This is a genomic window from Shewanella mytili (genome assembly GCF_046765975.1).
Lineage (GTDB): Bacteria > Pseudomonadota > Gammaproteobacteria > Enterobacterales > Shewanellaceae > Shewanella > Shewanella mytili.
This window is the reverse complement of the sequence record NZ_JBKOUD010000003.1, coordinates 1-113527: the sequence shown is the minus strand read 5'-3', so window position 1 is coordinate 113527 and position 113527 is coordinate 1. Positions and strand designations below refer to the sequence as shown.

The following is a 113527-nucleotide window of genomic DNA, read 5'->3' as shown; positions in this document are numbered from 1 at the left end:
GGCATTCATCAGCTGGCCGGCATCCGTGTTGAGTGCTTGTCCCAGCGGTGTCATTTGCTGCAGCGCGCCGGCAATCTTGGCCACAAAATCATTAAAGGCCCGGGCCAGCTGAGCGACCTCGTCTTTTCCTGTGCTTTGCAGCCGTTGGCGCAGGTCGCCGTCACCCTTGGCAATGTCCCGCATGGCACGGATTGCGTCATTGATGGGATGGGTAATGGATTGGTTCAGCACCAAAAAGAAAGCAAAAATCGGCAGGGATATCCCCAGCATGATCACCAGATAATGCAGCGATACGGTTTTCATGGTGGCGTTAATGTCGCTGACATACGAGCCGGTTAACAGGCTCCAGCCCCAGAGCGGATCGTGGCGGGCTTCGGTCAGTTTTTGCTCATCCTGCCCGGTGGCGGGATTATGGTAACGGTAGGTCAGCGTGGCGGAACCGGCTGCCTTGGCTTTTTGCAGTAACTGCACAAAAGGGCGCTGGCCGTCGGCAGTTTGCAGGGCGGCAATGGCGGTGCCCACCAGCTTTGGATTCTGGTTGTCAGAAAGGATGGTGCCATCACTGCCAACGACAATGTAATAACCGTCATCGCTAAAGCGCATGTTATCAAACAGATGCAATATTTGTTGCTGGGCCTGAGCTTGTGAAAGCTGTCCGGCCTGTACCTGCAGCCGCTGGGCTTTAATCAGCGACAGGCCGCTGTTCAGCAGGGCATCATTTTGCGCCCATTTCTGAATAATCAGGTTATCGTACTGTTCTTTAATGGAAAAACTGGCAAAGCAGAGCGTGCCAATGGCTGCCATGACCAACATCAGGATCAAACGTTGCAGAATAGTCAACTGCCGCAACAGATTCATGGTTTATCCTTTTTATTTTATATTTCCGCAGGTTGCGCCGAATATAGCGTAAATGAGCAATCATTTGAAAATATTTTGCGGCGGGTTTCCACAATTGTTAAGCAGGCGTATTTTTTGCTGATTGGTAACGGACAGGGCGCCAAATTATTTTGCTTTTGGCAAATTTGCCAGCTTAGAATTAACGCTATTCTTATCGCTAATCCTTTCTCTGGGGATAATGGCTGCCATATCCCGGACACACAGCAGGAGCGTTGCATATGCAACCATCACAAGTGATCAATTCGGACGATATTCTGTTGAAGTTATGTCGCTCCGTCTCGCAAATTTTATCAACCACCACTGCCAGCCATATCGGCCATGCCGGTATGGTTCAACGGATTGGGCAAACACGGTTGCGTCCTGACCTTGGCTGTTTTTCCATTTTTGATGGCGGTTTCTCCGGGCTGGTGGTGATTAATTTTTCAGCGGGTGCCGCCATGGAGATCTATCGCCGATATTTGCTGAGTATGGGCATGCCGGAAGAGGAGCTGGCCATCAAGTACACGTCCGATGAAGTGGCCAATGTGATGGGTGAGCTGATGAACCAGATGCTGGGGCATTTTATCAATCTGGTGTCCAAGGAGCTGCAGACCTCCATCAGTCAGAGCCAGCCGAAAATGCTGACGATTAACCGGGAACTGACACTGTCCATAGATGCCAATCTGGATGAGCCCATTGCCAGACGGGTGAGTTTCCGTACCGAAAACAACAATATCTTTTATCTGGAATTTGCCATGGACAATACGGATTTTATCGGGCTTGAAACCGTAGCAGAGGAAGAGGATCTGGACCCGGATGACATTCTGGCGCTGCACGGCAGCGGTCATCATGATGACGTGACTGAAGATCTGTTTGATAAACTCGGTATTTAATCCACTGTTTCCGGGCTTGCCAAGGCCCGGACATCCCCCTATGATCCCCCGGTTTTTGCTGCCGAGAGCCCGTTTATGTCCCATCTTCCCCTTAGTGTTGCTGCCTGTGAACTGACAGCGCAGATCATTCAAGACGTCATTTGCAATAACACCTCGCTGGACAGAAGTTATTCAAAGCATTTTTCTGGGCAGAAACTGACCGCCAGCCAACAGGGACAGATTAATCGGGTGGTGGGCGACATTATCCGCCGGCTGAATTTTTATTGTGCGTTGGCCGATGTGCCGCTTGATGGCGCCGGAGAGCAGGCAGCAATGCTGGTAATGGCCTGGCACGGTGAACATCAGCTCACAATGCCCCATGGCCATCAAGGGGTGGTCATTAATGGGGAGATGCTCTCTGCCCGTCTGGCAGCTGTCAATCAGCTACCCCGGTTACGGGACGGCTGCCCAGAGTGGCTGGACACCCTCGGCAGTGATTTGTTGGGTGAACAATGGCCTGCAGAAAGAGCCGCCTTGGCCACCGTGCCCAAACGCTATCTGCGGACCAATTTGCTAAAGTGCGAACGGCAACAACTGCACACCCGCCTGAGCAAAGAAGGCGTGCCAACCCAATGTGTGCCCGGCGTGGACACGGCGCTGGAGGTGATCTCGGATGCGGCGCTATTTCGCACGGCAGCCTTCAAGGATGGCTGGTTTGAGCAGCAGGATGCCGGCTCGCAACAGGTTGCCGATGCGCTGGATGTGGCCCCCGGCATGCGGGTGATTGATGCCTGTGCCGGTGCTGGCGGTAAAACTTTGCACCTGGCCGCTAAAATGCAGGGCCGCGGACGCCTGTTGGCCATGGATGTGGAGCAGTGGAAACTGGATAACTTAAAAGAGCGTGCCCGCAGGGCCGGGGCGCACAATGTGGAAACCCGGTTAATCAGCTCCAGTAAAACCATTAAGCGGTTGAAACTGTCGGCTGACCGTTTATTGCTGGATGTGCCCTGTTCAGGGCTGGGGGTGCTAAAACGCAAACCCGATACCAAATGGCGGGACATGCCCAGCCGCTTGCCGCTGTTACAGCAGTTGCAGGCACAGATCCTGGATAGCTACAGCCGCATGCTAAAAGTGCAGGGCATTTTGGTTTACGCCACTTGCTCCATCATGCCCGATGAAAACCGCTATCAGGTGGACAGGTTTTTGGCGGATCACCCCAATTTTGCCTTGCTGGAAGATGATACCATCAGCCCGGCCAAGCACGGTTTTGACGGCTTTTATCTGGCAAAATTGCAGCGCATGGCCGAGTAACGGGGGATAACCGGCGCCGTGACAACAATATTGGCGCCGCCATCTCAGCCCATGCTGGTCATGGCGGGGATTTTTCAGTTACACTGAGTCTCCCTGTCGCTTATTTAATCATTTTGTTTCATGTCTTGGATCTCTTTATTGTTGACCCTGGGGGCAGCCCATATTGCGGCGCTGATTGTTCCCGGGCCGGATTTTGCGTTGATGTTACGGGCCAGCGTGGTTGGCGGTCGGCGCTATGCTTTCTTTCTGGCACTGGGGCTGGCGTCCGCCATCATGCTGCATACCGGTATCGTGACTTTTGCCGCCACCATACTGCAACAATGGTTGCCAGGGCTAATGCTGTGGTTACCCTGGCTTGCGGCCATTTGGCTGGGGTATTTGGGCTACGGTTGCATCAAAGGCGCATCCTCTGCCGCAGGTGCTACTGCTGAAGTGGTGAGTGCCAAAAAAACCGTGGTGTATTCCCGCCGTAACGGCTGGTGGACCGGCTTTGCCACCAATGCCCTCAATCCCAAGGCTTATGTGTATTTTTTCAGCGTGATTGCCGGCATGTTGCCCCAGCATAGCCCGTTACAGTTCAAGCTGGCGGTGGTGGCACTGTTTTTCACGTTGGCACTGATGTGGTTTGCCTTTCTTGGTTGGGCGTTGAACATTCCCAGAATGAGCCGCTGGTTACAACGCAATAATCGGGGCATTTTATTATTTAGCGGTGTTGTGCTGTTGCTGTTTGCTTCCCTGTTGTTACTGCAGGGGTATCAGCGGTTGACGGCTTAGCATTCAATGTAAAAAAGAGGAGTTGTTATGGCTAGAGCCGGTGCCCGCCATATTCTGGTAAAAACCCGCGAGGAAGCGGAGAAATTAAAACAGCGTCTGGAAAAGGGTGAGGATTTTGCCCAGCTTGCCAAACGCTATTCGTTGTGTCCCTCAAAAAAACAGGGGGGAGATCTGGGGGAATTTGGCCCGGGGCAAATGGTGAAAGCCTTTGATGACGTGGTGTTTAAAAAACCGGTGCTGACAATCCATGGGCCGGTAAAAACCCGTTTTGGCTTTCATCTTATACAGACGTTGTATCGCAACTGATGCCGAATATTCTCGTATCAATGAAAAAGGAGCCTACAAGGCTCCTTTTTTGCTGGTTGACGCTAATGATTAAGCGGCAAAATTCTTGTTCACGAATTCCCAGTTCACCAGTTCCCAGAAGTGGGCCAGATAGTTGGGGCGTGCGTTGCGGTAATCGATGTAATAGGCGTGTTCCCATACATCCACAGTCAGCAGTGGTGTCACATCATCGGTGATGGGGCAGCCGGCGTTGGAGGTGTTCTGGAGGGCCAGAGTACCGTCAGCTTTTTTCACCAGCCAGGTCCAGCCTGAACCAAAGTTGCCGGTAGCACTTTTGGTGAACTCTTCTTTGAAGGCTTCAAAAGAGCCGAAAGCCTTGTTGATGGCTTCAGCAACAGCGCCGGTAGCAGCACCGCCAGCGTTGGGTGCCAGGCAGTTCCAGTAAAAGGTGTGGTTCCATACCTGGGCCGCATTGTTGAATACGCCACCGGTGGAAGACTTGATGATGGCTTCCAGAGACTTGCTTTCGTCTTCGGTGCCGGCAATCAGTTTATTCAGGTTAACCACGTAAGTGTTGTGGTGTTTACCGTGGTGGTATTCGAGGGTTTCCTGGGAAATATGGGGTTCCAATGCGTCTTTTGCATAAGGTAATGCAGGTAATTCGAAAGCCATTGTTATCTCTCCATTGACTTGGTTTATCATTCTTGAACATGCTCACTGGCGTCTATTGTACTGATAAAATTTGTGAAGTGCATCATTGTTCAAGTTAAAAATACAGGTTGTTTTGCATTAGAAAATGTGTAAGTAAAAACCTTACATTTAGTATGTTTTTGTTATTGTGATGTGTGACGTACAATAGGAAATTATTTGCACCATTACTCAGGAATAAAAATGGATACCGTTGAAAAAATCAAACAACAAATTGCTGAAAATCCCATCATTGTGTACATGAAAGGCTCGCCCAAACTGCCAAGCTGCGGGTTTTCTTCCCAGGTTGCACAAATCATGATCAATATGGGCGAGCAGTTTGCGTTTGTGGATATTTTGCAACATCCGGATATTCGTGCAGAATTGCCTAAATATGCCAACTGGCCAACCTTCCCGCAATTGTGGGTGGAAGGCGAACTGATTGGCGGTTGTGATATCGTGACCGAAATGTACCAGAAGGGTGAATTGCAAACCCTTATCAAAGCCACTGCCGACAAGTATCGTCAGGATGAAGCGTAAGCCCTTGGTGATAATGTAAAAATAAAAGCCGCAATGCCAATGTGCTTGATTTGGCGTTTGCGGCTTTTGTGTTGCTGCCCCGCCCAGTCGTCAATGGATGGGCCGGCGGGTATCAGCCCAAGCCTTTTTCCGCCGAACTCATCTGGATCAATTCAATCTTGTAGCCGTCAGGGTCTTCCACAAAGGCAATTTCCGTGCTACCGCCGGCCACAGGGCCTGGCGCCCGGGTGATTTTGCCGCCTGCAGCCGCAATCGCCTCACAACGGGCATAGATATCGTTCTCCCCAATGGCGATATGGCCAAATGCGTTGCCCATGTCATATTGCTCGGTGCCCCAGTTATAGGTCAGTTCGATGACGGCAGCCCCTTTGCTTTCTTCATCAAAACCCACAAAGGCCAAGCTGTATTGATACTGGGGGTTTTCTGACTGACGTAACAATTTCATCCCCATCACCTGGGTATAAAACGCAATGCTGCGCTCCAGGTTGCCTACGCGGATCATTGTGTGTAAAACTTGCGACATACGTACCTCTTACGCTTTGGTGTTTTGGGCTGGAAGCCAATGCAACAGTGTGACTTATCTGCTTGCATTAGAGCCTAAATGTTTGATAGGTCACATATTGTGTAATACAGCATTGAAATTGCCGCTGTATTACCAATAATGAACCCAATACTAACTCAGGGAGATAATAATGGCGACAGAATTGAAAATGGCGTTGGGAGCAACTTGTGTCATTGCATTGGTTTTTATGGCGATGATTTCGCAAATGTTCTGAGGGTATTCCCGATAACGGGGGGTGTTGCACCCGTTACTCATTGAGCCGCCGTTTAGGCGGCTTTCTTATGGGTGGTCAGAATCTCATGATTCTGGGTACACCTTCTCCTTGAATTCGCACAGATCTTCAATGACACAGCTGCCACAGCGGGGTTTTCTGGCAATGCAGGTATAGCGGCCATGAAGAATTAACCAGTGGTGCACATCCACCTTGAATTCAGCCGGTACCACTTTTAACAGTTTTTCCTCCACCTGCTGCACGTTTTTGCCCACGGCAAATTTGGTGCGGTTACTGACCCGGAAAATATGGGTGTCAACGGCAATGGTGGGCCAGCCAAAGGCGGTATTGAGCACCACATTGGCGGTTTTGCGGCCCACTCCCGGCAGGGATTCCAGTGCCGCGCGGTCTTCCGGAACCTGTCCCTGGTAGTTATCCAGCAATTGTTGTGACAGGGCCACCACGTTTACCGCTTTGTTATTATACAAGCCAATGGTTTTTATGTAGTGTTTCAAACCTTCCACGCCCAGGGCCACAATGGCTTGGGGCGTATTGGCCACCGGGAACAGTTTGGCGGTGGCCTTATTGACACTTACATCCGTTGCCTGGGCTGACAGCGTCACTGCCACCAGCAGCTCAAACGGGCTGCTGTAATGCAGTTCAGTGGTGGGATGGGGGTTGTTGTCCCGCAGTCTTTTGAGTATTTCCAGTCGTTTTGCGTTATTCACAGTGATCCCTGCCGGTGTAAAACAATCACCGGGTTAATTAACGTGAGTCACCCGTGCCCGTTGCACTGTGGCGGTGGTGGTTTGCGGTTTGCGCGCCGCCAGTGTCCGGTCGATGACGTTTTTCAAGGCAATCAACAAGCCCACGCCAAAAAAGGCGCCGGGGGGCAGCATGGCCAGCAAAAACGGGGTGTCTACTTGCCAGATTTCCACCCGCAGCCCGGTGGCCCAGGCGCCCAGTAGCTGATCGGCGCCATCAAATAACGTGCCTTGCCCTAACAGTTCACGCATGGCACCGAGTAGCATCAATACCAGGGTAAATCCCAGTCCCATCATTAAGCCGTCGAAGGCGGATGCCAGTGGAGTGTTGCGCGAAGCAAAGGCTTCGGCGCGACCAATGATGACGCAGTTGGTGACAATCAGCGGCAGGAATATCCCCAGCGACAGATACAAACCGTAGGCGTAGGCATTAACCAGCAGCTGCACGGCGGTGACCAGTGCGGCAATAATCATCACGTACACCGGAATGCGGATCTCTTTGGGGACAAAATCCCGCACCAGCGATACCAATACGTTGGAGCCTATCAGAACGGCCATGGTGGCAATGCCCAAGCCGATGGCGTTGGTCAGGGTGGCAGTTACCGCCAGCAAGGGGCAGAGCCCCAAGAGTTGGACCAGCCCGGGGTTGTTTTTCCACAATCCTTGCCAGGCTATTTCACGATATTGACTCATTGTTGCGCCTCACAATTCAACGGTTGCTGATAAATCTCTGCCTGATGTGCCATGAAGTAATGTAACGCCGTGCGCAGCGCTTTGCTGTAGGCCCGGGGGGTAATGGTGGCACCGGTAAACTGATCAATCTCCCCGCCATCTTTTTTCACGAACCAGGATTTGTCATCCTCCGGATTGAAAAATTTGCCGCTAAAGCGGTTTACCCAGTCGGATTTGCGGCCGTCAATCTTGTCTCCAAGTCCGGGAGTTTCCTGGTGAGACAAGGTCTGAACGCCGAGCACCGTGCCGTCGTTGCGCACCCCCACTATCAGTTTGATGGCACCATTGTAACCATCGGGGGCTATCACCTCCATGGCCAGCGCTACCGGGCGTTGGTTTTTAAGGGCCACATAAGCCGGCAACGGGGCCGCTGTGCCCAAGTCAGCGGCTTGCAACTGGATGCAGGTTTGCGCCAGTTCATTGTCATGAAGGGCATCCGGAATGATTTGATGCAGCACTTTCATCAGCTGCAATCGTTGCTGCTCGGCAATGGTGTCTTGGGTGAGCCCGTTGACCGCCGCCACCAGCAAGGTACAGATCAGTGCAAACAGCCCCAGCAGCAGACCATTTTTCAACATTGTATTGTGCAAGAGGATCTCCTTTGGGTTAACCGCGTTGATGGCCGTATGTGCGGGGCTTAATGTAGTAATCAATCAGCGGTACGCAGATGTTGGCAAGGAGTACTGCAAAAGCAAAGGCGTCCGGATAACCGCCATAACTGCGAATGAGATATACCAACACACCGATGATGGCACCAAACAGCAGCCGGCCTTTATTGCTGGTGGCTGCGGTCACCGGATCTGTGGCAATGAAAAAGGCTCCCACCATGGTGGCGCCGGAAAACAGGTGCAGCAGCGGACTGACATGGGTTTGCGGCGCAAATGCCCAGGCAATAAGGGCGCATGTGAACAGGGCCCCTAAAACACCTGTGGAAATTTGCCAGCGGATAAGCTTTAACCGCAACATGAGCAAACCGCCTGCCAGATAAGCCAGATTCACCCACAACCAGCCCTTTCCGGCCCATTCATTGAAAATGGGTTTTTGCAGGCTGTCATGGGTGGTTAATCCCATGTGCAGATCGGTTTTGAGGGTATCGAGCGGCGTTGCCATGGTGGTGCCATCAACGCTCAAACGGAATGTCTCCGCCACGGAAATCTGATTGCCGCTAAAAATGATGTGCAGGCTTTCCATCAGGCCGGGGGTGTGCTGCGCTGCCGTTACCGGTGCCACCCAACTGGTCATCTGTACCGGAAAGGCAATCAGCAGCAGTACATAAGCTGCCATGGCCGGATTGAACAGGTTCTGTCCCAAACCGCCGTAGAGCTGCTTGACCATGACAATGGCAAAACAGGTGCCGATGAGGATCAGCCACCAAGGCGCCAAGGGGGGAATGGCAACCCCCAGTAAAAATGCGGTAAGCAGCGCGCTGTTGTCGCTGATCACCGGCATGACTGGCCGTTGTCGCAAGCGCATGATGAGGGCTTCACACAAAAGTGCCACCAGCATTGCCAGTGCGACCTGGATGAGGGTTCCCCAGCCAAAAAAGGCGCACTGTACAACCAGTGCGGGCAGTGCGCATAACAGCACCCGCTGCATGACCGTGTCGGTGCGCAGTTGACGACTAAGATGGGGGGATGAGGCAAGTTTAAATGCCATGTTAATGATTCTCCTGCTCGCGGGCGCGCTCACGGGCTTTTTGTTTGGCTTTGGCAACGGCGGCGGCTATGCGCGCCTGTTTGTCTGCGGCTTCATTCAAGGCTGCAGGTTCATTGCCTGTTGCGGGCGCTGATGGCGCAGCAGCCGTGGCCGCGGGCAAAGGCTGGTCAGTTGCGGCGGCGTTATCCTGTGGCGCCTGAGTGGTCTGAGCGGCTTTTTTCGCTTTTGCTTTGGCAACGGCGGCGGCTATGCGCGCCTTTTTGTCTGCGGCGTCATTCAAGGCTGCAGGTTCATTGCCTGTTGCGGGCGCTGATGGCGCAGCAGCCGTGGCCGCGGGCAAGGGCTGGTCGGTTGCGGCGGTGTTATCCTGTGGTGCCTGAGTGGTCTGGGCGGCTTTTTTCGCTTTGGCTTTGGCAACAGCAGCGGCTATGCGCGCCTGTTTATCCGTTGCTGGGGTTGGCGCCGGGGTGTTGGTATCGGTTGCCATAGTTGATGACACGACAGCAACGCTATCGGCAGTTGTTTGTGCTGCCGCTTTTTTGGCTTTGGCCCTGGCAATGGCGGCGGCCACGGCCGCTTTTTTATCCGATGCTTGTGGGGCGCTGCTCTCGCGGTCAACCGCTGTTGCCGCTGCTTTTTTCGCCTTGGCGCGGGCAATGGCATCAGCTACGGCGGCTTTTTTATCTGTAGCCGTATTTGTAGCTGCACTTGTTGTGGCCGCCGCCTTTTTGGCTTTGACTCGGGCCAGGGCTGCCGCTACCGCGTCCTTTTCTCCGTCGTTCATGGCCGCTTTACGTTTTTCAGCCGCTTCCCGGGCTTTGGCTTCCCGGGCCAGCTTTTCTTGTTCCAATCGCTCATGACGGGCTTCAAAGCGGATTTTGGCGTGTTCGGCATGGCGTTTTTCATCACGGTTTTTGCGAATGGCCGCTTTGGCCACCCGGTAGTATTCCACCAGAGGAATGTCCGATGGACACACATAACTGCAACAGCCACATTCAATGCAATCCTGCAGGTGGAACTGCTCGGCTTTATCGTACTCTTGGGCTTTGGCATGCCAATACAGCTGCTGTGGCAACAGGGAGGCAGGGCATACCTGGGCGCATTCGCCGCAGCGAATGCAGGCACGTTCCTGGCTCACGGGCGCCAGTTCACTGCGTTGGGGCAGCAGCAAGCAGTTGGTGCCTTTCAGTAAGGGAACATCCACCTCGGGCAGGGTATAGCCCATCATGGGGCCACCAACAATCACTTGGTTGTTGGCAACGGCGTCAAACCCCGTGTGTTGCAAAATGTGCCGTACCGGTGTCCCGATGGGCACCCAATAGTTGCCGGGTTTTTGGGTGTTTTGTCCGGTGACGGTCACCACCCGCTCCAGTAGCGGCAAACCGTTATGCACCGCCTGGTAGATGGCATAGGCGGTGCCCACGTTCTGTACCACCATTCCCAGATGGGCCGGAATGGCGCCGGATGGCACTTCTTCGCCGGTAAGGATTTGAATTAACTGTTTTTCACCGCCAGAAGGGTATTTGGTGGGGATCACCTGTACCCGGCACATCTCAGGGGGGATGTCAGAGGCATTCAGTGCCGCGCCCATGGCGTTAATGGCCTGGGGCTTATTGTCTTCAATGGCGATGATAATCTGTTGTGGATTGAGCAACTGCCGGATGATGGACATGCCACGTACAATGTCGCTGGCATGTTCTTGCATCAACAGATCATCCGCGGTGATATAGGGTTCACACTCCACGCCGTTGATGATCAGCAGGCGCACGTCTCCTGCGGGATTGAGTTTGATATGGGTGGGAAACATGGCGCCGCCCATACCGGCAATGCCCGCTTCGCGGATTTGCTGCAAGAGCTGTTCACGGCTGGGCTGTGGCACTGCCAGGGGCTCAAACGGAACAGACTGGTGACGGCCGTCTGCTTGCAACACACAGGTCAGCACCGGCAATCCGGAGGGATGATTGCTGGGCAGTGGCTCAATGGCCACAATGGTGCCGGATGTGGGGGCATGCACCGCCAGATACATGGCGGCAATGCCTCGGGTGAGGCTTTGGCCCCGCAGGACATGCTCTCCCACTTTTACGGTCAGTACCGCGGTTTCACCCACCTGGGGCACGGGCAGCAGGTATTCCTCTGCCAGTGGCAATGTTTGAATGGCACGGCCATTAGAGCGCTGTTTTAGTTGGGGCGGATGGATCCCGCCGGTCAAGGGCCAGAGTCGGGTTGGCTCAGTGAATGCAGATTGACTCAATAGAAAAATCCTCTTACAGCGTTTTGACCGGAATAGCATTGAGTTTCCAGTCCCAGGTGCGCAGTTCCTGCTGCACCGGTACCATTTCAATACAATCTACGGGACAGGGCTCCACACACAAATCGCATCCGGTGCAAGCACTGGTCAGTACGGTATGCATCAGTTTGCCGGCGCCAATAATGGCATCCACCGGGCATGCTTGAATGCATTTGGTGCAGCCAATGCACTCCTCTTCACGGATAAACGCCACTTTTTTCACCTGGGTTTCCGCCGACGCGGTCAAAGGCTCAGGCTCTACGCCCATCAAGTCGGCCAGTTTTTCCATGGTGGCCGTGCCTCCCGGGGGGCAACGATTGATTTTTTCACCATTGGCAATGGCTTCGGCATAAGGGCGACATCCGGGATAACCACACTGACCACATTGTGTTTGTGGCAGCAGGGATTCAATTTGATCCACAATGGGGTTGCCTTCCACCTTGAATTTTTCTGCGGCAAAACCCAACACCACACCAAACACCACCGCCAGCAGTGTTAACAAAATGACAGCTATCAGCATTGGTCTCTCACTTTATTTAACCAGGCCGGTAAAGCCCATGAAGGCTAACGACATAAGCCCGGCGGTAATCATCGCAATGGCACCGCCACGAAAAGGAAGGGGAACATCCGCGGCCGCCAAGCGTTCACGCATGGCTGAAAACAGGATCAACACCAGCGAAAATCCCAGCGCCGCCCCAAAGCCATATACCGCGGACTCCATGAAGTTGTGCTGCTCATTCACGTTCAGCAGCGCCACCCCGAGCACGGCACAGTTGGTGGTAATAAGCGGCAGGTAAATGCCCAGTGCCCGGTACAGGGTAGCGGAGGTTTTTTGTACCACCATTTCAGTGAACTGCACGACAACGGCAATCACCAGAATGAAGGCCATGGTACGCAGGTAGCTTAACTCGAAAGGTTGCAACAGATACTGGTTGACCAGATAACTGAGGATGGAGGCCAGAGTGAGCACAAAGGTGGTCGCCATCGACATGCCAATGGCAGATTCCAGCTTGCTCGAAACCCCCATGAAAGGGCAGAGCCCGAGGAATTTTACCAGGACAAAATTGTTGACCAGCACTGTGCCGACCAGCAACAGCAGATAATCACTCATCATATTCACGGTATTACAATCAATTGGCACATTATCGGTGTTTCAGGCGTTATTAACAACACATGAAAAACAGGGATTAATCCGCTGGCAGGGTGTAAGGCTCCAGGGATAGCGCACTTAACAGGCAAACGCACCGGGCGCGGCGACGTATGTGAGCAAAGATATCCCGTAAAATCCAGATACTGGAGTGTAAAGCGGAAGATGAATCACAACTCTGCCATTGCCTTTGAGTCTTTCAAGAGGAGAAGACATACAAGCGGAAACACATGGCTGATTATGGCAATGTTTTAGGACTTTCCAGCCGCGACAGGATAAAGGCAAAAATAAGCAAAGTGAAAAGGGGATGGGAAACAGAATGTGTCAACGACAGAGTGGCTCCCCTGACTGGATTCGAACCAGTGACATACGGATTAACAGTCCGCCGTTCTACCGACTGAACTACAGGGGAACAGATATGCATGGATGAAATTGGCTCCCCTGACTGGATTCGAACCAGTGACATACGGATTAACAGTCCGCCGTTCTACCGACTGAACTACAGGGGAACAATCACCCACATTCATGACGTTGAAATGGCTCCCCTGACTGGATTCGAACCAGTGACATACGGATTAACAGTCCGCCGTTCTACCGACTGAACTACAGGGGAACAAATTTTCAATGGTGCTATGTGGCTCCCCTGACTGGATTCGAACCAGTGACATACGGATTAACAGTCCGCCGTTCTACCGACTGAACTACAGGGGAATTACACAGAACCTATCATATTGCAGATAGTGTCTTCAAATTGGCTCCCCTGACTGGATTCGAACCAGTGACATACGGATTAACAGTCCGCCGTTCTACCGACTGAACTACAGGGGAATCGCAGAGTGCGTCTCTGAAGACGGAGCGCATAGTAAATCGCTCCGGGGGTGGAGTCAACTCGGCATGACAAAAAAAGTGTTATTCCTAGGCCAATTGCTTATCTAATGTGCACGAGGCTAAATAATTGTACTAAAAAGCCAGATAATGCTTAAAAAATAACAGCTAACATGGCGGCTTTACGGTAAATCCCCCAGGTTAACCTGTGCATTATTGCGCGTTGCTTGCCGATGTCGGGCATTCCCGGCGCATGAAATGCCCAGAGTGGGGCGTCACGATTTTTTATGTATGAGTGTACCCATGGTGGAAGGGCGGGGAGATCCCCTTAAAGGTGTTTGTAAACACAATATCGGGACAGGCCAGTGGGCCATTTAAAGTTGCTACCAAGGAGGAATTCACGCCTTTTTTATCCGCGGGAAATCGCGTCATTGGTGATCCATTTTCAAATGTAATTAACTTTCAAAAAAAATCCCGGTGGCAGCCATTGGCGAGAAAAAGGACAATCCCGCATGGTTACGGGGTTATCTCAGGTTATCCACTGATTCTGTGGATAACCCTGTGAGTTTGTTTGGTAAATCGGCGGCAAACCCCGATGGCATCTGGGGTGAACTTAAATTGGGCAAAAAATTTCACAAAATAAAAATATGTTTAAAAACAGCAATATATGAAAGTCAACCCATGTAATTAAAGTTGAACCTATTTGTAATTAATATGTAAGAAATAGGTCAGGAACTGTTGTGCATTAAATTGGGGCTTAGCCTAAATGCCGGGATAACTCAAGCCCAAATTCGTGACGTCAGAGAATTTCAGCATTTACTGTTATAGTGCGGTACGCCCGTTTGAATACACGGTATCCCAGTGGCATCCGGCACCGCTGCGGTTTACAATATTGCGCTCAATTGGAGGGCATTCATTCGTGTCGGAAACAGTATTCAAATTGGTGGCACCCTATGCGCCGGCGGGCGATCAGCCGACGGCGATTACACAGTTGGTGGATGGCCTGGACGCCGGCTTGGCCCACCAGACATTACTGGGGGTTACCGGCTCCGGTAAAACCTTTACCGTGGCCAACGTGATTGCGGCCATGGGCAGGCCAACCATCATCATGGCACCAAACAAAACCCTGGCGGCGCAGCTTTATGGGGAGATGAAAGAGTTTTTCCCCCATAACGCCGTGGAATATTTTGTGTCCTATTACGATTATTACCAGCCGGAAGCCTATGTGCCGGCAACCAATACCTTTATTGAAAAAGATGCCTCGGTCAACGCCCACATTGAGCAGATGCGGCTGTCGGCAACCAAGGCATTGCTGGAGCGGCGCGATGTGGTGCTGGTGGCTTCGGTGTCTGCCATATACGGCTTGGGCGATCCTGACTCCTACATGAAAATGATGTTGCATCTGCGTCAGGGCGACACGATGGGGCAGCGGGAAATTTTGCAGCGCCTTAGCGAATTGCAGTATACCCGCAACGATATCGAACTGGCGCGGGGGACATTTCGGGTGCGGGGTGAGGTCATTGACATCTTCCCGGCAGAATCGGAGCGGGATGCCATTCGGGTGGAGCTGTTTGATGATGAAATCGAGCAGCTTTCCCTGTTTGACCCACTGACCGGACATGTCATCAAGCGCCTGGCCCGCACCACGGTTTATCCCAAAACCCACTATGTGACACCGCGGGAAACCATTCTTGCGGCCACCGAGCAGATCAAAGAAGAGCTGAGGCAACGGCGCCAGCAGTTGCTGGACAGCAACAAACTGGTGGAAGCGCAGCGGATCACCGAGCGGGTGCAATATGATGTGGAAATGATGGTGGAGCTGGGGTATTGCTCCGGCATTGAAAACTATTCCCGTTACCTTTCGGGGCGCCGTCCCGGCGAAGGGCCGCCAACACTGCTGGAATATTTGCCGGCAGATGGCTTGATGATTATCGATGAATCCCATGTGACCGTACCGCAGATTGGTGCCATGTACAAAGGCGACCGCTCCCGGAAAACCACATTGGTGGAGTACGGCTTCCGCTTGCCTTCGGCGCTGGATAACCGCCCCCTCAAGTTTGAGGAGTTTGAATCCCTGATGCCGCAGACCATTTATGTGTCGGCCACCCCCGGCAGCTATGAAACCGAGCACTGCGGTGATGATGTTGCCGAGCAGGTGGTGCGTCCCACCGGTTTGCTGGATCCGGAAGTGGAAGTCCGGCCGGTGGCGATTCAGGTGGATGATTTGTTGTCCGAAGTGGCCAAACGGGTGGCGGTTAACGAGCGCATTCTGGTGACCACCCTGACCAAACGGATGGCTGAGGATTTAACGGAATACCTGGATGAGCATGGCGTTAAGGTGCGTTACCTGCATTCCGATGTGGATACGGTGGAGCGGGTGGAGATTATCCGGGATCTACGCAAGGGCCTGTTTGACGTGCTGGTGGGCATTAACCTGTTGCGTGAGGGGCTGGATATGCCGGAAGTGTCACTGGTGTGCATTTTTGATGCAGACAAAGAGGGCTTTTTGCGCTCTGAGCGCTCATTGATCCAGACCATCGGCCGGGCGGCCCGTAACGTCAACGGCAAGGTGATCCTCTATGCGGACAAGATAACCCCATCCATGGCCAAGGCCATGGGGGAAACATCACGCCGGCGTGAAAAACAGCATCAGTTCAACCTGGCGCATGGCATTACCCCAAGAGGGGTGGTGAAACGCATCACTGATGTGATGGATGTGGGAGACAGCGATACCCGTACAAGTCGTGACCGGCATGAAGGGCGACGGCAAGCACCATCACGGCAGGCCGATTTGCCGCAGGTAAGCGCGGCCGAGCTATCCCACGAAATTGACCGGCTGGAAAAACAGATGCTGCAACACGCCAGGGATTTGGAATTTGAACAGGCTGCCGCCATTCGGGATGAAATCGCCCAGTTAAGAGAGCAACTGATTAGCGCCTGAGCGGCATGCCAGTGAACTGTCAGGATAGCCGCGCGGCTCATTGACTCAGGTAGGGGAGGTTGACACCCTGCCTGGGGGGCCTTGATGATGTGATCTGGAATCGCCTGCCTGTAACGCCAGATCACAAAGCATTGTTGCAAGGCAGCAACTAGCGGGCGTTTCTGTTGGGTCTTGATGACAGCAACGTATATGCCGCAAAGAGCAATACGCCACTTAGCAGCCCCACGAGGTGGGCTTCGGTGGCAACCCGGGCATCAATCAGTTGCGTCATCTGGGCATTGCCGCCTTGCAGTTGCTCCCAGATCACCTTAAGGGTAACCCCGGCCAGCAGCAGATAACCGGAGCGCCAACCGATGCGGATATCACACAGTGCCCCATAGGCAAACAGGCCATGGAGCACGCCACTTAGCCCCACATACGCCATCAATTGGGGAAATCCCCAATACAAGCCTGCACCTTCCAGTAGCAATAACAACAGCAGTAGCAACGCCAGTTGCCAATGGGCGTAATGCATGCGGTGAATAAACACCACCACCCACAAGCCTGCCATATTCATCAGCAGGTGCCAGAGATTGGTATGCAGCAAATTACCGCTTAGCAGGCGCCAAAGCTGACCGTCGCCAATGGCCTGCCGCTGGTAGATGAGCCATTCATCCAGGCCGGCATATTGCAGCAGCACACACAACAACGTGAGCAGGATGAGCGTCAGCCAAGGGGATGGATTTGTTACAGCACTGGACATTTTTGTGCCAACTGCTGCTGAATTTCCTGAGGGTTTTGCAGGTATTGCTCAAGCCCGTGTTGGCGCAACTTGCAGGCCGGACATTCGCCGCAGCCGCTACCGGCAATGCCGTTATAGCAGGTGAGGGTTTCATCACGCACCAATGCCAGCTGGCCATAACGGTCTGCCAACGCCCAGGTTTCAGCCTTGTTAAGCCACATCAAGGGGGTGATCAATTTCAACGGGCGATCCATTCCCTGAACCAATGCGGATTCCAGCGCCCGGATAAAGGCATGGCGGCAGTCCGGATAGCCGGAAAAGTCAGTTTCACACACCCCGGTTATCACCGCTTGCGCGCCCAGTTGGTAGGCATAAATCCCCGCCAGGGTCAGGAACAGGATATTGCGTCCCGGCACAAACGTATTGGGTAAGCCGTTGTCCATTAACGTATTGGACACCGCAATATTGTCACGGGTGAGCGCGGAGATGGCCAACTCGTTCAGCAAACCCACATCCATGACTTTATGGCTGCTGGCGCCGAGTTTTTTTGCCAGGGCCCTGGCCACGTCAATTTCATGCACATGACGCTGCCCATAGTTGAACGTGATGGCGTGCACTTCATCATACTGGGTCAGTGCCTGCACCAGGCATGTGGTGGAGTCTTGACCGCCGCTGAAGACGATAATGGCTTTACGGGGAGAGGAGGTTGGAGTTGTTGATTTCATCTGCCGATACACTCAAAAAACGAATGGCGCCCAGTTTACCCTAAAACCCCGTGAAACCTGTAATACATCCGCCGTTTGCCATTTGGCAGCGGATACTATATAACGGCGCCCCTATAGGTTGTCGCCTTGTCAGCATCAATCCCCATCGTCCCAGGAGCCGGTATGCAATATCCCGTTAATGAAATATTCGAAACCATTCAGGGCGAGGGCGTCAATAGCGGATTGCCGGCCATTTTCATCCGCCTGCAGGGCTGCCCCGTGGGCTGTGCCTGGTGCGATACCCGCCACACCTGGGCGCAGTTGCCAGCGTTAGAAGTGGCTCCCCACCAGGTATTGCAGACCGATGGCCGTGTGGGCCGCTGGGCCTGGTATAATGCCAGCGACTTGCTGGATGCCTTGAAACAGGCCGGGTTTTCGGCGCGACACGTGGTGATCACCGGCGGAGAGCCTTGCCTGTTTGACCTGATGGAACTGACCCAAACCCTGAACCGGACAGGGTACACCACCCAGATTGAAACCAGTGGCACATTTGATGTGAAATGCGCGGTGGATACCTGGGTGACCGTATCGCCCAAAATCAACATGAAAGGCCGTTTGCCCGTGTTACCCCAAGCGTTGTGCCGGGCGAATGAAATCAAGCACCCCGTTGCCACCGAAAAAGATATTGAGCAACTGGATAGTTTGCTTCAACACATTGATATTTCGGGGAAAGTCATCTGTTTGCAACCCATTAGCCAAAAAACAAGAGCCACCGAACTGGCGATTAAAACATGCATTGCCCGCAATTGGCGCCTGTCCATTCAAACCCATAAATACCTGCAAATTGATTGATGGGGCGTTCGTTGCAACATGGAGTGAAAATGGCCCTGCGGGTTGCATTGGGGGCAATCAAGAAGGTTCCGGCCATAAAAAGGTGATTAAGCGCATCAAGCCTTGAAACGGCGCAGCGTTTGGTTCGAAAAGCATTTACAGAAAATGGTGGAGGGGGAAGGATTCGAACCTTCGAAGGCGGAGCCGTCAGATTTACAGTCTGATCCCTTTGGCCACTCGGGAACCCCTCCCCGAAGACGGCAGCTTTTGTAGTGAAATGGTGGAGGGAGAAGGATTCGAACCTTCGAAGGCGGAGCCGTCAGATTTACAGTCTGATCCCTTTGGCCACTCGGGAACCCCTCCTCAACTTCACACAAAAGTGCTTATTGGCAGCGCAAAATGGTGGAGGGAGAAGGATTCGAACCTTCGAAGGCGGAGCCGTCAGATTTACAGTCTGATCCCTTTGGCCACTCGGGAACCCCTCCTCAAATTGCGGCGGCAATAGTAGACATAAAGTGTTTTTATGTAAAGCCTGAATTTGCAAAAAAAGCTAAAGTTAGTGGTAATTCGGTCGATTAAATAACAACAGGTTGTTTAATCGATGTTTTTTTATGCAAGCAAAACAAATTCTGGTCAATGAGCTGCAGTTGGGCAGCCGCCTTAATCAGGCGGTGAAAAACAATACCCGGGGCGATTTCGGGTTATTGTTGTCAATGCTGTCGCAAGATGCCCGCGATTGGCCACAATTTCATTTGCAGGATACCCTGACCACTGACGACAAGCTGCGACAACAACTGCAACTGCCTGAATCCCAGCCTTTGCGGGGAGATTTGAGCCAACAGCATGTTATCGACAATGCCCGTCACTTTTTGCAAGAGGGGGCTGACAGCTTCAGGTTGGCACAGGCATTAACCCCCGAGCCCTTGGTTGTGGGCGGCGCTTACCCTCAACAAACCACACAAGTGCTGGAAAATTGCAGTTTATTGACCCGTCAGCGTTTTGCTGGCCAAGTGCCGCAGTTATTACCGGAAACCCCATCACTGGCAGAGCTTGTGTTGCAGCAGCGATTAGCCCAAGATACGCCACAAGCCGCGTGAAATGAGCCACAGAAATATTTCATCAGCAGGCTATAATCAAAAAATTATCACCCGTTATCTTTTTAATCCCGTGATGGAGAAATGTTATGAAAAGCATTAAAGAAGCGCAAAGTGACCTGGTCAACGATACCTGTGCCGAATGTGGCAGTTATGTGGATATTGGCGCAGTGGTTGAAGAAAGTGACATTGTGCTGCAACTGACCTTTACGGGAGATGCTGCCAAAGAGGACGCCCAAGCGCTGGCAGACAAAGCCAAGGCCCGGTTTAATGACGTAGTGGTAAATCTTGTGCAGCAGAATGACGATTGGCAGTTGGCGCTGGAGTTTGGCTGCAGTGCTGAAAAAATGATTTTCCAATTACAGAACAGTTTGCCTTAATCATTGGCATTATTAATATAATCAAAGTAATAGCTATTGCTGTAGTATTCGTAAATGTGTAACCTGACTATGTGATAATTGCAGAAGACATTTTTAGATCTTTATAATTTGGCTGGATAAGAATGTGCGTTAATCGTGGGCAGTACTGGCGATTATTGGAGTCGCTAACGAATTCTACAGCAAAGCAACAGGGTGATTTTGCCTCTACCGCGGATTTGGCAACAAAATTACTGTGTGACCATTTGCAAATTGATCATGCCAGTGTCTGGTCTTGGTCAAAAGATCAGCACATCCAGTTTGAAGCGGCCAGTTATGGCGAGGCTCAATCATTCAAGCGCGTTCGTCCCGGCAACTTACTCACCCTCACTCATTACATCGCAGAACTTCACAACCATTTGCACATTGCCGCTGTGGATGCCGCCAAGGATCCCCGGCTGGCAGAACTGCACGACGTTTATATCCTGCCCAATCAAGTGAAAAGCGCGCTGGAAGTGGCGGTACGCATCAATGGCCACATTGAAGGGGTGTTGAGCCTGGAGCGCCATGAAAAAGCGCTGGACTGGAGCGATAACGAAATCCATCTGGCGTGCCAGGTTGCCGATCAGTTGGCCCTGACCTTGGCCACCGGTGATGCCTACCATAAAGATGAAATGCTGACGCTGTTTCAGTCCGCCCTTGAAAAATCGGCCCAAATCACGTTGTTGGTGAATCTGCGGGAAGAAACCATTGAGTATGTCAATCATGCCCATCAGGCCATTACCGGCATTTCCCGGGAAAAACTGTTGGGCAGGAGCTTTAAGGATTTACTGTTTTTCAAGCAATCCCCTGAAAAGGCCACCCAGGTGCTGGAAAAACTCTGTCAGGGGCAGATAGCCCGCGGGGAGATCCCGTTAGAGCACCATAACGGCACGGTTTTCTGGCTGAAATTTTATGCCAGCCAGTTTGAAACCCGCCGGGGCAATCATTATGTGCTGGTGACAGCAGAAGATCATACGGATGCCCGCAATCATCAAACCGAACTGGAGCATTACGCCTGGCATTGTAATCTCACCGGTTTGTATAACCGTACTTATTTCAACCGCATCTTGGACAAGATTTCGAAAGGTTACCTGTTGCTGGTGAATCTGGTGGGATTCAAGCGATACAACGATACCTATGGTCACAGCAAGGGCGATGAATTGCTCATTGAAATCGCCCGTCGGTTACGTCATTTTTCCGCTTTGTATCAAGGGGCGGAAACCGCTCGGGTTGGCAGTGACGAATTTGTTTTGCTGTTGCCGGAATTGTCAGCGGAAGATTTGCAGTATTGCTACACTCGCCTGTATCAGCAATTGAGCATGCCCATCTCTTTGGGACGGGAATCGGTTGATGTGCGTCCGGCCATGGCCATTGTGGCCATTGATGAAATCGCCGAATCCGTACCGTTACTCACCTGCGCGGATATTGCATTGCAATATGCCAAAAAGAAGCAGGGCGCCGCCATCCAGATTTTCAACAGTACGCTGCTTGAGGCTTTCAAGGATGATGCAGAAATCGAGCGGGAGTTGAATCTGGCCATTCGTGGGCGTCAGTTTGAACTGTATTATCAGCCGCTGCGGGACCTGCAAAATCAGACCTACATAGGTGCTGAGGCTTTAATCCGTTGGCACCATCCTAAGCGCGGCATTATGTATCCCGGGTCATTCATTGATATTGCCGAGCAAACCGGATTGATTAACAGCATTGGCAGTTGGGTGCTGGAAGCCGCCTGCAAGCAGCTTTACCTGTGGCAACATCGCAACATTGACATGTCGATGCACGTGAATGTGTCGGCACGGCAGTTCTTTGGCGGTAACCTGTACGGTCAGGTATGGCAGCTGTTGACCCGTTACCGTTTAAAACCCAAAACCCTGATTTTGGAAATTACCGAAACCGAGCTGATGGAAGATATCCGTTACGCCACCAATTTGTGTCAGGAGTTGGCGGATTTGGGCGTGGGCTTGGCCATTGACGACTTTGGTACCGGCTATAGCTCCATGCGTTACCTCAAACAGTTTCCCATCAGCAAACTCAAGATAGACCGTTCATTCATTTCCGATCTGAACGTCAGCCGGGAGAGTCAGGAAATTGTCAGCGCCATCATTGCCATGGCTAAAGCGCTGAATATTTCATTGACGGCAGAAGGGGTGGAAACCCACGAACAGGAACGCTTTCTGGCGGAAAACCTGTGTCACCAGGCACAAGGGTTTTTGTATAGTCCGGCTTTGCGGGAAGCCGATTTTTCAACCTTTATAGATGCGGACAAACCGCCCCTGAGTCAGTGACGAGATAAACGCAGGCTGCAGCACTGCTTGAATTTTTTGCCACTTCCACAAAAACAGCGATCATTGCGTTTGGGCAAGGTCACTGTCGCTTGCTCCCCGTCGGTGTAAAACCATTGTCCGTTTTCCAGCCTGAAACGGGATTTTTCATAAATGGCATCCAGTTGGCCCTGCTGCTGAAACCATGCCTTAAAAATCACGATTCCCGTATCGGTTTGTTGCTCGGTGTGTAATACCTGAAGCGCCAGCCATTGAGGATGGGTCCCTTGGGCCAGCACCTCGGCGGTAAGTCCCTGGCGAAAATCCGGGTGATGTGTGGCTTCAAGATAAGCAAACTGCTGTAGCACAAAGGCGCTGTAACGCGAGCGCATCAGCGCCTCCGGAGAGGGTGCCGGTAATGCGTATTGATGAAACGGCGCACAGCATGCGCCATAATCCAAACCATTGCCACAAGGGCAGGGGCGCGGGTTCAACTTGCTGGAATGAGACATGCTAAACCGTTATTTAGTTAAGGGTTTCAAGTGATTGCCATAGTAAAGTGGGGCTTTGGGCTCGGCATTAAAAAACAGTGTGGGACTGGCTCGGTTACTGATGTCCACTTTCCATTGCCATTGACCCTGGGCGTTTTTCTCGGAAACCACCACCATTTTGCCGGCAAACTCACTGACGGGTTCTTCGGTTTCTACCGGAGGATAAAAACGCACCAGATAATAGCTGATATCGGTGGCTTGGGCGCCTTGGCGCAAGCGCCTGACAATGCGGAAATCCACTTCAATATGGGCTTTACGTTTTTGAATGCGCTCAAAAAATTTTTGATAGAGTGCCAGAATGTCCGTCTTGCCGGTGACAATGTCGCCGGTTTGCTGTTCGGGAATATAATCGGCATCATCCGCGTAAATGGTGGCCAAGGGTTGCGTATCTAATGTGGCAAAAGCGGCAATAAAATGCTCGTAATGATGATTCAGCGCGGCATCATCCTTGTTATCCGCTGCCCATCCCGGCGTCACTGCCGTCAGCAGTAATGCCAGTGTTATCAGGATGTTTCTCATTCACTTCGTTTACTCATGTGTAATGGTGCTCACTATAATAGAAGCGCTGGTTTAACAGAAGATTGATTTATTAACAAAGTGTGTAATTCGGTTGGGCAATAATGGGGATATCTGCTTATGGATCAAAATGATATGGATTTATTTCTGACTGAAATGGCGGATGTAAAACCGTTGATACATAACCGCATGGCCCCAACCGCTTGCCATAATGGTGCAACTGATGCCCAAAAAGCACGCAAGGCCGCCGCACAAATGAACGAATACCTGTTACGGTTACCGCTGGAATTGGCGCTAATTCCGCCGGTTAAACCGGATGACATGCTCAGTTTCAAACGTCCTGGGGTGCAAGATGCTGTTTTCAAGAATCTGCGCCTGGGGAAATATAAAGTTGCTGCAGCGCTGGATGTTCATGCCATGTCCCGCCGTCAGGCCCGGGACACCTTAGTGACATTTTTGCTGGCGCATGTACGCTTGGGTAACCGTTGTGTACTGGTGATCCACGGCAAGGGACACCACAGCAAACCTTTCCCCGCACTGATCAAGTCCTGCGTGAATCATTGGTTGACGCAGATGGATGAAGTGCAGGCGTTTCACAGTGCTACAAGGGGGCAGGGAGACTATGGGGCTGTGTATGTGATGCTGCCCAAACATGCGCAGCAAAAAGTGGCGGCCCGGGAGCAAAACCGTCGTGGCAGTCATCTTCGTTAATATGGGTTAACGCCTTGTCCGGTGCATGTGACGGCCCCAGTTTTTGTTTGACATCAGCTACCCCAACAATTATTTTAAACAGGTGTTTAAAATAATTTGGGAGATGGCATGGCCAATCGCTTTGACACCAAGACCCGTATTCTCGATGCCGCAGAGCGACTGTTTGCCGAACGCGGGTTTTCAGAAACTTCGTTGCGGCTGATCACCAGCAAGGCCGAAGTCAATTTGGCGTCGGTCAACTATCATTTCGGCTCTAAAAAAGAGCTCATTCGCGCAGTGCTGGCACGTTACCTTGACGTGTTCATGCCTGCGGCATCACACGCCATCAATGCCCAGCGTAAGCAGGAGCAACAAGCCTCCCTGGAGGAGATTTTTTCCTCATTGGTGGGGCCATTACTCAAGTTGAATCAGTTGTGGCCTGATGGCACCCGTACCTTTTTACAACTGTTGGGCCGAGGTTATATTGAAAGCCAGGGGCACCTTCGCTGGTTTATCACGTCCCATTACGGAGAGCATTTGCAGACCTTTGTCACGGCAGTCAGTGAAAGCGTGCCACAGGTGCCGCCCGCTGATGTGTTCTGGCGACTGCACTTTACTCTGGGTACGGTGGTTTTCACTATGGCATCTGCCGATGCGCTGATGGAAATAGCAACAGCGGATTTTGATGAACATAATGATATTGAAGCGGTTATTCGCAAGGTCATTCCCTATATATCAGCCGGTGTGGCTGTTGCAGGGAAATAATATAAGGGCAATGTTATGACGATTTTGCTATTGCTTATTCTGGTACTGGTAGCACTGTTTTTTGTACGGGATGTACGGCTGCAGTTTGTGACAAAACCGGTGCTGGCCTTTTTCCGTAAAGTGCTGCCGCCATTGTCGGATACGGAGCGCCAGGCAATGGAAGCCGGGGATGTGTGGTGGGAGGCGGAGCTGTTTCGCGGCAAACCCAACTGGGACAAGCTTCATGATTATGGCAAGCCTGCGCTCTCTTCGGAAGAAAAAGCCTTTATTGACGAACAGGTAATGACCGCCCTGAGCATGATTGACGATTATGATATCGTCAACAAGCGCCGGGATTTGCCCCCGGAGTTATGGGATTACTTTAAAAAAGAAGGCTTTTTTGCCCTGATCATCCCTAAAAAATATGGTGGTAAAGGGTTCTCGGCTTATGCCAACTCCACAATCGTCAGCAAGATTGCCAGCCGTAGCCTTAGCGCCGCCGTTACCGTAATGGTGCCCAACTCGTTAGGGCCGGGAGAATTGCTGACCCATTACGGCACCCAGGAGCAAAAAACGCGCTGGTTACCCGCATTGGCCAAAGGGGAAGAGGTGCCTTGTTTTGCATTGACAGGGCCTGAAGCCGGTTCGGATGCTGGCGCCATTCCTGATGAGGGCATTGTTTGTCGTGGGCAGTTTGACGGCGAAGAGGTGATAGGCCTCAAGCTGACCTGGAACAAACGTTACATTACGCTGGCACCGGTGGCGACCGTGCTGGGATTGGCCTTCAAGATGCGAGATCCAGAAGGCTTGCTTGGCGATACTGCCGATTTGGGCATTACCTGTGCGCTCATTCCCACCAAACATCCCGGGGTGAGCATTGGCCGTCGTCATGACCCATTGCATATGGCGTTCATGAACGGTACCACCCAGGGCAAGGATGTATTCATCCCTCTGGACTGGATTATTGGCGGGCCGCAATATGCCGGTAAAGGATGGCGGATGCTGGTGGAATGCCTATCTGCCGGGCGCGGCATTTCATTGCCGGCACTGGCAACGGCTTCTGGTCATCTGGCCACAAAAACCACCACGGCATACGCCTATATCCGCAAACAGTTCGGCTTGTCCATCGGTCAGTTTGAAGGGGTGCAGGAAGCGCTTTCCCGGATTGTGGCCAACACCTACCAATTGGAAGCCGCCCGCTGCCTCACCACGACCGGCATCGATTTGAAAGTCAAACCGTCGGTGGTGACTGCCATTGCCAAATACCACATGACCGAGCTTGGCCGGCAGGTAATGAATGATGCAATGGATATCCAGTCCGGCAAGGGCATTCAAATGGGCCCTAAAAACTATCTGGCTCACGGCTATATGGCAAACCCCATTTCCATTACGGTGGAAGGTGCCAATATCCTCACACGCAGCCTGATGATTTTCGGGCAGGGCGCTACCCGTTGTCATCCTTACGTGCTGTCAGAAATGGAAGCGGCAGGGATGGAGAATGACACAGAAGCCTTGAACCGTTTTGATTCCCTGTTAATGGGGCATATCGGTTACGCCATGCGTAATGCCTTGGCGACGTTTGGCCATGCCCTGACCGGCAGCTATCTGGCGCAATCGCCCGTAAGCGGCGATACGCGCATCTATTACAAGCAGATGGGTAGAATGTCTGCAGCGCTGGCATTCATTACGGACATTGCCATGCTGGTGCTGGGGGGCGATTTGAAACGCAAAGAGATGTTGTCTGCCCGCTTGGGGGATGTGCTGAGTCAGCTGTACCTGGGCTCTGCCACTCTGAAACTGTTTGAAGATCATGGCCGTCAGTTTGACGAATTGCCGGTGGTAAAACATGTCATGGAAACCCGGTTGCAGCTGGCGGCAACGGCACTGGAAGGCGCCATCCGTAACTTCCCCAACAAGCCCTTGTCCTGGCTGATGCGGGTGCTGGTGTTCCCATTGGGCAATTGGTTTAAAGGGCCATCAGACAAACTCAGCCGTGAGGTTGCCAGCAGTTTGCAAAAGCCTTCACCGGTACGGGAACGGCTGACATTCTTGTGTCCTGAAGTGGACGGTGATAACAGCGGTGTTGCCGAGGTGGAAGCGGCATTCCGGGCCATGTATCAGTGCCGGGCGCTTTACGCCAAGCTGCGTGATGCGCAAAAGCATGGTGTTTTATCCCGCCAGCTGTCTTTGGATGCACTATGCGCCGCCGCGGTTGAGAAGGACATTATCGATGAGGATGAGCAGGCGCGGCTGTTGGCCGCAGATAAATTGCGCATCAGTGCCATTAATGTGGATGATTTTGCCAAACTGTAGGCAAGGTTATTTGAACAAGCACGAGACTGCTTATTAGCGATAATGAAAAATAGCTACAGACAAAACGCCCGGATATTTCCGGGCGTTTTTTTATAGACGGCAACGCAAGGGATGCCGTTTTTCATTATTGTCAGGCCCTGTGGGCAGCCATCAAGGCAACGGCATTATCCAGCATGCGGTTACTGAATCCCCATTCATTGTCATACCAGGCCATGACTTTTACCAAGCGGCCATTTACCCGGGTTTGGGTGGCATCAAAATTGGAAGAGTAGGGCGTATGGTTAAAATCAATGGACACCAGCGGCTCTTCGTTGATGGATAGCACTTCACTCATGGGCGCCTGTTTGGCCGCATTGATAATGATGCGGTTTACCTCTTCCACGCTGGTATCTCTGGACGCGATAAAGGACAGATCCACCAATGACACATTGGCGGTAGGCACCCGAACAGCCAGCCCGTCAAACTTGCCCTGAAGTTCCGGTACCACCAGCCCCACGGCCGCGGCGGCGCCCGTTTTTGTGGGGATCATTGACAACGCGGCAGCCCGGGCCCGGCGCAGATCTTTATGATAAACATCTGACAGGCGCTGATCATTGGTGTAAGAGTGGATGGTGGTCATCAAGCCTGATTCAATGTGCAGCGCATCATTAAGGGGTTTGGCAATGGGGGCCAGGCAATTGGTGGTGCAAGAGGCACTGGAGATCACCTGCATGTCTGCCCGCAGGATCTGGTTGTTAACGCCATAAACAATGGTGGCATCCACCTCTTTGCCCGGGGCAGAGATAATGACTTTCTTGGCGCCGGCATCCAGATGGGGTTGTACACTCTGGCGGCTGCGGAACATGCCGGTGCATTCCAGTACCACATCAATGCCAAGTTCGGCCCAAGGCAGATTGGCCGGGTCCCTTTCTGCAAAGGTCAGGATTTTATCACCGTTGACATAAATGGCTTGATCATCGTGCTCCACCGCAGCATTGAAGCGACCATGCACAGAATCATATTTGGTCAGGTGGGCGTTGGTTGCGGCATCACCCAGGTCATTTACGGCCACAATTTTTACCGGATAATCTTTTTCACTTTCATACAAGGCCCGCAGCACATTGCGTCCGATGCGGCCATAGCCGTTAATTGCTATGCGAATAGTCATGAAATATCCCTCTGACTGTGATGTTTAGTTAGTAATAAAATTACAAAGCTGCATAATTCAGTCAAGCTGAATCATCAAAAAAGCCCTGATTAGCGCTTAAAATCGCCATATTTGATTATCGAGTTAAAAAACTGAAAAATAATTATGTTGATCACACTAAGCTGGCAGGTAAATTGCGTGTTGCTTAAGTAATAGCAGTTCTCGACAAAAAAGGGACGAAATTTTGGTGACGTTATGATGACGGCTCGGTAGCACTGCAAGGTTTAGCATGGTTACGGTTAGTTATCGCACCGGCCAATGTGGTGGGCCATTGGCTTTGGGCATAGTGACCACTTTTGATGGCCATGGCCAACGCTTTTGCTTGCTGCTCCAGGCCAACGCGTTGTTGCGGGTTGGCTACCAGCGCATTGAGTTGTGCTTCATTGGCGGTGTTATTGCTTAACAGGATATTGGTTTGGGCCAGTAAATAACTTTGCTGTGGCAATCCCAGTAACTGGTAGGCTTCACTGGCACCCAATAGCCAGTCACTGTTGAATTGAGCCTTATCGGCATGTTTAATGGCATCAAGGTATAACGATAACGCCTTGGCGTTGTCCCGTTTTAAATAATATCCCCCCAATCCTGCAAGAATTTCCGGCGTACGAATTTGCTGTTGCCGCTCTGCCGTTAACAGGGTGTCAAGAGCGGCTTCATCGCCCAAACGGCTCCAATGATAAAAGGCCAGAATGGGCTCGGTGCTGTGTTTGGTTTGCTCCTGCAATTGTTGCAGTGCCTGGGTACTTAAAATATAGGCTCTGGCCCTGTCGTTACTGCGTTCCGGGTGTTCGATATGCTTGACACCCGAGCCTAACTGCACGCAGTCATTGTAATGCTCTGTTGCCAGCAACAGGCCATAGAGCTGCTTGCCGGAAGGCGAGGGGGTTTGCTGCAGTTGAAAGCGCGTTTTGATTAACTGCGTTCGCTGGGCACGACACCAACCATCTTTATGTAAATCGACACAAATTTCAGGATTATTCTTACAGATTTCAGCCGTGGAGAGGCTTCTTTCACAGCCAGATAGGGGGATTATGAAAGAAAATGATGTAATTATTACGACTTTTCCCTTTGAAAGCATCATTAATCCTTGGAAAATATAATAAAATTACAAGTCAGATAAAAATTCCGGACTGGCCTGTTAATCAAGATTTCTTTAAAATAGCGCCGACCAAGCACAATGGCATTGGCGTCATTGTTTCGATTATTGGTCGTTTCTATTCGTTACTCAATCATTTCCTGTCATTTTTGGTGATTGGGACCTAAAGGATCTGTAGATGAGCGCTGATAAATACCTGCAAAGTTGGCAAGAACGTTTTGAGTTGGCTGAGGCCATGCAGCCGATGTTGGGTAAACTGTACCGTAATCAAGGCGTTGAAGTAGTGGTATACGGTAAACCACTGTTAAACGCTTCCACAATCGATATCATTAAAGCCCATCGTTTGGTAAGACGGCATGTTGATGAAAAACTGCGTTTGCGCGAAAGCTTTCCTTTCCTGGAAGCCCTGAGCAAACTGCCGGTAAGACAATGCAAAGTGGATATCGGTAAGTTGGCCGTTAAATATTGGGCCACTCATACTGGCACTGAAGCCATTGAAAGCTATATGAAAACTGAACTGGCAGAAGCCATTGCTTGCCAGGATGAAGTAGAACCCCGCAACGTGGTGCTCTATGGTTTTGGCCGTATCGGCCGTTTGTTGGCCCGTTTGCTTATTGAACGCACCGGCCAGAGCAACAAACTGCGCCTGCGTGCCATTGTTTTGCGTGGCGGCCGTCCGGGCGATCTGGAAAAACGTGCCAGCCTGTTACGCCGTGATTCCGTACACGGGCCATTCAACGGCTCCGTGGAAGTGGATGAAGAAAACAACGCCATTATTGCCAACGGCACATACATCCAGGTGATTTACGCCAGCTCTCCTGATGAAGTGGATTACACCAAATACGGCATTGATAACGCGCTGGTAGTGGACAACACCGGGATCTGGAAAGATGAAGCCGGTTTGGGGCAACACCTCAAATGTCCAGGGGCCGCCAAAGTGCTGCTGACCGCGCCAGCCAAAGGTGCCATTAAAAACATCGTGTATGGTGTAAACGACAGTGACATCCTGACAGAAGACACCATCGTCTCTGCTGCCAGCTGCACCACCAACGCCATTACACCGGTACTGAAAGCCATCAACGACAAGTATCATATCGTCAACGGCCATGTGGAAACCATTCACTCCTATACCAACGATCAGAACCTGATTGATAACTATCATAAAGCGGACCGTCGTGGTCGCAGTGCCCCGCTGAACATGGTTATCACCGAAACCGGCGCCGCCAAAGCCGTAGCCAAAGCCTTGCCGGTACTGTCTGGCAAACTGACCGGTAACGCCATTCGCGTACCTACACCTAACGTATCCATGGCCATTTTGAGCCTGAATCTGGAAACTGAAACCAGTAAAGAAGACATGAACGATTACCTGAAAGGTGTGGCGTTAAATTCTGCACTGCAAAATCAGGTGGATTTCACTGAATCCCGTGAAATTGTCTCCAGCGATCTGGTCGGTTCACGCTATGCTGGCGTGGTTGACTCTCAGGCAACCATTGCTGACGGTAACCGTGCCATTTTGTACGTATGGTATGACAACGAGTTTGGCTATAGCTGCCAGGTTGTGGGCGTTATGCGTAAAATGTTGGGGTTGGAATTTATCAGCCTGCCCACCATTGATGCTTAATTTCGCCGTTTGAAAACTCTGAAATCGTGGGGCAATGGCGCCACGATTTCAGCAAATGCGTTGGCAAATCAATCAATTGGATAAATAGCCAGCACTCAGTAATAAAATCGTAAATTGCAGATTGACTCAGCGGGATAAATCGGTAGAATGCCAATCCGCAGTCAGGGACTAAGCAACCAAACAGTCTTTGTAATGTGTGCGACATTAGCTCAGTTGGTAGAGCGATACCTTGCCAAGGTATAGGTCACCGGTTCGAACCCGGTATGTCGCTCCAATATCTTGCATCAGCACGGTATTGAAAGTAAGAAAAGGCGCGATGGCAGAGTGGCTATGCAGCGGATTGCAAATCCGTGGACCTCGGTTCGACTCCGGGTCGCGCCTCCATTTATCGATGAGCCCGAGTGGTGGAATCGGTAGACACAAGGGATTTAAAATCCCTCGCTGGTTACAGCGTGCCGGTTCAAGTCCGGCCTCGGGTACCACCTACTTATCGATAAAAATCAAGAGGTTAAGCATAAAAGCTCACCTCTTTTTTTATGCCTGCAATCCCCCAAAAGCTCATTTCAGAAGATTTTCAGAAGATGGTTTCAGAAGATGGAGCCTATTTTTTTGTATTATCGACTGCGTTTACCCGCTTAGTTTTCCTATCATATCTTGCCGTTTGTCCTGCTGACTTGTGGCCAGATATTGCTTGTTTCTCTTGCAGTGTGCCGTCGATATCCGAAATGCCTTTGGCTTTCAGATCGTGAAAGGTGAAATCTAACGGCAGGCCTGTGGCTTCGCGTGCTTTGCTGCGGTCAGAACGCCAACGGGTGTTGAAGCCGTCGCGGGTCCACTTGCTGCCGTGTGATTGGCTGAGCACAAAAGTTGATGCAATGCCGGGCTTGGTTAATGTCTTTGATAACGCAATGGCTGCCCGTAGGCGTGGCGACCACAGTTTGATTTGTTCGGCGCCTGTTTTGCTTTGGGCGATGAATATTCCTCGGTCCATTAACTGGCTAGTACGCATCGCCCTGATAATCTGCGGTGATGCGGTTATCAAACCAGTCAATCAATCAGCCAAAGTAGGGATAGTCATCACCTTCACTTGGTGTTAAGTTCACATAACGTGATGTTTGTGCGAGTATATTCCCAATAGTTCTAGCATTTTTAAAACTGGCGGGTTTGCCGTTCCATACACCTGAGGTAAAGGCATATTGCTCGCCCAGGTTGATGGTGGTTTGGCTCTCACAACATTGGTGCGGTTTACGGGCAGTGCGGGTGCGAGTTGATTGGCAGTCCATGTCGGCCTCCTACGCAATAGCGTTGCTAAACAGCGGTGTGATAGCGGCAGCATTGTGGTTGCTGCGCCAGATGGTCACTTGGTAGTTGCTGCTGTGTACCCGAAGGGCAAAGTGCTCACCAAGGTCGCCAGCGCAATCGATATACACCTTGTCGAATCGTTGGCTTGGGTGGTGTTGGTAGAGGTACTTTTCCAACTTTGCCACGCGTTGCTGTACTCGTGGGCAGTCCATTGGATTGCGGTGTTTGGTCATCAAGCAGGCAAACCGCAGTGACACTAACAAGCGGTGTTCGGCGCGTTCCTTCGCGGTGCTTGGGTTGGTGGTCAGAATTGGCATTGATTCATATACCCTGAGAACGAAATAATAAAAAAATGTTAAGATATCTTTACTTTGTTTTCAATGCTTGATGTAAAGTATGCTTAATGTGATTTGATAGATTACTGAAATATTCAATGTTTATAGGTGGTTATGCTTGACGGTTGATCTATAATCGACAGAGATTATGGGTACTAAAACTATTTATGCATCTGAATTCAGATGCTCTTTTATTAAAAGTTAAAACAGGGAAGAGCAGACTATGCGCTTTGCGGAAATCAAATCTTTTTCAATTGATGATCTTATGTTGGATGAAGGGAACTACAGATTTAGAAAGGCTAGTGACCAACAAGCTTGTATTGAAAAAATATACCGATCGAACCCTACATATTTTTCAAATTTGATGACCAGCTTAGCAGAAGAGGACTTAGGTGAACCTTTGTTGGTGTATTCAGCAGAACATGATGCTGTCGTTCTTGACGGTAACAGAAGGACCGCTGCACTAAAAGTCATACGTACACCAGAGCTAGCACCGACACCTGCACTTAAGAAAAAAGCAGAAGGGTTGCTAGCAAAAACTTTATTTGATTTTGACGCTATTCATGCACAAGTTTCTGATTCAAAGGATAAAATTTATCAAACTGTATATGAACGTCATGCATCAGGAAATGGTTCTCGTAGATTGAACTGGTCTGCTATCGCTGCGGCAAGATTCAGGTTCGATCAGAAAATAACAGATGATTCTGCTAGTTGGCATTCAACGGCATTAATATTCGCATTAGAATCTAAACATCCTGATATATCTGATTTTATTGACGGAAGAGAGTATTCGCATGAAGTCTTTACAAGGATTGTCAGGTCAGCGATTAGTAAGGGCATTATTTCGAAAGATATATTCATTGAAAAGCAAATGCGTTTGTCAAAACAGCATAAAAATTTAGTAGATGATGCATTAAATAAATCAAAAACTTTTCTAGAATCCATCAAAAATAAAGAACTTAGCTTATCTCGAGTTGGTGATTCTTATGCTGATGCAGACAAAATTAGTAGATATCTTGAAAAGTTTTCACTGCCAGATGTAAATAAACTTTCTGATAGTAATGGAAACAACGGAAAAACCGAAAGTAATTCGTCACGTAGTCAAAGTACTAATTCTAATAATGGTGGTAATTCTAACGACTTAAATGTCGATAACTCAAACAAAAATGAGTCCAGTAATAGCGGGAAAGTCAAAACTACATCATTGCCAAGAACTATAGTAGTATCAGAGCCATTCTTTACAGAATTAAAGAAGTTAAATTCTTCCAAGTTGGAGGAGTTTTATAATTCGTTGTGCAAAATTTCGCTAAAATCACACGGTTCTTTAATGTGTATTTGTGTTTGGACCTTTATAGAAATTTTATCAACTTTGCTCGGAAAAGAAGCAAATACATCTTTAGACGGGTTTTACAAATCAAAGATAAATGAATGGTATAACGATAAGGGTGTAAGAGCAGAACTCAAATCGGCGATCGACTATATTGCACAACAAGGTAATTTAATGAAGCATAGTTCTGTTATTCATAGTCCTGACTCAAGACATTTGGCGGTACACTTTAAGGCAGTGGAACCTTTGTTATTGAAAACAATTGAATCAATTTTACAAAAAGCAAATAAATGATTTCAATTTATATCGCAAACCTTTTTTCCCAATCTTTAGGATAAGGTCTCGTTGTCCTACTTAGGAATGGTGTACAAGGTAAATCTAAATTATTGTACACCATTATTTCTGTTGCTTTAGGTCGCTCCATACTCGTTGAGTATATGAGTGAAAATTCTTGGGTGTCATATTCTTTGTAAATGTCTTTAATCGGTTCACAGTTATCATAAGTGACGATCCAAGGTGAATCTATATTAAATATACTTTCAGCAATACCCCGGTGGTCATCAGCATTATAGAAATTCCGATACAACTGACTACCTTTATTAAAATATGGCGGGTCTAGATAAATCAGCGATTTACTACCAAAATCAGGTGCTAGGTCATTAATAAAATTCATCGCATCTAGATTTGTTAAGTTTATTCTTTTCTTATGTCTAGCTATTGTCCGTATTCTTCTTGATAAATCTTCTTTATTATACCTAGCGTCAATTTTATAATTTCCGTTCTGAGAACGTCCGCCTATGACTCCAGCTTTCAATATTCCGGAACGATTAGTTCTGTTTAGAAAGAACGTGGCAAATCCAATCTCAGTACGAGAATGTTGTTCTAAATTATTTAAAACTTCACGTTGTTTAACCCAGTTCTCAATTGTTACATCCTCGGAGTTAATAAGAGTGATTAAACTTTCCGAATCATTAACTACTGACCACCAAAATGCATAAATCACAGGGTCAAGGTCGTTTATGAAAATATGTCTTACATATTGATTGCTCAATAGATATAAGGCAGCACCTGCACCTCCGGCATATGGCTCTGCGTAAATGCCACCACTTATATCATTATGTCTCATCAGCCATGCTATCCAAGCACCTAGTCTCGCTTTCCCACCAGGGTATCTTAATGGAGTCTGAAAACTCGAAGACATATAATAGACCTTATTCAGATAGAATTTTAAATTTATATTATATCACTTTGTTTCTCAAATTACGAAACAAATAAACTTATATTTAAGATGATAACTGGTATTTAAACCAATAGGTGTGGCGCGTATATAAAATATTGAGATATTACGGTGCTAATTATATTAGGTAAGAGCCTGAAATTTGTTGTTCGACGTCTGTAATAATATAATTAAAATGTTGAAAAGCCATGTGAGGAATGTGGATTTTATTAGAGAAGTGTTTTATCACATAAGAACTGAATACCAAAACACACGTCCTATAACGGTGATCACTTTTGCTTGATCACCATTATAGCTTTCATCAGGATATTCGTCTTGGTTGTAACTGCGTAAGCGCAAACCGTTGCCGGGGAGGGTATACAGCAGTTTGACGCGCAACATGCCATCATGATTGATGGCATACATTTTTCCATCGACAATGGTTTTATTGGCAGTATCAATGCCCACCGTGCTGCCGTTCGGCAAAACGGGTTCCATGCTATTGCCAGAGACTTTTACGCAGGCTACTGCGCTGTATTCAACACCTTGGCTGCGCAGGGTAGACTTGGAAAAGCGTAGCTTGGGGCCGTGGTTTTCGACATCAGCGATGATGCCATTTCCAGCAGACAGCTTAACCTCTGTGTAGAAGGGCACTTCAACTTCATCTTTATCAAGTGGCGTGCTGTTATCCCAAGTTGCCATTTCACCTTGGAATGATGCGTCTGCAGATGGATTATTTTTATCCTCAACGCCATAAAGCAAAAATGATGATGATGTGCTCAATGCTTTGCAAAGCTTGTGCATGTTCTCGCCCGCAGGCGAAGTAATACCGTTCTCCCATTGGGATACAGTTGCTTTGGTTACTCCAACACGTTTACCTAAAGCTTCTTGTGACAGCTTCAGTTCTTTACGTCTGGTTTTGATTCGTTCATTCATCATAGTTTAGCAATCTTAACTTTCATCTAGTCAATTGTCCTTTACTTTTATGTCGACTGAAAAGTAAAGAGATCTTAATATTGACTTTACTTATGGCAAAGGAGGCTTCTGATGAAAACGTCGATGGCTATTACTCATTTCAAAACTGCTACAGCGTTAGCCAAGGCGTTGGGCATTTCAAAATCTTCTGTATCGCAATGGGGCAAACACGTCCCACCACTCAGAGCGTATCAGCTCGAACGCATCACTAATGGCCAGTTAACCGCTGACGACTCACAAAACGACGGTGAGCAGCAAGCCGCATAAATCTGAAAGGGAGTTTAGGGAACCTGCGATTAAGTCAGTACGCGGAGGTTTAAATCCACCGAAGTTTCTTCCTCTACTTTTTTCGTACAGATTTTCCCGTTTTTGTCCAAAAATCAGCTGTACGGTAGGCTATACCGATCAGTTCAGCCACTACAGCTTTAGTTCAACCGATTTAGGAAATAAAGCCTTGAGTTAATTTAATGTTATCAATAAAAATATTTTTATATGATGTCAAGATAGATATTATTTTAAATTTAAAAATCAATTATTTGAATGTGATATAATATATATGATTTTTATTAAGCAAGGAATGTTTAAGGTGAATAATACACAAAAGATGTTAAGTGGCGAGATTTATAATGCATATGCAGAAGATTTAATTCTTTTGCGGAATAAAGCCAGACATCTTACAAAAGAATATAATGATTCAGAACCTGAAGAAACAGAAAAAAGAAAAAACATTTTAAAGAAACTGTTTGGTAAAATCGGTGAAAATTTTGAAATAGAACCTCCATTCCATTGTGATTATGGTACGCATATGGAAATAGGCGAAAATTTCTATGCCAATTTTAATTTTTTGGTATTAGATGATGGAATGGTAAAAATAGGTGATGATGTACTGATTGCGCCTGATGTAAAAATACTGACAGCAACCCATCTGGTGAACCCTAAATTAAGGCCTAAAAATGCCGACTATACCAAGCCTGTTACCATCGGCAATAACGTATGGATTGGGGCGGGCGTGATTGTAAATCCTGGCGTGACGATTGGTGACAATAGCGTGATTGGCTCAGGCAGTGTGGTAACAAAAGACATTCCCGCCAATGTGGTCGCGGTTGGCAATCCTTGCCGGGTGTTAAAATCCATTAGTGAAGAATGACAAATAGGGCTTACCGGCACTCATCCGCTTTACCGCATGATTTACAGCCTATTATTGGTGATGTCTTGTAATGGATACGTGATTTTTCGCAACATTACTTTTTATTGCGGCATGAATAAGGTGCTGGTTTAATTTGGCTTAAAATGAAAACGTTTTTCTGCCCATAATGCCGCTTTTATATATTTAGCCATGCTGGGTAGCCAACGCGCCCAGTGCTGGCCCACAGGGCTGCCATGGCAGCCCTGTGGGCCAGTTGGGGGCACTTGTATTCTCATATCCATCTTTGGCAGCATATCCGCTGGGCTCATGCTCATTTTTACGAGTGCATGATAAGCCGACATAGCGTGCTTCCCTGTTTAACCAACCCTATCAATATGATTTTCAATGCAAAAAACTAAAAGGTTGTTTTTTGCACTACCAAACAGTTAAAAACCCTACATTAGATATGGTTTATGTAATACTCTAGTCACATTCTTTATTGGTATTGCGACAACCGTCATTATTATGATTCGTGGCAATATGTTTGTTTTCAACCTCATAGGTTAGTAAAAGTCAGCTAATATTTACTCTGTAATGCCTAGGTAACCGTCAATTGAGAGCTCTCTGGCATCGCGCTAGAGCTCAAGGAACTAATAACGATGCGAAAAAACTTACCTGTCACCGACAATGAACGTACTTTCAGTGAATCCCAAAAATTAATCTCCGTGACGGATGTTAATGGGGTCATTACCGATTGTAATGAAGCTTTTATTGAAATCAGTGGCTATTCTCGCGAAGAACTGGTGGGGCAGCCGCACAATCTGGTACGTCATCCGGATATGCCATCTGCGGCTTTTCGTCATATGTGGCAGTGCCTTAAACAAGGCCAACCCTGGATGGGATTGGTGAAAAACCGCTGTAAAAACGGTGATTTCTATTGGGTGAATGCTTACATTACGCCCATGACAGAAAACGGAAAAGTGATTGGTTTTCAGTCTGTAAGAACCAAACCCAGGGCACAGGATGTTGCCCGTTGCCAGTCCTTGTATCCACGGCTCAACCAGGGTAAAGGGCTTAGCAAGCCATCCCGATTAGCGGCGGAGAACATTTTTTTAATTGTGGCAATTGTTGCCAGCCTCTTGTTGTATGGGCTGGGTTTTAGCCGTATTTCAGAAATTTTGTTGATGCTGTCGTTTATCGTGTATGGGGTTTTGGTGAATGTGGCTAAACAGAAAATTCATCAGGAGTTGTTACCGCTCCTCAAGGGCGAGTTTTGTGATCCCCTTGCGGTGCAAAGCTATACCGAGCGCCGGGATACATTAGGTGCCATTCAGGTGTCCATTTTGAGCTTGCGGGCCCATTTGAATACGGTGCTGACCCGTATTGATCATGCTGCCACCGTGATTGTGGATGAAACGCAGGCCTCCGTGCAGCTTACCGCGGATTCCAACCAGATGCTGGAACAGCAGCACAAAAAAACCGAGCAGGTGGCAATGGCCATGGAGCAGATGACCATTGCCATTACTGAAATTGCCCAGCACGTAACCGATACCACCGACAGGGTACGCACGTCCACCGAGCTTGCCGGCAGGGCCAAAAATGTAGGTGACAAAACCAGTGAGGCCATGGAAGAGTTGCGTACGTCTGTGGATCATATTTCCAGCTCTGTGACCAGCGTGTCAGAACAAACCGATAAAATTACCTCCGTGGCTCAAATGATTGAACAGATTGCCGAGCAAACCAACCTGCTGGCGCTTAATGCCGCCATTGAGGCTGCCAGAGCCGGAGAGCAGGGACGGGGATTTGCGGTAGTGGCCGATGAAGTGCGCTCCCTTGCCTGTAGGACACAAGAATCGACAAAAGAGATCCATAACATCATCAAAGAGCTGGCTGACAGAGCCGGGCTGGCGGTAACCGTGGCAGAGCAGGGACAACGTAAAGCCGAAGCCGGGTTGGCTCGAGTCAATGACAGTGCGCTGTTACTGGGCGATATCGCCTCCGAACTGGACAGCATCTCCCATATGGCCATCCAGATGTCAGCAGCGGTGGAAGAGCAGGCCCATGTGTCTGAAGACATCAATCAACAGGTGAATGATATTTCCACCATGGCCAGCAGTAGCCAGGAGTTTGCGGCGTCTGCATCATCGCGCATTCAACATTTGAAAACGATAGCCGGTAATTTGCTGGAAGTGGTGCAGCGCTTTGCCCGCTAACGGATGGTTTTACCTGATGCGATAAAGCGCATTGTCACCTGGCAAAAAGAGCAGATGGATGCGGTTATCCCAAAAGCACTATGTTCGCCAAGGGCCGGATTACCGCTAGGGCATTTGAAAGTGCCATCGAACGCTGTCCTTCCATCCGTAATGGGTATTGGGTGAGCAGCCCCCTATGGCATGACGTGCTTTGCAAGGCGTATCCCCGGATGCGGGGCAGCTGTCACGGATTTATGCTGCCATGATGGGGTATTTTCCCTTATTGGGTGCACAGTTAAGCCAGTACCGGGCATGAATCACGCACTTTACGCAGCCATGGGCATTGCCGCTTGCATCTGAGAGAGTGATTGACCGGCATGGACAGCTGCAACACAATGTTTAAACGGGTCGCCGAGGCAAGATTGCCAACGATGGCATATGCAGGAGCGGCCACCCCAAACGGCTTACAATATTCATCAAGGACAACTCAGTGACAGCAGCTAGGCTGCGCTGTTCAGGAGAAGACATGCCTCAACTGTTTATCACCGGTGCCAATCGTGGCCTGGGCCTTGCCCTAACGGAACTGTACCTGGCTGCCGGCTGGAATGTGGTGGCCTGTTGCCGCAACCCTGCAGAGGCCGATGATTTACTCTATTTGATTAGCGACAACCCCGGTCTTGAGGTGTATCAGCTGGATGTGACGGATTATGAACAGTTGGCCGCGCTGGCCGCCGAGTTAAGGGATCGCCCCATTGATTTGTTGATTAACAATGCAGGATATTACGGCCCCAATGCGGTATTGCTTGGGGATATTCCGCAAGATGAATGGCGCAAGGTCTTGGAAATAAACGCCATTGCACCCATCAAGGTGGCTGAGGCTTTCTTGCCCCAGTTGCGTAAAGCCAAAGGCATCATTGCCAATATCAGCTCAAAAATGGGGAGCATTGATGACAATCAAAGCGGTGGTGGTTATCTTTACCGCTCCTCGAAAGCGGCGCTTAATGCGGCGAGTAAAAGTTTGGCGCTGGATTTGGCGGGCGAGGGCATTAAAGCGGTGGTTATCCATCCGGGTTGGGTACGTACCGACATGGGCGGCCCTCACGGATTGATTGATGCGGCCACCTCGGCAACGGGGATCAAAGCGCTGTTAGCACAGCTGACTGCGGCAGATAGCGGTCACTTTTTTGATTATCAGGGCAGGGAACTGCCCTGGTAGTCATTGGCGACCCACCAGAAAATGATGGGAAAATACTGAGGTGAGAGCTCACATTCAGCTTTTTGTCAGCCGATTTTTGCCGGAGATTTCTTTGGATGCATGCCGGCAAGCATCAACGTGTTTTAAACATAAAACCCTGTAATCTCATGTGCTTACAAAGTGTATAAAGTGCTTTGCAATCATAAGCATATGCTAAAGTTAAAAAGAAATTTAAACGTCCATGCCCCAAGACTGGCTAAATTTGCTACAATAATCCCTCATATCCGGTTGCTTGGCTCTGTTTAGAGCATTATTTGCAACCTTACCGTTAGGATCTATCCCGGCTTCAATATTTTGATTCCCTGTCTTCAGCACGGGTTGTTGTTTGCCGTCGGAAATTTACTAGCGGGTGCCAGTTTGGCATGAATGTTAGGCCCGACAGGACCTGATTGTTGTCAGAAAACAATTTTGGGAGGGAAGTAATAATGAGCATTTCTGACGTATCTCGAGACAATCCTGCACTGATCCACACAGAACATTGCATTGTCATGTCACATACCCAGCGGGATGAGGGAGAGTGGGTACAGCACACACTGATGCTGAAAAATTACGAAACCCCTTTTCGTTTCAGACGCCCCAAAAAATACCGCAGCCTGAAAGGCACGGAAGTGACCGTAGACTATTACCCGCAGACCACACTGGTGGCCGGGTTTGAAATGGAAACCATGCGAGTGGTCCGCATCCGCCGCTGCTAACGGGTTTTTCCGGCTAATCCAACGCCATCAGCAAACGATATTCATCCAACGCAAATTCGTCCGTCATGCCGCTGATATAGTCCTGTATCAGGCGGCAGCGGTGATAATATTCCGGCAATGCCTTCTCGGTGATGGCCCGTTTGTAAGTGGCCAGATGTTTCAGGGGCAAGCGTTTCAGCAGTCGGCTCTCAATTAAATGGCCGCGACCTTTACCGGTAATCAGCTGGGCAAATTGCACATGTGGCATGCGTAACAGCGGCTGGTAGCAGTCCAGCAGGGTGCTGACAATTCGGTAGCCGCGAAGCTCCATTTGCTCCACCTCTTTGTGGTTGAAAACCTCCTGTTGTGCCACCCGTTTCAGGGTTTCGGTAATGGCGTGTTCATGCCCCTGATCTTCCAGTAATGGCTGATTGAAATCGCCCCGGTAAATGGCTTCGATATTCTGAATAAACCGCTGCGCGGCATGTTGTACCAGCGGATGGATGAGTTTCACCCGTAAAAAGGTAAAAAACTGGCTTTCGGGATTAATGGCATTTTTATTGGCGGCTTCTTGCGCCTGTGCAATGACCTCTGCCATCAGCGCATGGTGCGAGCTTGCCAGTTTCATGGTGTGGCACTGTTGTTGGTATTGTGCAATGAGTTGCTGCTGCAGCCGCGCCAGTGAAATGACGTCTTTTTCTACGGCATCTTCAATATCGGCCAGGCAGTAAGAGATGTCATCTGCCGCTTCCATGATGTAACTCACCGGGTGGCGGTTGCCAGGCGCCATGTCCAGTGCTTGGGTCATGGCACTGACAATGTGGCTTTCACTGGCGTAATATCCCACTTTTTTCATCAGGTAGGCTTTATTCTCAGGACGTTTGGCTTTATCCAGGGTGCCACAGCGGGTGTACTTGAGAATGCCCGCCAACTGGCTGTAGGTGAGGTTGAGTCCCAGCAGGGTGTGCATCAGCCGCAATCCCTGGGCATTGCCTTCAAAATGGCAGATATCCCGGCGCAAGTCCGTGTGCTGTTGGAAATCATCCGGTGCCATGGTGTCAAAATGGCGCTCGAACCAGTCGCTGATGGCCGCTTCACCAAAATGGCCAAAAGGCGGGTTGCCCACATCGTGCATCAGGCAGGCCATTTCCACTAGGGTTTCCAGCGGCCGCGCCATACCGGTTAACCCCAGTGAACTCAACGCCACTTGTTGCTGGCTGAGCAGATCAAAAATCTTTTGTACGATAAAACGGCCGGTTTGCTGCACTTCCAGGGAATGGGTCAAACGGCTGCGGACGGCGGCGTTGCGCTCCAGCGGGAATACCTGGGTTTTTTGCTGCAAGCGCCGGATGGCGGCGGAGTTGATAATCCGCCCCCTGTCGCTTTCGTAAGCCCGTTGCAGGGCGGCAATCTCCTGCTTGGCGTGTGTTGGATGATTGTAAGGGCGGGCGAGGGTGATGCGCCGGGCAAAATTGATGGTGACCATAATACTTCCATTTAACGGTGATAGCGCAGATGGCCGCTAAAGATAATTAACAGCTGAACGCCCAGTCTAAACCAAACTGTGGTATTGTCACAGAGCCTTATTTTCAGAGCGTTTTTTCGGAGAAATTCATGTCAAAAACCATTGCCATGGCCCTGCTGGTGGTCGGCGTTATCATCCTCAGTATTTTTGGTTGGCAGCATCAAAAAGCCAAACAGCTGCCGTTAGCGGGAAACTGGAGCAGTGGCTGTCTGGTTGATGGCAACAAAAGCAAGGAGTTCATCATGGCCTTTGGCAAGGATACTTACCGCAGCCACGCCAAGCTGTACGACAATCAGCAGTGCCAGGGCGATACCGTGAGCGAATATCACGGCAGTGCCTATGCGGAAGTTGCCGATGCCCACCTTAAAACCTGCGATGGTTCAGACGCCATGCTGTTAACGCTTTACTGGGACAACAACGCCCAGCCAAAACCTTTGGTATTGCAGCATTTGCCCAACAACACCCTCATGACCGGTTATCCCCAGGATAAAACTCCCGAAGGCAGCAGCGGTTGGTGCATTGATAAAAGCACGGTATACACCCCGGTGGCGCAGTGATTGGCTACAAAACTGTAACAATCTGTGAGATGGGCCGATTGCTGCTGTAAATCGGCCCTTAGCCATGATTTACTCAATATCAATCACACAAGCCTGAAGGATGAGATAACAATGAAAAAACTGATGTTGCCCTTGGCCATTGCCTTGGCGCTGGGCGGGCTCAGTGCATGCCAGTCCCATAGCAGCGCCTTGACCCACAATGAAACGCCTATTGCGACGGTAAATGCGGAGCAAAACCAGCAGTTCAAGGCCTTCAGCGCCCGTTTTATTGAAGATTTTTGGCAACATGCTCCTACCTCTGCACTGTATAGCGGTTATCACAAGTATGATGCGGTGTTGCAAATTCCCGATGCGAACAGCCGCGCCGCCATGCTGGCCTTTATCCGTGATTATCAGCAGCGCTTGGGGCAGTTTTCCCTTGCGTCACTCTCAACCGCCAACATGATTGACTATCACCTGATTGAAAATCAGCTGGCCAGCAGCGCCTGGGAAATCACCCAGTTCAAGTCCTGGCAGTGGGATCCCGCCAGTTATAACGTGGCAGGCGGTTTGGCCCTTATCCTTAATGAAAACTACGCGCCGCAGGATGTCCGTTTGCGGGCGGCGCTGGCCAGACTGGACAATGTCCCGGCCTATTATGCCGCGGCCAAAGCCAATATCAGCAATCCCACCCTGGAGCATACCCAACTGGCCATGTTGCAAAACAAGGGGGTGGCCGCCGTATTGTCGGATGAACTGCTGCAAACGGTTGCAACTTCCTCTTTGAGCATGGCTGAAAAACAACGTTTTACACAGCGCGTCATCGCGGCCAACAAAGCGGCGGATGATTACATCCTCTTTTTGCAAAAACTGGAGCAGAAGCTGCAAAAAGAGGGCGCCAGAAGTTTCCGGATTGGTGAAAAATTTTACGAGCAAAAATTTGCGTATGATATCCATTCCGGCATGACAGCCAAAACCTTGTACGAAAAAGCCTTGTCAGACAAAGACAAAGTACAAAGAGAGATGGCAAAAATCACCGCGGATTTATGGCCAAAATATTTCACTACAGCAAAGCCTGTTGATGACAAAGTGGCTATTCGTCAGCTGATTGACAAGTTGTCGGTCAATCACGTAAAACGGGAAAATTTTGTTGAGGAAGTGAAACAGCAGTTGCCGCAGTTGGTGGATTTTGTCAACCGGCACCAACTGGTGCAGCTGGACAAGGACAAACCCCTGGTGATCCGGGAAACCCCGGCTTATCTTGGCGGCATTGCCGGCGCCTCCATCAGTGCCCCGGGGCCTTATGACAAGGGTGGCAACACCTATTACAATGTAACGCCGCTGGATGAGATGTCCGATGCCTCGGCAGAAAGTTACCTGCGGGAATACAACCATTGGGTGTTGCAAATCCTCAATATTCACGAAGCCATTCCCGGGCATTATGCCCAGCTGGTTTATGCCAATAAATCCCCCAGCCTGATTAAGAGCCTGTTCGGTAACGGCGCCATGATTGAAGGCTGGGCCGTGTACGCTGAGCGGATGATGCTGGAAGAGGGATACGGTGACTTTGAACCCGAACTCTGGCTGATGTACTACAAATGGAATTTGCGGGTGATTTGTAACACCATTTTGGATTACGGCATTCAGGTAAAGGGCATGAGCAAAGCCCAGGCCATGGAACTGATGACCAAAGAGGCTTTCCAGCAACAGGCGGAAGCCGAAGGCAAATGGCGCCGGGCGACCCTGAGCCAGGTGCAACTGGCCAGCTATTACGCGGGCTTTCGCGCCATTTACGACTTGCGCGATGAGCTCAAGCTCAAGCAGGGGCAGCAGTTCAATTTGAGACAATTCAACGAACAGTTCCTCAGTTACGGTAGTGCCCCGGTAAAATATATTCGGCAGTTGATGCTGCAGCCGTAATTTTTGATGACCGGTCAAGATGTGAGTTAAAGGCAGCGCTGGCTGCCTTTTTATCAGGTTTACCGGGCGGATGGCGGATGTCATCCGTGATGCTTTTGGTTTATCCTAAACGGGATATTTGACGTGCCGGGTGATGACACCGGTGGATATTCAAGGAATTCATATGCGTATTAGCGCCAATTTTGATGGTGGCAACATTCAGGTGCTCAGCCTGGAAAACAAAGACGACATTCAACTGGCCATCCGCGAGGATGAAGGCGGTGAATTTTATCAGTGGTTCAATTTTCGTTTTGAAGGGGATGTGGGCAACAGCTACACCCTGAACATTATGAATGCGGGCACCTCTTCCTATCCCAAGGGCTGGGAAAACTATCAGGCGGTAGCCAGTTATGACCGGCAGCACTGGTTCCGTCTGCCCACCCAGTTCGAAAACGGCAAACTGAGCATTACCGTGGAGCTGGATGCTGACGCCATCCAGATTGCCTATTTTGCCCCATACAGTTACGAGCGGCACCAGGATTTGTTGAGTGCGGTGCAGATGCACCCGAAAGTGTCGCTGGAGCATCTGGGATTAACCCTGGATGGCCGGGACATGACACTGGTGAAAATTGGTGATGACAGCCACGACAAAAAGAACATCTGGATCACCGCCCGCCAGCATCCCGGCGAAACCATGGCAGAATGGCTGGTGGAAGGGTTGCTGTACAAATTGCTGGATCCGGACGATCCCGTATCCAAACAGTTGCTGGATAAAGCCAATTTTTACGTGGTGCCCAACATGAATCCGGATGGCGGCGTGCGCGGGCATCTGCGTACCAATGCCAAAGGGGTCAACCTTAACCGGGAATGGCAGTCTCCGTCACTGGAGAACAGTCCGGAAGTGTATTATGTGGTGGATAAAATGCAGCAAACCGGCGTTGATCTGTTTTATGACGTACATGGTGATGAAGCGCTGCCTTATGTATTTTTGGCCGGATGTGATGGCGTGCCTGCCTGGAATGAGCGCTTGCAAGCCCTGCAGGACAGCTTTGAACAAGCCCTGTTACTGGTGAGCCCGGATTTTCAGACCGAGTTTGGCTATGGCAAGGATGAACCCGGCAAAGCCAATTTGACCATTGGCTCCAACTGGGTGGCACAAACCTTCAACTGTCTGTCAAACACCTTGGAAATGCCTTTTAAAGACAACGATAACCTGGCCGATCCCATGGTGGGCTGGTCACCCGAGCGTTGCATCCATTTGGGTGAAGCCTCATTGACGGCCATGTTGGCCGTGGTTGATCAATTGGGTTAGGAGGCGGCAACATGGCCTTAACCAGTTGTCCGATATGCGAAAAGCGGATATCCGATAAAGCCCGGGAATGCCCCCATTGCCAAGCGCAGTTACAGGGGGATTTGTCCTCCGCCCAGCGGATAAAACGGATTGAAAAATCCAGTCAGTTGATGAATCACAGCTTGATTGCCATGACCATTTTCATTGCGGGCGTGGTTGTGTGGTTCTGGGGCGGTGAAGTGGCCAGTGGCACCCGGGCTGTTGTGGGCGGTGTGTTGTTTGTATTCGGTTTTATTGGATACCTCATCACCCGGGTACGCATCATACTGAATAAACGGAAACAGCTATGAGTGATTTACTGAAAGTCATTGATGACATGCCCATGGAAGTATACCAGCGCCTTAAAAGTGCGGCAGAAACCGGTAAATGGGAAGATGGAAGCAGTTTGTCTGACGAGCAGCGGGACTCCACCTTGCAGGTGGTCATGCTGTTTCAGCAGCGCCGCCTGCAGCAAGATGAGCATTTCACCATCGGGACTGATGGCAAGGTGATTGAGCTATCCAAAGCCGAGCTTAAAAAGCGTTTTCGTGGCGATACCATTGCCCAATTCCAGGAAAAAGAGTTGTAACCTCGTAAAAAACCACCTGTGAAGGTGGTTTTTTTATCCCTTGCGTGATGCGTAAGCCGTTACATGCCCGAGGGTTGACTCAAGATACCTCACGCAAATGGGGGCGCTTAATCGTTCGTCAGCTCGCCGCAGAGGTTTTGCTGCATCTGTTGGCGAATTTGCGCCACGTTGAGGTTTTTTGAAAACAGATAGTGCAACTTGGCGAGAGCAGCTTCCGTCGTCATGTCAAAGCCACTGATAAGGCCTGCATTTGCCAGCGCATTGCCCGTGGCATACCCTCCCATGTTTACCCGTCCTTGACGGCACTGGGTCAAATTCACCAGTACAATGCCACTGTCGTGAGCCTGTTTCAGGGTTTGCAGCAGCTCCGGATCTTCGGGGGCATTGCCCACTCCATACGTTAATATGATCAGCGCTTTTACCGGTTGTTGCAGGATGTTGCGGAAAATGTCGTTGGAGATCCCAGGATACAGGGTCACGATGCCGATGGGCTGGGGTTGAATGTGGGTGACTTGCAACGGTTTTTTAACGTCATGGTTTGTTACGCCTGCCCGCAGGCGAATTTTAATGCCCGCCTCTAGCAAGAGTGGAAAATTCGGTGAGGCAAAGGCGTCAAAACCGTCGGCGTGGGCTTTGGTGGTGCGGTTGCCCCGAAAAAGCTTGTTGTTAAAAAACAGGCAAACTTCCGCCACCGGATAATTGGCTGCAATATACAGGGCGTTGAGCAGGTTGGTCTGCCCGTCGGAGCGCAGCTCAGACAACGGAATTTGGGAACCGGTGATAATGACCGGCTTGGCCAGATCCTGCAGCATGAATGACAGCGCCGAGGCAGTGAATGCCATGGTGTCCGTGCCGTGGAGAATGACGAAACCGTCGTATTTGTCGTAATTGGCTTCAATGTCATTGGCAATCATCTGCCAGTGAGCAGGCGACATGTTGGATGAGTCAATCAGCGGCGAGTATTCGTGAAGTTCAAACGTGGGCATTTCATCCCGAAAGAACTCGGGCATAGAGCGCAGACACTCCGTCAGAAAGCCAGCAACGGGAACAAAACCGTGTTCTGTTTTCTGCATACCGATGGTGCCGCCGGTATAGGCGATGTAGATATTTTTTTTTGTCATCGGAGACAGTATTGAAGGTACGTTAAAAATCGGGAGTGAATTATAGCAATAAAAAAAAATAAAGCCCGGATAACCGGGCCTTATTGAGGTTTTTTTAATAACTGCAGTTTTCGCAGTAAAGGTAAACATGGTTCGGATCATCGAACGATGACAACTCGGTGGCAACGGCCGTAAGCTGGGTCAGCAACTGTTGTGTCACGCTGCTATGGGCAACGCCGGCCGGCACCCAACTGGCCACATTGGAGAGGAACTTCTGCATAAACAGCTGCTCCGGTGTCAGCTCTTTCTCGACGACCTTGGTGTCATAAGCGCTCAACCCGGCAAGGGCTGCCGCTTTGGTGATGGCCGCATCGATGTCACCCAACTCATCCACCAGGCCAAGCTCCTTGGCTTTAACCCCTGACCAAACCCGGCCTTGGGCGATGTTATCTACTTGCTCAGGTGTCATGTGGCGCTCTTTAGCCACCAGCGAGATGAAATCCAGGTATCCCCGTTCGATATGGCGCTGGATAACCGCTTTGACGCCATCAGATAAAGGACGGGTTACAGAAAGGCCAGCCCAGTCATTGGTGCCTACACCATCGGTATGTATCCCCAGTGCAGCCAGAGAGTCCTCGAAGGTGGCAATCATGCCAAATATCCCGATGGAGCCGGTGAGGGTGGCCGGATTGGCATAAATGTAATCCGCACTGGCTGATATCCAGTAACCGCCGGAAGCGGCCAGGCTGCTCATGCTGACCACGACCGGTTTGCCAGCCGCCTTTAACGCCAGAACTTCCTGACGGATCTGCTCAGAAGCAAACGCACTGCCCCCAGGGCTATCCACGCGCAGCACCACGGCTTTGATTTTCTTGTCAAAGCGCGCTTTGCGCAGCAACGATGAGGTGCTGTCACCGCCAATGGTGCCAGCAGGCTGGGCGCCATTCAGAATATTACCCTTGGCTACCACAATGCCAATGCCTTCTTTGGGCAGGATTTCTGGCTCTGGAGCAACCAGCGCGGCGTAATCATAGTAATCAATCTGCTTGAAACTGTGCCCTTTGTCCGCTTTTCCCACCAGCTTGAGCATCGCCTGACGGAATTGCTCATGGGTTGCCAGTTGGTCGACCCATTTCATGTGGATGGCCATTTCGGCGGACTGCCCCTGGACTTCATTGAGCACTTGCAGGTAACGCTTGCTGTCCAGCGCAAAGTCTTCGGCGGCAATTCCCCGGTTATTGGCTGCGGTTGTGCTGTAAACCTGCCACAAGTCCTGCAGCAGGGCACTGTTGGCTTCTTTGGCTGCCGGTGACATGTCATCACGGATGAACGGTTCCACGGCAGATTTATAGGTTCCCACCCGGAATACATGGGTGTTTACCTGCAATTTTTCCAGCGCGGTTTTGTAAAACTGGCGATAACTGCTCAGCCCCTCAATGGCAACACCACCTTGGGGATTGAGGTAGATGGTGTCTGCATAGCTGGCCAACAGATATTGATACTGGTTGTAATGATTGCCAATGGCAATCACCGGTTTGCCGCTTTTCTTGAACGCTTCGAGATGCTGGCCCACGGCTTGGATTTTGGTAATGCCACCGGGTGCGAGATCGGCAAGATCCAACACCAAGGCCTTGATGCGGCTGTCGTTGCTGGCGCTGTCAATGGTATACAGTACATCGCTTAGCAGTACTTCACCGTCGCTACTGCGTCCCTGTTGCTGTTTTAATACCGCTTCTACCGGATCAATCTCCTGTTTTTGATCCACCAGTCGGCCGGCCAGATTCAGCACTAACGCCGAGCCATCTTCCACTTTGACTTCATCGCTGCTGAAAATCGCAGCCACAAACACTATTAATATCAGTAGGAAAATGGGGAAGAACACCAGGTTCAGCACCAGTTTTCGGATAAAATTGATGACATTCCATATCAACATCAACGTGTTTTTGGTTGTCAGAGGTTTTGCAGACATAACCCTTCCCTTGTACCTTTAAGTTGCTCCATGCTAACCGAATTTATAGCGACGGGCGAACTCCATTTGTAAATGATTTTATCCATGGTAACAGATATGTAACCGCCACTTGAGCTTATATTAACCACAGGTTATGCTGGATTAAAACAGGTGTTTAAAAAGGCATGATGATGACGGCACAACGAAAAATGCTTGAACCGCTGGACTTGGGCTTCACCCAATTGAAAAACCGGGTGGTGATGGGGTCCATGCATACCGGGCTGGAAGAGGAAAAGGGCGGTTTTGAAAAACTGGCGGCCTTTTATCGCGAGCGTGCCCAGGGTGGCGTGGGGCTTATTGTTACCGGCGGCATCTCTCCCAATTTCCGCGGGCGGCTAACCCCCAATGCCACCCAGCTCAGTTTTTCATGGCAGGTGCGAAAACACCGCATCGTGACCGAGGCGGTCCATCGTGCCGGCGCTAAAATATGCATGCAGATATTGCATGCCGGCCGTTATGCTTATCATCCTTTTTCCCTGGCGCCATCCAAACTAAAGTCTCCCATTACGCCGTTCACTCCCCGGGCTATGTCAGCAAGACAAGTGCGAAAAACCGTGCGCGATTTTGGCAAAAGCGCCAAATTGGCGCAAAAAGCCGGTTATGACGGTGTGGAAATCATGGGCTCGGAAGGGTATCTCATCAACCAGTTCATCTGCAGTCGCACCAATGGGCGTACCGACGAATATGGCGGCAGTTTTGACAACCGCAGCCGGATTGCGCTGGATATTGTGCAGGAGGTGCGGCGCAATGTAGGGCGCGATTTCATTGTGATTTTCCGGCTGTCGATGCTGGATTTGGTGGAGCAGGGCTCCAGTTGGGATGAAGTGGTATTGCTGGCCAAGCGTTTGCAGAAGGCCGGGGTGTCGCTGATCAATACCGGCATTGGCTGGCATGAGGCGCGCATTCCCACCATTGTGACCAGTGTGCCAAGGGCCGCCTTTACCTGGGTTACCGCCAAATTGCGGCAGGAAGTCAGTGTTCCACTGATTGCCACCAATCGCATCAACATGCCAATGGTGATTGAGGACATTCTGGAGAGCGGCCAGGCGGATATGGTGTCGATGGCCAGGCCATTCTTGGCCGACCCGCAATTTGTGAACAAGGCTGCGGCCATGGAAGACGATGCCATTAATACCTGCATTGGCTGTAATCAAGCTTGCCTTGATCACACCTTTAGGTTGCAGCGGGCCACCTGTCTGGTAAATCCCCGGGCCGCTTATGAAAAAGAGCTGAATTTTATTGCGGCCTATACACCTAAAAAACTGGCAGTTGTGGGTGCCGGCCCTGCGGGAATGGCATTTGCCGTATATGCGGCCCAGCGCGGTCATCAGGTTACCCTGTTTGAAGCCCGGGATGATATTGGCGGCCAGTTCAATCTAGCAAGAACCATTCCCGGTAAAGAGGAATTTGCCGAAACCTTGCGGTATTTTCGTTACCAGTTGGCCCATTTGGGGGTGACATTACAACTGAATACGGCGGCCACTGCCCAGATGCTGGCAGATGCGGATATTGATGAGATTGTCCTTGCCAGCGGCGTGGTGCCAAGGCCGTTGTCCCTGCCGGGGTTTGACAGTCCCAAGGTGATAAGTTATCAGCAATTATTGCAGAGCAAGGCTACCGCTGGGGAACGGGTGGCCATTGTCGGCGCCGGTGGCATCGGTTTTGATGTGGCGCATTATCTGGCTGAAGGTTCATCGGCAACCTTACAAGCTGGCCGCTGGTATCAGCGCTGGGGGATTGATACTGATTACCGGCAGCGGGGCGGGCTGTTGCCAAAAGCGGCTACAGAAAAGCCTGCAAGGCAAATCTGGCTGCTGCAGCGCAAAGCGGGGACACCGGGGAAAACCCTGGGGAAAACCACCGGCTGGGTGCACCGTGCCATGTTAAAGCGCCATGGTGTAACCAGCATATCCGGCGTTACCTATGAGCGTTTTGATGGACAGGGACTGCATATCACGGTGCAAGGGCAAGCGCAGGTATTGGCAGTGGATACCGTGGTTGTCTGCGCCGGACAGGAGTCCAATCTGAGCCTGTTGCCTGCCTTGCAACAAAGTGGCAAACCGGTACACATTATCGGTGGCGCCAAGCTGGCGGCAGAACTTGATGCCAAAAGGGCCATCCGGGATGCGGCTGAATTGGCCATGGGCATTTAGCACACATTTTAGTGCCGGGGGTTGGCGCTCTTGGGCGCCAAGGTGGGCTATGGGGTTGTTTGCTGGCCGTGAGTGGCAGAAAAATGCCAGCAAACAACAACCCTAAAGGCGTGTTTGATGCTCAGGCGTGATGGGCTTCTCGCACCAGCGGCATGTCGGCGTCACTGCCTGACAGCTCCAGATCCAAATCCCCCTCGGGGACGCAGCAGCAGGGCAAACATTCGTTGTCGGCCAATGCGGCCAGCGGCTCCGTTAAATAACGCACCGAGCCACTGCGAATGCGGGTGCGGCAACTGCCGCAGTAACCACTGCGGCATTCGGAGAATATCCGGACTTTTTTGGCTTCAAGTGCATGTAGCAATGTAGGATGGGGCTGCTGCCAGTTCCATAGCAGCAGCGGTTCCCCCTGTAACAGCACAATGGGCGCCTTTTTAAAGATCAAAGTCGGAGAACTCATTGGCATCCACCGCAGAATCAATCTGTCCGATAAGATATGAAGACACTTCCACTTCCTGTGGTGCAACCTGCACCGCATCGCTTTCAAGCCAGTTTTTCATCCAGGGCAGGGGATTGCTGCGTTCCGGATAAGGCAAAGGCAAGTTCACCGCCTGCATCCGCTGATTGGTAATGTATTCCACATACTGGCTTAAAATGGTTTCGTTCAGGCCAATCATGGAGCCATCCTTGAACAGGTATTTGGCCCATTCCTTTTCCTGCTCGGCCGCCCGCAGGAACAGATCGTAGGCTTCCTGATGGCACTCTTTGGCAATTTCACCCATTTGCGGATCATCACGGCCTGCTTGCATCAAGTTGATGATGTGTTGGGTGCCGTTAAGGTGCAGCGCTTCATCCCGGGCAATCAGGCGAATGATTTTGGCATTGCCTTCCATCAATTTGCGTTCGGCAAACGCAAAAGAGCAGGCAAAACTCACATAGAAGCGAATGGCTTCAAGGGCGTTGACCGACATCATGCACAGATAAAGCGCTTTTTTGATGTCGTAGGTGGTGACCGATAACTGTTTGCCCCCAATGGTAAACACCCCTTCACCATGAAGGTGATAAACCTGGGTCAGCTGGATTAGGCGATCATAATAGTCGGCAATATCCGTTGCCCGTTTGAGGATTTCCTGATTCACCACAATGTCTTCAAACACCACGGACGGATCATTGACGATATTGCGGATGATATGGGTGTAAGAACGGCTGTGGATGGTTTCTGAAAATGACCAGGTTTCTATCCAGGTTTCCAGCTCCGGCAAGGACACCAGTGGCAAAAACGCCACGTTGGGGGAGCGCCCCTGAATGGAGTCCAGCAGGGTCTGGTATTTCAGGTTCGACAAAAAGATATGCTTTTCATGTTCCGGCAACTGGTTAAAGTCGATTTTATCGCGGGATACATCCACCTCTTCCGGACGCCAGAAGAAAGACAGCTGTTTTTCAATCAGCTTCTCAAACAGTTCATATTTTTGTTGATCATAACGGGCCACATTGACCGCCTGTCCGAAAAACATCGGTTCACGGGTGGCGTCATTGGGTGTTTGACAGAAAATTGAATAAGCCATGTTTTACTCGTCCAAACGAAGGGGCCATCCGGCCCCGATTAACGTTAAATTTTGCAGGCACCGCCGGCGCAACTGTCATCTTCTTTTTCAATGCTCAGCTCATCATGGCGATCGGAGGCCCCATCACGGGTGTTGTGATAATAAAGGGTTTTGATCCCCAGTTTATAGGCCGTCAGCAGATCTTTGAGCAGGGTCTGCATGGGCACCTTGCCGTTATCGTATTTTGATGGGTCATAGTTGGTGTTGGCCGAGATGGACTGATCCACAAATTTCTGCATGAGCCCCACCAACTGCAAATAGCCGTCATTATTGGGCATCTGCCATAGCAGCTCGTATTTGCGTTTCAAGGTATCGTAATCCGGCACCACCTGCTTGAGCTGGCCATCCTTGCTAGCTTTAACGCTGATAAGCCCCCGTGGAGGCTCAATGCCGTTAGTGGCATTGGAGATTTGCGACGAGGTTTCAGATGGCATCAATGCGGACAGGGTCGAGTTGCGCAGGCCATATTGCTTGATATCGCCACGCAGTTTTTCCCAGTCAAGATGCAGCGGCTCGCTACAGATTTTATCCAGATCATGCTTATAGGTATCAATGGGCAAAATGCCTTTGGCATAATTGGTATCCTGGAAAGCCGGGCAGGCACCTTTCTCTTTTGCCAATTCCATTGATGCCTTTAACAAGTAGTACTGAAAGGCTTCGAACGTTTTATGGGTGAGATTGTTGGCGCTGCCATCAGAATATTTCACGCCATTTTTAGCCAAGTAGTTGGCAAAATTGATCACCCCAATGCCCAGGGTGCGGCGACTCATGGAGGCAGAATGCGCCGCAGGAATGGGATAATCCTGGTAATCGAGCAAATTGTCCAGTGCCCGCACGGCAAGGTCTGACAATTTTTCCATCTCTTCCAGGCTTTCAATGGCGCCCAGGTTCAATGCCGACAGGGTGCACAGGGCAATTTCACCATTGGCATCGTTCACGTCATTGAGCGGCTTGGTGGGCAGGGCGATTTCCAGACACAGGTTGGACTGGCGTACCGGCGCCACATGAGGATCAAACGGGCTGTGGGTATTACAGTGATCCACGTTCTGGATGTAAATCCGGCCGGTTGACGCTCGCTCCTGCATCATCAGGGAGAACAGTTCCACCGCCCGCAGGGTACGTTTGCGAATGCTTTCATCCTGCTCGTATTTTACATACAGGCGCTCAAACTCCTCCTGATCGGCAAAAAAGGCATCATAGAGGCCGGGCACATCGGACGGGCTGAACAGCGTGATGTTCTCGCCCTTGATGAAACGGGTGTACAACAGCTTGTTAATCTGTACGCCGTAATCCAGATGGCGGATGCGGTTGTCTTCAACTCCACGGTTGTTTTTCAATACCAGCAGAGATTCCACCTCCAGGTGCCACAAGGGATAGAACAATGTGGCTGCACCGCCCCTGACACCGCCTTGGGAGCAGGATTTAACGGCAGTCTGGAAATGCTTGAAAAACGGGATGCACCCGGTATGAAAGGCTTCGCCGCCACGAATAGGGCTGCCAAGGGCGCGAATGCGCCCGGCATTAATGCCAATGCCGGCGCGCTGGCTGACATATTTTACAATGGCTGAAGACGTGGCATTGATGGAGTCCAGGCTGTCGCCACATTCAATCAGTACACAGGAGCTGAACTGGCGGGTGGGTGTGCGTACCCCGGACATAATCGGTGTAGGCAATGAAATCTTGAAAGTGGAAACCGCATCATAAAAGTCCTTGATGTATTGCATGCGGCTTTGGCGCGGATAGCCGGAAAACAGGCAGGCCGCCACCAGGATGTACAGGAACTGGGCGCTTTCATACACTTCATGGGTCACCCGGTTTTGCACCAGGTATTTGCCTTCCAGCTGTTTTACGGCCGCATAGGAAAAGGTCATGTCACGCCAATGATCAATATAGCTGTCCATCAGCGACAGCTCTTCCTCGCTGTAGTCTTCCAGGATATGACTGTCATATTTGCCCAGCGCCACCAGTTTGTTCACGTGTTCCGTCAACTTGGGTGGCTCAAACTGGCCAAAGGCCTTTTTGCGCAGATGGAAAATGGCCAGACGGGCCGCCAGGAATTGATAATCCGGCGCTTCAGGGGAGATGAGATCCGCGGCGGCCTTAATGATGGTTTCGTGAATGGTTTCAGTGGGAATACCATCATAGAATTGCAGGTGCGCACGCAATTCAACTTCCGAAACCGATACGTTAGTCAGCCCGTCGGCGGCCCAGGTAACAACGCGGTGGATTTTGTCCAGATCAATCTTTTCTCTTTCACCACTGCGTTTTGTTACTGTCATATTGCTATTCATTGAAAATAAGCCCTGGTTTTAGCGTTAATGACGATGGCATACCACCCTCATGTTTCGTGATAAAACGATAACAGCCTATGAACTGTATGCCGTTGTTTTTATGGGTTGCAGCTAAAACGTGTTGTTTTATAAACCCACTTGATTAGTGGTGTCTTTGTTAGTGACACACAAGATATAGTGTTTGCGAGATTTCAAAGTCCCAAGATAGTGAGACTGACGGTTTTTTGCAAGTGATGAATCGGGGCATATCTTGTGGATATCTTCATTTTCTTCCCTGACAGATGCAACAAACGCAGTCAATACGCGCGTTAGCGCCTTCCGTGCAAAATATCGGCAAACAAACGCAATCCATGCGATTGCTCCTAATTGCAGCGATCGCGGGTGGATCTTCCTTAAGGGGATGCCAACATAGCGGTTAAATGTGACGGTTGTTGCAACAACCAGTCCGCCTGCCAAGCAATGGGATCATCCGTGGCATTGATATACCCCCACAGCGCTGCCGCTGACGGCATGCCTGCTGCCTTGGCGGCCACGATGTCCCGTTGGGCATCGCCAATGTACAAAATCCGTGACGGTGGCTGCTGCAACTGCTGGGCTGCCAGCAGCATGGGTGCGGGATGGGGCTTGCGAAAACAGGTGGTATCGGCACTGATAACCGACTGCAACTGGCCATAGAGCCCCAGCTTGCCAAGCAGTGGGCGGGTAAACAAGGCCGGCTTGTTGGTGACAACGCCCAGCGCCATGCCTTGGGCCCGGGCTTCGTCCAGCAATGCGGGCAAGCCGTCAAACAGGCGGGCCTTGGCACCGTTGATGTGTTGATAGTGGCGCAGCATCCGTTGTCGCAGCTCTTCTTGAAACGATGCGGAGCACTGGGGCGCGGCGGCATTAATCATGGCCAGTGAGCCATTGGATGCCTGCGCCCGCAAGAGGGCATCGTTGCTCATGCAGCCAAGCCCCGCTTCTGCCAGGGCTTCATGGAGGGCGGCAATCAGATCCGGCGCGGTGTCCACCAAGGTGCCGTCCAAATCAAACAGCAAGGCGTTGATATGAGGTTGTGTCATGCCGGCTAATCTATTTTTTGGCAAGCAATCATGTAGTTGACTTCCATGCTGGGGGTATAGCTGAAAATCCCGCTCACCGGATTGTATTTAATGCCAAGGGCATCGCGGCAGATAAGGTCCGTATGCTCCGCCATGGCGATCAATTCTGACGGGCGCAGGAACTTGCCGTGATCATGGGTGCCTACCGGCAACATCTTGAGCAAGTATTCTGCGCCCACAATGGTTTGCACCCATGACATTAGGTTCCGGTTGATGGTGGAGAAAAACACCCAGCCGTTAGGTTTTACCATGGCACAGCAAGCGTTGATCACCGATTGGGGCTCTGGCACGTGTTCCAGCATCTCCATGCAGGTGACCACATCATAGCTGTTACCATGGGACAAAGCATGCTCTTCGGCGGTTTGCTGCTGATAATCAATGCTGACACCGGTTTCCAGGGCATGCAATTTTGCCACTTCCAAAGGCTCATAGCCCATATCCAGCCCGGTCACCTTGGCACCGATTTTCGCCATGCTTTCGGATAAAATGCCGCCGCCGCAGCCCACATCCAGCACCTGTTTTTCAAAAATGCCGCCGGCTTTCAAATCGATATAGTTCAATCGTAACGGATTGAGTTCATGCAACGGCTTAAACTCTCCCTGTGGGTCCCACCAACCAGCTGCCATATTTTCAAATTTGGCGATTTCCTGTGGATCAACGTTGGCATTTTCTTGCATGGCAATACCTTAAAAGCGGATAGAAAGACCCCACATTATAACCACAGTTCATCTGCGTGTGGGTACGGACATTGGGCGGATTGTCGGATTTCGGCCACCGGTCTTTAGCGGTTGCCTATAAAACGTCCAAGCCATCGAATTTCAAGCAAATTTGCCAAAATCTGCCAAAGACCGTGCAGATATGGGAAATGTCGGTTCCTAAGCGCTCAGAGGACTTACGGGGAGGCAGAACTGTGTTAGAATGACCCATTACATTAGTAGGTAGTAAGGCTCGACAATGACACGGAACAACAAGTTGTCAGCTTAATACATAAAGGGGATCGAGCAGTTTATGACTGATCAGGCTTCATCCATTTCGCCAATTAATATTGAAGACGAACTTAGAACTTCCTATCTCGATTACGCCATGAGTGTAATTGTCGGCAGGGCCTTGCCAGACGTCCGTGACGGTTTGAAACCGGTTCATCGCCGTGTGTTGTTTGCGATGAATGAGCTGAAAAACGACTGGAACAAACCCTATAAAAAATCCGCCCGTGTGGTTGGTGACGTTATCGGTAAATATCACCCCCATGGTGATAGCGCCGTATACGACACCATTGTGCGTATGGCACAGCCATTTTCTTTGCGCTACACGCTGGTGGATGGGCAGGGCAACTTTGGCTCCATTGATGGTGATGCCGCAGCAGCCATGCGTTATACCGAAATCCGCATGCAGCGTCTGTCGCATCATCTGTTGGCGGATCTGGACAAGGAAACGGTGGATTTCGTACCCAACTATGATGGTACCGAGCAGATCCCGGAAGTGCTGCCCACCCGTATTCCCAACCTGCTGGTCAACGGTTCATCAGGGATTGCCGTGGGGATGGCAACCAACATTCCGCCCCACAACCTGACAGAAGTGATCAATGGCTGCCTGGCCTTGATTGCCAATCCCGAATTGCCCATTGAAGCATTAATCGAATATATTCCCGGCCCCGATTTCCCCACCGCCGCCATCATCAACGGGCGCAAGGGGATTGAAGAAGCCTACCGCACCGGGCGTGGCAAGGTGATCATGCGGGCTCGGGCCGATTTTGAAACCGAAGATAACGGCCGTGAACGCATTATCGTCACCGAAATCCCTTACCAGGTGAACAAAGCGCGGCTGATTGAAAAAATTGCCGAGCTGGTCAAAGACAAAAAGATTGAAGGGATCAGCGGCCTGCGGGATGAATCCGACAAGGACGGCATGCGGATTGTCATCGAGATCAAGCGCGGGGAAGTGGCAGAAGTCGTTCTCAACAACCTTTATGCCCAAACCCAGATGCAATGCTCCTTTGGCATCAACATGGTGGCACTGGCCAACGGTCAGCCAAAGCTTTTCAATCTTAAGGAGATGCTGGAAGCTTTCATTCTGCACCGTCGTGAAGTGGTCACCCGCCGTACGGTTTATGAACTGCGTAAAGCCCGTGAACGCGCCCACATTCTGGAAGCATTGGCGGTGGCGCTGGCCAATATCGACCCCATTATCGAGCTCATCAAAACCTCGCCTAGCCCCAGCGATGCCAAACGGCGCTTGGCCGAACAGGGTTGGGCCTTGGGCAATGTGCAGGCCATGCTGGAAAAAGCCGGCGATGATGCAGCCCGGCCGGAATGGCTGGAGCCCCAATTCGGCATTCACGATGGGCTGTACTTCCTGACCGAGCAACAGGCGCAGGCCATTCTGGATTTGCGTTTGCAAAAACTGACCGGCCTTGAGCACGACAAAATCCTGCAGGAATATGATGACTTGCTGCAAACCATTGCCGGTTTGCTGCACATTCTGCACAGCTCCGAACGTCTGATGGAAGTGATCCGGGAAGAACTGGAAGAGGCGCTGGCCCAGTTTGGTGATGCCAGACGCACCGAAATCAACGAGTCTGCCGCCGATATCAGCCTGGAAGACCTGATTAATGAAGAAGACGTGGTGGTAACGCTGTCCCATCTGGGATACGCCAAATACCAGCCTATCACGGACTATCAGGCCCAGCGCCGCGGCGGTAAAGGCAAGGCGGCCACCAAGGTGAAGGATGAAGACTTTGTCGAAAAGCTGCTGATTGCCAATACCCACGATACCATTTTGTGTTTCTCCGATTTCGGCAAACTGTACTGGCTCAAGGTATACCAATTGCCGCTGGCCAGCCGCCAGTCCCGAGGCCGCCCCATTGTGAACCTGCTGCCGCTGGAAGGTGAAGAGCGCATTACCGCCATCTTGCCGGTACGGGAGTACGAAGAAGACAAGTACATCATCATGGCCACCTCTCACGGTACCGTGAAAAAAACGGCCCTGACACAGTACAGCCGCCCACGGAGTAACGGCATTATTGCGGTTAACCTCAAAGACGGCGATCAGTTAATCGGGGTGGACATTACCGATGGCGACAGCGAAATCATGCTGTTCTCCGACGCCGGTAAAGTGGTGCGTTTCAAAGAAGCGGAAGAATCCGCGGTACTGGATGAAAATGGCAACCCGGTACTGGATGAAAACGGCCAGCCTCAAGTGAACTTCAAAGGGGTTCGCCCCATGGGCCGGACAGCAACCGGGGTGCGCGGCATCGCCCTGGATGACGGTCAAAAAGTGGTTTCCTTGATTGTGCCTCGTGGCGATAACGCCATTTTGACGGTTACCGCCAATGGGTATGGCAAACGCACGGCTTTGGATGAATACCCATCGAAGAGCCGCGCCACCAAAGGGGTCGTCTCCATCAAGGTAAGCGATCGCAACGGTCCGGTTGTCGGGGCAATACAAGCTGCGGACAACGATGAAATCATGCTGATCAGCGATAAAGGCACGTTGGTGCGCACTCCGGTGAGCGGCGTGTCCCTGATAGGCCGAAATACCCAAGGGGTGACCATTATCCGCACCGCGGATGATGAAATGGTTGTGGGCTTACAACGCATTGACGAAATCCATTCAGAGGACGATGATATTCCCGATGACGTGGATGCAGAAGGGTTGCCGGATGCACCCGAAGCCACAGACGATACCGCTACAGATGAAGATACTGCAGAATAAACTGCAAGGGTAAAAAACGGGCGTCCATAGTGACGCTCGTTTTGTCTCTAACTGTTTTATGTTTCAAGGAGAATATGAGTGAGCACCGTTTATAATTTTTGTGCCGGTCCGGCTATGTTGCCACCACCGGTGATGGCCAAAGCACAAACAGAATTACTGGACTGGCAGGGGCAAGGGGTTTCCGTAATGGAAGTCAGTCACCGTGGTGCTCCTTTCATTGAACTGGCAAAAACTTCCGAAGCCGATGTGCGCGAGCTCATGAACATTCCGGACAACTACCATGTGCTGTTTATGCACGGTGGTGGCCGCGGCCAGTTTGCCGCAATTGTGAATAATTTTCTTGGTAACAATGGCCGTGCCCTGTATCTGGTCAGTGGCCAATGGTCCCGTTCCGCTGCCGCCGAAGCCTGTCGCTTGGTGGGTGACGCTCAAGTTGACACCATGGATATTGTGTCTAAAGTCAATGGCTTGAACCAGGTAACCCTGCCAGCGTTGACCGGTGCCGCCGACAAGTACCGCTATGTGCATTACTGTCCGAATGAAACCGTGGATGGTATCGAAATTTTTGATGAAATTGATGCACCATGGCCGGTAATCGCGGACATGTCATCCACCATCATGTCCCGTCCAGTGGATGTGAGCAAATTCGGCCTCATCTATGCGGGCGCCCAGAAAAACATCGGCCCATCAGGACTCAGCATTGTGATTGTGCGGGATGACTTGTTGCAGTTGCCTTCAGTGAATCCGTCATCCATCATGGATTATCGCATTGCGGTTAAACATGACTCCATGTTCAACACACCGCCAACTTTTGCCTGGTACTTGGCGGCTGAAGTCTTTAAATGGCTAAAATCCATGGGGGGCATTGCCGCGATTGAAAGTCGCAACAAGCAAAAAGCCGCACTGTTGTATCAATGCATTGATCAATTGCCGTTTTATAAAAATGGCGTGGCATTGCCAAACCGCTCTCGCATGAACGTGACATTCCAACTGGCGGATGAAGCACTCAACAAAGCGTTTTTGACCGCCGCCGAAACCCATGGGCTGGTGGCGTTGAAGGGGCATCGCAGCGTAGGTGGCATGCGTGCCAGTCTATACAATGCCATGCCGCTGGAAGGCGTGCAGGCTTTGGTGGACTTCATGCAGGCATTTGCTGCCAAACACAGCGCTTAACGGTCAATCCTGTCCCATCCGAGATAAAAAAAGCGGCATTGCAGCCGCTTTTTTACCATTATCCCTTTAGGCGTGGATACCGGGTTACAGCACGGCAGCAATGGCCTTGGCGAGATAATCCACGTTTTCTTCGGTGATCCCGGCCACACTGATACGGCTGGAGCTCACCATGTAAACCCCGTATTCCTGCTGCAGGCGCGCCACTTGTTCTGGCGTAATGCCCAAAAAGGAAAACATCCCTTTTTGCCGGGCAATAAAGCCAAAGTCCCGGGTGACGCCTGCTGCCTTGATTTTGTCCACCAGCAATGCCCGATTGCCGTTAATGCGGTTGCGCATCACGGCCAGTTCCTCTAGCCATTGGGCGGTCAGCTCGGCAGAATCCAGAATGGTTTCCACAAGGGCTGCGCCGTGGGCGGGCGGCATGGAATAGTTGGCCCGGATCACATGCAACATCACTGACAGGGCGATTTCCGCTTTTTGTGAATTTTTGGCAATCACCCCGCAGGCGCCAATCCGTTCACGATAAAGCCCGAAGTTTTTGGAGCAGGAGGCACATAACAGCATGGCATCCACTGCTTGGGCCATTTTGCGCACGCCATAGGCATCGCGCTCAAGGCCATCACCAAATCCCTGATAGGCCATGTCAATTAATGGTGTAAAGCCGCGCTCTGTGGCTACCGCCACCACCTGATCCCATTGGGCCTCGGTCAAGTCCTGCCCTGTGGGGTTATGACAACAGGCATGCAGCAGTACCACGTCGTCAGCCCCCAACTGTTGCAACGCTGCCAGCATGTCATCAAATTTCAACTGGTTGTTGACGTTATCGTAGTAAGGGTAGTTTTTGACTTGCAGACCGGCGCCCTGAAACAGGCTGATATGGTTGGCCCAAGTGGGATTGCTTACCCAAACCGTGGCATTGGGATTACAGCGTTTTATGAAATCTGCCGCCACTTTCAATGAGCCGGTGCCGCCGGGGGTTGATACTGCCCGGACGCGGTCTTGGGCCATGACGGGATGCTCCGCGCCAAATGCCAGTCGGCAAATGAGCTGATTGAATTTGGCACTGCCGCTGGGGCCGATATACACTTTGGTGGTTTCGGTTTCTGTGCGCAGACGTTCAGCGGTTTTCACGCAGGCGAGAATGGGGGTATTGCCTTGGGGATCTTTATAAACGCCCACGCCCAAATCGACTTTCAATGGACGCGGATCTTCACGAAACTGGCTCAGCAGCCCGAGGATGGGATCTGCCGGCATGGGTTTTAATTGATTAAACATCTGCAGTTAGAGGTGCTAGTGATTAGTCTTTGTAGCATAACGGCATTTTTGCCGGATGTTAACAATCGCTCCCAATTGGCAGAAATTAATTCACAAACAGTGGGTTTGCCGAGGGGGACAATCAGCCATTGGCGGATGTTCTTGCTTACCGTGTTTTTCATCCGACATCGCAAAGCTTGCTGCAATTTTGTACAGCCGCAAAGGATCCCATGGTCTCTGGGTGGAAAACGGTTGAACTGCTGTCGTGGATCAGTCAAGTTATAACCACGGATATCACGGGTAAGTGCTGCAGCTTGTTAGGGACCTTCAGACACTATATTGAGCCGTGCGCACAATGATGTTGTTCGGGCATGCATTTGTGCGTTCATGGAGGGATAGCCATGAAAATTTTTCACGCAGCTTGATGCCGCCAATTAAGAAACTTGAATATGAAACAATTACATCTGCCCCATGTGGCCCGTTTTGCCGGGGAAGTGAATATTCCCGGCTCAAAAAGCATTTCCAATCGGGCATTACTGCTCGCCGCCCTGGCTCAGGGAGAGACGGAACTGACCAACTTGCTGGATTCGGACGACATTCGCCACATGCTGGCGGCGCTGTCACAACTTGGCGTGAGTTACCGGTTATCTGCCGATAAAACCCGTTGTGTGGTGCAAGGCCATGGCGCGCCATTTTCGGTAAAAGAGCCGCTCACATTGTTTTTGGGAAATGCCGGTACCGCCATGCGGCCATTGTGCGCCGCCTTGACCTTGGGGCATGGTCAGTTTGAGTTGACCGGTGAGCCCCGTATGGAAGAGCGCCCCATCGGGGATCTGGTGGATGCCTTGCGCCAGCTGGGCGCCAATATTGATTATCTGAAAAACGAGCATTATCCGCCGCTCAAAATCCACGGTACCGGTCTGGCCGGGGGCAACGTGACCATTGCCGGAACATTATCCAGCCAGTTCCTGACCGCGCTTTTGATGGTTGCGCCTCTGGCACGGTCAGCAGTTGAAATCGACGTAGTGGGGGAGTTGGTGTCCAAACCCTATATCGATATCACCTTGGCATTGATGGCCAAATTCGGGGTCACGGTAGGCAATCATGATTACCGTAAATTTACCATTGCCGCCGGACAGCAATACAAGGCACCGGGAACACTGCTGGTAGAGGGAGATGCCTCTTCCGCTTCTTATTTCCTGGCGGCCGGAGCCATTGCTGGCGGAGAAGTAAAAGTAACCGGCGTGGGGCGTCAAAGCATTCAGGGCGACATTAAATTTGCCAATGCACTGGCGGCCATGGGCGCCGAGATAGAATGGGGTGATGATTTTATCATTGCCAGAGGCAGCCGGCTTGATGGCATCCACATGGACATGAACCATATCCCCGATGCGGCAATGACCATCGCCACCACCGCCTTGTTTGCCGAGGGTGAAACCTGCCTGAGCAACATCTACAACTGGCGCATCAAGGAAACCGACCGCCTCAATGCCATGGCCATTGAACTGCGCAAAACCGGTGCCCAGGTGGAAGAGGGCCGTGACTACATTCGGATAACCCCGCCAGAAAAGCTCCGGTTAGCCACCATTGATACCTATAATGATCACCGGATGGCAATGTGCTTCTCGTTATTGGCTTTCGGTGAGGCGGGCGTCACTATTAATGATCCCGATTGCACCTCCAAAACCTTCCCGGACTATTTCACGCGTTTTGCGCAATTGTCACGATAACGTAACAGCAAGTCACCGGGACTTTATAAAAAACGCCGTCGTCACGGGCCGTATTCATGTATAATACGGCCCGCTTAATTCCGGGGGAACCGATACCGTTTTCTCCGGAAGACACTAATTGCGGAGGAATTTATGTCTGAACGGGCGCCTGTTGTCACTATTGATGGCCCCAGCGGTGCGGGGAAAGGAACCATCAGCCAGATGTTGGCTACCCGACTGGGGTGGAAGCTACTGGATAGTGGTGCGATTTACCGGGTACTGGCTCTTGCGGCTATTCATCACAATGTGGCACTGGACAACGAAGAAGCCATAACCTTGCTTGCGTCGCATCTGGACGTGCAGTTTTTGGCTGCCACTGAAAAAGAAGCCACCAAAGTTGTCCTTGAAGGTGAAGATGTCACCCTCAGCATCCGCTCCCAAGAATGCTCCGATGCCGCCTCACGAGTTGCGGCATTTCCCCGGGTACGTGAAGCCTTGTTACGTCGCCAGCGAGCCTTTAATGTTGCCCCCGGCTTGATTGCGGATGGCCGCGATATGGGTACGGTGGTTTTCCCTGGCGCACCGGCCAAATTGTTTCTCACCGCCACGGCTGAAGAGCGCGCCGAACGGCGCTATAATCAGTTGCGGGACAAGGGGTTTGATGTTAACATCGAACGTCTTTTAACCGAGATTAAAGAGCGGGATTTCAGGGATATGAACCGCGCAGTAGCGCCGTTAATCCCTGCAGAAGACGCTCTGGTGATTGACACCACTGGTCTTGGCATTGAAGAGGTGTTCCAGCAAGCGCTGGCACACATTGAGCGAAAATTATCTGCCGCTGATAACTAACTATCAGCGGTGTTTGGTATCTCCGGCAAGGATGCAGGAGACTAGTGAACTGACCCCATGCTCAGGACGTAGTATGGTTTTAATCTTAAAGTAATTAACATGACTGAATCTTTTGCTGATCTGTTTGAACAATCCCTTCAACAACTGGAATTCCGCCCAGGTTCTATCGTTCGCGGTACTGTAGTTGCCATTGAAAACGGCATGGTACTGGTTGACGCTGGCCTGAAATCAGAAAGCCCAATTCCTGCCGAGCAGTTTAAAAACGCCCAAGGCGAACTGGAAATTGCTGTTGGTGATCAAGTTGACGTAGCGCTGGATAGCGTGGAAGACGGTTTTGGTGAAACCCAGCTGTCACGCGAAAAAGCCAAACGCCATGAAGCTTGGATCGTTCTGGAAAAAGCTTACGAAGACAATGAAACTGTTACCGGTGTTATCAACGGTAAAGTGAAAGGTGGTTTCACTGTTGAATTGAATGGTATCCGTGCATTCCTGCCTGGTTCTCTGGTTGACGTTCGCCCTGTTCGCGACACTGCTCACCTGGAAAACAAAGACCTGGAATTCAAGGTTATCAAACTGGATCAGAAACGTAACAACGTCGTGGTTTCTCGCCGCGCTGTTATTGAATCTGAAAGCAGCGCCGAACGTGACGCCCTGCTGGAAAACCTGCAGGAAGGTCAAGCGGTTAAAGGTATCGTTAAAAACCTGACAGACTACGGTGCATTCGTGGATCTGGGCGGTGTTGACGGCCTGCTGCACATCACCGACATGGCTTGGAAACGTGTTAAACACCCATCTGAGATCGTGAACGTTGGTGATGAAATCACTGTTAAAGTATTGAAATATGACCGTGAACGTACCCGTGTATCTCTGGGCCTGAAACAGCTGGGCGAAGACCCATGGCTGGAAATCAGCAAGCGTTATCCAGAAAACACCAAACTGACTGGCCGTGTAACCAACCTGACTGACTATGGCTGCTTCGTGGAAATCGAAGAAGGCGTTGAAGGTCTGGTACACGTATCAGAAATGGATTGGACCAACAAGAACATCCACCCATCCAAGGTTGTTAGCCTGGGCGACGAAGTGGAAGTACTGGTACTGGATATCGATGAAGAACGTCGTCGTATATCTCTGGGTCTGAAACAGTGCAAAACCAACCCATGGGAAGATTTTGCCAACCGTTACGCCAAAGGCGACAAAGTTACCGGCAAGATCAAGTCAATCACTGACTTCGGTATCTTCATCGGTCTGGACGGTGGCATCGACGGTCTGGTTCACCTGTCTGACATCTCTTGGAACAACAATGGCGAAGACGCTGTTGGCGAATACAAGAAAGGTGATGAAATCACTGCAGTGGTACTGTCAGTTGATCCAGAACGTGAACGCATCAGCCTGGGTGTTAAACAGACTGAAGATGATCCTTTCAATGCCTACCTGGCAGACAAGAAGAAAGGTTCTATTGTAACTGGTACTGTAACTGCTGTTGACGCCAAGGGCGTAACCGTAGAGCTGGCAGATACTGTTGAAGGTTACATTCGCGTATCTGATATCAGCCGCGATCGCATCGAAGACGCTTCTACCGTCTACAATGTAGGTGATAGCGTTGAAGCCAAGTTCATGGGTGTGGATCGTAAGAACCGCAACATCAGCTTGTCTGTTCGTGCGAAAGATGAAGCCGAAGAGAAAGAAGTAATGGCTAACCTGAACAAACAGGAAGATGCCGTTATGACTAACGCTATGGCTGAAGCATTCAAGGCAGCCCGCAAATAATGAACCTTGATGGCAGGGGCTTTGCTCCTGCCCGTAGGCGACAGTGTTTGGCTTGAAAATAGGGGTAGCAAAGATGACAAAATCCGAATTGATAGAAAAACTCGCTACATCGCAGTCTCAGCTGTCAGCGAAAGAAGTGGAAAATGCCATCAAGGAGATGTTGGAGCAAATGGCGAAGACGTTGGAAAGCGGTGATCGCATCGAAATCCGTGGCTTTGGCAGTTTCTCACTTCACTATCGAGCGCCTCGTGTCGGAAGAAATCCGAAAACTGGAACATCTGTTGAGCTGGAAGGCAAATATGTTCCACACTTTAAGCCCGGAAAAGAACTGCGCGAACGGGTAGACGCCAGTATCGGTTAATTATTTCAGGTCCAGCATCCTTGGTAACAGCTTGTTCCGGGGAATGTACTTGATGCGATAAAGTCGGAAATCATCTCTATGGTTTCCGATTTTTTACATTTATGCTGGGCATTTTTATGATGTTCCCCTGACATGTGCCATCCTCCTTGCGCTGTCACTTGTCCATCAGCAATGATTGATCACCTTCAACCCCAAGCTTTTTTCTCCCAGGACGAGCGGCAACACTGGTCAGCCCCTGCAATTTACTGGATAATCAGAGCATTGAATGGGGCGAACTGCGGGGTTAACGATGAAGTCATTTCTGGTCACTATCTTACTGGCATTACTTTTTGTTTTGGCATTGATCTTCGGCGCCCGTAATGAGCAGTTGGTCACGATCAGTTATTTTGTGGCCCAGGGGGAATACCGTTTACCCATCGTATTGGCCGTGGTGTTTTTACTGGGATTCTTGGTGAGTTGGATTGTTGCCTTTTATTACATTGTTCGTCTGAAACTGTCATTGAAAAGCGCCCGTAAAAAAATAGCCTCCCTGAGCGCTGCCCAACAGGAGCAAAACGCCTGATATGTTGGAGCTGTTTTTTCTTTTGTTACCGGTTGGCGTGGCCTATGGATGGTACATGGGGAGGCGTAACCTCCGACAACAACTGAACATAAAACAGGAAAAACTCAGCCGGGATTATTTCACTGGCCTTAATTTTTTGTTGTCCAATGAATCCGATAAAGCGGTTGATCTTTTCATCAGCATGTTGGATGTGGATGATGAAACCATAGATACCCACCTGTCGTTAGGCTCGCTATTTCGCAAGCGGGGCGAAGTGGACCGGGCCATTCGCATACACCAAAATCTGATTGCTCGGCCGTCTCTTTCCGTGGCACAGCGGGATTTGGCAATGATGGAGCTGGGACGGGACTATCTCGCGGCGGGATTTTATGACCGTGCGGAAGAAATTTTCCTGAACATGGCGGCCCAGGTAGAACATTCGGATAACGCTGAAAACGAGCTGATTGCCATTTATCAAATGACCAAGGAATGGCAAAAAGCCATTGATATCACTCAGCGGTTATCTCGGAAAAAGCAGCAATCCTTAAAACCTGTCATTGCCCATTTTTATTGCCAGCTTGCAGAAGAAAGCGATGATAACGGCGGGCAAATAAAGTTATTGCGCCGGGCGTTAAAACAACATCCCGCCTGTGGCAGGGCATTATTGGCCTTGACCCATATTTACCTGCAGTTATCCCGTTATCATGATGCCCAGCAGATGTTGACCAAACTGTGTGATGCGGATGCGGGATTATTTGCCGATGCGCTGCCTTACGCCAAACGCCTGGCCAGTGAGACGGGTGATGACGATTATTACCGACAGCTTCTTATCCGCGCGATTGATAAAGGCGCCGGGGCATCGGTGGTGGTAGCCTTGGCGCAACAGCTGATTGATGATGGTGATGTCAAAGGGGCCGAAAACCTGGTGCTGGCCGCGTTATATCGCCATCCGACCATGCGCGGCTTCCAGTTGTTGATGCAAATTCACCTTCGCCAGGCAGAAGCAGGGCAGGCACGAGACAGCCTGGCCATGCTGGAGCAACTGGTAGAGCAGCAAATTCGCTTTCGCCCGAGTTATCGCTGCTGTGAATGCGGTTTTCCGTCACATACCCTTTACTGGCATTGCCCCTCCTGCAAAAATTGGGGCAGCATTAAACGTATTCGAGGTCTTGATGGTGAATAGCCATCAGTCAAAACTGATCCATTGGAGTTCAAATGTTGGAAAAGCCTATTGTAGTTGCACTGGATTTTGACAATAAATTCAAAGCGCTGCAGCTTATAGACAAGCTAGACCCAAACCTTTGCCGCCTGAAAATCGGCAAAGAGATGTTCACGCTGTTCGGGCCGACACTGGTAAAAGAGATACAGAATCGGGGATTTGACCTTTTCCTCGATTTGAAATTTCATGACATCCCCAATACGGTGGCCAAAGCGGTTGCCGCAGCTGCGGAGCTTGGGGTCTGGATGGTCAATGTGCACGCCAGCGGCGGTTTGGCCATGATGGAAGCGGCCCGCAAGGCGTTGTTGCCTTACGGCGAAAATGCGCCACTGCTGATAGCGGTTACCGTACTGACTTCCATGAGCAGCGAAGAGCTGCAGCTGATAGGCGTTAATGCCACGGCAGAAGAGCAAGTGCGCCGCCTGGCACAACTTACTTATGATGCGGGGTTGAACGGCGTGGTTTGCTCTGCACAGGAAGCCGGCATGCTAAAGCGCCGTTTTGGTGAGGATTTCAAACTGGTGACCCCAGGCATTAGACCCCAAGGCAGCGACGCTGGCGATCAGAAACGGATCATGACCCCATTGGCGGCATTGGAAGCCGGTTCCGATTATCTGGTGATTGGCCGCCCCATCACTCAGGCGGCAGATCCCCTGTTGGCATTGGAAGCCATATCGCAATCCATTCACGCAAGGAGTTGATATGGCCAATGCATTGCAAGAACAGCTGTTAAAAGCCGGTTTGACCAGTAAACAGAAAGTCAAAGACGTCAAAACCCAAAAAAAGCGTAATCGCAAGGCCAATATTGACGATGGCAGCAGCGCATTAAAGCAGCAAATCATGGCGCAAAAAGCCGAACAGGCCCAGCGCGATAAGGCATTGAACGAACAACGCTTTGCCGAAGCCACCGAAAAAGGGCTGGTGCGTGGTTTGATAACGGAAGTGAAAACCCGGGCGGTTTCATTACCCGCTGACGGTGATCTGAAGTTCAACTACACCCTGAACAACAAGATTTATCCGGTTTACCTTACGGCCAGATTGCAGCAACAGTTGTTGTCCGGCAAGTTGGGGATTGTCAGATTGGAAGATCACAGTTACCTGGTGCCGCACAAACTGGCGGAGCGGGTTAATTTGCTGGTGCCTGAATGGGTCGGGTATTTGTGGCAGCCCACCGCGGAAACCACCGATACCGTGGATGAAGATGACCCTTATGCGGATTATGTCATCCCGGATGATCTTATGTGGTAATGCCGCGCATCCTAAAGACAATCATGACAAAGGCTCTGTACAAGGGCCTTTGTCGTTTTGGTGGCCGTATCATTCATTTGGCCTTGATTCCAGTTTGCAGCCCTCAATACCGTAATGCTTGGATGGGCCATGTGCTCAATAGTTGAAGTCCATTAAAGAGGCGGCTCGGGGACTGAATAACTGCTGATGCAGCCTGGCGGCAAACTCGTCAGTCATGCCGGCAATGTAATCGGCAATGACCCGCAGGCTGTTGCCGCCATTTTGCTGCACGCATTGCCAGCGGGCTTGGGTGTTGAGCGGCAACAACCGCATGGGATCGGATGCCAGGGCTTCAAATAATTCCATCACTATCTGCTGCCCCTTATATTCCAGTATTTGAATTTCCGGTTTGCGCACGACAAATGTCAGGACAAATTGCTTGAGGATCTCCAGCAGTTGATCATAAGGGGACGCCAGCACCGCCTGGTAGTGCAGCAGCGGCTCAGTGAAAAGCGGTTTTTCTTCAATACCGATGGCTGTGACCAACGCATTCACCAAGGTGCCAATGGCATCTTTGCGGCAATAATGCTTTTCCGAAAACAGGACGCTGTCTATCTGGGTTAAATACTGTTTCATCCAGATATCGCTAAGCTGCTCCAACTGGGGCACCACAAAGTCGCGCCATTGGCTGCGGCTGACAATGCCCATCACGATGGCATCTTCCAGATCATGAACCGCATAGGCGATATCATCCGCCAGCTCCATGATGGAGCAATCAAAAGATTTATGGCGGGTGCGCTGATGACCGCTGCCATTTGGCGGCGCCGCCGGAGCAATGAATATCTGCCGCTCATCTTCTGGCAACGGCGCCAATACCCAGTGAAATACCGCCGCATCATCATTGAAAATGCCTTTCACCGGTGGCCATTGACTGGGTTTTAGCTGCCGGTAGTGGGTGATATGGCTTTCGGCCATGGGCTGGCGTAATGTGTCCGCCAGCGCCGGGTATTTCATGATCCCCAAGAGGGTGCGCCGGGTCAGGTTCATGCCAACATGTTCGGTATAAGGCTCCAGTTTGGCCAAAATGCGGAAAGTCTGGCCATTGCCTTCAAAACCGCCATGGCTGCGCATCATGTAATTAAGGGCGCTTTCGCCCCCATGGCCGTAAGGCGGGTGGCCGATGTCATGGGCAAGGCAGAGGGATTCAATCAGGCTCATGGAGTCAAGCCAGGGTTGCAGTTGGGGATAGCCATGGCGGAGCTGGGCCGCGATGCCGGTACCGATTTGTGCCACTTCCAGCGAATGGGTAAGACGGGTGCGATAAAAATCGTTCATGCCCACGCCCAGTACCTGGGTTTTGGCCTGTAAACGGCGAAAGGCCGCCGAGTGCATGATCCGCGCCCGGTCCCGCTGATAGGGCGTGCGATGATCGTTATGTCGCTGGCAATCCTGTTCCCGGCGTTCAAGCCAAGGTGTCGTCTCCATCCTGACCTCCGCTATAGCAACTGGTTAATCTGATCCAAATCGAGGGTAAAACTCGGTATGAATTCTGTTCTGAAATACCTTACCGCAGGGTCTGGATTATTATCCAGCATCTCTTCCAGACGGCGCTTGGCCGAGTTGAACTCACTGTTGCCGGCGTGCTTCTCTTCCAGGCATTTCAAATAGGCACACAGGGTATCGGCAGACTTTATCAACTTGCGGTAATTGGCATCATGGTCATGGCTGACAAACAGGGCGCGATAATCTTCGCGAAAGGGCTCCGGCACCATCTGCAATAGCCGCGTTTCGGCAATGGCCTCGATTTTTTTGTATTCGGTTTCAATCTCCTTGTTGAAGTATTTGACCGGGGTGGGCAAGTCGCCGGTCAATACTTCACTGGCGTCATGGAAAATGGCCAGCGTGGCCGCCCGCTCCGGCGAGTAGTCCCCGTCAAACAAACGATTGCTGATGATGGCCAGGGCGTGAGCCACCATGGCGACTTGCAGTGAGTGTTCCTGAACATTTTCCTGGCGGATATTATGCATCAGCGGCCAACGCTGGATCAGCTTCATCCTCGCCAGGTGGGCAAATAGATGGCTCATCTTGTCCTCGATGATGAATGGCTAGATGGGATTACTTTACCCCATGCGTTACTGGAATGGCAGCGCTTGCTACAGGATGACGTGAAAGCGTAAAAAAGCCGTGACGGGCACGGCTTAAGATAAAACTTATTGGTGGTAATGACTTAAGAAATCCCCGAACGCGAACAGCGCGCGCTGCAGATCCTCCTTGTAAGGCAGGAACACCACCCGCAAATGATCCGGTGCCGCCCAGTTAAAGGCGGTGCCTTGCACCAGCAGGATTTTTTTCTCTTTTAGCAAATCAAGCACCAGCCGCTCGTCATCACGCAAACTGAAACGCTTGGCATCCAGTTTGGGGAACGCGTACATGGCGCCTTTGGGTTTTTTACAGCTCACGCCCGGGATCTGGTTTAACAGTTCGTAACAGGTGTCACGCTGAATGGCCAGGCGTCCGTCAGGTGCTGTCAGCTCATTGATGCTTTGATATCCGCCCAGGGCGGTTTGTATGCCGTGCTGGTTGGGCACATTGGCACATAAACGCATGGACGAGAGCATTTCCAGCCCTTCAATATAACTTCTGGCTGCCTTACGGTTGCCAGACAGCATCATCCAGCCAATGCGAAAACCGGCAGCACGATAAGCTTTTGATAACCCGTTAAACGTAATGGTTAAAATGTCATCAGACAAACTGGCCGCATGGGTATGCTGCACGCCGTCGTACAGGATCTTGTCGTAAATTTCATCGGCAAACAGGATTAATGAATGCTCACGGCAAATTTCCACGATTTCCAGCAATAACTCTTTGGGATATACCGCCCCGGTTGGGTTGTTGGGGTTGATGATCACAATCCCACGGGTGCGGGGAGTGATTTTGCTGCGAATGTCATCCAGATCCGGGAACCAGTCGGCTTCCTCGTCGCAGATGTAATGGCGGGCCTTGCCGCCCGCAAGATTCACCGCGGCGGTCCATAATGGATAATCGGGGGAGGGCAGCAGCACTTCATCTTCGGAGTTGAGCAACCCCTGCATCGACATCATGATAAGTTCTGATACACCATTGCCGATGTACACGTCCTCAATATCCACACCCTTGATATTTTCAGACTGATAATGCTGCACAATCGCCTTGCGGGCGGAGAACAGACCTTTGGATTCACAATAACCCTGAGAAGATGGCAGGTTCAGGATCACATCACGGACAATTTCTTCGGGGGATTCGAAGCCGAATACAGCTGGGTTCCCGATATTGAGCTTGAGGATTCGGTGACCTTCATCTTCTAGGCGGCGGGCTTCCTTATGAACCGGACCACGAATGTCATAACATACACTGTCCAGTTTATGGGATTTAATAATAGGCCGCATATTACCTCGAAGCTGATGGTTTAAAACAAATGAGATTGGACTCGGAACAATAGCGAATTTTCCCCCATTTAAAAAGAGGGAAATAAAAAAATATCTATATTTTTCAGTTGATTTATCCATTGCGATGGAAATTTTTCCAACACAAACAACACATATCACTGCCCTGTAAGGATTTAGTGGTGTTTTTCACTTGCAAAGCGGGTGCTGCTTGATAAATCTATATGCGTTTATTTCGTATATATAACCAAAAATCAAGTAATTGTAACCAAGTGTTCTATGCCTGTTCCTGGTGGCTAATAGTATGAATTCCATCACAAAGACACCATGAATAGCTACAGCTTGAGCAGTTGCATGGCAGGGCATAGATATTTGGTTGACTAGACGACAGAAGCGATTTATTTTCAGCCGGATGTTATTGGGATGGTGTCCAGACAGCTGCATTAGTGTTCATGACAAAAACCTACCTGGCAGTTAACAGGTGCAACGCTTTAGGGTAGCAATGCATCTTTGAACGATATGTTTTTACTCTTAGGGAACTAAATGCATGTCTGAGCCGACAGCGTTAAGTCTTATTCCACCCATTGTGGTGTTGGTTTTTGCCATTTGGTTGCGGCGCCCGATTCTGGCGCTGATCATCGGTGCCGTAACGGGTTTGTTGTTGTTGGAGCCCGGCGAGGTACTGAATAATTTTGCCGAAGTGTCATTGAGCGTCATGGGGGATGAAACCATCGGTTGGTTAATCCTGGTTTGCGGCAGTTTCGGGGCGTTAATTGCCCTGTTGGTGCGTACGGGTGGCGCAATGGCTTTTGGTCACAATGCCATGCGTTTTGCCAAGGGGCCGCGCTCCTCCTTGCTGATGACATTCGTGCTGGGAATCGTGATTTTCATTGATGATTATCTCAACGCCTTAACGGTGGGCTCCACCATGAAACGGGTCACCGACAGGTTCAAAATTTCCCGGGAAATGCTGGCGTATATTGTCGACTCCACCGCGGCCCCCGTATGCGTGATTGTGCCGCTGTCCACCTGGGCGGTATTTTTTGGCGGTTTGCTGGTAGATAACGGCGTGGCTGCCAAGGGGGATGGCATTCATGTGTACATGCAGGCGATTCCTTACATGTTGTATGCCTGGCTGGCGGTATTGATGGTGCTATTGGTTGCCGCCGGGATTGTACCGGCCATTGGCCCTATGAAAAAAGCCGAGCTGGCCGCCAAGGCAGGCAAAATGGATGGGGCGCTGATGGCCAATGAAGACGTGCAAACATCCGATGAATATGCGGTCAAGGCCATGGAAGAAGAGTTCAAACATGCCGATCGCCAGGGGAAATTGCATAACTTCCTCGTGCCCATCGTGCTGTTGGTGGCATTTACCGTGTACTTTGACATTGACGTCTGGAAAGGGTTGTTGGCCACGCTGGTGATTACCATTCCCTATTATGCGGTGCAGCGCTTAATGCCGTTGTCAGAAATGATGGATCAGATGATTAATGGCTTCAAAAGCATGTTGCCGGCCATTGGTACCGTTATTGCGGCGTTTGTGTTCAAGAATGTATGCGATCAGCTGATGTTGCCCCAATACGTGATTAATGTACTGAGCCCTTACATGACCGCCCAACTGCTGCCAGCCATTGTGTTTGTGGCGATGGCCATTTTGGCGTTTGCCACCGGCTCCAGCTGGGGTATTTTTGCGGTCACCATTCCCATTGTGATGCCGCTGGCAATCTCGGTGGGGGCAGACATTCCCCTGGTGATTGGCGCGTTGCTCTCCGCATCATCCTTTGGCAGCCAGGCGTGTTTCTATTCCGACTCCACCGTGTTGGCGGCCCAGGGCTCCGGCTGTAATCTGGTGAGCCATGCGGTAACCCAGTTACCTTATGCCCTGATCACGGCGGTTATCGCCTTTTTCGGCTTTATCTTGATTGCCTGACGGCATTACGTGACATTCACACTGGTATGCATAGAAAGTCCGCATTGATTGCGGACTTTTTTATGCATTGAGATTGGATTATGCCGAATGCTTGCCTATGCATGCTTTACTGCACTGTTGCCACGTTTTTTCCAATTGTGGGAAAAATGGCTGCGTAAGATGACCAGGTATAAAAAATCCACCAACAAGTGGTGGATTTTTCATGGAAGGCTTCAATTATTTTTGCGCGTCCAGATAACGTTCTGCATCCAGTGCCGCCATGCAGCCAGTGCCGGCAGAGGTAATGGCCTGACGATAGAACTGATCCATCACGTCCCCAGCGGCAAATACACCGGGAATGCTGGTTTGAGTGGCATTGCCGTTAATGCCGCTGTTTACCTTCAGATAGCCGTTGTTCATCTCCAGCTGGCCGTCGAAAATCCCGGTATTGGGGCTGTGGCCAATGGCAACGAACACGCCGGCCACTTCCAAGTCGCTGATGCTGCCGTCTTTGACGTTTTTCAGTTTAACGCCGGTAACGCCCATGTCATCACCCACCACTTCATCCAGGGTGCTATCAAGGTGCAGGGTGACATTACCGTTTTGGGCTTTTTCCATCAGGCGGTCAATCAGGATTTTTTCTGAGCGGAAGCTGTCCCGGCGGTGGATGACATGCACTTCAGCCGCAATGTTGGACAGATACAAGGCTTCTTCCACAGCGGTATTGCCGCCGCCAATCACGGCCACTTTTTTATTGCGATAGAAAAAGCCGTCACAAGTGGCACAGGCAGAAACCCCTTTGCCTTTGAACAGCTCTTCAGAGGGCAGTCCCAGATAGCGGGCGGATGCACCAGTGGCAATGATCAGTGCATCACAGGTGTAATCGCCGTTGTCACCGCTAAGGCGAAACGGGCGCTGCTGCAGATCCACGTGATTGATCAGATCAAAGATGATCTCCGTATTGAATTTTTCGGCGTGCTTGTGCATCCGCTCCATCAACAAGGGGCCGGTCAGATCATCCGGGTCACCCGGCCAGTTTTCCACTTCAGTGGTGGTGGTCAATTGTCCGCCCTGTTGCATCCCGGTGATCATCACAGGCTTCAGATTTGCACGAGCCGCATAAACTGCAGCGGTATATCCGGCAGGGCCAGATCCCAGAATAAGCAGATGACAATGTTTAGCTTGGCTCATAAATTCCTCCATGCCTTTCAAAATTTTCCGCGATTGTAGGTAATTTGATTCAGGGGGTAAAGGTTGCTTCCCGGCATAATCAAGATTGCCCCAATCGAAAAAAAAGGAGCACCACGGCTCCTTATCCCATAACCGTTAATAATTCGATGATTATTGTAACAGGCTAAGTGCCGGGGTGTATGCCAGATTGTGAGATTCGGCCACTTCTTTGCAAGTGAGGTTGCCATGCATCACGTTCAGTCCTGCCAGCAGGTGCTTGTCATCCAGCAAGGCTTCTTTGTAGCCCATGCGGGCCAGTTTCATAATGTAGGGCAGGGTGACGTTATTCAGGGCAAAGGTAGAGGTTCTTGCCACAGCACCAGGCATGTTGGCCACGCAATAATGCACCACATCATCCACAATATAGGTGGGTGCCTGATGAGTGGTGGCATGGGAGGTTTCAACGCAGCCGCCCTGATCAATGGCCACATCCACAATGGCACTGCCGGGTTTCATTTTTTTCACCATGGCTTTGGTCACCAGCTTGGGTGCCTGGGCACCGGGAATCAGTACCCCGCCAATCACCAAATCAGCTGCAGTGACATAACGCTCAATGGCATCTGCAGTGGAATACACGGTGGTCACCGCAGCACCAAACTGGGCATTGATACGGCGCAAGGCCTCAACGGAGCGATCTAACACGACCACTTCGGCACCCATGCCCACCGCAATCTGGGCAGCATTGGTGCCCACCATGCCACCGCCAATAATCACCACTTTGGCAGGCTCCACACCGGGCACCCCGCCCAGCAACATGCCGCAGCCGCCGTGGGATTTTTCCAGCGCCATGGCACCGGCCTGAACCGACATCCTGCCAGCCACTTCAGACATGGGGGCCAGCAAGGGCAATCCGCCTTTGTCATCGGTAACGGTTTCATAAGCAATGCACACGGCACCACTTTTTAATAAATCTTCTGTTTGGGCAAGATCCGGCGCCAGGTGCAGGTAAGTGAACAGGATTTGGTCGTGGCGCAATTTGGCCCGTTCAACGGCAAGGGGTTCTTTGACTTTTACTATCATGTCTGCAGTGGCAAACACTTCATCGGCGCTGTCAAGAATGGCGGCGCCTGCGGCAATGTAATCATCGTTGCTAAAGCCGCTGCCAAGTCCTGCATTGTGCTCGATGTAAACATCATGGCCTTGCATGGTCAGTTCGCGAGCAGCGGAGGGGACGATGCCAACTCGGTATTCATGGTTTTTTATCTCTTTTGGAACACCTATCTTCATTTTTGCGCCTCAAGTTGAATTTATCCCGCAGCCGGGTATGGTATATTTGTTATAATTGCGATCCTGACAAAAAACAATCAGGAAAGTCTAGTATAGACTTGCCAAAGCAGTATATGCTGCTTAACTTTCTACATACGCAATATAAAAAACTGTTTTAGAAATAAAACAAGGTTAAAAAAATGGCTGATAATAAGAAAAATTCCATCAAAGATCTCGATCGCATCGACCGCAACATTCTCATTGAATTGCAGAATGACGGCCGCATCTCCAACGTGGAGCTGTCAAAACGGGTGGGACTGAGCCCGACCCCTTGCCTCGAAAGGGTTAAAAGACTTGAAAAACATGGTTTTATTAGCGGATATACCGCGCTGGTAAACCCCCATTATCTGGATGCTTCACTGCTGATATTCGTGGAAATCACCCTGAACCGGGATACCCCGGAGGTGTTCGATAAGTTCAACCGCGCGGTACAGTTGCTGGATGACATCCAGGAATGTCATCTGGTCTCTGGCGATTTTGACTATTTGTTGAAAACCCGGGTATCAGACATGTCCGCTTATCGCAAACTATTAGGGGAAACCTTGCTAAAACTGCCATCTGTTTCAGATACCAGAACCTACGTGGTGATGGAAGAAGTTAAGCAGACCAACCGCATCGCCATCTCCTCTTAAGTCTTACGTCAAAGCAGCTGGTTTTTACCGGCTGTTTTTTATTTGTACAAATCCTTGCAAAACGCCTTAACCCAAGCTGTACCGGCGCTTGTTCAATCACCACTTACCTTGTTGATAGCACTGCACCTTTGGCTAGATTCTGGTATCTTAGGTGTCATTCATATTTGCTCAGACGGAAGTTTCATTTGTCTCAGGGAAAAAGCATAAAAACCCTTAGCGGTTTGCAACGTCTGCAAGAAGGCGGACTGATCCTCTGCTGCATGTTGGCGGTGTATGTTTTGTTGGCGCTTAGCAGCTTTAATCCCGGCGATCCTGGCTGGAGCCAGGCCAATTTTCAGGGAAAAGTGAATAACCTCACCGGGCAGGTAGGTGCCTGGATTGCCGACGTACTCTTTTATTTTTTGGGGTATACCGCCTTTGTGTTGCCGATGGTGATTGCCTCGGCGGGATGGTTGCTGTTCAAACGGACCCATCATCTGAGTGAGATTGACTATTTCTCCGTAGGCTTGCGCCTGGTGGGTTTTTTGCTGATGCTGCTGGGGTTGGCGGCATTGGCCAGCATGAATGCCAATGACATTTATGAATTTTCAGCCGGCGGCGTGGCAGGTGACGTGATTTGGCAGGGCATGTTGCCCTATTTTAACCAGTTGGGTACCACCTTACTGCTGTTATGTTTTGTGGGCGCAGGTTTCACCCTCATGACAGGCATAAGCTGGATTACCATCACCGAAATGCTGGGACTGGCCACCTTGTGGTGCCTGAAAAAACTCTGGCACTTGCCCCAGATGTTTGCCCGTAGTGCCGACACTGCCGATACCCAGGGCTTTATGTCTGTGGTTGACAAATATCGTCAGCGGCGGCAAAAACAGGCAGAGGCAGCTGCCAACGCCGCGCCCGAAGAGGAGGATGCAGACGAGCCGTTGGCTGAAGAACCTGCCAGTGGCGGATTGTTGTCCCGTTTCAGTAAAAAAGCCGACACACCGGTTACGGAACATGCCAAACCCCGGGTGGAGCCGCAAATCCATTTCGCGGCGAACCCGCAAGAGGAAGCTCTCGATGTGGCTGATGACACCATCGAGTTTGACCACACTCCGGCCAATGACAATGCTCGAGCCGGTCAGCGCAAACGCCAGCAGTTGAAAGCCCAAAGCGCCCGGGTGGAAAACGGCATCATTGTGTTGCCGGGGCAAGACACCGGCACGCCGGCCAAGCCCATGGCACCATTGCCCAGTCTGGAACTGCTCAATGTGCCCAACCGTAAAAACAATCCGATTTCCGAAGAAGAGCTGCAACACGTGGCGCGCCTGGTGGAAGCCAAACTGGCGGATTTCAATATTGTGGCCCAAGTGGTGGGTGTTTATCCGGGGCCGGTGATTACCCGCTTTGAACTGGAACTGGCACCCGGCATCAAGGCTTCCAAAATTTCCAACCTGTCAAAGGATTTGGCGCGCTCCCTGCTGGCCGAAAGCGTGCGGGTGGTTGAGGTGATCCCGGGCAAAGCCTATGTGGGGTTGGAGCTGCCCAATAAATTCCGCGAAACCGTCTTCTTGCGGGATGTGCTGGATTGCCAGGCATTCCAAGAGCATAAATCGGCGCTCACCATGGTGCTTGGTCAGGATATTGCCGGTGAGCCGGTGGTGGTTGACCTGGCCAGAATGCCCCACCTGCTGGTAGCCGGTACCACCGGTTCCGGGAAATCCGTGGGGGTGAATGTCATGATCACCAGCATGCTGTATAAATCCAGCCCGGATGACGTGCGTTTTATCATGATTGACCCGAAAATGCTGGAGCTGTCGGTATATGAGGGCATCCCTCATCTGCTTTGTGAAGTGGTCACTGATATGAAAGAAGCCGCCAATGCCTTGCGTTGGTGCGTTGGGGAGATGGAGCGCCGTTATAAGCTGATGTCGGCGGTGGGCGTGCGTAACCTTAAAGGCTATAACGCCAAGGTGGCAGAAGCCAAAGCCGCCGGTGAGCCGCTGCTCGACCCCTTGTGGCGTGAAGGCCAAAGCATGGAAGAGGCTCCCAGCGAGCTGGAAAAACTGCCGTCCATTGTGGTGGTTGTGGATGAATTTGCCGACATGATGATGATTGTGGGCAAAAAAGTGGAAGAGCTGATTGCCCGCATTGCCCAAAAAGCCCGGGCGGCCGGCATTCACCTGATTTTGGCCACCCAGCGCCCCTCGGTGGATGTAATCACCGGGCTTATCAAGGCCAACATTCCCACCCGCATTGCCTTTCAGGTGTCATCCCGAATTGACTCGCGCACAATTCTCGATCAGCAAGGGGCCGAAACCCTGCTGGGCATGGGGGACATGCTGTACCTGCCTCCGGGCAGCGGCGTTCCCGTGCGGGTTCATGGTGCATTTATCGGCGACGATGAAGTGCACAATGTGGTGGCTGACTGGCACGCCCGTGGCAAACCGCAATACATTGATGAGATTTTGCAAGGCGCCAGCGACGGCGAACAGGTACTGCTGCCCGGAGAGGCGCCCGAGGGCGGTGATGATGAATGCGACGAGCTTTACGATGAAGCCGTGGCGTTTGTCACGGAAACCCGTCGCGGCTCCATTTCCAGTGTGCAGCGCAAATTTAAAATCGGCTACAACCGGGCCGCTCGCATCATTGAACAAATGGAGATGCAAGGGGTGGTCAGCGCCCAGGGGCATAACGGCAATCGTGAAGTGCTGGCACCACCACCACCCAGATAAAAGCCGCAAGAGGTATTCATGAAAAAATTGTTAGGTGTGCTGTTACTGCTGGGCAGTTTGCAGGTACAAGCCCAGAGCACGGAACAACAACTGCAGGCCAAACTGGATGCCAATGGGGCATTAAAAGCGGAATTCGCCCAGTTGGTGACCGATATCAACGGCAAGAAAATCCAGTCAGGCAGCGGCATGCTGGCATTGTCCCAGCCCAACCGCTTTTACTGGCATCTGACCCAGCCGGACGAATCGCTGATTGTGGCAGATGGCAAGGATGTATGGATTTATAACCCTTTTGCCGAAGAGGTCAGCGTACTCGGGTTTTCTGATGCCATTGCCGCATCGCCCATCACCTTGCTGGTGCAGCGCGATCAGGCAACCTGGTCGCAATACCATATCACCGCGTCCGGTGACTGCTATACCATTACGCCCAAGCAGGCAGACAGCGGTGTACAGCAGGTGGAGGTCTGTTTTTCCGGTAACCAGTTAACCAGCCTGAGCCTGGATGACACCCAAGGCAACAAGAGCCTGTTCACCCTGGCAAAACAGCAACCATTAACGGCTGCTGACCAGGGGTTGTTCACGTTTACACCCGCCCAAGGGGTGTATGTGGATGACCAACGCATTAACCATGGCCAATAATTCATGTCCAGTATGAGTTTTGATTTTGCGCCGGATTTTCGGCCGCTTGCCGCCAGAATGCGCCCCACAACGCTGGCGCAATATATTGGTCAGCAGCATCTGCTTGGCGAAGGGCAACCCCTGCGCCAGGCACTGGAAGCCGGTAAAGCCCACTCCATGATGTTCTGGGGGCCGCCCGGTACCGGCAAGACCACACTGGCAGAATTGATAGCCCACAGCATCAACGCCCATGTGGAGCGCATCTCTGCGGTCACCTCCGGGGTAAAAGAGATCCGCGCCGCCATTGAACATGCGCAAGCCATTGCCCAATCGCGTGGGCAGCGGACATTGCTGTTCGTGGATGAAGTGCACCGCTTCAATAAAAGCCAGCAGGATGCCTTTTTGCCGTTTATTGAGGATGGCACGGTGATTTTCATTGGTGCCACCACGGAAAACCCCTCGTTTGAAATCAACAACGCACTGTTATCCCGTGTGCGGGTATACCTCATTAACCGCTTGACCGATGCGGACATTGCACTGTTAATCCAGCGGGCGCTCAGTGACGATGACAACGGGCTGGGGGCCAGGCGGCTAATCATGCCAGCGGCCGTGTTAACCCAACTGGCTCAGGTGGCGGATGGTGACGGGCGCCGGGCGCTGAATCTGCTGGAACTGATGAGCGACATGCTGTCCGACGGCGACACCTTTAGCGAGCAGTTATTGGTGCAGGTATCCGGCCAGCAACTGGCCCGTTTTGATAAAAACGGCGATCAGTATTATGACCTCATCTCCGCCGTGCATAAATCCATCCGTGGCTCTGCACCGGATGCCGCATTGTATTGGTATTGCCGGATGCTGGAAGGCGGCTGTGACCCTTTGTATGTGGGGCGCCGGTTACTGGCCATTGCCTCAGAGGATGTAGGCAATGCGGACCCGACGGCCATGACCGTGGCGCTCAATGCCTGGGAATGCTTTCATCGGGTAGGGCCTGCCGAAGGCGAACGGGCCTTTGCCCAGGCCATTGTGTATTTGGCACTGGCGCCCAAAAGCAACGCCGTTTACACCGCATTCAAGGCTGCCAGGCAACTGGCCAAAGACACCAGCGGTGAAGCCGTGCCGTTGCACCTTCGCAATGCGCCTACCAAACTGCTAAAAGAGATGGGCGCCGGGAAAGAGTACCGTTACGCCCATGATGAGCCCCATGCTTATGCCGCCGGTGAGAACTATTTCCCCGAAGCCCTGAAAAACAGCCGCTTTTATCAGCCGTCCATGCGCGGTTTTGAAAAACGCATGGCAGAAAAACTAAAACAGCTACAACAACTTGATATGCTCAGCGAGCGCAAACGTTATGAATAATCTTTTATGGGTCGCCTTGGGCGGCGCAACCGGCGCGGTTTTGCGCAATCTTATTTCGTTATTTATGATTCAGCTATTTGGCACGGGTTTCCCTTTTGGTACACTGGTGGTCAATGTCTTGGGCTCTTTTATGATGGGCACCGTTTTTGCGTTGGGGCAGGTGAGCCATATCAGTCCGGAAATCAAGGCGCTGATAGGTGTGGGGTTGCTCGGCGCACTGACAACCTTTTCCACATTCTCCAATGAAACCCTGTTACTGATACAAGCGGGGGAATGGCTGAAGGCATTCTTAAATGTGGTACTGAATCTGGGGATCTGTCTGTTGATGGTGTTCCTGGGGCAGCAACTGATTTTTTCACGCGTTTAATAACTAAAGACAAGAAGATGTTAGATCCTAAATATCTGCGTAATGAACTTGCCACCACTGCAGAGCGGTTGGCTACCCGTGGTTTTATTCTTGATGTCGACCGGCTGACCAAGCTGGAAGAAAAACGCAAAGCCCTGCAGGTAGAAACCGAAGCGCTGCAGGCTAGTCGTAACGCTATGTCCAAAACCATCGGACAGGCAAAAGCCAAGGGTGAAGATGTCTGTGAAATCATGGCCAAGGTAAATGAGCTTGGCAGTGAGCTGGATGCCAAAAAGCAGGAACTGGCTCAGCTGCTCAGCGATCTCAATGCCATCGCCATGAGCATGCCAAACCTGCCGGATGAGTCGGTTCCGGTTGGCACGGATGAATCCCAAAACGTTGAAGTGCGCCGTTGGGGCACACCGCGCACGTTTGATTTCCCCGTTAAGGATCATGTGGATCTTGGCGAGCAGGTCAAAGGGCTGGATTTCAAGAGTGCGGTAAAACTTACCGGTGCCCGTTTTGTGGTAATGCAAGGCCAGGTTGCCCGCATGCACCGGGCGCTGGCGCAATTCATGCTGGATTTGCATACCCAGTCCCACGGTTACACCGAAACCTACGTGCCGCTACTGGTGAATGATGCCAGCTTGCTGGGTACCGGCCAGTTGCCAAAATTTGCTGAAGATTTGTTTCATACCAAGCCTGCCACGGAAGAAGGGCAGAGCTTGCACCTTATCCCTACTGCAGAAGTGCCGTTGACCAACCTGGCCCGGGACAGCATTGTGGATGAAGAAGACCTGCCCATTAAACTCACCGCAGAAACCGCATGTTTTCGCAGTGAGGCCGGCTCCTACGGCAAAGATACCCGTGGCCTTATCCGTCAGCACCAGTTTGACAAGGTGGAGCTGGTAAAACTGGCCAAACCTGAAACCTCCATGGATGAGCTGGAAAGCCTGACCAAGGACGCTGAAACCGTACTGCAGAAACTGGGCCTGCCTTACCGGGTCATTGTGTTGTGCACCGGCGACATGGGTTTTAGCGCGGCCAAGACCTATGACATTGAAGTCTGGCTGCCGGCACAGGATACTTACCGGGAAATCTCTTCGTGCTCCAACATGAAAGACTTCCAGGCGCGTCGCATGCAGGCGCGTTATCGCGGTAAGGATGACAAAAAGCCCAAACTGCTGCATACCCTGAATGGTTCCGGGCTGGCAGTTGGCCGTACCTTGGTGGCTGTACTGGAAAACTATCAAAACGCAGACGGTTCCATTACCGTACCGGAAGTGCTGCGTCCCTATATGGGCGGCCTGGAAAAAATCGGTTAACGCTAGCGCCTTATGTATCATGGCTGGCGTTATCTGCGCCGGTTAACCTACGTTGCGGTCATGGTGGTCTTCATGCTGTTGGCATTTGGCCCCATAGGGAAGGCCGCGCTGTTGGTTTACCGGCATCTGGTTTGAAATGGCTGACAAGGCCGGAACGTTTTCACCAACAATCGGCCAAAAGAAAAGGCATCCTTAAGGATGCCTTTTTCATGCCGCATAACGCCTGAGCGTTAACACGGTTATACGCGTTTTTTGAACTCGCCGGTGCGGGTATCGATTTCGATTTTGTCGCCTTCTTTCACGAAGTCAGCAACCATCACTTCCAAATCGCTGCCTACCAGTTTGGCAGGTTTCATCACTTTACCGGTAGTGTCGCCACGGGCAGCAGGTTCGGTATAACCCACTTCACGCACGATGGTGGTTGGCATTTCAACAGAAATCGCTTTGCCTTCGTAGAAGGTAACCTGGCAGATTTCTTCCATGCCATCCACGATATAGTTGATGGCATCGCCCATGTTTTCAGCTTCAACATCGTACTGGTTGTACTCGGCATCCATGAAAACATACATTGGATCGGCAAAGTAGGAATAGGTACATTCCAGGCGTTCCAGCTGGATGTCATCCAGTTTGTCATCAGCCTTGAATACGGTTTCAGTACCTGAACCTTGCAGCAGGTTCTTCAGTTTCATTTTTACAACAGCAGCGTTACGGCCGGATTTGTTGTATTCGGTTTTCAGTACAACCATAGGGTTGCCGTCAACCATGATCACGTTACCTGCGCGGACTTCCTGAGCAGTTTTCATTACGTAGATTCCTATATTTCACGGTTTTTCAGTTCAGCGCAGCATCTTAGCCGTTTTTGACCATTTTCACTAGCCTGTTTGCCAGATCTGCGTCATTTATTGCGTCAATAGGCCATTGTTTCGCATGTTGCAACAACGCCCCCTTGACAGGTATCAATTTTTGCCAATAGTGACAAACAGCTTCGGCATCTTGTTGATTGAACGCAAGATTAAGCTGCTGCCAGTCATTGGCCACGGTGCTGGACAGATTATGGCAATAACGTTGCATAAAAGCATCCAGTTTTAGCAGGTGGGCGTCCTCTTCCTGAGGATAAATGTGCCAGATGAAAGGTTTGGCCGCCCATTGGGCCCGCAAGAAGGAATCCTCCCCGCGGACAATATTGAAATCACAGCTCCACAGCAGCTGATCATAACCTTGCTGATTGGTCATGGGGAGCCGGTGGACATGCAGATGACCTGCCACATGCAGCCCATCATTTTCCCGGGTGAATGACTGCTGTTGCAGCCATGGGGTGATGGCATCAAATGCCTTGCCCGCTGGCACCAGCAGATGATGTGTTTGTGGCCCGTCCCGCCACAACGCCAACAGCCCATCCATTGGTGCATGCTGATAACAAAACAGGCTGATGACGATGTCATTCTCGGCAATATCAAGCCCCAGAGACTGCCACAGGGACTTTTTGCCCTGCGACGAGTGTTGCCATGCATCGCGCTGTTCAAAGAGCGCCTGCTCGCAGATAAGCCCGCCGGATTGGGCGCTGAACCCCGGAAAGTAAAAAACCTTTTTCACCCCGTCAAGGGCCGGGGATGCCAGGCCATGGCAATCATCCACCCAGGCTTCTGCCGACAGGTATTCCAGATTGATCCATACAGGAGGTGAGGGCAGTGTGGGCAAAAGGCGCAGCACCTGCGGCGGTAATTCACAGGCAAAGGCTTCAATCAACACGTCTCCGGGTTGCCACTCCCTGGGGAGGGGCGTTTGCCAATGCAAAATGGTCACGCCGTCAAAGCATTGCTGAGGCTGTTGAGGGTCCAGCATCGGCAGAATATGGGCAAAGCTTTGCAAATCATCCACCCACAAACGGATGTCAAGGGCGTATTCATGAGCCAACTGCCGGGCAAGGCGCCAGGTAACACCGATGTCGCCGTAGTTATCCACGACGGTGCAAAAGATGTCCCAGTGTTGAGTGTTACGGTTCATATAAGGTGTTAGTGATTGAATAAAAAGGCGGCCTTTAAGCCGCCTTGTCAAACATGTTGTCCGTTCAGTCTTCCAACTCGGCCAGACACATCTCGTCGTAAATCTGTTTTACCCAGGCATCAACCCGCTCTTCGGTCAGTTCGGGCTGGCGGTCTTCATCAATGCCCAATCCCACAAAGTGCTTGTCGTCCACCAGGGCTTTTGAGGCTTCAAACTCATAACCGGCAGTGGGCCAGTGGCCGATAATGATGGCGCCACGGGCTTCAACGATGTCACGCAGTGTCCCCATGGCATCGAGGAAATACTCAGCGTAATCTTCCTGGTCGCCACAACCAAAAATGGCCACCAACTTGTCAGTGAAGTCGATTTTTTCCAGTTCAGGGAAAAAGTCATCCCAATCGCATTGGGATTCACCGTAATACCAGGTGGGGATACCGAGGATCAACAGATCATAAGCGGCGATATCTTCTTTGGTGCTTTTGGCGATATCTTTTACTTCCACCATTTTATTACCCAGTTTTTTCTGGATCATTTTGGCTACGGCTTCGGTGTTACCGGTATCGCTTCCGAAAAAAAGACCTACAGTTGCCATCGTCTTTCCTTTAATTCAACTAACTAGTGCGTGATACAATTCTGATCCATTAAGACTCGCAGAGGTTATCAACGTTCTGCAGCAAAATATGTTCGATCAGTTGACTGCGGCTGATGTTACTGGCCGAAGCCTGTTCGTTCAAGGCATCATACAAATCTTGTGACACCTTTAACTCAATCCGTTTCAATCCTTTTTCCTTGTCCCGTTTCACCTGGTTACGTTTGTTGATGCGTAACTGCTGTTCTCTGGGAAGGGGATTACTCCTCGGACGGCCCCGACGCTTCTCATTGGCAAAAAGGTCGATGGTCGTTCTGTCAGATGATTCTTTTGCCATTTATCTTGTTCTTTTCATCGGACGTCGCTGTCCGAATGCTAACTGCGCTGGATTGACCGTGGTCAACCCTCACTCTCCATCACCCCGGTACCCAAACCTGTACCGCTTACCCGAAATGGCCCTGGGAGCCGCTGTTAGCTCCTTAAAAATTATCGGAATCTATTATCGGGCATAAAAGAGGCGCGACTATAGCACATTGATACCACTGCTGCTATATCATGAATGCCGCTTCACTGACCGGAGGCGTGTTTGTGGAGAAAATCCCGCACCAGCTGATTAAATAATGCCGGTTTCTGGGCATGTAACCAGTGGCCGGTGCCGGTAATGGCCTTGGACTCTGCCTGGGGAAACTGTTTAACAATCTCATCGCGGTAACTGCTGTTGACGTAAACCGGATCGGCGCTGTGCAAAAAGAACGTGGGGCCGTTGAACGTCAGAAAGTCGGGGCGAGTCGTGGGATTGAACCAGCCGATGATATTGGGGTAGCTGTTGATAAGCCCGGGCAGATTGAGTTTCCACTCAAAGCCGCCGGCCGTGCGGCGCAGGCTTTTCAGCAAAAACTGGGCGGTGGCTTCATCCACGCCGGCATCCAGCAAATGCTGTAATGCCTCCCGGCGATCCTTGCTGTCAAGCGGCAAGTTCGCCATGGCGGCAAACACCTTGTCGTGCCGATTGCTGTAAGCCACCGGCGCAATATCGGCAGCCACAACGGACAACACTCGTTGGGGCATTAACAGGGCGGTGGCCAGCGCGATTTTCCCACCCATGGAATGGCCAACAAAATGGGCTTTGCTGATGTCCAGTTCATCCAGCAGCTGCCCCAGCATCCGGGCCATTTGCGGATAACCCATTTCGGCAAGGTGCTCACTGCGGCCATGATTGGGACAATCGATGCGGATCACCCGATAATCCGTTTCCAGTGCGTGTGCCAATGCCTTGAGGTTATCACCATCACCAAACAAACCGTGGATTAATACTACCGGAATACCACTACCGGCTTCTGTGTAAAACATTATTTCTCCTGCATCGGTTTAGCCGGTAACGGCGGCCATCCCGGATTGGTTCCATCTTATGGTGAAAAATTTTGCGGCAAAGCTCACAGCAATACAAGCGCCAAACCTTGCCTGATGATTTTTACAGCGGTGATTGCCCGGTTTTTCACCGGCTTTTTCGGGCAGAAATACGGTGAGGGCGCATTTACCGTTTTTTCATGGATTTGTGCTTTTCCCATAGTGAGTTTGTGGCATACTTTTGTGTTGTATTACCGATAAGGCCATGGCGGTTAGTCTGCTGGTCAACAACCCATCACTGGACTATTCACAGGAAAAAGGCATGAAATATATTGAAGTGGATGACGAACTCTATCGCTTTATTGCCGGCAAAACCGAGCGGATCGGTGAAAGTGCATCGGACATATTGCGCCGTTTACTGGGGCTGGCGTCATTGACTGTTCATGCTGAAGACACCCCGGAGACCGTAAGCCATCCCGGGATGGAAACCTCCTACACCCCCAATAGCCTGCCGCCCATCACCGAGTCCATCAATTTTGAACAGCTCTATACCGCCAATGTGCTTGAAGCGCAAAAAGGCGCGGTAGGGCGTTTTCTGTTTGTGCTGGAAGCACTGTACCAGCAAATGCCGCAGCAGTTTGAAAAAGTGTTGCAGGTGCAGGGGCGGGATCGCTTGTATTTCGCCACCTCAAAAGCCGCGTTACTGGCCGCCAGCAAATCTGCCAATCCCAAGGAGATAGGCAATAGCGGCTATTGGGTAACCACCAATAACAATACCGGGAAAAAACACGCCATTTTATTGGAAGCACTGGAAAAACTGGGATGCAATGAAACCCGGGCACACACCATTGCCGATGAAGTGTTACCGCTAGCCTGACATTACAGAGTTTAACAGCACAAGGAGAGTATTGTGGCCCTACACCAACGCGCCGGTCAAACCGCCCAGCAACAGGATCTGGTGAACATTCCCAGATTGATGAGCCTTTATTACCGGCAAGTGCCGGATGTCACCCAGCCTGCACAGCGGGTCAGCTTTGGCACCTCTGGCCATCGGGGGTGTGCGTTTAATGGCAGCTTCAACCAAAACCACATCTGGGCCATCGTGCAGGCCGTGGTGGATTATCGTCAGCAGCAAGGCATAAACGGCACGTTGTTTCTGGGGATGGACACCCATGCCTTGTCACAAGCGGCATACATTTCAGCCGTGGAAGTCCTGTTGGCCAATGAGGTCAATGTGGTGGTGCAGCAACACGAAAGTTTTACGCCCACCCCAGTGGTATCCCAGGCCATTGTGGCGGCCAATGAGGGAAAAGCTAAGGGCGATTTGGCACTGAGTGATGGGATCATCATCACCCCATCCCACAATCCGCCTCAGGATGGCGGCATCAAATACAATCCCCCCCATGGCGGCCCAGCGGAAGGGGAGATAACCAGTTGGATTGAAAACCGCGCCAATGCGTACCTGACAAACCAGCTGGAAGGCGTCAAAAAACTCAATTACGGCACGGCATCAGCTATCGGATTGATTAAGCAGCAGGATTTGATCACGCCTTATGTCACCGCGCTAGTGCAGGTGATTGACATGGCTGCCATTGCCAGGGCCGGGGTGAAAATCGGCATTGACCCTCTTGGGGGTTCAGGCATCTATTACTGGGAAAAAATCGCCGAACGCTATGGCCTTGACATCACCTTGGTGAATGACAAAGTAGACCCCACCTTTGGCTTTATGCCACTGGATAAAGACGGCAAAATCCGCATGGATTGCTCTTCACCCTATGCCATGGCCGGCTTGCTGAAACACCAGAATGAATATGATGTGTGTATCGGTAACGATCCCGACTATGACCGCCACGGCATTGTCTGCCCCGGTAGCGGTTTGATGAATCCCAACCATTATCTGGCGGTGGCCATTGATTACCTGCTCAGCCATCGCCCCCAGTGGTCAGCCCAGCTGAAAATCGGCAAAACCCTGGTTTCCAGTGCGCTGATTGACAAAATCGTGGCATCTCACCAACGGGAGCTTTGTGAAGTGCCGGTAGGCTTCAAATGGTTTGTTGACGGGCTGGCGGATGCCTCTTTGGCTTTTGGCGGTGAAGAAAGTGCCGGTGCGGCGTTCCTTAAGCAGGACGGCAGCACCTGGTGCACCGATAAAGACGGCATAATCCTGGGGCTGCTTGCCGCTGAAATCATTGCCGTGACCGGTAAAACCCCAGCCGAGCATTATGAAACGCTGGTTGCCAAATTTGGCCGCTGTTATTACCGCCGCATTGACAGCCCCATTAATGCCAAGCAAAAAGCCCGCTTTGGCCGTCTGAATGGCGACACCCTTAATGCCAGCACACTGGCGGGTGATGCCATTACTGCCGTACTCACCCATGCCCCGGGCAACGGTGCGGCCATTGGTGGCATCAAAGTGACCACGGCTAATGGCTGGTTTGCCGCCAGACCTTCCGGTACCGAAGCACTCTTTAAAATCTACGGCGAAAGTTTTGTTGACGAGCAGCATCTGGAACAACTGATGCGCGATGCGCAGCAGCTGGTTAAAAATGCGCTGAAAGGCGAGGGCTGACGGCAGCGTACCATTACCACATAGGCTGCCTGTCATGGCATTGAAAAAACGCACTCATCAGAGTGCGTTTTGCTATTTCACTTGCGGGATGTTAACTGGCTTTTTGGGAGCCTGTGCTCATTAATATCGACATCAAGCAACTGCCCATCGTAGTAGATAAACACGGCAACGATACCAATCAGTTCTGCGTCAGTCTCATAGCTATAGCTGATTGACGTGGAGCAGCTGCCACTTTTACAGGACTCTGCCGGAACATACGTAATGGCATTATCAGAGAGATTGGTTATTTGCTTGACACCTTGGGTCACAGATGACAGCTTTGCGTCCTTATCCAGGTCAAAAGTGAATGTCTTGATAATCTCACTATCACCTTTCCAGACCACCATATTGGCTTGGTTCAACAGCTTGTTATGCAAGATTTTTTCGCAATGTTCCTGTGAACAATAGGGCAGTTTTTCCTCGGAAGCTTGGGCCACTGACAAGCATAACGTTCCCATAAGCACGGCAGCTAACTGATGGCACTTCATATTAAATCCTTTTAAAAATCAGGTTGATGAATGACGTTTTATCTTTATTAGAGAACCCGATAATTATCTTAGCCATCAATATGCTATGTGACAACTGGGCAAACCATGTTTGCGGATATAATCCTGGTGGTACGCTTCTGCCGGATGAAAGGTTTGAGCGGGCACGATTTCGGTGACTATTTGGCGCATGCCCCATTTGCCGCTGCGCATTAAGGCAAGTTTTGACGTTTCGGCGAGTTGTTTCTGTGCTTGGTCGTGAAAAAACACCACACTGCGATATTGAGTGCCCATATCCGCACCTTGCTTGTTGAGACTGGTGGGGTTGTGGTTTTTCCAGAAAACCTGCAGCAGTGCATCATAGCTGACAAGCTGTGGGTCATATTCAATCTGTACCACTTCGGCATGGCCGGTGTTGCCGGTTTTCACCTGTTCATAGGTGACCGGTTTATCGCCACCGCCCATATAGCCACTGGTTGCACTGAGTACCCCGGGAACCTGCCGAAAAAAATATTCCACGCCCCAAAAACAGCCGGCGCCAAATGTTGCAATTGCCATAGATAACCCTTTTAGATGTCTGGATGGCTAAAATTATTCATCAAATCCTGACAATTTACAATCATCATTTAGGCATAAGTCATATCCAGCCGGCATGACCGGATGTGCTACCATGAGCCACTCAGGGAACGTTAACCTAAGGAGAAAACCGTGCTGCAGCAACTTCTGCAACAGGCTGACTTTTTGAAGCTGACACTGGCCAACCCGTTGGCAAGCCCCACTGCATCGGCCACCATCGCCGGCCATACCCAAGTGGAATTATGGGACAGCGGGGTTGTGGTGTTTTCCCCGCTTGCGGCCGTAGCCCACCATGACATAGTGTTGTCCTGTGGCATTCACGGCAATGAAACCGCCCCCATAGAGCTTTGCAACCGCCTCATCCACAACATCATCAAACAAACCTTGCCCTTACGTCAGCGGGTGATGTTTATCTTCGGTAACCCCCCGGCCATGATAAAGGGAACCCGCTTTGTAGAAGAAAACCTGAACCGGCTGTTTAATGGTGCCCATGGGGAGGGCAATGGGCCGCAAAACGCTGAAAGACAGCGGGCGGCAAGGCTGGAGCACCATGTGCGGCGCTTTTTTGAAACCGGGGGCGGGCAACGGCTGCATTACGATTTGCATACCGCCATCAGGGCTTCGCGCCATGAGCGTTTTGCCGTGTGCCCTTATCGCCCCGGCAAGCCCCACTCAAAACGGCAATTGGCCTTGCTGAACGCCGGTGGCGTGGAAGCGTTTTTATTGCATCATGAACCCACCACCACCTTCAGTTATGCCTCATCCGCCAATTTTGCAGCAGAAGCCTTTACGGTAGAGCTGGGCAAAGTGCATCCCTTCGGCCAGAATGACCCGCAGCAGTTGGCGCCCATGCAAGCATTGCTCAGTAACTTGTTGAGCCAGCCACAATTGCCAGATGCCGAGTTCCAGCCAGAGACGCTGATGATATATCGGGTATGCCGGGTGATCACCAAGCATTATCCCGATTTTGCCTTTACCTTTGATGGGCGGTTACCCAACTTTACCCGATTTGCCAAAGGTGAGGTTTTAGCCATGGAAAACGGTCAGCCGGTGGTGGCGGAGCATGATGACGAAGCCATTGTATTTCCCAACAGTCATATCCCTGTGGGACAACGGGCGGCGCTGTGTGTCGTGCCCGAGATGTCCGCCACATTGGCCTGATATGTAAAGCTAGCTATACGCACGGTAGCCATCAAACTTGGTGTTAGCTGGATCACAAAGATTGTCAGCTGTTTAAAGTTAACCTAGTGTGCTGCTAATGCACTATAACCAATGGCAGGAGAAATCCTGCTTAATCAAACTATAAGAGCACATCATGAGCAACATTACCGTTAGTCAACAGGTGGTGCATCGTGCAACATTTCTGGACAGGGATGCCCTTAACATTCCCATTCTGAAACTGTTACAAGCCGATGGCACCCCTTATGAAAATGCCGTGCTTCCCCAGATTGATGAAGCCTTATCGCGGAAAATATTTGATGCTTGCGTGTTTATCCGTACGCTGGATGAACGCATGCTGGCGGCACAGCGCCAGGGGCGCATCAGTTTCTACATGACCTGCACCGGTGAAGAAGCCGCGGTGATTGGCAGCGTGGCGGCACTGGATGATGAAGACGTTATCCTGGCTCAGTATCGCGAACATGCCGCGCTGCGTTACCGCGGTTTTACCACGGAAGATTTCATGCACCAGATGTTCAGCAATGAAAAAGATTTGGGCAAAGGGCGGCAAATGCCCATTCATTACGGCTGTAACGCGCTGAATTTTCAGACTATCTCGTCGCCATTGGCTACCCAAATCCCTCAGGCATCCGGCGTGGGTTACGCTTTGAAGATGCAGGGCAAACGTAATGTGGCCATCTGTTATTTTGGCGAAGGCGCGGCCTCGGAAGGGGATTTCCATGCGGGATTGAACATGGCGGCCGTACATAAAGTGCCGGTGATTTTCTTTTGCCGTAACAACGGTTACGCCATTTCCACGCCCACGGAAGAGCAATATGCCGGCAATGGCATTGCCAGCCGCGGCTTGGGGTATGGCATGCATACCATTCGGGTGGATGGCAACGACATGCTGGCGGTACTGGCCGCTACCCAGCAGGCCAGAGCTTGGGCCATCAAGCACAGTGAGCCGGTGCTGATTGAGGCCATGACTTACCGTTTGGGCGCTCATTCCTCCTCGGATGATCCTTCCGGCTACCGCTCCAAGGATGAAGAAGCCCGCTGGCAACAGCATGATCCGGTAAAACGCTTCAAGCTGTGGCTAATCAACAAAGGTTGGCTCACGGAAGAGGATGATGCGGAGCTTAACCAACGTTATCGCCAAGAAGTGCTCAATGCCCTTAAGACTGCCGAAAAAGTGCCGGCACCGCACCTGGATACCATTATCGAAGATGTGTATGACGTGCCCACCGCCAATCTCAAACGGCAGCTTGTGGAACTGAAAAACCATGTGGCCAAATATCCCAAGGCCTATCCTAAAACCGCAGGGAGATTATGAGCATGGCCAAGATGAACATGCTGCAAGCCATTAATAACGCCTTGATGCTGGCGATGGCAGCGGATGATAAATTACTGGTATTTGGTGAAGACGTAGGCCATTTTGGCGGAGTGTTTCGCGCCACCTCCGGCTTACAGGACAAATTCGGCAAGGCCCGCTGTTTCAATACGCCATTAACGGAGCAGGGGATTGCCGGCTTTGCCAACGGGCTAGCCTCCCACGGCATGACACCGGTGGCGGAGATCCAGTTTGCCGATTACATTTTTCCCGCCTTTGACCAGATTGTGAACGAGTCAGCCAAATTCCGTTATCGCAGCGGTAACCAGTTCAATGTGGGCGGTCTGACCTTTCGCACCCCTTATGGCGGCGGCATTGCCGGGGGGCATTATCACTCCCAGTCGCCAGAAGCTTATTTCACTCAGGTGGCAGGCTTGAAAGTGGTGGTGCCACGCAATGCCTATCAGGCCAAAGGCTTGCTGTTATCGGCCATTCACGACCCCAATCCGGTGATCTTTTTTGAACCCAAACGGTTATACCGGGCATCGGTGAACGACGTGCCCGAAGATGCCTATGAGTTGCCGTTGGGACAAGCCGAAGTTGTCCGTGAAGGCAAGGACATTACCCTGCTGGCCTGGGGCGCCCAGATGGAAGTGATTGAAAACGCTGCCGAGATGGCGGCCAAAGAAGGCATTGATTGTGAAGTTATCGACCTTCGCACTCTGGCGCCTTGGGATGTGGAAAGTGTTGCCCAGTCGGTGCGTAAAACCGGCCGGCTGTTAATCAACCACGAAGCGCCGCTTACCGGCGGATTTGCCGGTGAAATCGCCGCCACCATCCAACAGGAATGCTTTTTGTATTTGGAGTCGCCCATTGCCCGTGTATGTGGTCTGGATACCCCATATCCGTTAATCCACGAGAAGGAATACATGCCGGATGCGCTGAAAACCTTCGAAGCCATCAAGGCCTCGGTCAATTTCTAGGAGTTACGGATGATCAAAGATTTTATTTTGCCGGATATCGGTGAAGGCGTGATTGAATGTGAGCTGATTGAGTGGCTGGTGACCGAAGGCGAGCGGGTGGAAGAAGATCAGCCCATTTGTGACGTGATGACCGATAAAGCCTTGGTGCAAATTCCGGCACCATATCCGGGGGTTATTGCCAAGCTTTATTATGCCAAGGGCGAGATAGCCAAGGTTCACATGCCGCTGTATGCGGTACAAATGGATGAAGCCGGCGCTGCTGCAGCGCCAGTATCAAACCCAGCAGACACCACAACCTTGCCATCATCAGACAAGTTGCCAAGTGGCGTTCAGATTGAAGATTTTCTGTTGCCGGACATTGGCGAAGGCATTGTGGAGTGTGAGCTGATTGAATGGCTGGTTGCAGAAGGGGATAGGGTTGAAGAAGATCAGCCCATCTGTGATGTGATGACCGATAAAGCCTCGGTGCAAATTCCGGCGATAAAAGCCGGAAAAATCATCAAGCTGCATTATGACAAAGGCCAACTGGCCAAGGTGCATGCACCTTTATATGCCATTGAAACCGCAGCCGATACGGCCACTGCCCATGTTGAACCCACGGTAGATGCCGGCACTGGCAGTGCAAATGCAGCCACAGTGGCCAGCCTGGTCCCACAGGGGAAAGCGCTGGCTAGCCCGGCAGTTCGGCGCCTGGCACGCAGCCTGGATATTGATATTGCCAAAGTGCCTGGCAGCGGCAAACACGGCCGGGTTTACAAAGAGGATATTGAGCGTTTTACCCATGTAGCACCGGCCGACAGCCAGCTTTCAAGCTTGCCTGCCGATGCGCCAATTATCGCGCCACCAACAGTTGCCGACAAGGTCGTGCCCATAAAAGGGGTGCAGGCCATTATGGCGCGGCAAATGATGGAGTCGGTATCGACCATTCCCCATTTTACTTACTGCGAAGAGCTGGACATCACAGAGCTGGTTGCTTTAAGGGAGCAGCTTAAGCAAAAGTATGCCTCTGACACCCTCAAGCTCACCTTGATGCCGTTTTTCATGAAAGCGCTATCACTGGCGCTGACGCAATTCCCGGTCATTAATAGCCGCGTTAATGACGACTGTACCGAACTGACCTATCTGTCCCGGCACAATATCGGCATGGCGGTGGACTCAAAAGTGGGGCTGCTGGTACCCAATGTCAAAGACGTGCAGGACAAATCCATTCTGGAGATAGCCGCCGATATCACCCGGCTGACGGATGCCGCCAGAAGCGGACGGGTGACACCGGCGGATTTGAAAGCCGGCACAATTTCTATCTCCAATATCGGCGCGTTGGGTGGCACGGTGGCAACGCCCATCATCAATAAACCGGAAGTGGCCATTGTGGCGTTGGGCAAAATACAGGATTTGCCCCGCTTGCATAAAAAAGGGAAAAAAATGGTGCCCCGCAAAATCATGCAGATCAGCTGGTCAGGGGACCACCGGGTGATTGATGGCGGCACTATCGCAAGGTTCTGTAATCTGTGGAAACAGTATCTGGAACATCCCCACGAGATGCTGCTGAGCATGAAATAATGCTTAAAGCCCCGTCATGGGGCTTTTTGCTGCTGCCAAAATGATGGTGGCAGTGTGTTAATCCCTGCCACAAATTTATCACCGCTGCCACAAAACAGTTACGGTTACGTGACATTTTCCGTATACTTATCGGACAATTTGTTATTTGCGTTGTATGTTATGCAAAGGTCAGCCGATAACCCTGTTTCTTATTCATATCCATTCCCAGCCAAACAAGCACCGTTAACAGCGACTGAAAAATCTCATTACAGAGAACAGATAAAACAGTTGCTACAACAAAAAAACGCCGTGCTGATTGCCCATTACTATACCGATCCTGAAATTCAGGCATTGGCAGAAGAAACCGGCGGCTGTGTTTCCGATTCTCTGGAAATGGCCCGTTTTGGCAAAGCCCACCCTGCACAAACACTGATTGTGGCCGGGGTAAAATTCATGGGCGAAACCGCTAAAATCTTGAGCCCGGAAAAGACCATCCTGATGCCCACACTGGAGGCTACCTGCTCGCTGGATGTCGGCTGCCCCATCACGGATTTTGCCGCATTTTGCGATGCCCATCCCGAGCGTACCGTGGTGGTTTATGCCAATACTTCAGCTGCCGTCAAGGCCCGGGCAGACTGGGTGGTCACCTCCAGCATAGCGCTGGAAATCGTTGAGCACTTGGATAGTCAGGGCAAAAAAATCATCTGGGGACCGGATCGCCACCTTGGCGGTTATATCCAAAAACAAACCGGTGCCGACATGCTGTTATGGCAGGGCGAATGTGTGGTGCATGATGAATTTAAAGCCAACGCTTTACGACAGTTAAAGGCACAACATCCGCAAGCCGCCATTCTGGTGCATCCAGAATCCCCTGCAAGCGTGGTAGCCATGGCCGATGCAGTGGGGTCAACCAGCCAGTTGATCCAGGCGGCTCAAACTCTGAATAACGATACCTTGATAGTGGCAACCGACAGGGGCATTTTTTATAAAATGCAGCAAATGGTGCCCCATAAACAGTTATTAGAGGCGCCCACCGGCGGTGTTGGGGCCACTTGCCGCAGCTGTGCCCATTGCCCGTGGATGGCCATGAACGGACTGAAAACCATTGCCAATGCTCTGGCCACAACCAATCCCCAGCACCATGAAATTGAAGTTGAGGAAGCCTTGCGCCAACAAGCACTGCTTCCTTTGCAACGAATGCTGGATTTTGCCGCCGAACTCAAGTTACAGGTTAAGGGGAATGCCTAAGCCTTAAGCTTTACCTCCCTCCAGTTATCAGCCCGGGTTCGCCCGGGCTTTTTCATGTAAGAAAAATAACGACATAAGTTAAAGCTGACTATACTGAATTCGTTATTAAAACGTCTCTTCCTTTTCACTGTACTGTCAGAGGAACCACCATGAATTGGCAATGGATTCGCAATCTTCCGTTACGTCTCAAATTTCTGCTGGTCATTGTTCCTTCCTTTCTTTTTGCGATTGTTTTCGGCGGTATGTTGGTTTTTCAATATCTATCACAGGCACAAAGCGCCAACCGCGTAATAGCCCTGAGTGACCTGGCAAAAGTGAACAGTGACCTGGTGCATGAGTTACAAAAAGAGCGGGGCATGAGCGCCGGTTATATCGGGGCTAACGGAAACGCTTTTGCCGATAAATTACCCACACAGCGGCAACTGACCGACACCAAGCTGCAGGCATTTAATGACTTCATAAAACATCACGTGTTACCTGAAAACTTTGCCGCCGAGCTGACAGAAGTGACCCATCAACTGGGAAAACTAACCACCATCCGCAGCCAGGTTTCAGCGCTGAATATTACCGTTAAGGATGAGGTGGATTACTACACACAGCTGAATGCCTTATTGCTCTCCATTGTGGATGACACAGTAAAGGCCGGCGGGGATAAAACCATTGCCATTGATGCCGCCGCATTTTCTGCATACCTGTTAATGAAAGAGCGAGCAGGCATTGAACGAGCCATTCTCAGTGCCACCTTTGGGCGGGAGGGCTTTAACGGTAATGCCTATACCCGCTTTGTGACCTTGGTGGCCGAGCAAAACAGTTTCCAGCAGCGTTTTCTTGCATTAACGTCGCAGAAGATGCGCAGCCGCTACACTACCTTGCTGCAACAACCGGCAGTGGCAGAAGTTGAGCGCTACCGCAAGGTGGCCTTCACGCAAAATGCCAGGGATATCCGTCTTGAATCCCCAGAAGCCTGGTTTGGTGCATCCACCAAACGCATTGAACTGATGCGGGAATTTGAACAAACCCTGTCAAAGCAACTGATTGATGATACCGCAGCGCTACATCAGCAACTATTAACCCGCAGTTGGGGGTTGGGCGCCATCATTCTTGGCGGAATTTTGCTGGCTGCCGTTATCTCGCTGGGCATTCAACGCGCTATTGGTAAACAGCTGAAAAACATCCACCTGGGGATGACCACAGCCCGCAAAGAATTTGATTTAACCCAGCGCATTGAGGTTGCCAGCACCGATGAACTTGGAGGGGTTGCCAACGCCTTCAATGACATGATGAGTGATTTCGAACGTATCATCACCAATGTGAGAACCAGCAACAAAACCCTGCTACAGGTGGTTGATAGCCTCAACCAGCATTCATCACAACTTGATGATTATGTTACCGAAGGCACCAGCGAAACCGAACAAGTGGCATCAGCCATGACCGAAATGAGCTCCACCGTACAGGAAATTGCCAATAACGCCATACAGGTGGCCGACGCTTCCCGCGATACCTCGCAAAAAGCCAAAAAAGGCAATGATGAAGTCTCGGCCACAGCACATGCCATGTTGGCACTGGCCGATGAGATTGAGGAAGCCGCCACGGCCTTTAGGCAACTGGATAGTGATATCCATGGCATTGTTAACGTACTGGAAGTCATTAGTGCCATCGCCGAACAAACCAACCTGTTGGCGCTTAATGCCGCCATTGAAGCTGCCAGGGCAGGGGATATGGGCCGCGGTTTTGCGGTTGTGGCTGATGAAGTGCGTAATCTGGCACAACGTTCCCAATCCTCCACGGAAGACATTCGCAGCATTATTGAACGGTTGAAAACTGGCGCGGTAAATGCCCTTGATGCCATATCCAAAGGCCAGAGCATGGCAAAAAACAGTGTAATAGAGGCACAAAACGCCGGGCAGGAACTCCATGAAATCGTGTCTCACGTGGAAGCCATTGAAAGCATGAATGAACAAATTGCGGCGGCAACCCATGAACAATCCGTAGTTGCCGAAGAGGTCAATCGTAACGCCATGAAAATCAGCGATATCTATCGTCATACCCAGGGTATTACCGCAGAATTTAGCGAACTCAATCACCGATTGGTGAACGAAGCAGACAAAATGAGCGAAGAAGTGCGTAAATTTAATGTTTCAGCGGATTAAAATCAGGCACTTGTTCAGCAAATACCCAAACGAAGAGGCGAATGACATTTTCTCTTGACCCAACAAATGCTTTTGCGTAAAGTACCGCTCCGTCAGCAAGGCACAACAGGCCTAGAGCGCTGACAAAAATGTTGGATGAACATTAAAACATCCTGTGGTGAGGTGTCCGAGTGGCTGAAGGAGCACGCCTGGAAAGTGTGTATACGGCAACGTATCGAGGGTTCGAATCCCTCCTTCACCGCCATATTAAAGAACGGGGATCAGTAAATTACTGATCCCCGTTTTGCTTTTAGTGCAGTCAATTACCGCCATGTTCCCCATGTCCTGATTAAATCCCAACATTTCATACAAACTATCTGCCATAGCCGCAACTCCGATAGCATCCCAAGCAAATCCATCTATCTGGTAAGAGGGAGCTGAGGGTGCCAAGTTCTGGCTGTCAGTGATGAATGCGCTGAAAAATCCTGGCGTAAAAGAATATCCTCATCGCCGGTGTTGGCGGTCTCAAAGGCTTCCCTGATGCGATTGCAACGGTTTACCGGCGCAGCTATATATCGTACATCCAATCCGTAACCGCTTGCGCTTGTCAATTGAAAAGTGTGTAAGACGTAGGCCGGACAGGGGCTGGCCCAGTTCACGATCATGCATGGTGACAGTGTATCGTGATAGGCAGCCGACATTTACACATCGGACGCCCAGCACAATGAGTGTCTCGCGCCATATTCACTCAAAAGGCGCACCATGCTGAGCGCTGCTTAACTGGGCATGAGTAACTAAGGCTCAAATCGTTCGTTGAGTAACGCTATTAATTCATCTTCAGTATTTGGGATCTTATCGAGTTCAAAGTAGCAAGAGGCGCCACCGTTTAGCATGTAAACGTTCGTTGTGCAGTGGTCATAATGAAACCACTTACCTTGAACGCATACATCGGTGTAACAGCGAGGATCTTGTTTTAAAATCATCGTTACGTCCTAATATATTGTTTAGATGAAAAACCTTTAAGCCTGTTTGTGTGAGTTGGCTTGATTAACAAAGATGACCAGATCAAATATAGCTGGATTTAGACATGATTGAAAAGTGAGCAGGACTAATTCAGTTTTTATTTGTCATCGACATAAATAAAGACACATATACCAAATCTCATCACACTCTATTTAACATAATATACATTGTGCGCATTTATATGTGATGCTGTGTAGCTGCTTGGGATTTAGGCTGTGTGATTGGCAGTTGCCAGTGCTGTCCGCTCCGCCTTCGCTGGCATCGCAGTCAGCACCGGCGACAACGTCTCTAGGGATCGTAACCCTCGAACTCACCACTGGCCAACATTTGGGCATACAGTTCAGATGTCAACGCGATGATTTCAACTTCACCATATTCGCTGTGCAGTTCTGAGTACATCTGGTCTTTAGATTTGAACGTATCCCAGCCGACACCTGCGATAAACGTCTGGATTAAATCTGCCATATCATCGTCTGTAGTGGTCAAGTCATTTTGGCCACCACGTTTTATAGCGCCGGGTACATTGATGTGTCGGTGCATCTTTGCAAGCCACGAAGCTAACACTACCTTTCTAACGCACCTTCCTAGACTGCTTAGCGGTTACTCTGCCAGATTCTCTAATAGCAATTACACTAAGGCTTGTTTTGGATCTTCTCCACACCCGTCATTAGTGACATTGGAAAATGTCTAGACGGCACGTCACCTGCAAAGCTTGTTATTTATCGATGCCAACCGATGTTATGCGATGAAATTGTCGACATTCATTGCAGGCTTAAAGAATTAGGTATCGTCAGATTAAGTGTACCCATGGTTTAAATTGGTTGGGGTTACATTGATAAAGAGAAATAATTTATGGCAACGTATTTCAGGACAGAACAGGACAAAAGACAATAAAAAAGGGGTCAAATGAATGACCCCTTTCGCAATATCATCGTTGTCTTAGTTAGAAAGCGCGTCTTTGGCTTTTTCTACCAAAGTTGCAAATACAACTTTGTCGAATACAGCGATATCTGCCAAAATCTTACGATCGATTTCGATAGAAGCTTTCTTCAGACCGTTGATGAAACGGCTGTAAGACAAACCGTTCTGACGGGAAGCAGCGTTAATACGTGCGATCCACAGTTGACGGAATTGACGTTTTTTCTGACGACGGTCACGATAGGCATATTGACCTGCTTTGGTTACGGCCTGTACCGCTACACGGTAAGTACGTGAACGGGCACCGTAGTAACCTTTGGCAAGTTTCAGAACTTTCTTGTGACGAGCACGTGCAGTTACACCACGCTTAACTCTTGGCATCTTTCAATCCTCCTACTAAGCGTATGGCAGTTGGCGTGCGATTGCTGGCACGTCTACTTTAGCAACTAAACACTTAGCGCGCAGGTGACGCTTACGCTTGGTGCTCTTCTTGGTCAGAATGTGACGCAGATGTGCTTGTTTGCGTTTGAAACCATTAGCGGTTTTCTTAAAACGCTTTGCTACACCCTTGTCGGTTTTCATTTTAGGCATTACTAAAACTCCGCATTGGGATAATTAATAAAACGCAAGGCGAGTTTGGGATAAACCCTCACTACTTTGATTGCCTTACTATTTTTTCTTTGGCGCTAGCACCATTACAGCTTGACGGCCTTCCATTTTGGGGAAGGATTCAACCACTGCAACTTCATCAAGATCGGCTTTGATACGGTTCATCAGTTCCATACCTAACCCTTGATGTGCCAGTTCTCGCCCGCGGAAACGCAGCGTAACTTTCGCTTTGTCTCCGTCTTCAAGAAAACGAATCAGGTTGCGTAGTTTTACCTGATAGTCGTTTTCATCAGTACCAGGACGGAATTTGATTTCCTTTACCTGGACCTGTTTCTGCTTCTTCTTTTGTTCCTTTTGGGCTTTTGCCTTGTCGAACAAAAATTTACCGTAGTCCATGATACGGCATACAGGCGGCTCAGCATTGGGGCTAATTTCTACCAGATCCACTCCGGCGTCATCAGCCTGCTCTTGGGCTTGTCGGATCCCTACGACACCGATAGCCTCTCCTTCAATTCCGACCAAACGTACTTCTGATACGCCTGTGATTTCATCATTGATTCGGTTTGGGGCCGCCTGACGGCCTGCTGTTTTTTTGATCTTTATGACCTATTCCTCCAACAATTCAAGACTACGGAGCGAAATCTCTTCAGTTACTTTGGTAATAAATGCATCAATGCTCATTTTACCCAAGTCGACCCCGTTCCGGGTGCGTACTGCAACTTCTTGGTTTTCCATTTCCTGATCACCAACAACCAGCAAATAAGGAACCCGTCGCAATGTGTGCTCGCGTATTTTAAAGCCAATCTTCTCGTTTCTCAAGTCCTTACCGGCTCTTATGCCACAAGACTTGAAGCGAGAGACGACTTCTTCAACATAATCAGACTGCTTGTCGGTAATATTCATGACTACAACCTGGGCTGGTGCCAGCCATACCGGGAATTTCCCGGCATATTCTTCAATCAGAATGCCGATGAAACGTTCCAGTGATCCCAAAATGGCGCGGTGGATCATCACGGGCACTTGGCGGCTGTTGTCTTCAGCAACATAAGTGGCCCCTAAGCGGCCAGGCAAGGCGTAATCCAGCTGCACGGTACCGCACTGCCATGCCCTATCCAGGCAATCATGCAGGGTAAATTCAATCTTGGGGCCGTAAAAAGCGCCCTCACCCGGCAGAATTTCATATTCAATATGGTTATTGGCCAGTGCTTGCTTGAGTGCGGCTTCTGCCTGATCCCACATGGCATCATCACCGATGCGCTTTTCAGGGCGGGTCGATAATTTTACGGCGATATTCTTAAAGCCAAAGGTGGAATAGATATCGTAAACCATTTGGATACAGCTACTGACTTCTTGCTGAACTTGCTCTTCAGCACAGAAGATGTGGGCATCGTCCTGGGTAAAGCCACGTACACGCATTAACCCGTGCAAAGAACCTGAGGGTTCATTACGGTGGCAGCTGCCAAATTCCGCCATGCGCAACGGCAGGTCACGATAGGATTTCAACCCCTGGTTGAAAATCTGCACGTGTCCTGGGCAGTTCATGGGCTTGATGGCATACTCACGGTTTTCACTGGAGGTGGTAAACATGGCTTCAGCATATTTGTCCCAGTGGCCCGAACGTTCCCACAATACCCGGTCCATCATGAACGGACCTTTCACTTCCTGATAATCGTATTCATCCAGTTTGATGCGAACAAAACGTTCCAGCTCCCGGAAAATGCTCCAGCCGTCATGATGCCAGAACACCATGCCGGGGGCTTCTTCCTGCATGTGGTACAAATCAAGCTGTTTACCGATTTTACGGTGGTCTCGCTTGGCGGCTTCTTCCAGCCGTTGCAAATAGGCTTTAAGGGCTTTTTTGTCACCCCAGGCAGTGCCGTAAATGCGCTGCAGCATTTTGTTATCTGAGTTGCCGCGCCAGTAGGCCCCGGCAATATTCATCAATTTAAAATGATGGCATAGCCGCATGTTGGGCACGTGAGGACCGCGGCACATGTCGGTATATTCCTGGTGATGGTAAAGCGCCGGATGATCATCCTGACTGATGTTTTCATCCAGAATGGCCATTTTGTACGGTTCACCGCGCTGTTCAAAGGCGTCATGCGCTTCCTGCCAGCTCACTACGCGTTTTACAACGTCGTAATCGGTTTTGGCCAATTGCAGCATACGAGCTTCCAGCTTTTCCAGATCTTCCTGGGTCAGCTTATGCTCCAGATCCACATCGTAATAGAAGCCGTTATCAATTACCGGGCCGATGGCCATTTTGGTTTCAGGCCATAACTGTTTGATGGCATGTCCCAACAAATGGGCACAGGAGTGGCGAATGATTTCCAGCCCTTCCTGATCTTTGACGGTAATGATAGAAAGTTCGGCGTCTTCGGTTATCAGATCGCAAGCATCATGTAACTGGCCGTTCACACGACCGGCAATGCAAGCTTTGGCAAGGCCGGGACCGATATCGGCAGCAACGTCCATGGTCGAGACGGGATGGGCAAATTCACGTTTGCTGCCGTCTGGCAGAGTAATAACAGGCATGAAAAATCCTTAATCCAGTGGTGACCCACACGCAGGGCCACTTGGCTGATTCATTGAATATAAAAAGAAAAACGTGTGCATTTTTGTGGAGCAAGACAATACAGGAGCCTTGGCATCCCCAAAACGAGCCATCGATTTTAAAGGATAAGCCTTTGTTGGCGCAACCAATTAGGCATAAATCCTTGATGCAGCCACGGGTAGAAACCAACCCTTTGCAATTAACTGGCCATCACCGGTGCTAACTTCGCCACCTTGGACGAAAGTGCCTGGACATGACAATCACAGACAGTTGCTTTATAGAAAGTCTACTGGTGAATATTTATGATGATTTAATCTGTTTTTACTAATTGATTTTATTGGTTTTAAATATTTATTCATTACCTTTCATTTATTTTTGTTCATATTTTTTGATGCTAATGCACAACACGGCAACCAGGGATGTGCTCATCTATACTGAACATATCCCGTGAATCATCGTGAAAGGATGGCCGACAATGAAACAACAAACTATCTGCTGCCCCCACTGTGGCCACCAACAAACATTGGATATTGATACCAGTAATGGCGATCAGGAGTTTTACAGCGATTGCCGCATTTGCTGTAATCCCATTCATATCAGAGTCCACATTGATCATCAGTTACAGCGCATAGAACTGCATGTGGACGCTGATGATGAACAGTTTTATTGATTAAACCTGTCCCCTCACCTGTGGTGATTACGACGTCAGCCGTTGGGCTAACACCCGCTCCACCGTGTCCACAATGGTTTGGGTTTGGCTGTCTATTTCAATGTTCACATGCATGCCAGGCTGATAATCACCCAAATTCGTCAGCCGCAAAGTTTCCGGGATTAAATGGATTTTGAACCGGTTAGCCATAACCTCACCCACAGTTAAACTGCAACCGTTTATACCGATAAACCCTTTATAAAATACGTATTTCATCCAGGTTTCCGGGAGTTCAAACAGCAAGTCATAATGGCTTTCGGCACTGTCAACGTTTATCAATTTTGCCTGGGTATGAATATGCCCGGATAAAATGTGTCCGCCAACCTCTTTGCCAAAGGTTAATGACCGTTCCAGATTCACCTCATCGCCCACTTGCAGACTTCCCAGGTTGGTCAATTTCAAGGTCTCTTCCATTACATCGAAAAACGCCCTATCATGCCCCACCTGCGTCACGGTCAGGCATACGCCGTTATTGGCCACACTGGCACCTGTTTGTAACCCTTCCAGCAACTCCGGTGATAACGCAATTTGCAGGGTATGTAACCCTGGTTTTTTCTCAATGGCCAGCACTTTCCCGCGGGCCTGCACAATACCTGTAAACATGCTTTACTCTCTAGTTCAAAGGACAGACATGACGCAGTCAGTTTTTCATGCCAAACGCATTATTCAACTCGCTTTACCGGTTTTGGTGGCACAGATAACACAAACCATGATGGGTTTTATCGACACCATGATGGCAGGACGTGTTAGCGCTACCGATATGGCGGCAGTTGCTATTGGCACCAGTCTGTGGCTACCGGCCATCCTGTTTGTAAACGGTTTGCTGTTGACCTTTACGCCGGTGATTTCGCACTATTTCGGTGCCAATCAAAATGACCGCATCCGCCCGTTGGCATATCAGGGGGTTTATATTGCCATAATCGGGGCACTGGGTGTGATGTTATTCCTCGGTTCTGCCAACTTCATCCTGGACAGAATGGACCTGGAGCCAGCGTTGTACCTTGTCACTGAGCGTTATATGCAAGGCATTTTATGGGGCGCCCCAGCATTTTTAATCTATCAGGTATTGCGCAGTTGCAGTGAAGGCATTTCCTATACCATGCCGGCCATGGTGATTGGTTTTGTGGGCCTTGGGGTTAATATTCCGGCCAATTACATTTTCATCTATGGTCATCTTGGCCTGCCGGCAATGGGCGGCGCCGGCTGCGGCGTGGCAACCTCTCTGGTTTTTTGGGCCATGTGCCTGAGCATGTTTGTTTACATGCAGTTTCATCCCAAATTTAAAGCCATCCGCTTACTGGATAAATTTGAACGGCCACAATGGCAGACCATGGTCAACATGAGCAAAATGGGCATGCCCGTGGCTTTGGGGCTGTTTTTTGAAGTCAGCCTGTTTTCCATCATTGCATTATTGCTGGCCCCACTGGGCGCCAATGTTGTGGCCAGCCACCAAATTGCCCTTAACTTTTCTTCAATCATCTTCATGGTGCCACTGTCCATCGGGATTGCCGTTTCCATTCGCGTGGGTTATTACTTGGGACGCAATGAACCGGAGCAGTCTGCCATGGTAAGCAAAATCGGCTTGTTGCTGGGATTCATGCTGGCCTCCATCACCGCAGTGTTAACCGTATTACTGCGAGAGCCCATCGCCCTGCTGTACAACAGTAATCCCCAGGTAGTGTCCCTGGCATCAGGGTTGATGTTGATGGCCGCTTTATACCAGCTGTCTGATTCCGTGCAGGTTATCTCTGCCGGGGCCTTGCGTGGCTATAAAGATACCCGCAGCGCTTTTTACATCACGCTAATTGCCTATTGGGGCATAGGCATGCCGCTGGGTTACATTCTGGCGTATACCGATTGGCTAACCCCGGAGCTCGGCGCTTACGGCTTCTGGAGCGGGTTGATTGCCGGCTTAACCACGGCGGCATTGCTGTATGCCTGGCGTTTGCGGGTCATACAGCGTCGGGTGGCACAAGCTCATCGGCTTGATAAGTGACATCGTCTTTTGAGCCAAATGACACCTGAAGTTGCGCAGCAAATCGGCATATGGCACCAAAAACGGTTTTTTTACTTGCCAGCATCCCGATGGGGACTTTAATATAGCGGCCATCTCAGCATCGGCTCGGTAAATGTGCTTGCCTTTGCTGCAGTAGATAATAAATGTGTACACCCGTAGCTCAGCTGGTTAGAGCACTACCTTGACATGGTAGGGGTCGGTGGTTCGAGTCCACTCGGGTGTACCAAAATCGCTTCATACACCCGTAGCTCAGCTGGTTAGAGCACTACCTTGACATGGTAGGGGTCGGTGGTTCGAGTCCACTCGGGTGTACCAAATATCGTAAAATCAATACGTTAAAATTTTATCCATCACGTCAAAGCGCCCTCCTTCGGCCATTGTCATAGATTTATATTCAATTTTGAGAGTTGATTGTTTTTTTAATCTAAAATGAGGCGACTCATATCATGACGGCCACAAAGAGCCACGAATGTGACCACTGTGTGACCAACCCCTAACGAGGGAAGTGACAAAAGCGCCTTATGGTAATCCTCCCATTTTTAACCGCAGTTAAAAATAGAAGTTAAACGACCATTAAAGGTGGTCGCCCATGGTTGGCTTTGTGCGGCCTTTCGTGATTGTAAAACCAAAGCCATTGAGTTGCATAATCTTGTACCTCTTTAATGGACTCAAACAAGTACTTGCTGACCCAGCTGTAACGTATCGTTTTGTTGTGTCGCTCAATATACGCGTTCTGTTGAGGCTTGCCCGGTTGGATGTACTCAATCCGGATTTGATGTTGTTTAGCCCAGTTAACAAATTCCGAACTGATGAATTCAGGCCCGTTATCACAGCGAATGACAGATGGTGTTGGCCGTTCTTCTAACAACTGCTCCAGCGCTCTTATCACGCGTAATGAGGGCAATGACAAGCCTACTTCAATGGCGAGTCCTTCACGGCGAAAATCATCAATCACGTTAAACAAACGGTAGTTTCGACCATCAGACAATTGGTCATGCATAAAATCCACAGACCATACCTGGTTAGCACGTACCGGTGCTTTCAACGGCTCTGGTGCGTGACGTTTTAGCCGTCGTCTAGGACGAATGCGTAAGTTCAGTGCCAACTCGCAATAGATGCGATAAACGCGTTTGTGGTTCCAGCCTTTGCCCTTCACATTGCGCAAGTAATCAAAGCAGAGGCCAAAGCCCCAATCATTCTCGGCTTCGGTCAGCTTGATAAGCCAATCGGCAATTTCAGCGTTTTCGTCACACAACTTCGGTGGATATCGATAACAAGTTTCGCTGACGGAAAACACTCGGCATGCAAAACGAATGCTGATGTCGTGAAGCGCCACTGACTGCTGAGCAAGCGTTCGCCGCTCACAGGGCTTCACCACTTTTTTGCCATGGCTTCCTGGATGATTTCTGCCTTCAGGCGCTCTTCGGCGTACATCTTTTTCAAGCGCCGATTTTCCTCTTCAAGCGCCTTCATTCGAGCCATAAGGGAAGCATCCATGCCACCGTATTTTGCGCGCCACTTATAAAAGGTCGCACTGCTCATGCCATGTTCGCGGCACAGCTCAGGAATCGGGGTGCCCACTTCTGCTTGCTTGAGAATGGCGATGATTTGACTGTCTGTATATCGCGATTTTTTCATGTCGAATCTCCTGCGTCTAACTTTACGAGAAAATTCTACTTTTCACAGCTGTTAATTTTCGGGGGGGATTACCCTATCTTCATTCAGTCACTCATAAATCACGATAAAAGAACATTGATTTGGGATAGCTTTATCATTCAAACTACTAAACGTTACTATATCAGCATTTTTTTCGCCAGAAAAAGTTTTTTTCGTGATGTGTGCTAAAGAAAAATTGATAGGTTGGTTTGTTAAAGTTTTTAATCTGCCAACACCATCAGAGGATAGCGTATAATGACCCTCTATGATTTTCTCAGATTCATCGTCAAAGTTAAAAGAGATTTTCATAAATTTATTTATATCGTCTGACTCCAAAATACCATAAATTCCATTGCAACTTTCAGTCTGCATTGTCTGAGGTAGAGAATTAGATATTTTAACCGGAAAAAAAATTTCCATCCGATTATCAGAATAAAAATGGTTATATTTATTGAAGTCTGAAAAGGTAATATTTTTGAAACCATTTTTCTTCAATAGTTGACGAATTTCATCAAGTTCATTATTTTTTGAAAATGACGGATTAAATATTACAAGCACATCATCATGAGGATCTCTAATTGTATTGTCAATTATTTTTACTTCATAACCATCGTTTTGAAAACTTGATTTCAAAACCTCCAACTTATCTTTATAACTATCTGAATTTGCTATATAAATAAGAGGAGCAGAACATCCAGGCAGTAGTATTACTGTAATTAAAAATAGGAATTTTTTCATCATTTACTACCCTCTAATATAAAAAAGTCTTTTTTGAGATATTAACCATTTTACGGTCCCTAATTGTCGTTCCAAAATGTGTTTCATTTTCAGCAATATCCACGAAAATGTTATTTGCCGTGCTCTTAAATGAATTAACCTTCGATATATATTTCAGAGACTGTGTATATGGTACATTTTGATCATTTAAAGATATAAAGAAAAGCATTTCCGGATATTTCTTATTTTCAATATTACAATAAGGACAAATTTCTAGAATTGAATTTTTGTATAGTTCGGACTCGATTGGATTTCCAAATTCCTTCCAATCAGATGTAGTATAAAGTTGACTCAAATCACAAAGTGATTCATATACATCAAGAAATGGCGCATCAAAAATAACTCTATCAATATAATTAGTCTTGTTTAATATATAACCCACAGGAATAACACCAGCACTTCCAGTTACAAGAGATAGTGTATGACAATTAGAATCTTTTGATTTGAAGAATTCGCAAACAGATATTAAGTCTGTACAGCTATTAATTTTTTTTCGAGTTGACCACCGTTGTGCCAAATTTCACCTAAGTCGCCCCCTCCTCTGATATGGGCGATACAATATAAAGTACCCTCTTGAACCAGTTGTAATCCCATTATGTTTAGTGACGGCAGAATCGAAACTCCGTAAGCACCATCACCTGAGATATTGCGGATTTTGCGATGGGTTTGCTTGAGCAAATTCGGCATGACTTCAGCGTCTGTTACACCGGATAAACTCAGTTCTGCGGCGATGATTTCATGGCTATGCGTATCCACAGCAATATGCAGCTTACGCCATACACGGCGCTTGCCATCTGTGCCATGTTTTTTCACTTTCCACTCGCCTTCGCCGTAAACCTTTAAGCCTGTCGAGTCGATAGCCAAGTGCTCAATGATGCCGCGAGTCTTGGTTTTAAAAGCAATCTTGACAGTTTT

105 protein-coding genes, 14 tRNA genes and 2 pseudogenes (1 of these 121 cut by a window edge) are annotated in these 113527 nt (G+C 50.5%); 60 read left to right on the top strand and 61 right to left on the bottom strand.

Features of this window, described 5'->3' with window-relative positions:
- Positions 1 to 858, bottom strand: partial view of a methyl-accepting chemotaxis protein gene (locus ACIDEJ_RS04890; protein WP_411986969.1) — the 5' portion only. 777 nt of this gene lie to the left of the window's left edge; only the first 858 of its 1635 coding nucleotides appear in the window; the start codon lies at positions 856 to 858; its stop codon lies off the left edge, out of view.
- A 257-nt stretch (positions 859 to 1115) separates the two neighbouring features.
- On the opposite strand from ACIDEJ_RS04890, the gene ACIDEJ_RS04885 reads away from it, so the two are divergent.
- From ACIDEJ_RS04885 to ACIDEJ_RS04870, 4 genes are all read left to right on the top strand, one after another.
- Entirely contained in the window at positions 1116 to 1769 is a 654-nt protein-coding gene (locus ACIDEJ_RS04885) for a DUF3334 family protein (protein WP_411986968.1), read from the top strand.
- Positions 1770 to 1844: 75 nt separating this feature from the next.
- Positions 1845 to 3059: an RsmB/NOP family class I SAM-dependent RNA methyltransferase gene (locus ACIDEJ_RS04880; protein ID WP_411986967.1), complete on the top strand. Its 1215-nt coding sequence runs from the start codon at positions 1845 to 1847 to the stop codon at positions 3057 to 3059.
- A gap of 120 nt (positions 3060 to 3179) precedes the next feature.
- Positions 3180 to 3833, top strand: coding sequence for a LysE family translocator (locus tag ACIDEJ_RS04875; protein WP_411986966.1), 654 nt, complete (start codon positions 3180 to 3182; stop codon positions 3831 to 3833).
- Between the two features lie 27 nt (positions 3834 to 3860).
- Positions 3861 to 4139 (top strand): peptidylprolyl isomerase, encoded by a 279-nt coding sequence (locus ACIDEJ_RS04870; RefSeq protein ID WP_411986965.1) that lies wholly within the window; start codon positions 3861 to 3863, stop codon positions 4137 to 4139.
- A 69-nt stretch (positions 4140 to 4208) separates the two neighbouring features.
- Here ACIDEJ_RS04870 and sodB read toward each other — a convergent pair whose 3' ends face one another.
- Positions 4209 to 4790, bottom strand: a complete 582-nt coding sequence (gene sodB, locus ACIDEJ_RS04865) for a superoxide dismutase [Fe] (protein ID WP_411986964.1) — start codon at positions 4788 to 4790, stop codon at positions 4209 to 4211.
- 219 nt (positions 4791 to 5009) lie between these two features.
- Between sodB and ACIDEJ_RS04860 the strand changes: the two genes are divergently transcribed.
- Positions 5010 to 5345, top strand: a complete 336-nt coding sequence (locus ACIDEJ_RS04860) for a Grx4 family monothiol glutaredoxin (protein ID WP_411986963.1) — start codon at positions 5010 to 5012, stop codon at positions 5343 to 5345.
- Positions 5346 to 5457: 112 nt separating this feature from the next.
- Here the strand turns inward: ACIDEJ_RS04860 and gloA are convergent, their stop codons facing one another.
- The 14 genes from gloA to ACIDEJ_RS04790 all read right to left on the bottom strand — a co-directional run bounded on the left by gloA (position 5458) and on the right by ACIDEJ_RS04790 (position 13532).
- Positions 5458 to 5868 (bottom strand): lactoylglutathione lyase, encoded by a 411-nt coding sequence (gloA, locus tag ACIDEJ_RS04855; RefSeq protein ID WP_411986962.1) that lies wholly within the window; start codon positions 5866 to 5868, stop codon positions 5458 to 5460.
- Positions 5869 to 6018: 150 nt separating this feature from the next.
- Positions 6019 to 6162, bottom strand: coding sequence for a hypothetical protein (locus ACIDEJ_RS04850; RefSeq protein ID WP_411986961.1), 144 nt, complete (start codon positions 6160 to 6162; stop codon positions 6019 to 6021).
- Between the two features lie 42 nt (positions 6163 to 6204).
- Positions 6205 to 6846: an endonuclease III gene (gene nth, locus ACIDEJ_RS04845; protein WP_411986960.1), complete on the bottom strand. Its 642-nt coding sequence runs from the start codon at positions 6844 to 6846 to the stop codon at positions 6205 to 6207.
- A gap of 33 nt (positions 6847 to 6879) precedes the next feature.
- On the bottom strand, positions 6880 to 7575 hold the full coding sequence (locus ACIDEJ_RS04840) for an electron transport complex subunit E (protein ID WP_411986959.1): 696 nt from the start codon (positions 7573 to 7575) through the stop codon (positions 6880 to 6882).
- Positions 7572 to 8204, bottom strand: a complete 633-nt coding sequence (rsxG, locus tag ACIDEJ_RS04835; protein ID WP_411986958.1) for an electron transport complex subunit RsxG — start codon at positions 8202 to 8204, stop codon at positions 7572 to 7574. Before rsxG ends, ACIDEJ_RS04840 begins: the two co-directional genes overlap by 4 nt.
- Positions 8205 to 8220: 16 nt before the next feature.
- Positions 8221 to 9270, bottom strand: a complete 1050-nt coding sequence (gene rsxD, locus ACIDEJ_RS04830; RefSeq protein WP_411986957.1) for an electron transport complex subunit RsxD — start codon at positions 9268 to 9270, stop codon at positions 8221 to 8223.
- A gap of 1 nt (position 9271) precedes the next feature.
- Positions 9272 to 11560 (bottom strand): electron transport complex subunit RsxC, encoded by a 2289-nt coding sequence (rsxC, locus tag ACIDEJ_RS04825; protein WP_459382710.1) that lies wholly within the window; start codon positions 11558 to 11560, stop codon positions 9272 to 9274.
- Positions 11535 to 12077 (bottom strand): electron transport complex subunit RsxB, encoded by a 543-nt coding sequence (gene rsxB, locus ACIDEJ_RS04820; RefSeq protein ID WP_411986955.1) that lies wholly within the window; start codon positions 12075 to 12077, stop codon positions 11535 to 11537. The genes rsxC and rsxB overlap by 26 nt, the downstream gene beginning before the upstream one ends.
- 12 nt (positions 12078 to 12089) lie before the next feature.
- Positions 12090 to 12668, bottom strand: a complete 579-nt coding sequence (rsxA, locus tag ACIDEJ_RS04815; protein WP_411986954.1) for an electron transport complex subunit RsxA — start codon at positions 12666 to 12668, stop codon at positions 12090 to 12092.
- Between the two features lie 372 nt (positions 12669 to 13040).
- Positions 13041 to 13116 (bottom strand) — tRNA-Asn (locus ACIDEJ_RS04810).
- Positions 13117 to 13137: 21 nt separating this feature from the next.
- Positions 13138 to 13213, bottom strand: a tRNA-Asn gene (locus tag ACIDEJ_RS04805).
- 28 nt (positions 13214 to 13241) lie between these two features.
- A tRNA-Asn gene (locus ACIDEJ_RS04800) sits at positions 13242 to 13317 on the bottom strand.
- Positions 13318 to 13339: 22 nt separating this feature from the next.
- Positions 13340 to 13415: transfer RNA gene (locus ACIDEJ_RS04795), tRNA-Asn, on the bottom strand.
- Positions 13416 to 13456: 41 nt separating this feature from the next.
- Positions 13457 to 13532: transfer RNA gene (locus ACIDEJ_RS04790), tRNA-Asn, on the bottom strand.
- 916 nt (positions 13533 to 14448) lie between these two features.
- Between ACIDEJ_RS04790 and uvrB the strand changes: the two genes are divergently transcribed.
- Positions 14449 to 16470 carry an excinuclease ABC subunit UvrB gene (gene uvrB / locus ACIDEJ_RS04785; RefSeq protein WP_411986953.1) on the top strand — a complete coding sequence of 674 codons (2022 nt, stop codon included), beginning with the start codon at positions 14449 to 14451 and terminating at the stop codon, positions 16468 to 16470.
- Between the two features lie 148 nt (positions 16471 to 16618).
- Here uvrB and rrtA read toward each other — a convergent pair whose 3' ends face one another.
- Entirely contained in the window at positions 16619 to 17212 is a 594-nt protein-coding gene (gene rrtA / locus ACIDEJ_RS04780; protein WP_411986952.1) for a rhombosortase, read from the bottom strand.
- A complete protein-coding gene (queC, locus tag ACIDEJ_RS04775) occupies positions 17197 to 17916 on the bottom strand; it encodes a 7-cyano-7-deazaguanine synthase QueC (protein ID WP_411986951.1) in 720 nt (239 codons plus the stop codon). Before queC ends, rrtA begins: the two co-directional genes overlap by 16 nt.
- Positions 17917 to 18078: 162 nt before the next feature.
- Between queC and queE the strand changes: the two genes are divergently transcribed.
- Positions 18079 to 18747 (top strand): 7-carboxy-7-deazaguanine synthase QueE, encoded by a 669-nt coding sequence (queE, locus tag ACIDEJ_RS04770; RefSeq protein ID WP_411986950.1) that lies wholly within the window; start codon positions 18079 to 18081, stop codon positions 18745 to 18747.
- A 145-nt stretch (positions 18748 to 18892) separates the two neighbouring features.
- Here the strand turns inward: queE and ACIDEJ_RS04765 are convergent.
- The 3 genes from ACIDEJ_RS04765 to ACIDEJ_RS04755 form a co-directional block, all read right to left on the bottom strand.
- A tRNA-Tyr gene (locus ACIDEJ_RS04765) sits at positions 18893 to 18977 on the bottom strand.
- Between the two features lie 27 nt (positions 18978 to 19004).
- Positions 19005 to 19089, bottom strand: a tRNA-Tyr gene (locus ACIDEJ_RS04760).
- 37 nt (positions 19090 to 19126) lie between these two features.
- Positions 19127 to 19211 (bottom strand) — tRNA-Tyr (locus ACIDEJ_RS04755).
- 126 nt (positions 19212 to 19337) lie between these two features.
- Between ACIDEJ_RS04755 and ACIDEJ_RS04750 the strand changes: the two genes are divergently transcribed.
- The 3 genes from ACIDEJ_RS04750 to ACIDEJ_RS04740 all read left to right on the top strand — a co-directional run bounded on the left by ACIDEJ_RS04750 (position 19338) and on the right by ACIDEJ_RS04740 (position 22503).
- Entirely contained in the window at positions 19338 to 19823 is a 486-nt protein-coding gene (locus ACIDEJ_RS04750) for a VC2046/SO_2500 family protein (RefSeq protein ID WP_411986949.1), read from the top strand.
- Between the two features lie 86 nt (positions 19824 to 19909).
- Positions 19910 to 20200 (top strand): DUF406 family protein, encoded by a 291-nt coding sequence (locus ACIDEJ_RS04745; RefSeq protein WP_411986948.1) that lies wholly within the window; start codon positions 19910 to 19912, stop codon positions 20198 to 20200.
- 122 nt (positions 20201 to 20322) lie between these two features.
- A complete protein-coding gene (locus ACIDEJ_RS04740; RefSeq protein WP_411986947.1) occupies positions 20323 to 22503 on the top strand; it encodes a putative bifunctional diguanylate cyclase/phosphodiesterase in 2181 nt (726 codons plus the stop codon).
- On the opposite strand, the gene ACIDEJ_RS04735 is transcribed toward ACIDEJ_RS04740, so the two are convergent.
- Both ACIDEJ_RS04735 and ACIDEJ_RS04730 read right to left on the bottom strand, forming a co-directional pair.
- Complete coding sequence (locus ACIDEJ_RS04735) at positions 22497 to 22991, bottom strand: YchJ family protein (RefSeq protein ID WP_411986946.1); 495 nt, start codon at positions 22989 to 22991, stop codon at positions 22497 to 22499. The two genes, ACIDEJ_RS04740 and ACIDEJ_RS04735, sit on opposite strands and share 7 nt — an antisense overlap.
- Before the next feature lie 9 nt (positions 22992 to 23000).
- Positions 23001 to 23549, bottom strand: coding sequence for a YybH family protein (locus ACIDEJ_RS04730; protein ID WP_411986945.1), 549 nt, complete (start codon positions 23547 to 23549; stop codon positions 23001 to 23003).
- A gap of 132 nt (positions 23550 to 23681) precedes the next feature.
- On the opposite strand from ACIDEJ_RS04730, the gene smrA reads away from it, so the two are divergent.
- The 3 genes from smrA to ACIDEJ_RS04715 all read left to right on the top strand — a co-directional run bounded on the left by smrA (position 23682) and on the right by ACIDEJ_RS04715 (position 27293).
- Positions 23682 to 24257 (top strand): DNA endonuclease SmrA, encoded by a 576-nt coding sequence (gene smrA, locus ACIDEJ_RS04725; protein ID WP_411986944.1) that lies wholly within the window; start codon positions 23682 to 23684, stop codon positions 24255 to 24257.
- Positions 24258 to 24365: 108 nt separating this feature from the next.
- Entirely contained in the window at positions 24366 to 25001 is a 636-nt protein-coding gene (locus ACIDEJ_RS04720; protein WP_411986943.1) for a TetR/AcrR family transcriptional regulator, read from the top strand.
- A gap of 15 nt (positions 25002 to 25016) precedes the next feature.
- The gene (locus ACIDEJ_RS04715) at positions 25017 to 27293 is read left to right on the top strand and encodes an acyl-CoA dehydrogenase (protein WP_411986942.1); all 2277 of its coding nucleotides are present in this window, start codon (positions 25017 to 25019) and stop codon (positions 27291 to 27293) included.
- A gap of 130 nt (positions 27294 to 27423) precedes the next feature.
- Here the strand turns inward: ACIDEJ_RS04715 and gap are convergent, their stop codons facing one another.
- Both gap and ACIDEJ_RS04705 read right to left on the bottom strand, forming a co-directional pair.
- Positions 27424 to 28440, bottom strand: a complete 1017-nt coding sequence (gene gap / locus ACIDEJ_RS04710; protein WP_411986941.1) for a type I glyceraldehyde-3-phosphate dehydrogenase — start codon at positions 28438 to 28440, stop codon at positions 27424 to 27426.
- 232 nt (positions 28441 to 28672) lie between these two features.
- Positions 28673 to 29554 (bottom strand): DUF2989 domain-containing protein, encoded by an 882-nt coding sequence (locus ACIDEJ_RS04705; RefSeq protein WP_411986940.1) that lies wholly within the window; start codon positions 29552 to 29554, stop codon positions 28673 to 28675.
- A gap of 196 nt (positions 29555 to 29750) precedes the next feature.
- Here ACIDEJ_RS04705 and ACIDEJ_RS04700 point away from each other — a divergent pair, with 196 nt between their 5' ends.
- The 4 genes from ACIDEJ_RS04700 to ACIDEJ_RS04685 all read left to right on the top strand — a co-directional run bounded on the left by ACIDEJ_RS04700 (position 29751) and on the right by ACIDEJ_RS04685 (position 31675).
- The gene (locus ACIDEJ_RS04700) at positions 29751 to 31193 is read left to right on the top strand and encodes a glyceraldehyde-3-phosphate dehydrogenase (RefSeq protein ID WP_411986939.1); all 1443 of its coding nucleotides are present in this window, start codon (positions 29751 to 29753) and stop codon (positions 31191 to 31193) included.
- Positions 31194 to 31391: 198 nt separating this feature from the next.
- Positions 31392 to 31467 (top strand) — tRNA-Gly (locus tag ACIDEJ_RS04695).
- A gap of 36 nt (positions 31468 to 31503) precedes the next feature.
- Positions 31504 to 31577, top strand: a tRNA-Cys gene (locus ACIDEJ_RS04690).
- A gap of 11 nt (positions 31578 to 31588) precedes the next feature.
- Positions 31589 to 31675, top strand: a tRNA-Leu gene (locus ACIDEJ_RS04685).
- Between the two features lie 119 nt (positions 31676 to 31794).
- Here the strand turns inward: ACIDEJ_RS04685 and ACIDEJ_RS04680 are convergent.
- The 3 genes from ACIDEJ_RS04680 to ACIDEJ_RS04670 are packed head-to-tail and all read right to left on the bottom strand — an operon-like array spanning position 31795 to position 32812.
- Positions 31795 to 32244: a site-specific integrase gene (locus ACIDEJ_RS04680; protein WP_411986938.1), complete on the bottom strand. Its 450-nt coding sequence runs from the start codon at positions 32242 to 32244 to the stop codon at positions 31795 to 31797.
- A 4-nt stretch (positions 32245 to 32248) separates the two neighbouring features.
- Positions 32249 to 32476, bottom strand: a complete 228-nt coding sequence (locus ACIDEJ_RS04675) for a hypothetical protein (RefSeq protein ID WP_411986937.1) — start codon at positions 32474 to 32476, stop codon at positions 32249 to 32251.
- Positions 32477 to 32485: 9 nt separating this feature from the next.
- The gene (locus ACIDEJ_RS04670) at positions 32486 to 32812 is read right to left on the bottom strand and encodes a hypothetical protein (protein ID WP_411986936.1); all 327 of its coding nucleotides are present in this window, start codon (positions 32810 to 32812) and stop codon (positions 32486 to 32488) included.
- 241 nt (positions 32813 to 33053) lie between these two features.
- On the opposite strand from ACIDEJ_RS04670, the gene ACIDEJ_RS04665 reads away from it, so the two are divergent.
- Positions 33054 to 34451 carry a hypothetical protein gene (locus ACIDEJ_RS04665; protein WP_411986935.1) on the top strand — a complete coding sequence of 466 codons (1398 nt, stop codon included), beginning with the start codon at positions 33054 to 33056 and terminating at the stop codon, positions 34449 to 34451.
- Positions 34452 to 34458: 7 nt separating this feature from the next.
- Here ACIDEJ_RS04665 and ACIDEJ_RS04660 read toward each other — a convergent pair whose 3' ends face one another.
- Both ACIDEJ_RS04660 and ACIDEJ_RS04655 read right to left on the bottom strand, forming a co-directional pair.
- Entirely contained in the window at positions 34459 to 35358 is a 900-nt protein-coding gene (locus ACIDEJ_RS04660; protein ID WP_411986934.1) for a DNA adenine methylase, read from the bottom strand.
- Positions 35359 to 35619: 261 nt separating this feature from the next.
- Positions 35620 to 36312 (bottom strand): S24 family peptidase, encoded by a 693-nt coding sequence (locus ACIDEJ_RS04655; protein ID WP_411986933.1) that lies wholly within the window; start codon positions 36310 to 36312, stop codon positions 35620 to 35622.
- Between the two features lie 108 nt (positions 36313 to 36420).
- Between ACIDEJ_RS04655 and ACIDEJ_RS04650 the strand changes: the two genes are divergently transcribed.
- From ACIDEJ_RS04650 to ACIDEJ_RS04630, 5 genes are all read left to right on the top strand, one after another.
- The gene (locus ACIDEJ_RS04650) at positions 36421 to 36615 is read left to right on the top strand and encodes a Cro/CI family transcriptional regulator (protein WP_411986932.1); all 195 of its coding nucleotides are present in this window, start codon (positions 36421 to 36423) and stop codon (positions 36613 to 36615) included.
- A gap of 319 nt (positions 36616 to 36934) precedes the next feature.
- On the top strand, positions 36935 to 37495 hold the full coding sequence (locus ACIDEJ_RS04645) for a sugar O-acetyltransferase (RefSeq protein WP_411986931.1): 561 nt from the start codon (positions 36935 to 36937) through the stop codon (positions 37493 to 37495).
- Between the two features lie 638 nt (positions 37496 to 38133).
- A complete protein-coding gene (locus ACIDEJ_RS04640; RefSeq protein WP_411986930.1) occupies positions 38134 to 39687 on the top strand; it encodes a methyl-accepting chemotaxis protein in 1554 nt (517 codons plus the stop codon).
- 505 nt (positions 39688 to 40192) lie between these two features.
- The gene (locus ACIDEJ_RS04635) at positions 40193 to 40882 is read left to right on the top strand and encodes an SDR family oxidoreductase (RefSeq protein ID WP_411986929.1); all 690 of its coding nucleotides are present in this window, start codon (positions 40193 to 40195) and stop codon (positions 40880 to 40882) included.
- Positions 40883 to 41346: 464 nt separating this feature from the next.
- Positions 41347 to 41616, top strand: coding sequence for a hypothetical protein (locus ACIDEJ_RS04630; RefSeq protein WP_411986928.1), 270 nt, complete (start codon positions 41347 to 41349; stop codon positions 41614 to 41616).
- 13 nt (positions 41617 to 41629) lie between these two features.
- Here ACIDEJ_RS04630 and dgt read toward each other — a convergent pair whose 3' ends face one another.
- Positions 41630 to 43081, bottom strand: a complete 1452-nt coding sequence (gene dgt / locus ACIDEJ_RS04625) for a dGTPase (RefSeq protein ID WP_411986927.1) — start codon at positions 43079 to 43081, stop codon at positions 41630 to 41632.
- A gap of 128 nt (positions 43082 to 43209) precedes the next feature.
- Between dgt and ACIDEJ_RS04620 the strand changes: the two genes are divergently transcribed.
- From ACIDEJ_RS04620 to ACIDEJ_RS04600, 5 genes are all read left to right on the top strand, one after another.
- On the top strand, positions 43210 to 43677 hold the full coding sequence (locus ACIDEJ_RS04620; RefSeq protein WP_411986926.1) for a hypothetical protein: 468 nt from the start codon (positions 43210 to 43212) through the stop codon (positions 43675 to 43677).
- Positions 43678 to 43788: 111 nt separating this feature from the next.
- Entirely contained in the window at positions 43789 to 45576 is a 1788-nt protein-coding gene (locus tag ACIDEJ_RS04615; protein WP_411986925.1) for a DUF885 domain-containing protein, read from the top strand.
- A 163-nt stretch (positions 45577 to 45739) separates the two neighbouring features.
- A complete protein-coding gene (locus ACIDEJ_RS04610) occupies positions 45740 to 46867 on the top strand; it encodes a M14 family metallopeptidase (RefSeq protein ID WP_411986924.1) in 1128 nt (375 codons plus the stop codon).
- An 11-nt stretch (positions 46868 to 46878) separates the two neighbouring features.
- A complete protein-coding gene (locus ACIDEJ_RS04605; protein ID WP_411986923.1) occupies positions 46879 to 47196 on the top strand; it encodes a zinc ribbon domain-containing protein in 318 nt (105 codons plus the stop codon).
- Positions 47193 to 47474, top strand: a complete 282-nt coding sequence (locus ACIDEJ_RS04600; protein WP_411986922.1) for a YeaC family protein — start codon at positions 47193 to 47195, stop codon at positions 47472 to 47474. Before ACIDEJ_RS04605 ends, ACIDEJ_RS04600 begins: the two co-directional genes overlap by 4 nt.
- 107 nt (positions 47475 to 47581) lie before the next feature.
- Here ACIDEJ_RS04600 and ansA read toward each other — a convergent pair whose 3' ends face one another.
- Together ansA and sppA are read right to left on the bottom strand one after the other, a co-directional pair.
- Positions 47582 to 48595 (bottom strand): asparaginase, encoded by a 1014-nt coding sequence (ansA, locus tag ACIDEJ_RS04595; RefSeq protein WP_411986921.1) that lies wholly within the window; start codon positions 48593 to 48595, stop codon positions 47582 to 47584.
- A 94-nt stretch (positions 48596 to 48689) separates the two neighbouring features.
- Positions 48690 to 50543, bottom strand: a complete 1854-nt coding sequence (gene sppA, locus ACIDEJ_RS04590; RefSeq protein ID WP_411986920.1) for a signal peptide peptidase SppA — start codon at positions 50541 to 50543, stop codon at positions 48690 to 48692.
- A gap of 170 nt (positions 50544 to 50713) precedes the next feature.
- Here sppA and ACIDEJ_RS04585 point away from each other — a divergent pair, with 170 nt between their 5' ends.
- Positions 50714 to 52735 carry an FAD-dependent oxidoreductase gene (locus ACIDEJ_RS04585; protein ID WP_411987100.1) on the top strand — a complete coding sequence of 674 codons (2022 nt, stop codon included), beginning with the start codon at positions 50714 to 50716 and terminating at the stop codon, positions 52733 to 52735.
- 121 nt (positions 52736 to 52856) lie between these two features.
- Here the strand turns inward: ACIDEJ_RS04585 and yfaE are convergent, their stop codons facing one another.
- The 5 genes from yfaE to ubiG form a co-directional block, all read right to left on the bottom strand.
- Positions 52857 to 53198, bottom strand: a complete 342-nt coding sequence (yfaE, locus tag ACIDEJ_RS04580; RefSeq protein ID WP_411986919.1) for a class I ribonucleotide reductase maintenance protein YfaE — start codon at positions 53196 to 53198, stop codon at positions 52857 to 52859.
- Positions 53167 to 54297, bottom strand: a complete 1131-nt coding sequence (gene nrdB, locus ACIDEJ_RS04575) for a class Ia ribonucleoside-diphosphate reductase subunit beta (protein WP_411986918.1) — start codon at positions 54295 to 54297, stop codon at positions 53167 to 53169. Before nrdB ends, yfaE begins: the two co-directional genes overlap by 32 nt.
- 44 nt (positions 54298 to 54341) lie before the next feature.
- A complete protein-coding gene (nrdA, locus tag ACIDEJ_RS04570; RefSeq protein WP_411986917.1) occupies positions 54342 to 56627 on the bottom strand; it encodes a class 1a ribonucleoside-diphosphate reductase subunit alpha in 2286 nt (761 codons plus the stop codon).
- A 392-nt stretch (positions 56628 to 57019) separates the two neighbouring features.
- The gene (locus ACIDEJ_RS04565; RefSeq protein WP_411986916.1) at positions 57020 to 57688 is read right to left on the bottom strand and encodes an HAD family hydrolase; all 669 of its coding nucleotides are present in this window, start codon (positions 57686 to 57688) and stop codon (positions 57020 to 57022) included.
- Positions 57689 to 57693: 5 nt separating this feature from the next.
- Complete coding sequence (gene ubiG, locus ACIDEJ_RS04560) at positions 57694 to 58404, bottom strand: bifunctional 2-polyprenyl-6-hydroxyphenol methylase/3-demethylubiquinol 3-O-methyltransferase UbiG (protein WP_411986915.1); 711 nt, start codon at positions 58402 to 58404, stop codon at positions 57694 to 57696.
- Positions 58405 to 58735: 331 nt separating this feature from the next.
- On the opposite strand from ubiG, the gene gyrA reads away from it, so the two are divergent.
- Together gyrA and serC are read left to right on the top strand one after the other, a co-directional pair.
- Entirely contained in the window at positions 58736 to 61438 is a 2703-nt protein-coding gene (gene gyrA, locus ACIDEJ_RS04555; protein WP_411986914.1) for a DNA gyrase subunit A, read from the top strand.
- A 78-nt stretch (positions 61439 to 61516) separates the two neighbouring features.
- Complete coding sequence (serC, locus tag ACIDEJ_RS04550; RefSeq protein WP_411986913.1) at positions 61517 to 62611, top strand: 3-phosphoserine/phosphohydroxythreonine transaminase; 1095 nt, start codon at positions 61517 to 61519, stop codon at positions 62609 to 62611.
- A gap of 84 nt (positions 62612 to 62695) precedes the next feature.
- On the opposite strand, the gene ACIDEJ_RS04545 is transcribed toward serC, so the two are convergent.
- Entirely contained in the window at positions 62696 to 63886 is a 1191-nt protein-coding gene (locus ACIDEJ_RS04545; RefSeq protein ID WP_411986912.1) for an amino acid aminotransferase, read from the bottom strand.
- Between the two features lie 428 nt (positions 63887 to 64314).
- Here ACIDEJ_RS04545 and aroA point away from each other — a divergent pair, with 428 nt between their 5' ends.
- The 8 genes from aroA to ACIDEJ_RS04505 all read left to right on the top strand — a co-directional run bounded on the left by aroA (position 64315) and on the right by ACIDEJ_RS04505 (position 71559).
- A complete protein-coding gene (gene aroA, locus ACIDEJ_RS04540; RefSeq protein ID WP_411986911.1) occupies positions 64315 to 65595 on the top strand; it encodes a 3-phosphoshikimate 1-carboxyvinyltransferase in 1281 nt (426 codons plus the stop codon).
- 132 nt (positions 65596 to 65727) lie between these two features.
- Complete coding sequence (gene cmk, locus ACIDEJ_RS04535) at positions 65728 to 66423, top strand: (d)CMP kinase (protein ID WP_411986910.1); 696 nt, start codon at positions 65728 to 65730, stop codon at positions 66421 to 66423.
- A 99-nt stretch (positions 66424 to 66522) separates the two neighbouring features.
- Positions 66523 to 68190 carry a 30S ribosomal protein S1 gene (gene rpsA / locus ACIDEJ_RS04530; protein WP_411986909.1) on the top strand — a complete coding sequence of 556 codons (1668 nt, stop codon included), beginning with the start codon at positions 66523 to 66525 and terminating at the stop codon, positions 68188 to 68190.
- Positions 68191 to 68263: 73 nt separating this feature from the next.
- On the top strand, positions 68264 to 68551 hold the full coding sequence (gene ihfB / locus ACIDEJ_RS04525) for an integration host factor subunit beta (RefSeq protein ID WP_411986908.1): 288 nt from the start codon (positions 68264 to 68266) through the stop codon (positions 68549 to 68551).
- A 289-nt stretch (positions 68552 to 68840) separates the two neighbouring features.
- Entirely contained in the window at positions 68841 to 69113 is a 273-nt protein-coding gene (locus ACIDEJ_RS04520; RefSeq protein WP_411986907.1) for a LapA family protein, read from the top strand.
- A 1-nt stretch (position 69114) separates the two neighbouring features.
- Entirely contained in the window at positions 69115 to 70275 is a 1161-nt protein-coding gene (lapB, locus tag ACIDEJ_RS04515; protein ID WP_411986906.1) for a lipopolysaccharide assembly protein LapB, read from the top strand.
- A gap of 32 nt (positions 70276 to 70307) precedes the next feature.
- Positions 70308 to 71012, top strand: a complete 705-nt coding sequence (gene pyrF, locus ACIDEJ_RS04510) for an orotidine-5'-phosphate decarboxylase (RefSeq protein ID WP_411986905.1) — start codon at positions 70308 to 70310, stop codon at positions 71010 to 71012.
- Between the two features lies 1 nt (position 71013).
- Positions 71014 to 71559, top strand: coding sequence for a DUF2058 domain-containing protein (locus ACIDEJ_RS04505; protein WP_411986904.1), 546 nt, complete (start codon positions 71014 to 71016; stop codon positions 71557 to 71559).
- 135 nt (positions 71560 to 71694) lie between these two features.
- On the opposite strand, the gene ACIDEJ_RS04500 is transcribed toward ACIDEJ_RS04505, so the two are convergent.
- The 3 genes from ACIDEJ_RS04500 to ACIDEJ_RS04490 form a co-directional block, all read right to left on the bottom strand.
- A complete protein-coding gene (locus ACIDEJ_RS04500; RefSeq protein ID WP_411986903.1) occupies positions 71695 to 73023 on the bottom strand; it encodes an anti-phage deoxyguanosine triphosphatase in 1329 nt (442 codons plus the stop codon).
- 11 nt (positions 73024 to 73034) lie between these two features.
- Complete coding sequence (gene yfbR / locus ACIDEJ_RS04495) at positions 73035 to 73622, bottom strand: 5'-deoxynucleotidase (protein ID WP_411986902.1); 588 nt, start codon at positions 73620 to 73622, stop codon at positions 73035 to 73037.
- A 126-nt stretch (positions 73623 to 73748) separates the two neighbouring features.
- Positions 73749 to 74963, bottom strand: coding sequence for a pyridoxal phosphate-dependent aminotransferase (locus tag ACIDEJ_RS04490; protein WP_411986901.1), 1215 nt, complete (start codon positions 74961 to 74963; stop codon positions 73749 to 73751).
- A 544-nt stretch (positions 74964 to 75507) separates the two neighbouring features.
- Here ACIDEJ_RS04490 and ACIDEJ_RS04485 point away from each other — a divergent pair.
- Positions 75508 to 76890: a Na+/H+ antiporter NhaC family protein gene (locus ACIDEJ_RS04485; RefSeq protein WP_411986900.1), complete on the top strand. Its 1383-nt coding sequence runs from the start codon at positions 75508 to 75510 to the stop codon at positions 76888 to 76890.
- A 216-nt stretch (positions 76891 to 77106) separates the two neighbouring features.
- Here ACIDEJ_RS04485 and trxB read toward each other — a convergent pair whose 3' ends face one another.
- On the bottom strand, positions 77107 to 78060 hold the full coding sequence (gene trxB / locus ACIDEJ_RS04480) for a thioredoxin-disulfide reductase (protein WP_411986899.1): 954 nt from the start codon (positions 78058 to 78060) through the stop codon (positions 77107 to 77109).
- 150 nt (positions 78061 to 78210) lie between these two features.
- Entirely contained in the window at positions 78211 to 79326 is a 1116-nt protein-coding gene (ald, locus tag ACIDEJ_RS04475) for an alanine dehydrogenase (protein WP_411986898.1), read from the bottom strand.
- A 179-nt stretch (positions 79327 to 79505) separates the two neighbouring features.
- Between ald and lrp the strand changes: the two genes are divergently transcribed.
- From lrp to serS, 6 genes are all read left to right on the top strand, one after another.
- Positions 79506 to 79997, top strand: a complete 492-nt coding sequence (lrp, locus tag ACIDEJ_RS04470) for a leucine-responsive transcriptional regulator Lrp (protein ID WP_411986897.1) — start codon at positions 79506 to 79508, stop codon at positions 79995 to 79997.
- A 185-nt stretch (positions 79998 to 80182) separates the two neighbouring features.
- Positions 80183 to 82708: a DNA translocase FtsK gene (locus ACIDEJ_RS04465; RefSeq protein ID WP_411986896.1), complete on the top strand. Its 2526-nt coding sequence runs from the start codon at positions 80183 to 80185 to the stop codon at positions 82706 to 82708.
- Positions 82709 to 82726: 18 nt separating this feature from the next.
- Positions 82727 to 83344: an outer membrane lipoprotein chaperone LolA gene (gene lolA, locus ACIDEJ_RS04460; protein WP_411986895.1), complete on the top strand. Its 618-nt coding sequence runs from the start codon at positions 82727 to 82729 to the stop codon at positions 83342 to 83344.
- Between the two features lie 3 nt (positions 83345 to 83347).
- A complete protein-coding gene (locus ACIDEJ_RS04455) occupies positions 83348 to 84679 on the top strand; it encodes a replication-associated recombination protein A (RefSeq protein ID WP_411986894.1) in 1332 nt (443 codons plus the stop codon).
- Positions 84672 to 85046, top strand: a complete 375-nt coding sequence (crcB, locus tag ACIDEJ_RS04450) for a fluoride efflux transporter CrcB (protein ID WP_411986893.1) — start codon at positions 84672 to 84674, stop codon at positions 85044 to 85046. The genes ACIDEJ_RS04455 and crcB overlap by 8 nt, the downstream gene beginning before the upstream one ends.
- 17 nt (positions 85047 to 85063) lie before the next feature.
- Entirely contained in the window at positions 85064 to 86350 is a 1287-nt protein-coding gene (serS, locus tag ACIDEJ_RS04445; RefSeq protein WP_411986892.1) for a serine--tRNA ligase, read from the top strand.
- Positions 86351 to 86589: 239 nt separating this feature from the next.
- Here the strand turns inward: serS and efp are convergent, their stop codons facing one another.
- The 5 genes from efp to ACIDEJ_RS04420 form a co-directional block, all read right to left on the bottom strand.
- Positions 86590 to 87153: an elongation factor P gene (efp, locus tag ACIDEJ_RS04440; RefSeq protein WP_411986891.1), complete on the bottom strand. Its 564-nt coding sequence runs from the start codon at positions 87151 to 87153 to the stop codon at positions 86590 to 86592.
- Positions 87154 to 87199: 46 nt separating this feature from the next.
- A complete protein-coding gene (gene earP / locus ACIDEJ_RS04435) occupies positions 87200 to 88354 on the bottom strand; it encodes an elongation factor P maturation arginine rhamnosyltransferase EarP (RefSeq protein WP_411986890.1) in 1155 nt (384 codons plus the stop codon).
- 64 nt (positions 88355 to 88418) lie between these two features.
- Positions 88419 to 88946, bottom strand: a complete 528-nt coding sequence (fldA, locus tag ACIDEJ_RS04430) for a flavodoxin FldA (protein ID WP_411986889.1) — start codon at positions 88944 to 88946, stop codon at positions 88419 to 88421.
- Positions 88947 to 88995: 49 nt separating this feature from the next.
- Entirely contained in the window at positions 88996 to 89280 is a 285-nt protein-coding gene (gene ybfE, locus ACIDEJ_RS04425; RefSeq protein WP_411986888.1) for a LexA regulated protein, read from the bottom strand.
- Between the two features lie 230 nt (positions 89281 to 89510).
- Positions 89511 to 90293: an alpha/beta fold hydrolase gene (locus tag ACIDEJ_RS04420; protein ID WP_411986887.1), complete on the bottom strand. Its 783-nt coding sequence runs from the start codon at positions 90291 to 90293 to the stop codon at positions 89511 to 89513.
- A gap of 319 nt (positions 90294 to 90612) precedes the next feature.
- Between ACIDEJ_RS04420 and seqA the strand changes: the two genes are divergently transcribed.
- A complete protein-coding gene (gene seqA, locus ACIDEJ_RS04415) occupies positions 90613 to 91167 on the top strand; it encodes a replication initiation negative regulator SeqA (protein ID WP_411987099.1) in 555 nt (184 codons plus the stop codon).
- Positions 91168 to 91200: 33 nt separating this feature from the next.
- Complete coding sequence (gene pgm, locus ACIDEJ_RS04410; RefSeq protein WP_411986886.1) at positions 91201 to 92859, top strand: phosphoglucomutase (alpha-D-glucose-1,6-bisphosphate-dependent); 1659 nt, start codon at positions 91201 to 91203, stop codon at positions 92857 to 92859.
- Between the two features lie 77 nt (positions 92860 to 92936).
- On the opposite strand, the gene ACIDEJ_RS04405 is transcribed toward pgm, so the two are convergent.
- Together ACIDEJ_RS04405 and msrA are read right to left on the bottom strand one after the other, a co-directional pair.
- Positions 92937 to 93386 (bottom strand): hypothetical protein, encoded by a 450-nt coding sequence (locus ACIDEJ_RS04405; RefSeq protein ID WP_411986885.1) that lies wholly within the window; start codon positions 93384 to 93386, stop codon positions 92937 to 92939.
- Between the two features lie 75 nt (positions 93387 to 93461).
- On the bottom strand, positions 93462 to 93941 hold the full coding sequence (gene msrA / locus ACIDEJ_RS04400) for a peptide-methionine (S)-S-oxide reductase MsrA (RefSeq protein ID WP_411986884.1): 480 nt from the start codon (positions 93939 to 93941) through the stop codon (positions 93462 to 93464).
- Positions 93942 to 94091: 150 nt separating this feature from the next.
- Between msrA and astE the strand changes: the two genes are divergently transcribed.
- From astE to ACIDEJ_RS04360, 8 genes and pseudogenes are all read left to right on the top strand, one after another.
- The gene (gene astE, locus ACIDEJ_RS04395) at positions 94092 to 95120 is read left to right on the top strand and encodes a succinylglutamate desuccinylase (protein WP_411986883.1); all 1029 of its coding nucleotides are present in this window, start codon (positions 94092 to 94094) and stop codon (positions 95118 to 95120) included.
- A 154-nt stretch (positions 95121 to 95274) separates the two neighbouring features.
- Positions 95275 to 96453, top strand: coding sequence for a thiamine pyrophosphate-dependent dehydrogenase E1 component subunit alpha (locus ACIDEJ_RS04390; RefSeq protein WP_411986882.1), 1179 nt, complete (start codon positions 95275 to 95277; stop codon positions 96451 to 96453).
- Between the two features lie 2 nt (positions 96454 to 96455).
- Positions 96456 to 97433 (top strand): alpha-ketoacid dehydrogenase subunit beta, encoded by a 978-nt coding sequence (locus ACIDEJ_RS04385; RefSeq protein ID WP_411986881.1) that lies wholly within the window; start codon positions 96456 to 96458, stop codon positions 97431 to 97433.
- Between the two features lie 9 nt (positions 97434 to 97442).
- A complete protein-coding gene (locus ACIDEJ_RS04380) occupies positions 97443 to 98993 on the top strand; it encodes a dihydrolipoyllysine-residue acetyltransferase (protein ID WP_411986880.1) in 1551 nt (516 codons plus the stop codon).
- A gap of 159 nt (positions 98994 to 99152) precedes the next feature.
- Positions 99153 to 100220, top strand: a complete 1068-nt coding sequence (gene nadA / locus ACIDEJ_RS04375; RefSeq protein WP_411986879.1) for a quinolinate synthase NadA — start codon at positions 99153 to 99155, stop codon at positions 100218 to 100220.
- Between the two features lie 149 nt (positions 100221 to 100369).
- Positions 100370 to 102370 (top strand): methyl-accepting chemotaxis protein, encoded by a 2001-nt coding sequence (locus tag ACIDEJ_RS04370; protein ID WP_411986878.1) that lies wholly within the window; start codon positions 100370 to 100372, stop codon positions 102368 to 102370.
- 156 nt (positions 102371 to 102526) lie between these two features.
- Positions 102527 to 102614 (top strand) — tRNA-Ser (locus ACIDEJ_RS04365).
- A 171-nt stretch (positions 102615 to 102785) separates the two neighbouring features.
- Positions 102786 to 102953 (top strand): annotated as a pseudogene (locus tag ACIDEJ_RS04360) (transposase); the annotation flags it as partial.
- A gap of 707 nt (positions 102954 to 103660) precedes the next feature.
- Here ACIDEJ_RS04360 and ACIDEJ_RS04355 read toward each other — a convergent pair.
- The 5 genes from ACIDEJ_RS04355 to thrS form a co-directional block, all read right to left on the bottom strand.
- Positions 103661 to 103837 carry a hypothetical protein gene (locus ACIDEJ_RS04355; protein WP_411986877.1) on the bottom strand — a complete coding sequence of 59 codons (177 nt, stop codon included), beginning with the start codon at positions 103835 to 103837 and terminating at the stop codon, positions 103661 to 103663.
- A 474-nt stretch (positions 103838 to 104311) separates the two neighbouring features.
- On the bottom strand, positions 104312 to 104671 hold the full coding sequence (rplT, locus tag ACIDEJ_RS04350) for a 50S ribosomal protein L20 (RefSeq protein ID WP_411986876.1): 360 nt from the start codon (positions 104669 to 104671) through the stop codon (positions 104312 to 104314).
- 15 nt (positions 104672 to 104686) lie between these two features.
- Positions 104687 to 104881 (bottom strand): 50S ribosomal protein L35, encoded by a 195-nt coding sequence (gene rpmI / locus ACIDEJ_RS04345; protein ID WP_411986875.1) that lies wholly within the window; start codon positions 104879 to 104881, stop codon positions 104687 to 104689.
- Positions 104882 to 104959: 78 nt separating this feature from the next.
- Positions 104960 to 105502 carry a translation initiation factor IF-3 gene (infC, locus tag ACIDEJ_RS04340; protein ID WP_411987098.1) on the bottom strand — a complete coding sequence of 181 codons (543 nt, stop codon included), beginning with the start codon at positions 105500 to 105502 and terminating at the stop codon, positions 104960 to 104962.
- Positions 105503 to 105505: 3 nt separating this feature from the next.
- A complete protein-coding gene (gene thrS / locus ACIDEJ_RS04335) occupies positions 105506 to 107434 on the bottom strand; it encodes a threonine--tRNA ligase (protein WP_411986874.1) in 1929 nt (642 codons plus the stop codon).
- Between the two features lie 494 nt (positions 107435 to 107928).
- On the opposite strand from thrS, the gene ACIDEJ_RS04330 reads away from it, so the two are divergent.
- Positions 107929 to 108123 carry a CPXCG motif-containing cysteine-rich protein gene (locus ACIDEJ_RS04330; RefSeq protein WP_411986873.1) on the top strand — a complete coding sequence of 65 codons (195 nt, stop codon included), beginning with the start codon at positions 107929 to 107931 and terminating at the stop codon, positions 108121 to 108123.
- Positions 108124 to 108150: 27 nt separating this feature from the next.
- Here the strand turns inward: ACIDEJ_RS04330 and ACIDEJ_RS04325 are convergent, their stop codons facing one another.
- Positions 108151 to 108765, bottom strand: a complete 615-nt coding sequence (locus ACIDEJ_RS04325) for a riboflavin synthase subunit alpha (RefSeq protein WP_411986872.1) — start codon at positions 108763 to 108765, stop codon at positions 108151 to 108153.
- Between the two features lie 28 nt (positions 108766 to 108793).
- Here ACIDEJ_RS04325 and ACIDEJ_RS04320 point away from each other — a divergent pair, with 28 nt between their 5' ends.
- The 3 genes from ACIDEJ_RS04320 to ACIDEJ_RS04310 all read left to right on the top strand — a co-directional run bounded on the left by ACIDEJ_RS04320 (position 108794) and on the right by ACIDEJ_RS04310 (position 110494).
- Positions 108794 to 110158, top strand: a complete 1365-nt coding sequence (locus tag ACIDEJ_RS04320; RefSeq protein ID WP_411986871.1) for an MATE family efflux transporter — start codon at positions 108794 to 108796, stop codon at positions 110156 to 110158.
- Positions 110159 to 110328: 170 nt separating this feature from the next.
- Positions 110329 to 110405 (top strand) — tRNA-Val (locus ACIDEJ_RS04315).
- Positions 110406 to 110417: 12 nt separating this feature from the next.
- Positions 110418 to 110494: transfer RNA gene (locus ACIDEJ_RS04310), tRNA-Val, on the top strand.
- A 247-nt stretch (positions 110495 to 110741) separates the two neighbouring features.
- Here the strand turns inward: ACIDEJ_RS04310 and ACIDEJ_RS04305 are convergent.
- The 4 genes and pseudogenes from ACIDEJ_RS04305 to ACIDEJ_RS04290 form a co-directional block, all read right to left on the bottom strand.
- Positions 110742 to 111817 (bottom strand): IS3 family transposase gene (locus ACIDEJ_RS04305; protein ID WP_411986870.1). Its coding sequence is split into 2 segments (ribosomal slippage): positions 110742 to 111565 and positions 111565 to 111817, totalling 1077 coding nucleotides; the frame shifts between segments, so codons are not numbered across the junction.
- A gap of 87 nt (positions 111818 to 111904) precedes the next feature.
- The gene (locus ACIDEJ_RS04300) at positions 111905 to 112576 is read right to left on the bottom strand and encodes a hypothetical protein (protein ID WP_411986869.1); all 672 of its coding nucleotides are present in this window, start codon (positions 112574 to 112576) and stop codon (positions 111905 to 111907) included.
- A gap of 10 nt (positions 112577 to 112586) precedes the next feature.
- A complete protein-coding gene (locus ACIDEJ_RS04295) occupies positions 112587 to 113129 on the bottom strand; it encodes a prolyl oligopeptidase family serine peptidase (protein WP_411986868.1) in 543 nt (180 codons plus the stop codon).
- Positions 113130 to 113236: 107 nt separating this feature from the next.
- Positions 113237 to 113527, bottom strand: a pseudogene (locus ACIDEJ_RS04290) (transposase); the annotation flags it as partial.

What these genes read in the sequence shown, in the direction of transcription:
- ACIDEJ_RS04420 (WP_411986887.1), bottom strand. Translation starts at nt 90,293, where the DNA reads ATGTTTTACACAGAAGCCGGTAGTGGTATTCCGGTAGTATTAATCCAC.
- ACIDEJ_RS04840 (WP_411986959.1), bottom strand. Translation starts at nt 7,575, where the DNA reads ATGAGTCAATATCGTGAAATAGCCTGGCAAGGATTGTGGAAAAACAAC.
- ACIDEJ_RS04615 (WP_411986925.1), top strand. Translation starts at nt 43,789, where the DNA reads ATGAAAAAACTGATGTTGCCCTTGGCCATTGCCTTGGCGCTGGGCGGG.
- queE (WP_411986950.1), top strand. Translation starts at nt 18,079, where the DNA reads ATGCAATATCCCGTTAATGAAATATTCGAAACCATTCAGGGCGAGGGC.
- ACIDEJ_RS04455 (WP_411986894.1), top strand. Translation starts at nt 83,348, where the DNA reads ATGTCCAGTATGAGTTTTGATTTTGCGCCGGATTTTCGGCCGCTTGCC.
- ACIDEJ_RS04490 (WP_411986901.1), bottom strand. Translation starts at nt 74,963, where the DNA reads ATGCGGCCTATTATTAAATCCCATAAACTGGACAGTGTATGTTATGAC.
- ACIDEJ_RS04705 (WP_411986940.1), bottom strand. Translation starts at nt 29,554, where the DNA reads ATGCTTTCAAAGGGAAAAGTCGTAATAATTACATCATTTTCTTTCATA.
- gyrA (WP_411986914.1), top strand. Translation starts at nt 58,736, where the DNA reads ATGACTGATCAGGCTTCATCCATTTCGCCAATTAATATTGAAGACGAA.
- ACIDEJ_RS04885 (WP_411986968.1), top strand. Translation starts at nt 1,116, where the DNA reads ATGCAACCATCACAAGTGATCAATTCGGACGATATTCTGTTGAAGTTA.
- ACIDEJ_RS04700 (WP_411986939.1), top strand. Translation starts at nt 29,751, where the DNA reads ATGAGCGCTGATAAATACCTGCAAAGTTGGCAAGAACGTTTTGAGTTG.
- ACIDEJ_RS04860 (WP_411986963.1), top strand. Translation starts at nt 5,010, where the DNA reads ATGGATACCGTTGAAAAAATCAAACAACAAATTGCTGAAAATCCCATC.
- serS (WP_411986892.1), top strand. Translation starts at nt 85,064, where the DNA reads ATGTTAGATCCTAAATATCTGCGTAATGAACTTGCCACCACTGCAGAG.
- ACIDEJ_RS04300 (WP_411986869.1), bottom strand. Translation starts at nt 112,576, where the DNA reads ATGATGAAAAAATTCCTATTTTTAATTACAGTAATACTACTGCCTGGA.
- ACIDEJ_RS04720 (WP_411986943.1), top strand. Translation starts at nt 24,366, where the DNA reads ATGGCCAATCGCTTTGACACCAAGACCCGTATTCTCGATGCCGCAGAG.
- ACIDEJ_RS04715 (WP_411986942.1), top strand. Translation starts at nt 25,017, where the DNA reads ATGACGATTTTGCTATTGCTTATTCTGGTACTGGTAGCACTGTTTTTT.
- lrp (WP_411986897.1), top strand. Translation starts at nt 79,506, where the DNA reads ATGGCTGATAATAAGAAAAATTCCATCAAAGATCTCGATCGCATCGAC.
- lolA (WP_411986895.1), top strand. Translation starts at nt 82,727, where the DNA reads ATGAAAAAATTGTTAGGTGTGCTGTTACTGCTGGGCAGTTTGCAGGTA.
- gloA (WP_411986962.1), bottom strand. Translation starts at nt 5,868, where the DNA reads ATGTCGCAAGTTTTACACACAATGATCCGCGTAGGCAACCTGGAGCGC.
- rsxC (WP_459382710.1), bottom strand. Translation starts at nt 11,560, where the DNA reads ATGCTATTCCGGTCAAAACGCTGTAAGAGGATTTTTCTATTGAGTCAA.
- rsxB (WP_411986955.1), bottom strand. Translation starts at nt 12,077, where the DNA reads ATGCTGATAGCTGTCATTTTGTTAACACTGCTGGCGGTGGTGTTTGGT.
- fldA (WP_411986889.1), bottom strand. Translation starts at nt 88,946, where the DNA reads ATGGCAACTGTAGGTCTTTTTTTCGGAAGCGATACCGGTAACACCGAA.
- ACIDEJ_RS04740 (WP_411986947.1), top strand. Translation starts at nt 20,323, where the DNA reads ATGTGCGTTAATCGTGGGCAGTACTGGCGATTATTGGAGTCGCTAACG.
- ACIDEJ_RS04600 (WP_411986922.1), top strand. Translation starts at nt 47,193, where the DNA reads ATGAGTGATTTACTGAAAGTCATTGATGACATGCCCATGGAAGTATAC.
- seqA (WP_411987099.1), top strand. Translation starts at nt 90,613, where the DNA reads ATGAAATATATTGAAGTGGATGACGAACTCTATCGCTTTATTGCCGGC.
- ACIDEJ_RS04870 (WP_411986965.1), top strand. Translation starts at nt 3,861, where the DNA reads ATGGCTAGAGCCGGTGCCCGCCATATTCTGGTAAAAACCCGCGAGGAA.
- cmk (WP_411986910.1), top strand. Translation starts at nt 65,728, where the DNA reads ATGTCTGAACGGGCGCCTGTTGTCACTATTGATGGCCCCAGCGGTGCG.
- efp (WP_411986891.1), bottom strand. Translation starts at nt 87,153, where the DNA reads ATGAAAACTGCTCAGGAAGTCCGCGCAGGTAACGTGATCATGGTTGAC.
- sppA (WP_411986920.1), bottom strand. Translation starts at nt 50,543, where the DNA reads ATGTCTGCAAAACCTCTGACAACCAAAAACACGTTGATGTTGATATGG.
- ACIDEJ_RS04630 (WP_411986928.1), top strand. Translation starts at nt 41,347, where the DNA reads ATGAGCATTTCTGACGTATCTCGAGACAATCCTGCACTGATCCACACA.
- ACIDEJ_RS04850 (WP_411986961.1), bottom strand. Translation starts at nt 6,162, where the DNA reads ATGAGTAACGGGTGCAACACCCCCCGTTATCGGGAATACCCTCAGAAC.
- ACIDEJ_RS04380 (WP_411986880.1), top strand. Translation starts at nt 97,443, where the DNA reads ATGATCAAAGATTTTATTTTGCCGGATATCGGTGAAGGCGTGATTGAA.
- lapB (WP_411986906.1), top strand. Translation starts at nt 69,115, where the DNA reads ATGTTGGAGCTGTTTTTTCTTTTGTTACCGGTTGGCGTGGCCTATGGA.
- ACIDEJ_RS04880 (WP_411986967.1), top strand. Translation starts at nt 1,845, where the DNA reads ATGTCCCATCTTCCCCTTAGTGTTGCTGCCTGTGAACTGACAGCGCAG.
- queC (WP_411986951.1), bottom strand. Translation starts at nt 17,916, where the DNA reads ATGAAATCAACAACTCCAACCTCCTCTCCCCGTAAAGCCATTATCGTC.
- earP (WP_411986890.1), bottom strand. Translation starts at nt 88,354, where the DNA reads ATGAACCGTAACACTCAACACTGGGACATCTTTTGCACCGTCGTGGAT.
- ACIDEJ_RS04485 (WP_411986900.1), top strand. Translation starts at nt 75,508, where the DNA reads ATGTCTGAGCCGACAGCGTTAAGTCTTATTCCACCCATTGTGGTGTTG.
- ACIDEJ_RS04655 (WP_411986933.1), bottom strand. Translation starts at nt 36,312, where the DNA reads ATGATGAATGAACGAATCAAAACCAGACGTAAAGAACTGAAGCTGTCA.
- ihfB (WP_411986908.1), top strand. Translation starts at nt 68,264, where the DNA reads ATGACAAAATCCGAATTGATAGAAAAACTCGCTACATCGCAGTCTCAG.
- ACIDEJ_RS04545 (WP_411986912.1), bottom strand. Translation starts at nt 63,886, where the DNA reads ATGTTTAATCAATTAAAACCCATGCCGGCAGATCCCATCCTCGGGCTG.
- ACIDEJ_RS04330 (WP_411986873.1), top strand. Translation starts at nt 107,929, where the DNA reads ATGAAACAACAAACTATCTGCTGCCCCCACTGTGGCCACCAACAAACA.
- ACIDEJ_RS04585 (WP_411987100.1), top strand. Translation starts at nt 50,714, where the DNA reads ATGACGGCACAACGAAAAATGCTTGAACCGCTGGACTTGGGCTTCACC.
- ACIDEJ_RS04520 (WP_411986907.1), top strand. Translation starts at nt 68,841, where the DNA reads ATGAAGTCATTTCTGGTCACTATCTTACTGGCATTACTTTTTGTTTTG.
- nadA (WP_411986879.1), top strand. Translation starts at nt 99,153, where the DNA reads ATGCAAAGGTCAGCCGATAACCCTGTTTCTTATTCATATCCATTCCCA.
- rpmI (WP_411986875.1), bottom strand. Translation starts at nt 104,881, where the DNA reads ATGCCTAAAATGAAAACCGACAAGGGTGTAGCAAAGCGTTTTAAGAAA.
- msrA (WP_411986884.1), bottom strand. Translation starts at nt 93,941, where the DNA reads ATGGCAATTGCAACATTTGGCGCCGGCTGTTTTTGGGGCGTGGAATAT.
- ACIDEJ_RS04735 (WP_411986946.1), bottom strand. Translation starts at nt 22,991, where the DNA reads ATGTCTCATTCCAGCAAGTTGAACCCGCGCCCCTGCCCTTGTGGCAAT.
- ACIDEJ_RS04355 (WP_411986877.1), bottom strand. Translation starts at nt 103,837, where the DNA reads ATGGCAGATTTAATCCAGACGTTTATCGCAGGTGTCGGCTGGGATACG.
- ACIDEJ_RS04675 (WP_411986937.1), bottom strand. Translation starts at nt 32,476, where the DNA reads ATGGACTGCCAATCAACTCGCACCCGCACTGCCCGTAAACCGCACCAA.
- ACIDEJ_RS04405 (WP_411986885.1), bottom strand. Translation starts at nt 93,386, where the DNA reads ATGAAGTGCCATCAGTTAGCTGCCGTGCTTATGGGAACGTTATGCTTG.
- ACIDEJ_RS04650 (WP_411986932.1), top strand. Translation starts at nt 36,421, where the DNA reads ATGAAAACGTCGATGGCTATTACTCATTTCAAAACTGCTACAGCGTTA.
- ACIDEJ_RS04325 (WP_411986872.1), bottom strand. Translation starts at nt 108,765, where the DNA reads ATGTTTACAGGTATTGTGCAGGCCCGCGGGAAAGTGCTGGCCATTGAG.
- ACIDEJ_RS04635 (WP_411986929.1), top strand. Translation starts at nt 40,193, where the DNA reads ATGCCTCAACTGTTTATCACCGGTGCCAATCGTGGCCTGGGCCTTGCC.
- ubiG (WP_411986915.1), bottom strand. Translation starts at nt 58,404, where the DNA reads ATGCAAGAAAATGCCAACGTTGATCCACAGGAAATCGCCAAATTTGAA.
- ybfE (WP_411986888.1), bottom strand. Translation starts at nt 89,280, where the DNA reads ATGGCAAAAGAATCATCTGACAGAACGACCATCGACCTTTTTGCCAAT.
- aroA (WP_411986911.1), top strand. Translation starts at nt 64,315, where the DNA reads ATGAAACAATTACATCTGCCCCATGTGGCCCGTTTTGCCGGGGAAGTG.
- nrdA (WP_411986917.1), bottom strand. Translation starts at nt 56,627, where the DNA reads ATGAATAGCAATATGACAGTAACAAAACGCAGTGGTGAAAGAGAAAAG.
- ACIDEJ_RS04610 (WP_411986924.1), top strand. Translation starts at nt 45,740, where the DNA reads ATGCGTATTAGCGCCAATTTTGATGGTGGCAACATTCAGGTGCTCAGC.
- crcB (WP_411986893.1), top strand. Translation starts at nt 84,672, where the DNA reads ATGAATAATCTTTTATGGGTCGCCTTGGGCGGCGCAACCGGCGCGGTT.
- rrtA (WP_411986952.1), bottom strand. Translation starts at nt 17,212, where the DNA reads ATGTCCAGTGCTGTAACAAATCCATCCCCTTGGCTGACGCTCATCCTG.
- ACIDEJ_RS04385 (WP_411986881.1), top strand. Translation starts at nt 96,456, where the DNA reads ATGGCCAAGATGAACATGCTGCAAGCCATTAATAACGCCTTGATGCTG.
- sodB (WP_411986964.1), bottom strand. Translation starts at nt 4,790, where the DNA reads ATGGCTTTCGAATTACCTGCATTACCTTATGCAAAAGACGCATTGGAA.
- ACIDEJ_RS04565 (WP_411986916.1), bottom strand. Translation starts at nt 57,688, where the DNA reads ATGACACAACCTCATATCAACGCCTTGCTGTTTGATTTGGACGGCACC.
- nrdB (WP_411986918.1), bottom strand. Translation starts at nt 54,297, where the DNA reads ATGGCTTATTCAATTTTCTGTCAAACACCCAATGACGCCACCCGTGAA.
- ACIDEJ_RS04390 (WP_411986882.1), top strand. Translation starts at nt 95,275, where the DNA reads ATGAGCAACATTACCGTTAGTCAACAGGTGGTGCATCGTGCAACATTT.
- ACIDEJ_RS04670 (WP_411986936.1), bottom strand. Translation starts at nt 32,812, where the DNA reads ATGCCAATTCTGACCACCAACCCAAGCACCGCGAAGGAACGCGCCGAA.
- ansA (WP_411986921.1), bottom strand. Translation starts at nt 48,595, where the DNA reads ATGACAAAAAAAAATATCTACATCGCCTATACCGGCGGCACCATCGGT.
- ACIDEJ_RS04665 (WP_411986935.1), top strand. Translation starts at nt 33,054, where the DNA reads ATGCGCTTTGCGGAAATCAAATCTTTTTCAATTGATGATCTTATGTTG.
- ACIDEJ_RS04370 (WP_411986878.1), top strand. Translation starts at nt 100,370, where the DNA reads ATGAATTGGCAATGGATTCGCAATCTTCCGTTACGTCTCAAATTTCTG.
- rsxD (WP_411986957.1), bottom strand. Translation starts at nt 9,270, where the DNA reads ATGGCATTTAAACTTGCCTCATCCCCCCATCTTAGTCGTCAACTGCGC.
- ACIDEJ_RS04750 (WP_411986949.1), top strand. Translation starts at nt 19,338, where the DNA reads ATGCAAGCAAAACAAATTCTGGTCAATGAGCTGCAGTTGGGCAGCCGC.
- ACIDEJ_RS04620 (WP_411986926.1), top strand. Translation starts at nt 43,210, where the DNA reads ATGTCAAAAACCATTGCCATGGCCCTGCTGGTGGTCGGCGTTATCATC.
- ACIDEJ_RS04505 (WP_411986904.1), top strand. Translation starts at nt 71,014, where the DNA reads ATGGCCAATGCATTGCAAGAACAGCTGTTAAAAGCCGGTTTGACCAGT.
- ACIDEJ_RS04320 (WP_411986871.1), top strand. Translation starts at nt 108,794, where the DNA reads ATGACGCAGTCAGTTTTTCATGCCAAACGCATTATTCAACTCGCTTTA.
- rpsA (WP_411986909.1), top strand. Translation starts at nt 66,523, where the DNA reads ATGACTGAATCTTTTGCTGATCTGTTTGAACAATCCCTTCAACAACTG.
- ald (WP_411986898.1), bottom strand. Translation starts at nt 79,326, where the DNA reads ATGAAGATAGGTGTTCCAAAAGAGATAAAAAACCATGAATACCGAGTT.
- gap (WP_411986941.1), bottom strand. Translation starts at nt 28,440, where the DNA reads ATGACTATTCGCATAGCAATTAACGGCTATGGCCGCATCGGACGCAAT.
- rplT (WP_411986876.1), bottom strand. Translation starts at nt 104,671, where the DNA reads ATGCCAAGAGTTAAGCGTGGTGTAACTGCACGTGCTCGTCACAAGAAA.
- yfbR (WP_411986902.1), bottom strand. Translation starts at nt 73,622, where the DNA reads ATGAGCCATCTATTTGCCCACCTGGCGAGGATGAAGCTGATCCAGCGT.
- ACIDEJ_RS04875 (WP_411986966.1), top strand. Translation starts at nt 3,180, where the DNA reads ATGTCTTGGATCTCTTTATTGTTGACCCTGGGGGCAGCCCATATTGCG.
- dgt (WP_411986927.1), bottom strand. Translation starts at nt 43,081, where the DNA reads ATGGTCACCATCAATTTTGCCCGGCGCATCACCCTCGCCCGCCCTTAC.
- ACIDEJ_RS04640 (WP_411986930.1), top strand. Translation starts at nt 38,134, where the DNA reads ATGCGAAAAAACTTACCTGTCACCGACAATGAACGTACTTTCAGTGAA.
- ACIDEJ_RS04500 (WP_411986903.1), bottom strand. Translation starts at nt 73,023, where the DNA reads ATGGAGACGACACCTTGGCTTGAACGCCGGGAACAGGATTGCCAGCGA.
- ACIDEJ_RS04605 (WP_411986923.1), top strand. Translation starts at nt 46,879, where the DNA reads ATGGCCTTAACCAGTTGTCCGATATGCGAAAAGCGGATATCCGATAAA.
- ACIDEJ_RS04660 (WP_411986934.1), bottom strand. Translation starts at nt 35,358, where the DNA reads ATGTCTTCGAGTTTTCAGACTCCATTAAGATACCCTGGTGGGAAAGCG.
- thrS (WP_411986874.1), bottom strand. Translation starts at nt 107,434, where the DNA reads ATGCCTGTTATTACTCTGCCAGACGGCAGCAAACGTGAATTTGCCCAT.
- trxB (WP_411986899.1), bottom strand. Translation starts at nt 78,060, where the DNA reads ATGAGCCAAGCTAAACATTGTCATCTGCTTATTCTGGGATCTGGCCCT.
- ACIDEJ_RS04730 (WP_411986945.1), bottom strand. Translation starts at nt 23,549, where the DNA reads ATGAGAAACATCCTGATAACACTGGCATTACTGCTGACGGCAGTGACG.
- yfaE (WP_411986919.1), bottom strand. Translation starts at nt 53,198, where the DNA reads ATGCCAATGAGTTCTCCGACTTTGATCTTTAAAAAGGCGCCCATTGTG.
- rsxA (WP_411986954.1), bottom strand. Translation starts at nt 12,668, where the DNA reads ATGAGTGATTATCTGCTGTTGCTGGTCGGCACAGTGCTGGTCAACAAT.
- ACIDEJ_RS04745 (WP_411986948.1), top strand. Translation starts at nt 19,910, where the DNA reads ATGAAAAGCATTAAAGAAGCGCAAAGTGACCTGGTCAACGATACCTGT.
- pyrF (WP_411986905.1), top strand. Translation starts at nt 70,308, where the DNA reads ATGTTGGAAAAGCCTATTGTAGTTGCACTGGATTTTGACAATAAATTC.
- smrA (WP_411986944.1), top strand. Translation starts at nt 23,682, where the DNA reads ATGGATTTATTTCTGACTGAAATGGCGGATGTAAAACCGTTGATACAT.